The organism is Cupriavidus phytohabitans, assembly GCF_000426345.1.
GTDB lineage: Bacteria > Pseudomonadota > Gammaproteobacteria > Burkholderiales > Burkholderiaceae > Cupriavidus.
In genome coordinates, this window is record NZ_AUFE01000021.1 from 1 (window position 1) to 105,065 (window position 105,065).

Sequence of the window (105,065 nt, forward strand, 5' to 3'; positions counted from 1 at the left end):
CAGCATCGGCATGAAGCGCTGGTAGTGGTGCGCGGCCACCAGCACGGCCTTGTAGCCGGCGATGTTGGCCTGCGACGACAGCACGTCCATGCTCTGCGCGCGCGTGGTGCGCGGCGCGGCCTCGAGCGCGAACGCGGTCACGTTGGCTGCTGCCATGCGCGCGTTGTTCTCGGCATCGAAGGGATTGAGCATGCCCACCAGCACAGCCCCGGCCTTCATCTGGGCCAGTTCGGCCGGCTCGGGGGCGCGTACCTTGAGCACCAGTTGCGCCCCGAGCGCCTCGGCAGCGGTGCCGATGGTGGCGCCGACCGCCTCATAGGCGGCATCGGGCTGGCTGGCGCGAACGCCGGCGCCGGCCTGGACGACCACCTTGTGGCCCTGGGCCACGTACTTCTTTACGGTCTCCGGCGTCGCGGCAACACGCGCCTCCCCCGCCCGCGACTCCGTCGGGATCCCTATCAGCATCATCATTCTCCGGATCGGCCCCGTCCGGCGTCCGGACGGGCACCCTTGGTGCCGGGCGCCGCATGGCGGCGCCGGTTTGCGGCGCTGGTTTGTGGCGCTGGTTTGTGGCGCTGGTTTGTGGCGCTGGTTTGTGGCGCTGTGGCTCAGCGCGGCACTTCGCCTTCCAGCGTCACGCGGTTCAATACCCGCTCGGCATTGCCGTAGTCGTGCACGGCGTAGTGCATGGTGCAGCGGTTGTCCCACATCACCACATCGCCCTGCTGCCACATATGGCGGTAGACGTTGTCGGGCGAGACCGAATGCTCGTAGAGGAAGTCGAGCAGCGGCCGGCTCTCCGCGCCGGTCATGCCCTCGATGCACTGCGCGGTATCGGGGTGGCCCACGTACAGCGCCTTGCGGCCGGTTTCCGGGTGGGTGCGCACGATCGGATGCACGGCGGTGGGAACCTTGTCAGAGCCGGTCATCCTGGCCAGCCGCGCGCCTGAGAAGCGGCAGCGAAGGCCTTCGATCATGCGCTGCATCGCCGGCGACAGCCGCTCGTAGGACACGTACTGGTTGCACCACATGGTGTCGCCGCCCACCGGGATGGTGACCGCAGACAGGATCGAGATCTTGGGCGGCACCTCGGTGTAGATCGAGTCCGAATGCCAGGCCTCGGTCGATGCGGTCTCCTTGGGGATCTTGGTCACCTGCGCCAGCTCCGGGAACTCGGTCAGGCCCTTGAGCAGCGGGTTGCCCTGCACCGGCTTGCCCCAGCGCCGCGCGAAGGCGACCTGGGCGGCGGGCTGCAGGTGCTGGCCGCGGAATACCAGCACACCGTATTCCAGGAATGCACGGTGCAGGATGTCGAAGCTGGCGTCGTCGAGCGGCTGGTTCAGGTCGACGCCGGTCACGGCGGCACCAACGGAGCCGGTCAGTGCCTGGATCTGGATGGTCATCATGTCTCCTCGTCTTTTCTGTGGAATCAGTCTGCAAGCAGCACGATCTTGCCCACGTGCTGCTCTTGCTTCATGTATGCATGCGCGGCGGCGATATCGGTCATGGCAAAGGTGCGATCGACCGGCAGGCGCACGCGCCCGGCGCGCAGGAATGGCAGCATGTCACGCGCACACGCCTGGATGCACTCCAGCCGCTCCTGTTCGGTGCGCGTGCGGAAGGTCACGCCGATCAGCTGCAGGCGCTTGAGCCAGAGCTGCGTCAGGTCGATCTGCGCGGTCGCCGAGCCCAGCCGCGCGATGTTCACCAGCCGGCCCTTGACCGCCAGGCTTTGCATATTGGCTTCGAACACCGGGCCGCCGACCGTGTCGATGATGATGTCGACGCCCTTGTTGCCGGTTGCCTTCATGACCGCCTCGACCTGGTCGTCGCGCGACGCATCGATGCCCACGTCCACGCCGAACTGGCTGATCTTGTCGAGCTTGGCCGCCGAGCGCGACGACGCGATCACGGGGCGCGCGCCCATCAGCGAGGCGATCTGGATCGCCGCCAGCGCCACGCCACCCGAGGCGCCGTTGACCAGCACCGATTCGCCCGCCACCAGCCGGCCGTTGGTGACCAGGGCATCATGCGCGGTGATGAAGACATTGGGAAACGCCGCGGCATCGATCCACGACAGCCCATCCGGCACCGGCATCAGCGCCAGCGGGTCGGCCACGACGTACTCGGCCTGGCAGCCGCGGCCATGGCCCATCACGCGGTCGCCCTTGCGCCAGCCGCTGACGCCCGCGCCAACGTCGGCCACCTCGCCGGCAAACTCGACGCCGGCGGTGATGGTATTTCCCGAGCGCAATTCTTTCGCCTGGTTGATCTCGCCCCGGTTCAGGCCGGCGGCGCGCACCCTGACCAGCACCTGCCCCGCCGCCGCCACCGGCACCGGGATATCCTGCACTTCGACCATGCCGCCCTCCGGGCCCGGCACTACGCGGACTGCCTTCACTGTTGTCTCCTTTCCCGTCTCGCAATGTGTTGCATGCCTTTGATCCTGTGCTGCCCTATGTACTGCCCAATATGCTGCCCTAGGCGCTGCCCAGCGCCGTCGCCCGGATCAGCGACAGCAGTTCCAGTGCGCGCTCGGCGGCCGCTTCGCCGCCGGGGTGGTTGCCGCGCACGAACGGCACGCGGCTGTCTTCAATCGCGGCCAGCGCATGCAGCGGCCTTTCCGCCGCCACCGCCAGCCGGCGGAATTCATTGACGGTCAGCAGGTAGCTGTGAAACACGTCCGCCTGTGGCGGCGTGGTGCCGCGCTTGTGCAGCAGCGCGTTGAGCCAGTGCGTGCCGGCCAGCATCGCGCCCTCGATCAGCATCTCGTAGTCAGCGCTGGTGCACTTCTGCAGCGAGGCCTCGATACCGAGCGCCATCGCCATGTGGCGTTCAATGTCCATCCCTTGCTCCTTCCAGGCGCGCCGCCAGCAGTGCCAGGCAGCGGCGCAGCGCCGCATCGCAGACTCCGGCGATGGCCGGAGTGGGTTCAAGCCCTTCGCGCAGGCAGGGATCGCGGTAATGCTCGATCTCTTCCATCGCCGCCATCATTGCCGCGATGTCGGCTGGCACCGGTGCCTCGACTTTCGGCCGGCCGACATGGAGTACGTCACCCAGCGGACCGAACGCCGGCCTGAGGCTGCCGTCGGGCTGCGGCACCAGGTAGACGCCCGGCTGCGTGGGGAACCTGTCGTCGTCCAGGGTGACGCCTGCGTGGTGCAGTGCCGCGTTCACGGCATGGGTGCCTGCGGTCATGCCTGCCCAGAACCAGAGGCCGAAATCCTGCTGCGGATCGAGCCGCGCACGCAACGCCTGCAGCCTCCCGATCTTCTCCTGGTGTGACCGAACCTTCATGCCTGCCTTCTCCCGTGGGTTCGAGGTGTCGATAAGCCGGCGCGGACATCGCTGCCGTTGTCATGACGATAGACAGCGGCCGTGCTGGTGTCAACAAACTTCTATATAGGACTTGCATGGATGGAGTAGTGGTTTTCTCGTAGATCCCCCACTTCTTCTTGACCATACGCCGTCCGGTTCCCTACAGTTGGCCTCAACACCTATACAGGAGTTGATCAATGCCGCGAGCCATCGTACTGAACCCGGCCGACAATGTGGCCACCCTGCTGGACGCCGGCAACGCCGGCGAAGCCTGCCTGCTGGAAGGCGAGCGCGCCGGCAGGCTGGTGCTGCTGCAGGACGTGCCGTTCGGCCACAAGATCTGCATCGCCGACACGGCGGCGGGCGCCACCATCGTGAAATACGGCCAGGTCATCGGCCGCGCCAGCCGCGCGACGCGCGCCGGCGAACACATGCATGTCCACAACATCGAGTCGGCGCGTGCCCGCGGCGACCTGCACAAGGGGTAAAGCAGATGGCTACAAACTTCCTCGGATACCCGCGCGAGAACGGCGCGGTCGGCGTGCGCAACTGGGTCGCGGTGGTTTCCGTGATGGACAACTGCAACCCGGTGACGCGGACCATCGCCCGCACCGTGGGCGGCTGCATCCCGGTGACGACGCTGTTCGTGCGCGGGCAGTTCGGCGCCGACCTGGACTTCGCCTTCGAGTCGCTCGCCGGACTGGGCCGCAATCCCAATATCGCGGCGGTGCTGCTGGTCGGCCTGGAAGAGTCGTCGACCGAAGAAGTGGCGCGCCGCATCCGCGCCACCGGCAAGCCGGTTGAAAGCGTGCACCTGCAGCCCGATGGCACGGTCGCATGCATTGCCGACGGCACGCGCAAGGCTGCGCGGCTGTCGCTGGCGGCGTCGCGGGCGCGGCGCGTGCCGTGCCCGGTGTCGTCGCTGGTGATCGGCGTGGAGTGCGGCGGCTCGGACACCACCTCCGGGCTGAGCTGCAATCCCGTGATCGGCCGCATGGCGGACATGGTGGTGGCCGAGGGCGGCACCGTCATCATCTCCGAGACCTCCGAGTTCATCGGCGCCGAGCACCTGTTTGCCGAGCGCGCCGCCGATGGCCGCGTGCGCGAGGCCTTCGTCACCGCGGTGCGCAACATGGAGAACCTGGCGATCTCGCGCGGCGTGGACATGCGCGAGGACCAGCCCTCGCCCGACAACAAGCGCGGCGGCCTGACCACGGTCGAGGAAAAGGCGCTGGGCGCGATGGCCAAGGCCGGCACCAGCCCGCTGGTGGGCGTGCTGCGCTACGGCGAGGCGCCGCAGAAGAAGGGGTTGCATTTCATGGACGCACCGGCCGCGGCAGTGGAAAATCTCACTGCGCTGGCTGCCGGCGGATGCCAGCTGACCTTCTTCGGCACGGGGGTGGGCAATCCGATCGGCAGCATGGTGGCACCGACGGTCAAGGTGTGCGGCAACGTCAATACCCTGCACACCATGGCCGACAACATTGACTTCGACGTCAGCGGCGTCCTGCAGCACGGGGACAAGATCTCTGACCTCGGCGAGCAGCTGTATGGCTATGCGATCGATGTCGCATCCGGCACGCGGCTGACCAGCGAGGTGCTCGATATCCGGGAGACCGCGATCAGTCGATTCGCCCTGAGCCTGTAACAACCATGACCAAACTTAGCAGCGTCTCCGACGCCATCATCCGCTCCATCGAGTCCGGCGCCCTGCGCGAAGGCGACCGGCTGCCCTCCGAGGGCGAGCTGGCCACCTTCCACGGGGTCAGCGTGGGCACGGTGCAGAAGGCGCTGGCCCGGCTGACGCACTCGGGGCTGATCACGCGCGAGCAGGGCCGTGGCACCTTTGTCTCCGGCACCCGGGTCGCGCCGGCCGATGTGCGCTACCTGCGCTTTCGCGACGAGCAGGGCAACGAGCTGCCGTCCTATGTGCACGCCCGCTCGGTCAAGCGCATCAAGCGCCAGGGGCCGTGGTCGGAATTCCTCGGCGGCGATGGCTATGTGCGCATCGAGCGCGTCATCAGCGTGGGCGGGCGCCTGGACCTGTACAGCGAATTCTGGCTGCGCGAGGAAGACTTCGCCCAGCTCGGCGGCCTGGACCGCGAGGCGCTGGAGAAGAACCTGCGCGAGCTGATCGGCCAGCGCCTGTCGCTGCCGACGCTGCGCGTGGACCAGTGGATCCGCTTCGGGCCGGCCCCCGCCGCGGCGGCGCGCGAGATCGGGCTCGAAGCCGACGCGCCGGCCTTCATCATGGAACTGCGCGGCTACACGCTGCGCGACCAGCCGCTCTACTACCAGTCGGTCTATGCCGCCCCGTTCCCGGAGCGCCTGATGATTGTCAGGGAGAAGTCAACATGACGACCCGCCCCATCCGACGTACCGCAGACCAGCTCACGCACTGGACCGCGGCCGTTTTCGAAGCGTGCGGCGTGGCCTCCGGCCATGCGCACAAGGCTGCCGCGGCGCTGGTGCGCAGCGAACTGCGTGGCTACAAGACCCATGGCCTGACGCGGGTGCCGTCCTACGTCGACCGGCTGCGCGCGGGCGACTTCAACCCGCGTCCGCGGATGTCGCACCGCGCCTTCCCCGGCGGGATCGTGCTCGATGCCGATGGCGCCATGGGCCAAGTGGCGGCGCCGCACGCGGTGCAGCTCGGCCTGCAGGCGCTCGAGCACAGCGCCAGCGTGCTGGTCGCGGTGCAGTCGTGCGGCCACCTTGGCGCGCTCGGCCTGCCGGCGCTGCAGGCCGCCGAGGCCGGCGCCTTCTGCATGGTCGGGCAGCGCACCCCGCCGGTGCTGGGCATGGAAGGCTTTGCCCGCCCGGCGCTGGGCCACAACCCCATTGCTTTCGGCTGCCCGCTGCCGGGCGCGGCGCCGATCGTGTTCGACGTGGCCTGCAGCGTCGCCGCGCGCGGCCATATCCTGCTGGCCGCGCGCGAAGGCAAACCCATCCCGGAAGGCTGGGCCCTCGACGCCGACGGCCAGCCCACCACCGATGCGCCGAGCGCGCTGGAGGGGTCGCTGCTGCCCATGGGCGGGCACAAGGGCATCGGCATCGCCATGATGGTGGAGTGCCTGGCCGGCGCCATGGCCGCCACCGCGGACTCGCTGTCGCCGGACCGCAATACTGTCTCCGGTGCCGGCGCGGTCGGCCGCCAGGGCGGCTTCGTCTGGCTGGTCAAACCCGAGGCCTTCGCCGGCCAGCAGCTCTTTGCCGACTATATGGCGCAATGGACCGGCAACTACCTTGCCGCGGGCGGCGCCGACGCGCGCCTGCCCGGCCATCGCGGCGACTTGCTCGAGCGCGAAGGGCGCCAGCATGGCATCGCCTTGCCTGACGCCCTAGTGCGAGAGCTGGACACGCTAGGCCAGGCGCTGGGCATCCCCCTGCCCGGGTAGCCGGTTCCCTTCCCGTTTAGCCACAGATCCGGGTGCCACGCGCACACCGGCTGGCCCCGTTCAACCCTGCTAGCCTGAAAAACCGCCAATATGAATGCCCCCATGCCCCCCGATGCGGCCCGCCAGGCGCTGGCCGCTGTGTCGATCGATGACAAGTACGCGCTGGAGTCCGGCCGTGCCTATATGAGCGGCGTACAGGCCCTGGTGCGCCTGCCGCTGCTGCAGCGCCGGCGCGATGCCGCAGCCGGCCACAACACCGCCGGCTTCATCTCCGGCTATCGCGGCTCGCCGCTGGGCACCTATGACCAGGCGCTGTGGCAGGCGCGCGAGCACCTGGCCGCGAGCGACGTAGTGTTCAAGCCCGGCGTCAATGAAGAACTCGGCGTCACGGCGGTCTGGGGCTCGCAGCAACTGGAGTTCGATGCCGCCAGCAAGAAGTTCGATGGTGTATTCGGCATCTGGTACGGCAAGGGCCCCGGCGTGGACCGCAGCGGTGACGCGCTCAAGCACGCCAACCTGGCCGGCACCGCGCCGCTGGGCGGCGTGATCGCGCTGGCGGGCGACGACCACGTGTCCAAGAGCAGCACGCTGGCGCACCAGAGCGACCACACCTTCATGGCGTGCGGGCTGCCGGTATTCTTCCCGGCCAACGTGCAGGACATCCTTGACCTGGGCGTGCATGCCTTTGCCATGAGCCGCTTCAGCGGGCTGTGGTCGGGCATGAAGACGGTGCAGGAAGTGGTGGAATCGGGCGCCTCGGTGGTCACCGACGCCGACCGCGTGCGCATCGTGCTGCCGGAGGATTTCGCGCAACCCGGCGGCGGCCTGCATATCCGCTGGCCCGACGACCCGCTCGCCGCCGAGGCGCGCATGATGGAGTTCAAGTGGCCGGCGGCGCTGGCCTATGTGCGCGCCAACCGTCTCAACCGCAATGTGATCGAGGGGCCCGACGATCGCCTGGGCATCATCGCCAGCGGCAAGGCCTACAGCGACACGCGCCAGGCGCTGCTGGACCTGGGGCTGGACGATGCCACCTGCCGCGCCCTCGGCATCCGCCTGCACAAGGTCAGCGTGGTGTGGCCGCTGGAGCCGGACAGCGTGCGCGAATTCGCGCGCGGTCTGCGCGAGGTGCTGGTGGTCGAGGAAAAGCGGCCCGTGATCGAGCAGCAACTCAAGGACGAGCTCTATCACTACCCGCCCGCGGCGCGTCCCGCGGTGTTCGGCAAGTACCACCACGGTGACGGCAGCGTTGGCAATGGCGGCGAGTGGAGCCACCGCAAGCCCGCCGAAGACTGGCTGCTGCGCGCCAAGGCCGACCTGTCGCCGGCGCTGGTGGCCAAGGCCATCGCGCTGCGGCTGAAGGCACTGGGCGTGCCGGCCGACGTGGCCGCGCGCATGGACCGGCGCCTGCAGGAGATCGCCGCCGGCGAACAGGCCAGCGCGCAGGGCGACAGCCGCGCGACTGACCGCCTGCCCTGGTTCTGCCCCGGCTGCCCGCACAACACCAGCACGCGCGTGCCAGAGGGCTCCGTGGCGACCGCCGGCATCGGCTGCCACGGCATGGTGGTGTGGATGGACCGGTCCACCACCTCGTGGTCGCAGATGGGCGGCGAAGGCGTGCACTGGATGGGCCAGGCGCCGTTCAGCAAGCGCGCGCACATGTTCGCCAACCTGGGCGACGGCACCTACAACCACTCCGGGCTGCTGGCGGTGCGCCAGTCGATCCATGCCGGCGTGAACCTGACCTACAAGATCCTGTTCAACAGCGCCGTCGCCATGACCGGCGGCCAGCCGGTCGATGGCCAGCTCGACGTGCCGGCGATGACGCGCGAGCTGGCCGCCGAGGGTGCGCGCCAGATCGTGGTGGTGACGGATGAGCCGGGCAAGTACAAGGGCGTCGGCAACCTCGCGGCCGGCGTCACCGTGCGCCACCGCGACGAGCTGGACACCGTGCAGCGCGAACTGCGCGAGGTCGCCGGCGTGACCGTGATCATCTACGACCAGGCCTGCGCCACCAAGAAGCGCCGCGAGCGCAAGCGCGGCACCATGGCCGACCCGGCGCGGCGCGTGGTCATCAACGAGCTGGTGTGCGAGGGCTGCGGCGACTGCTCGGTGCAGAGCAATTGCCTGGCGGTGCAGCCGGTCGAGACCGATTTCGGGCGCAAGCGCAAGGTCAACCAGGACACCTGCAACAAGGACTTCTCCTGCACCAAGGGCTTTTGCCCGAGCTTTGTCACGGTCGAAGGCGGCCAGCTGAAGAAGCCCGCGAACCCGGCCGGCGGCAAGGCCACGCCGCCGGCGATCCCGATGCCCACGCTGCCGGACGCCGGCAAGCCGCAGCGCATCGTGGTGGCGGGTATTGGCGGCACCGGCATCGTCACCATCGGCGGCGTGCTCGGCATGGCCGCGCACCTGGAAGGCAAGGGCGTGATCACGCAGGACGCGACCGGCATGGCGCAGATGGGCGGCGCCACCTGGAGCCATATCCAGATCGCCGCCAGCCCCGATGCGCTGCACGCCAGCCGCGTCGACCTGGGCATGGCCGACCTGGTGATCGCCTGCGACACCGTGGTCGCGGCCAGCAAGGCAACGCTTGCCGCGATGTCGCCGGCACGGACCTATGTGGTGCTGAACAGCCACCTGACCCCGACCGCGGCCTTCGTGCGCAACCCCGACTGGGACCCGCAGGCCGGCGAGGCGGTGGCGCGCATCGCGCGCGCCGCAGGCGAAGGGCAACTGGCCAGCTTCGACGCCGAGCAGGTCGCCAGGCAGTTGCTGGGCCAGTCGATCTTCGCCAACCTGCTGCTGCTCGGCTATGCCTGGCAGCAAGGCAAGGTGCCGCTGTCGCACGCGGCGCTGATGCGCGCCATCGAGCTCAACGGCGTGCAGGTCGACAGCAACAAGGCGGCGTTCGAATGGGGGCGCCTGTGCGCGCACGATATGTCTCAACTGCAGTCGAGGCTGCCGTCGCAGCCGGCCGGCTCGCAGGTGATCCAGTTCGTGCGCAAGGTGCCGCTGGCGGAACTGGTGCGCAAGCACGCCGGGTTCCTGGCCGGCTACCAGAACCGGGCTTATGCGGCGCAATACGAGTCGTTCGTCAGCCGCGTCAGCGCAGCGGAATCGGTCGTCGGCGGCACCCGCCTCAGCGAAGCCGTGGCCCGCTCACTGTTCAAACTGATGGCCTATAAAGACGAATATGAGGTGGCGCGCCTGCACACCGGCGCCGCCTTCCGCGAGCAGATCGCGTCGATGTTCGAAGGCAAGGTCCGCCTGGTGCACCACCTCGCGCCGCCACTGCTGGCGCGCAGGAACAAGGACGGCGAACCGGTCAAGGGTGCTTACGGCCCATGGATGCGCAACGCCTTCGGCGTGCTGGCCCGCCTCAGGGGCCTGCGCGGCACGCCGTTCGATCCCTTCGGCTACACGCAGGAACGCAAGGAGGAACGCGCGCTGATCGGCGAGTACCGCCGCAGCATCGAAGCCTTGCTGCCGGCACTTTCCGCGCACAACCTCGAACTGGCACTGGAGATCGCGCGGCTGCCGCAGGAGATCCGCGGCTACGGCCACGTCAAGGCGCGCAACCTGGCCGCCACGCGCGCCCGCTGGGAGCGGTTGATGGCGCAGTGGCGCGCGGGCGGCACGCAGGCTCCGGCCCGCACCAGCGCGGCGGCATAGGCAAAAGTCAAACGGCATTCCCCCCACAGACTGAAGACAGCGAACGGGCCCCGGCCGCGCGGCCGGGGATCCCACCCAGAGAAACAGCGAGGAGACACGATGATGAAAACCGTACTGAACCGCTTTGGCCGTGCCCTGGGCGCGATCGCGCTTGCCACCTCACTTGCCGCCTGCGCCACCGGTGCGCTGGCACAAGGCGGATATCCCGACCGCCCGATCCGCATCATCGTGCCCTGGCCCGCGGGCGGCGGTGTCGACGCCGTCACGCGCACGGTGGCCGAGAAGATGAGCGCCAGCCTGGGCCAGCAGGTGATCGTCGACAACCGGCCCGGCGCCACCGGCAATATCGGCGCCGGCATGGGCGCGAAGGCGGCACCCGACGGCTACACGCTGCTGGTCGCCAGCGCGCCGATGGCGATCAATGCCAGCCTGCACAAGAACCTGCCGTTCGACCTGGGCAAGGACTTCGCGCCGCTGGGCCTGATGGCGAGCTCGCCCTACATGCTGGTGGTCAACCCCTCGGTGGCCGGGTCCGTCAAGGAACTGGTGGCGCGCGCCAGGGCGGAGCCTGGCAAGCTCAGCTATGCCTCGGTCGGCCCTGGCACGCAGCAGAACGTGGTCAGCGAGGTCTTCAAGGAAAGCGCCCATATCAACGTCGTGCACGCCCCCTACAAGGGTGGCCCGCAGGCGCTGACCGACATGGTGGGCGGACATATCCACATGATGTTCCACGGCGTGCCGGCGGTGATGCCGTTCGTCAAGGGCGGCCAGCTCAAGGCCATTGCCGTGGCGAGCAGGCAGCGCCTGCCGCTGTTCCCTGAGGTGCCGACCATGGCGGAGGCCGGCTTCCCCGGCATCGAGGCCAGCGAATGGTACGGCCTGGTGGCGCCGGCCGGCACGCCCAAAGACATCGTTGCGCTGCTCGGCAAGGAGATCGACAAGGCGCTGAACGCCCCCGGCGTGCGCCAGCAGCTGGCCAGCAAGGGCTACGACCCGGCCGCGCAAAGCTCGCCGGACCAGTTCGCCTCCTTCATGGCCGCCGAGCAGAAGAAGTGGGCGCTGGCGATCAAGGAAACCGGGTTCCGCCTGGAGTAAGCGGCCGCCATCCCCCCATCGATCTCCACGACCAGCCGCTGCGGCAAAGCAGCGCCGCGCGGCGACCGGACTTAGCGGGTCAGGCCGGTTGCCGCGCCGGCGCTGCCCCGCCATCATCCAGGCGGGCATCCACCGCTGCGCCGACATGCCACGACGGCGAGGCGCCGCTAGCTTCGCCCGCTCCCATTCCGCAATCATGCCTGCCCCTGCAACGGGGGCGACGCCTCCAAGGCCGTAACGATTAAGGGCTTTCCCGAGGGTTTCACCGTCGCTATTTCGCCGTGCGGAATACTCCGCTGGTTTCCTTGACGATGCCGCGAAGCCTATGCAAAAGTCGGTGAAAACGAACGACCGTGCGGGAATATTCCCGACACCTCGTCACCGGGCTTTTCGCTGCCGCCGACGGCACAGCGGCGCCCGGCAAGCCGGGCGGCCACGTTGCCGCATCGCACAGGAGACAGCCCATGCATTATCCGAACCGCGCGTCCGCGCATCCGCCCCGTAACCGCTACGGCGCGACCCCGACCACGCCGACCGGCCCACGCCAGCCAGGCGCTGGCGCCCGCCGTCCGGCGCGCACTCCGCGCGCCTGATCCATACGCCCCGAATTCTTGCGTGGCAGCGCGCGGCGCTGCCGCGAGAGATCACGCGCGGCGCCTTGCCGGCGCGTGCCTGGATTTCCGATTCGCGAACCGCATGAGGTAACCCCGTGGCATTGTTCCTTCAACAGATACTCAACGGCCTGACGCTGGGCGGCGTCTACAGCCTGGTGGCGCTTGGCCTGACCCTGGTCTACGGCATCCTGCACGTGCCCAATTTCGCGCACGGCGCGTTCTACATGGCCGGCGCCTATGTGTCGTACTACCTGATGACGACGCTGGGCGTGAACTACTGGCTGGCGATGGTGGGCGCCGCGCTGGTGGTGGCGGCCCTGTCGATGCTGGCCGACCGGCTGGTGTTCCATCCGCTGCGCAACTCGCCCGAACTGCACGACATGATCGCGGCCATCGGCATCCTGCTGTTCCTGGAAGCCGGCGCGCAGGCGCTGTGGGGCGCGGACTTCCATCGCATGCCGACACCGTATGGCCAGATCGTCGATATCTTCGGCCTGACCGCGCCGCTGCAGCGCCTGCTGATCATCGGCGCCGCGTTCGCGCTGATGGTGCTGCTGCACCTGTTCCTCACGCGCACCATGACCGGCGCCACCATCATGGCAATGGCGCAGAACCGCGACGGCGCCGCGCTGGTCGGCATCGATGCCACGCGCGTCACGCTGCTGGTCTTTGCCATCTCCGGCGCCCTGGCCGCGATCGCCGCCACGCTGTACGCGCCGATCAACCTGGTCTACCCGAGCATGGGCAACCTGGTGATCACCAAGGCCTTCGTCATCATCATCCTGGGCGGCATGGGCAGCATCCCCGGCGCCATCGTCGGCGGGCTGATCATCGGCATGGCCGAGAGCTTCGGCGGCTTCTACGTTTCCACCGACTACAAGGACATCATCGCCTTCGTGCTGCTGGTGGTGATCCTGTCGATCCGGCCGCAGGGCCTGTTTGCCGGCAAGGCAGCCTGAGGAGTACGACATGAAAGCACTGCAAGGAAAGACCGGCTGGATGCTGCTGCTGGCCCTGGCCATCGCGTTCCCGCTGGTCACGCCCAACAGCTACTACCTGACCGTGATGACGCTGGCCTTCATCTATGCCATCGCCACGCTCGGACTCAACCTGATCACCGGCTACACCGGCCAGCTCAACCTCGCGCACGGCGGCTTCATGGCGATCGGCGCCTACACGCTGGGCATCCTGACCGTGGACCACCAGGTGCCGTTCTGGCTCGCATTCGTGCTGGCCGGCGTGGTCTGCATGGTGCTGGGCTACGTGGTCGGCGTGGTGTCGCTGCGGCTGAAGGGCCATTACTTCTCGATCTTCACCATGTGCATCGGCTACATCATCTACCTGGTGATCGAGAAGTGGGAAAGCCTGACGCACGGCACCGTGGGACTGATCGGCATTCCGGTGCCGGCGGCGATCGGACCGCTCGCGTTCGACGGCGTGCAGGCGCAGTACTACCTGGTGCTGTGCTTCCTGGCCGTGGGCACGTTCCTGATGCACCGGATCGTCACCTCGCTGCTGGGCCGCAGCTTCATGGCCGTGCGCAACAGCGATGCGCTGGCCGAAGCGCTGGGCATCAACCTGATGCGCACCAAGGTGCTGTCGTTCGTGCTGTCGGTGGGTTACGCCGGTTTTGCCGGCGCACTGTACGCCGGCCAGGTGCGCTTCCTGGGACCGGACATCGCCCGCACCGACCTGACCTTCGACATGGTGATGTCGATGCTGGTGGGCGGCATCGGGACCATCTTCGGGCCGCTGCTGGGCGCGGTGCTGGTGCCGTGGATCACGCAGTCGCTGCAGTTCATGCAGGACTACCGCATGCTGGTGTTCGGCCCGGTTCTGATCCTGCTGATCATCTTCGTGCCGGACGGCATCGTGGGTTCTTTCCTGAAGAAGCAGGCGCGCAAGGCCGCCGCCGCACGCCGCGGCAAGCCCACGCAGCCCGTGCAGCCCGCCGCTGCCGGCAATAACGCTGTCCCGACCACCCGCGCCGGAGCCGACCATGCTTGAGATCCGCAACCTGACCAAGAAATTCGGCGGCCTGACCGCGGTGCACGATGTATCGGTGACCTTCGAGCAGGGGCACATCAACGCCATCATCGGCCCCAACGGCGCCGGCAAGACCACCTTTTTCAACCTGGTCGCGGGAACGCATGCCCCTTCCTCCGGGCAGATCCTGTTCAAGGGCCAGGACGTCGCCGGCCTGCGCGCGGACCAGATTGCGCGGCTGGGCGTCGCTCGCACCTTCCAGGCGACCGCGCTGTTCGACCGCGCCACGGTGCTCGACAACCTGATCGTGGGCCACCGGCTGCGCACGCGCTCCGGGCTGGGCGACGTACTGTTCAACACGCGCCGGCTGCGCGAGGAAGAGCGCCTGTGCCGCGACAAGGCCGAGGCCGCGCTCGACTTCGTCGGCCTGTCGCACCTGGCGCATGAAGTCGCCGCCGATATCACGCAGGAAGCGCGCAAGCGCGTGGCCTTCGCTCTGGCACTGGCGACGGACCCTGAGCTGCTGCTGCTCGATGAGCCGGCGGGTGGCGTCAATCCGGAAGAAACCGTCGGCCTCGCCGAGCTGATCCGCAAGATGGTGCGGCATGGCAAGACGGTCTGCCTGATCGAACACAAGATGGACATGATCATGCGGCTGGCCGACAAGATCATGGTGCTGAACTACGGCGAGAAGATCGCCGAAGGCACGCCCGCGCAGATCCAGCAGGATCCGCATGTCATCGAGGCCTACCTGGGAGCCGACCATGTTGCAGCTTGAACGCGTATCGCTGTCGTACGGCAGCTTCCGCGCCCTCGACAACATCACGCTGCACGCCGGCGCCGGCGAGCTGGTGGTGCTGCTGGGCGCCAACGGTGCCGGCAAGAGCTCGATCTTCCTGGCGATGAGCGCGATCCACCGCATCAGCGGCGGCAGCATGCGCTTCGAAGGGCGCGAGCTGTCGGGCATGAAGCCGTCGCAGATCGTGCAGGCGGGACTGGTGCATTGCCCTGAGGGGCGCAAGCTCTTTCCGGCGATGAGCGTGGAGAAGAACCTGGTGCTGGGTGCGTATGTGCATCGGCGCGACGGGGCGGGGATCCGCAAGACGCTGGAGGAAGTCTATGAACTCTTCCCGATCCTGAAGCAGAAGAAGGACGACCCCGCCGGCTCGCTGTCGGGCGGCCAGCAGCAGATGGTGGCACTGGGCCGCGCGCTGATGAGCCGGCCGCGCGCGCTGCTGCTGGACGAGCCGTCGCTGGGGCTGGCGCCGCTGGTGGTCAAGCAGATGTTCGAGATCATCCAGCGCATCAACCGCGCGGGGACCACGGTGTTGCTGGCGGAGCAGAACGCCTACGCGGCGCTGGGAATCGCCCATCGCGCGTATGTGATCGAGAGCGGGAAGATCGTGATGGAGGGGGACAGGGATACGTTGCTGAGGGATGAGGGGATTCGGAAGGCGTATATCGGCGGGTAGGTTTCACTCCCTCTCCCGCAAGCGGGAGAGGGGAGAAAACAGAGGGGTCATTGAAGACAACCGCAACTGACAAGCGCAGTACATCCAGGAGACATAGCAATGCAAAGCAACATCATGCGCCGTATCTTCCCGCTGGCCGCCACCGCCGTGGCCGCGATGCTGGCTTCGGGCGCCGCGCTGGCGCAGGAAGTCGTCAAGATCGGCTATACCGGCCCGCTGTCCGGCGGCGCCGCGCTGTATGGCAAGAACGTGCTGTCGGGCGTGCAGATGGCGGTGGATGAAATCAACGCCGCCGGGCTCGAAGTCAAGGGCAAGAAGGTCAAGCTGGAAGTGGTGGCGCTCGACGACAAGTACTCGCCCGCCGAGGCCGCCATCAACGGCCGCCGGCTGGTGCAGCAGCACAAGACCGCGGCGATCTTCGTGCCGCACTCGGGCGGCATCTTCGCGCTGCAGGCCTTCAACGAGCAGGAAAAATTCATGGTGATGGCCTATTCCAGCGTGCCGCGCATCACCGATGCGGGCAACAAGCTGACCATCCGCATCCCGCCGGCCTACACCGGCTATATCGAGCCGTTCATCAAGGCGCAGATGAAGCGCTATGGCAAGAACGTGGCGCTGACGCCGGCCGACCACGACTATGCCAAGGCCTGGGTGCAGGCCTTCGTGCCGGCCTGGGAATCCGCCGGCGGCAAGGTGGTGGCCAATAACCCGATGTCGTACACCAAGGCCACCGACTTCTACAGCGGCGTGTCGCGCGCCATCAGCGAGAAGCCGGACGTGATGTTCGTCGGCGGCCCGTCCGAGCCGACCGCGCTGGTGGTCAAGCAGGCGCGCGAACTGGGCTTCAAGGGCGGCTTTATCGTGATGGACCAGGCCAAGATGGACGAGATGGCCAGGGTCACCAACGGGCTGTCGATGCTGGAGGGCTCGATCGGCGTGCTGCCGCTGGTCAACGACAACCGCCCGGCGGCGCAGGCGTTCAATGCCAAGTACAAGAAGCTGCATGACGGCCGCGATGCGACCACCGAGATGTCGCTGAACTACACCATGGTCTATGCGCTGGCCGGCGCCATGAAGCTGGCGGGCTCCACCAGCGATGCCGCGGCGATCCGCGCAAAGATGCCCGACGCGGTGAAAGGGCTGGCCAAGGAGGTCAATCCCAATGAAGTCGATGGTATCGACGCCAAGGGTGGCTCGATGGCCGATACCGTGGTCGGCTGGGTGCAGAACGGCAAGATCTCGCAGGTGCGCCTGTCCGAGCTGGCCAAATAAGATGTCCAGACAGGCTGGCCCAAAAAAGCTCGCCTGAAATGCCCCGCAGGCCACGCGGCCTGCGGGGCTTTTTCTTTTGGCAGGCAGCCGATAGGATCCGGCTTACGCGTCTCAGTTGGAGGAAAGCCGATGGCCAGCCAGACACCAGGGAAGCCGGCGAAAATCGCACGCAAGGCCGCTGCCACGGACAGCGCCGGAAAGCCCCGCCTGCTCTCCGGCGGTAATCCCCAGATCGCCAAGGCGGACGGCGATGCCCCGGTGCAGGCCTACATCGCCGCCATGCCGGGCTGGCAAAGCGATGTCGGCCGCCGCCTCGACGCGCTGATCGTGCGCCATGTCCCCGAGGTGCGCAAGGCAGTGCGCTGGAACTCGCCGTTCTATGGCGTCGAGGGCCAGGGCTGGTTCCTCAGCTTCCATTGCTTCACGAAATACATCAAGGTGGCGTTTTTCCGCGGCGCGGCGCTGAGGCCCCTGCCGCCCGGCGAGTCCAAGGATCCGGACACCCGCTATCTCGATATTTACGAGCAGGACGACATCGACGAGGAACAGCTGGGGAGCTGGATCCGGCAGGCATCGGCAATGCCCGGCTGGAGCCCATGACGCCCTTCGGCGCGCGGCTACGAGCGAACGCCGAACAGGCCGTGCCAGAACGAATCGAAGGCGCCGGGATGGCGCCTGTGGCGCTCGGTGGTGTCGTGGCCTGACGCCGCTGCTGAACCCGCTGCTGCCGGTTGGGGCGCTTGCTCGGCAGCTGCGCTTGCCTGCCGCGATGCCTGCAAGGCCGAAACGCTGTCGGCAATGCGGGCCGCCAGCTCCGCCTCGCAATCCCGGCCGAGCAGCACGCCAAACAGGACATCGCGGTTGTGGCCGTCATCGGCGAAGCGCATGGCGATGGTGACCATCTTCTCGTACTGTTCCTGCGCCGCGCGCTGCGCCGCGCGCTGAGCCTCGCGCTGGGCGGCGCGCTCCTGCTCTTCCTGTGCCTCCTGCTCCGCTTGCCAGCGCTGCATCTCGCGCTCGAATACTTCGTCGTAGATCTGGCGCTGTTCAGCGTCGGACAGGATCGCGTAGGCGTCGCGGACTTCCTGGAAGGCCGCGTGCGCCTCGGCCTCGCGGCCGAGGTTACGGTCCGGGTGCCATTTCATTGCGGCGCGCCGGTATGCCCGCTTGATCTCGTCAAGGGTGGCGTCGGCTTGCACGCCTAAGGTCGCGTAGAGGGTAGTCATGGGGCGATGGGGGCGCTGCTGTGCTGGCGATCATGCTAGCACGGCGCGCCGACCCATCGGGAGCATCGCTGCTACTGGCGCCGGTCGCCGTCGCGGTTATGTGCCTCCATCTGCCCTCGGTCGTGCTGGGCGCGCTGCTGTTGCTGGCGCTGCTGCTCCTGCTGCTGGCGCTGGCGGTCCTGCATCTGCCGCTGCTGTTCCTGCTGGTGGCGCTGCTGCTCCTGCATTGCCCGCTGCTGCTCCTGCTGGTGGCGCTGCTGCTCCTGCATTGCCCGCTGCTGCGCCTGAGCCGCGCGTTGCTGCTGCTCTGCCTGTTGGCGCTGCATGGCCTGCTGGCGTTGCTGTTCCTGCATCTGGCGTTGTTGTTCCTGCACCTGCCGGTGCTGTTCCTGCATCTGGCGCTGCTGTTCCATCTGCTGGCGCTGGGCGGCCTGCGCCTGCCGCTGCTGGGCCTCCTGCGCCTGGCGCTGCTGGGCCTCCTGCATCTGGCGCTGCTGCTCGAAGCGCTGGCGCTGCATCTCCTGCCCCTGCCGCTGCTGCTCGGCCATCTGGCGCTGGCGCTCCACCTGCTGACGCTGCTGCTCGCCGGCCTGGCGCTGCTGGTCCATCTGCTGGCGCTGGGCGTCGTGCGCCTGACGCTGCTGCTCCATCTGCTGGCGCTGCGCGTCCTGAGCCTGGCGCTGCTGCTCCATCTGCTGGCGCTGGGCCTCGTGCGCCTGGCGCTGGCGGCCTTCCTGCATCTGGCGCTGCTGGGCGTCCTGGGCCTGGCGCTGTTGCGCCTCCTGCATCTGGCGTTGCTGCTCGAAGCGCTGGCGCTGCATGTCTTGCGACTGGCGCGCCGGATCGGGGCGATCCTGCCCGTCTGCCCACTGGCGTTGCTGCGCGCGCTGCTGTTCCTGCTGGCGACGTTCCATCGCTTCCTGCTGCTGGCGCTGCAGTTCGCGCGCCTGCTGCTGTTCGCGGCCCGGCTGGCCTTGCCATTGGCGCTGCTGTTCCTGCTGGCGGCGCTCCATCGCCTCCTGCTGCTGGCGCTGCTGCTCGCGCGCCTGCTGCTGTTCGCGCTGCATGGCCTGCGCCTGGCGTTGCGCATCGGGCTGGCCGGCAAAGCCGCGCCCGTCGTCGGGACGCGAGCCCTGCCCACGGCCATTGCCACGCCAGCCGTCCGGACCCTGAGCCGGGTCCGGGCGACCGCCGCGCGGCTGCTGCTCGCGCGCGGCCAGCGCTGCCTGGCTCATGCGCACGTCCGGCATGGGCTGCACCTCGCGCCCCGGGCGCCCGGGGCGTCCCGGCCGTGGCTCAGAGCTGCCGCGCCACACCGGACCCGCCCCCGGGACGACACCGCCCTCGCGGGCGAAGCGCCGGGCCAGGTCATCGGTGGCCGGCCGTCCCGGTGGATGCGCCGCAATCGCCTGGCGCTCGAAGCCCGGGCGCGCCTGCGGCGGCAGCTGCCGCACCGGCGCGGCGCCGACCAGGCTGTTCTTGACCGGCGCCACCGGCGGACCGCCGCGTGCCTCGCCGGCCGGCAGGTTGCGCCATTCGGCCCGGTGCATGCCGCGCACCGGGCGTCCCTCGACGAAATTGCGCGCCGGCATGCCGGTGATCGCGCCAGGCACGTTGCGGTTGGCATAAGGCGCGGGCCGCCCGCGGTCGCCCATCACGAAGTTGTTGACGGTGACGCGGTTGATGCGCGCGACATAGCTGGGACTGGCGCGGTACGCCGGCCGATAGGCGTCGCGCGGGCCCAGCGGGTACCACGCCACGCCGGGACCGCCGCCCACGCGCACGCTGCTCCAGCTTGGGCCGCCGCCACCGACAAAGGCGACCACCGCCGGCGCGTAGCACGGCCGCACGCGCGGGCCGGGCACCCAGCCCCAGCGCGTGCCCACATAGGCCCAGCGCCCGTAGTGCGAGGGGGCGAAGCCCCATGGGGCATCGTCGATCCAGGTCCAGCCCCACGGCGCGATCCACGCCCAGTGGCCGACGCTGTAGGGTGCCCAGCCCACGCTGACGACGCGCGGGAACCAGACCGCGCCATAGGCGGGTTCTTCCTGCCAGTCGCCGTAGTCGTCCAGCGCCGCGTAGCCAGGCATTTCGCGCGGCAGGTAGCGCGCCGACGGCGACGCGTCTTCGCGCGCGTCGCGTGCCGCGGTCCAGCGGTCGAAGCTGTCTTCGGCAACAGGGCCGCCGCCGGCGTCGGCCAGGTCGGTGCCGGCAAAGCGCATGCGGTCGCCGCGCTGCAGTTCGATCGAGCGGCTGTCGCCGTAGACCACGGCGCTGCCATGCCGCATCGTCACCGTGGTGGTGCTGCCGTCTGGCGCCACGTCGAGCCGGTAGTCGCCCGGCTCGCGCGGCACGAAGGCCAGGTTGGGGGTATCGATCTCGACGGTCTGGTCCTGCGGCAGCGCGCGCACGCGCACCTGCAGCGTGCCCTGCGTCAGCTTGACCTGCGTCGTGTCGTCGTCCAGGTTCAGGATGCTGGCCGCGGTGGCGCCGCCCATGCGCATGGCGACGGTACCGGCATGCAGCTCGGCGCGGCCGCCGGCGTCCATCCACAGCCGGTCGCCGGTAGTGACCGGGCGGTTCAGGCCAGTGGCGGCCCACTGGTCCGAGCCTGCCGGCGCGAAGCTCAGGTTGCCTTCGACCGCGGTCAGCGTGGCAATGCGGGCGGACGGGTCGGCCTGCGCGACCGGGGCGTCGGCCATGGGCGCGTCCAGGTAGGGCTGGCCGGGTGCCGGCACCTGGGCCAGTGCAGCAGCAGCCACGGCCAGGGCCGCCGCGGCGGCGAGCGCGGTCAGGGCAAGCCGGCGCGGGCCGGCGAGCGAACGGGTACCACCAGGTTGGACGGATTCGGACATGATTTCAGGTCGGGACAAGACACTCCGGATGCGGCGCGGGCCCACCGATCGGAGGGCGATCGGCGAAGCCAATGGCAATGCGCCATCCTATTGCCACCATACATTGCCGGGAAGCCGGGCAGCATGGCCCGCGCGGCGGACTTTGTAAGCGCGTATTTCGCCATGTGGCATGACAGCCCGCGCCGTTTCGGGGTGCGAGGCAGGCAGCGGGCGGGCCGGCGGGCAGCCGGCGATGCGCGGCCGCACGCCGGCCGTCAAAGGTGGAAACAACTATTGCCGAAGCGGCCCATGCCGGGTGGTTGGCGGCGGCATCAGCCGCCTTGCTGCTGGCGCAGCAGTTCGGTCAACTTGTCAGCCGGCATCGGCCGCCCGTACAGGTAGCCCTGGGCCTCGTAGCAGTCGTTGGCCAGCAGGAAGTCGCGCTGCTCGGTGGTCTCGACGCCCTCGGCGACCACGCCGATGTGCAGGCTTTTGCCCACGTTGATCACCGAGCGCACGATCGCGGCGTCGACCGGGTCCTGGGTGACATTGCGGATAAAGGACTGGTCGATCTTGAGCCGGTCCACCGGGAACGACTTGAGGAAGCTCAGCGACGCATAGCCGGTGCCGAAATCGTCGCAGGTCAGCGTCACCCCGTCGCGGCGCAGCGCCTGCAACTGGTCCGAGACCTCGTCGCCCTGTTGCAGCGCGATGGTCTCGGTAATCTCGATCTCCAGGCACTCCGGCGCCAGCTCCAGCGCGCGCAGCACGTGGCGCACCTCGGTCAGAAGGCGGCTTTCGGACAACTGCGCGGCAAACAGGTTGATGGCCACGCGCGGCGGCTGCGGAAACGCCAGCGACCACGAGCGCGCCTGCGCGCATGCGGTCTGCAGCAGCCACATGCCGACGTCGCTGGCGATGCTGCTGGCGGCCAATGCGTCGATGAACAGCCCCGGCACGATCAGGCCCCGGGTCGGATGGCGCCAGCGCATCAGCGCCTCTGCGCCACGGATGCGGCCGTCACGCAGGTCGACCTGCGGCTGGTACAGCAGCTCGAACTGGCGCTGCGCGTAGGCTTCGTGCAGGGCCTGGACCAGCGACAGGCGCGCGGTCACGTCCGAGCGCATCTGCGGCTTGAAGAAGCGGATGGTGCGGCCGCCGTCGTGCTTGGCACGTGCCAGCGCCAGGCTGGCGGCGGCGAGGACGTCAGAGCCCAGTTCGCCGGCGGCGGGGATCACGCAGGCGCCGATGCTGGCCAGCACATGGTGGCGGCGCCCGCCGTGCTCATGCGGGGAAGACAGCATTGACAGGATCGCCGCGCCGACATGCCGGACCAGCGTGGGATCGGAAATGGAAGGCAGCAGCACGCCGAACTCATCGCTGCCAACGCGGCCGATGACGGCATCGCGCGGCGATGCGTCGCGCAGGCGCCGGGCCACGCGCTGCAGGATGACGTCGCCCTCGGCATGCCCGTGCATATCGTTGAAGGCGCGGAAATCGTCGATGCCGATCAGCAGCAATGCGCAGCGGGGCACCGCCTCTGCCTGCAGGCGCGCCTCCAGCCGCTTCAGAAACCCCTGGCGATTGTCAACGCCGGTCAGCGGATCGAGATCCGAGCCTGGCGAGGCGCCAGCCGCCTTCGCCCCGGACTTGGCCACCATCCCTGCCCCATCTGTAATTGTCGACATTGTTACCCGCTAGCAATTTAGCAAGTGTGACGAAAACTTGGAAAAAATCAAGAAGTTCCCGCCGGCAGCCGTAAGCCCAATGCGGCGATGCAACGCTGGCGAGCCTGCGGTGCTGTTGCGCGTTGAATCGGCTTCCGGCTTACAGTACCCTACCGCGCACCAGGGCCGTGCCGGCCGCCACGCCGCCGGAGATCCGCCCTGGACGCGGCGATGCGAGCAGCGGCCGCCCCGGGCAGTCTTGCGCCCCATCGCCACTGCGCCTCCTGAACAAGAACATGACCGGGACCTTCACCGTGAACGCTTGGACCATCCGCACCCGCATCCTGGCCAGCTTTTCCATGATCCTGCTGGTCATGGCCCTGATGGGCGTGGTCGCCTATACGCGAATGAACGCGATCGAGCGCGAAACCGCGCTGATGCTGCATGACGCCCTGCCGGGGCTGAACTACAGCACCGGAATCCGCGGAGTCTGGGGCGAACGCTACGTGCTTGCCTGGCAGACCATCAATGCCTCGAACGACGCCGAGCGCCGCGGTTTCCAGGATCAGGGCAAGGACGCGGCGGCGCGCCTGGACAAGCTCGAGCAGCAGTACGAGTCCTCGATCACGCGCAGCGACGACCGCGTCGCGTTCCAGGCTTACCGCGACCTGCGCGCCCAGTATGAACAGGCCGCGCAGGTGCTGGCCCAGTCCGGCGACTGGAACGGCGCGGCCGCGGTCGCGGCGCTGCGCGGCACCGTGCACGATCGTTGGATCGCCGCGCGCAAGGCGGCCCAGCACCTGGTCGACGACAACAGCGCCGTCGGTTCACGCGCCGCGCGCGGCATCGACGACGCCGTCAACGCCGCCAAGACCGGCATCGAGGCCGCGCTGATCGCCGCGCTGGTGGTTGCCCTGGTGTGCGGCTACCTGTTGCTGCGCGCGATCACCGTGCCGATGCAGTCGATCGTCGGCCTGCTCGCCGGCATCCGCGGCGGCGACCTGCGCCTGCGCATGGCGCTGCGCCGCAAGGACGAGTTCCAGGAGGTCGAGGAAGGCTTTAACCAGATGACCGGCGAACTGACCTCGCTGGTGGGCCAGGCGCAGCGCACCGCGATCCAGGTCACCACCTCGGTCAACGAGATCGCCGCCACCGCGCGCCAGCAGCAGGCCACCGCCACCGAGACCGCCGCCACCACCACGCAGATCGGCGCCACCTCGCGCGAGATCTCGGCCACCGCGCGCGACCTGGTGCGCACCATCCATGAGGTATCCAGCGCTGCCGAGCAGGCCGCCGGGCTGGCCGGCACCGGACAGGTGGGCCTGTCGCGCATGGAAGGCACCATGCAGCAGGTGATGGACGCCGCCGGCTCGGTCAACGGCAAGCTCGCCACGCTGAACGAGAAGGCCGGCAATATCAACCAGGTGGTGACCACCATCGCCAAGGTGGCCGACCAGACCAACCTGCTGTCGCTCAATGCCGCGATCGAAGCCGAGAAGGCCGGCGAGTACGGCCGCGGCTTCTCGGTGGTGGCCACCGAGATCCGCCGCCTGGCCGACCAGACCGCGGTGGCCACCTATGACATCGAGCAGATGGTGCGCGAGATCCAGTCGGCCGTTGCCGCCGGCGTGATGGGCATGGACAAGTTCTCGGAGGAAGTGCGCCGCGGCATGTCGGAGGTGACGCAGGTGGGCGACCAGCTGTCGCAGATCATCGCGCAGGTGCAATCGCTGGCGCCGCGCGTGGTGATGGTCAGCGAAGGCATGCAGGCCCAGGCCGGCGGCGCCGAGCAGATCAACCAGGCGCTGATGCAGTTGTCGGAAGCCGCCCAGCAGACGGTCGAATCGCTGCGCCAGTCAGGCCAGGCCATCGACGAGCTGACGCTGGTCGCCAACGACCTGCGCAGCGGCGTCTCGCGCTTCAAGGTCTAGGCGGCAGCGTCGGACGGGCACGCCGCCTTTGCCATGCCGCCTTTGCCATGCTCCGCCCCGTGACCATGAAGCTCTTCCTGCTGTTCCGCCTTGGCGCTGACCACTACGCCCTGGATGCAGCCGAGGTCGCCGAGGTGCTGCCGCTGACGCGCCTGAAGCAGGTCCCCGGCGCGCCCGCGTGGGTGGCCGGCGTGATGGAGCGCCGCGGCCAGCCGGTGCCGGTGATAGACCTGCCCGCGCTGGCGACCGGCGTGCCGGCGGCGCTGCGCACCAGCACGCGCACGGTGCTGGTCCACTACCGCCATGGCGGCACCGCCGCGCCGCGGCTGCTCGGCCTGCGGCTTGAGTCGGCCACGCAGATGCTGCGCTGCCCGGCCGAATCCTTCGTCGATGGCGGCATCGCGGGCGCCAGCCCACGCTACCTGGGGCCGGTGCGCCATGACGCGCGCGGCCTGGTGCAGTGGGTGCGCATCGACGCCCTGCTGCCGGACGAAATCCATGCGATGCTGTTCGCCGATCCGTCGGGAGAGCTCGCATGAGCACTGCCACGCACATCGAAGCCCTGCTCAAGGCCCGCATCGGCCTGGACGCCAATGCCATCGGCAGCGGCGCGGTGGAGCGCGCAGTGCGCGAGCGCAGCCAGGCGGTGCACGCGGCGGACACGCAGGCGTACTGGAGCCTGCTGCACGGTACCGCGGGCGAGTTCCAGGCCCTGATCGAGGCAGTGGTGGTGCCCGAAACGTGGTTCTTCCGGCATCGCGAGGCGCTGCTGGCGCTGGGCTGCCTTGCTGCCGAGCGCGCCCTTGCCAGCGGCACGCGCACGCTGCGCGTGCTGAGCCTGCCCTGCTCCACCGGCGAAGAGCCCTATTCGATCGCCATGGCACTGCTCGATGCCGGCGTCCCGGCGGCGCGCTTCCGCATCGACGCCGTCGACATCAGCGCCCGCGCGCTGGCGCGCGCGCACCATGGCGAGTACGGCGCCAACGCCTTCCGCGGCGGCCCGCTGGATTTCCGCGACCGCTATTTCACGACCGGCCCCGCCGGCTACGCGCTGGACCCGCGTGTGCGTGCACAGGTGCGGCTGCTGCAGGGCAACCTGATCGACCCCGGCCTGCTCGCCGGCGAACCTCCCTATGACTTCGTGTTCTGCCGCAACCTGCTGATCTATTTCGATGCGTCCGACCAGCGGCGCGCCGTGCAGACGCTGGCGCGGCTGACAATGGCCGACGGCCTGCTTTTCGTCGGCCCGGCCGAGGCCAGCCTGCTGAGCACGCAGGGGCTGGTGCCGGTCGGCTTGCCGCTGACCTTTGCTTTCCGCAAACCCTCGCCGCGCGCCGCGCCGGCCGCCGTCGCGCATCCGCCGCAGCTGGCAAGGATGGCTGCGCCGCCGCGCCAGCCACGCTCGCCGGTGCCGCCCAGGCCGGTGCCCGCGCGGCCAGCCGCGGCGGCCGGCGCACCGGCCGCCTCGGTCATGACCGGCAATGCGCCTACCGCCGAACTGGCCCGTATCGCCGGCATGGCCGACCGCGGTGAACTGGAGGCCGCCGCCGCCTGCTGCCAGGCACTGCTCGACCGCATCGGCACCGATGCCGGCGCCGCCGGCGCCTGGTGCATGCTGGGGGTGCTGCACGATGCCGCCGGACGCACCGCGCAGGCGCACGCCGCCTACCGCAAGGCGCTGTACCTGGATCCGGCGCACCAGGAGACCCTCTACCACCTGGCCGCGCTGCTCGACACCGAAGGCGACCATGACGGCGCCATGCGCCTGCGCCAGCGCGCGCAACGCCACCCCCGCAAGCACCATGGCTGAACCGCAAGGCATCTACCGCAGAACCGCCGCGGCCACCATGGCAGTGGACGATTGCTGGCGCCGCATCGGCGTGCGCGGCGACGGCTCCTGCCCGGCACTGGTCCAGCATGCGCACTGCCGCAACTGTCCGACCTACGCGCAAGCCGCGGCCATGCTGCTGGATGCGCAGCAGCTGGACCAGCTTGACGATGCACTGCCCGACGCGGCAACCGTCGCCGTGGGAACAGACGATCCGTTGGCGGGACACGGCACGGCGCTGTCGTGCCTGGTCTTCCGCATCGGCGAAGAATGGCTGGCGCTGCCGACCGCGGCACTGGGCGAAGTCACCGCGCCGGGTCCGGTGCATTCGCTGCCGCACCGGCGCGATGCCGCCGTGCTGGGCCTGGCGGCCGTGCGCGGCAACCTGCTGGTGTGCCTGTCGCTGGCACGGCTGTTCGGCGCTGGCAGCGCCATGCCAGCCACCGGCAAGGCCGGCAAGGAGGACAGGGCCGCAGGCAGCCGCTTCCTGATCCTCGGGCAGGGCCGCGCCGCGCTCGCGCTGCCGGTGGACGAGGTTTCCGGCGTGGTGCGCGTACCCGGGTCCGCGCTGCAGCCGCTGCCGGCCACGCTGGGCCGCGCCTCGGCACGGTACACGCAGGCGCTGTTCCTGGACCAGGGCCGCAGCATCGGCCTGCTCGACGCGGCTCCGCTGCGCCAGGCACTGGCACGGAGCCTGGCATGAATCCCGAACAATTGCGCGACGCCTCGCTGCTCGAGTTGTTCGCGCTCGAGGCCGAATCGCAGGCCGAGATCCTCAACGCCGGGCTGCTGGCGCTCGAGCGCAACCCGGCCGCGGCCGAGCACCTGGAGGCGTGCATGCGCGCGGCGCATTCGCTCAAGGGCGCGGCACGCATCGTGGGACTCGATGCGGCCGTGCGCCTGGCGCACGCGATGGAAGACTGCCTGGTCGCCGCGCAAGGCGGCATGCCGCTCGCGGCCGCGCATATCGACGCGCTGCTGCAAGGCACCGACCTGCTGCTGCACATCGGCCATCCGCGCGGAGGCGACCCGGGCTGGGCCGACGGTGCTGGCCGCGCCGAGATCGACGCGATCGTGCAGCGGCTGGGCATGCTGGATGGCGGCCTGGCCTTGCCGCCCGTCGCGGCCGCGCCAGGCGCGCGCTCAAGGACAGGGCCGCCAGACGATGCGCCCGCTGTACCGCCAGCGCCAGCCGCACCCATCCCACAGCCCCAGGCGCCGGTGCCAGAGCCAGCCGTCCCCGGCGAGCCGCAGGAGCGCATGCTGCGCGTCAACGCCGATACCCTCGACCAATTGCTCGCCCTGTCCGGCGAGGCCATGGTCGAATCGCACTGGCTGCGGCCATTCGGCCAGGCGCTGCAGAAGGCCAGGCGCCAGCAGGCGCGCGCGCTGCGCGCCGCCGATGCGCTGCAGGATGCGCTGCGCGACGCACTCGGAGACAACGCCGGCGCACGCACGGCGCTGGCCGAGTTGCGCCAGATGCTCGACGACGGCCATGGCGAACTGTCGCGGCGGGCCGACGAATTCGACGAGTACGACCACCGCGCCACGCGCCTTGCGCGCCGGCTCTATGACAGCGCGCTGGGCTCCCGCATGCGCCCGCTCGCGGATGGCCTGACCGGCTACGCGCGCATGGTCCGCGACCTGGGGCGCACGCTCGGCAAGCCGGTGCATCTGGAGCTGGTCGGCGCCGGCACGCAGGTCGACCGCGACATCCTGGAAGCGCTCGACGCCCCGCTCGCTCACTTGCTGCGCAACGCGGTGGACCACGGCATCGAGCCGCCCGCGGTGCGCCAGGCTGCGGGCAAGCCCGCCGAAGGCCGGGTCACGCTGCAGGCCCGCCACAACGCCGGCAGGCTGGTGATCGAGATATCTGACGACGGCGGGGGCGTCGACGTGGACGCGCTGCGGCGCGCGATCGTGCGCCGCAACCTGGCTTCGGAAGAGACGGCGGCGCGGCTGTCGCAGGCGGAGTTGCTAGATTTCCTGCTCCTGCCCGGCTTCAGCATGCGCGACACAGTGTCGGAAGTGTCCGGCCGCGGCGTGGGCCTGGACGCGGTGCAGGAGATGGTGCGGCGCGTGCACGGCAGCCTGTGCCTGACGCAGCAGCCGGGCCAGGGTCTGCATTTCCAGCTCGAGCTGCCGCTGACGCTGTCGGTCGTGCGCACGCTGCTGGTTGAGGTCGCGGGCGAGGCCTATGCCTTTCCGCTCGGGCGCGTGCTGCGCGCTGCCGCGATCGGGCGCGCTCAGATCGAGCAGACCGAAGGCCATCAGCATTTCCGGCATGAAGGCCGTGCCATCGGCCTGGTCAGCGCGGCGCAAGTGATGCAGCGCGCGGAGACCATTGCGCATGAGCGCGATGACGTGCAGGTGATCATCATTGGCGAGGGCGAGCGTACCTACGGCATCGCGGTCGACCGCATGCTGGGCGAGCGGCTGCTGGTGGTACAGCCCCTGCCTGCCGCGCTGGGCAAGGTAAAGGACATCGCCGCCGGCAGCCTGACCGACGACGGCATGCCGGTACTGATCTTCGACGTGGAAGACCTGCTGCGCTCGGTCGAGAAGCTGGTCTCCGAAGGCCGCATTGAAGGCGTGCGCCACGCCGCCGAAGCCGGCCTGCAAGCGCGCGCGCGGCGCGTGCTGGTGATCGACGACTCGCTCACAGTGCGCGAACTGCAGCGCAAGCTGCTGGCCGGGCGCGGCTACGATGTCGCGGTGGCGGTCGACGGCATGGATGGCTGGAACGTGCTGCGTGCCGAGCCTTTCGACCTGGTCATCACCGATATCGACATGCCGCGCATGGACGGTATCGAACTGGTGCGCAGGATCCGCCATGACGCCGCGCTGCGCCAGCTACCGGTGATGGTGGTGTCGTACAAGGACCGCGAACAGGACCGCCAGCGCGGCCTGGAAGCAGGGGCGGACTATTATCTGGCGAAGGGCAGTTTCCACGATGCCGCGCTGCTCGACGCGGTACAGGACCTGATCGGCGAGGCACGCTCATGAAAATCGGCATCGTCAACGACTCTCCGCTCGCGGTCGCGGCGCTGCGCCGTGCCATCGCGCTGGATCCCGCCTTCGAGATCGCCTGGATCGCCGCCGATGGCCAACAGGCAGTGCAGATGGCCGCGGCCCGCACGCCGGACCTGATCCTGATGGACCTGCTGATGCCGGTAATGGACGGCGTCGAAGCCACGCGCCGGATCATGGCCGCCACGCCCTGCGCGATCGTGGTGGTCACCATGGATCTCGGCCGCAATGCCGCGGGGGTGTTCGACGCGATGGGTTACGGCGCCATCGACGCGGTCGATACGCCCACGCTGACGGAAGCCGATGCGCGGCTCGCCGCCGGCCCGCTGCTGCGCAAGATGCGCAATATCGGCCAGTTGCTGGCTGGCCGCGCGATCCCGCAGCATAAGCTGCAAGCCGCGCGGCGCGCCGTCGCCGCGCCGCGCCTGGTGGCGCTGGGCGCCTCCGCCGGCGGTCCGGCCGCGCTGGCGGCGCTGCTGGGCGCGCTCCCGGCCGACTTCGGCGCGGCGGTGGTGGCTGTACAGCACGTCGACGAGGCCTTCGCCGCCGGCATGGCCGACTGGCTCGACGGCCAGTGCGCGCTGCCGGTGCGCATCGCCCGCGCCGGCGACACGCCGCAGGCCGGCACGGTGTTGCTGGCCGGCACCAATGACCACCTGCGCCTGGCCGGCCCGACGCGCATGGTCTATACCGAACAGCCGACCGACTACTTGTACCGGCCCTCCATCGACGTTTTCTTTGAAAGCGTGGTCGAACACTGGCGCGGCGATGTGGTCGGCGTGCTGCTGACCGGCATGGGACGTGACGGCGCAGTCGGCCTGAAAGCGATGCGCGACCGCGGCTTCCTGACGATCGCACAGGACCGCGCCACCAGCGCCGTGTACGGCATGCCGAAGGCGGCGGCGGCGCTCGGCGCGGCGGCCGAGATCCTGCCGCTGGGCCGCATCGCGCCACGGCTGGTGCAGGCGTGCGGCCGCAGCGGCCCGGCCGCGCCGCTGCCATGAAACTGCCAGAACACTTCCCGGGCTCATCCCGGGCGAACAACATCCCAGGATGACAGCATGAACTCCCAACGACCTGCCCTCGCCGCCAATGCATCGGACTACCCGGTCATGGTGCTGCTTGTGGACGACCAGGCCATGGTCGGCGAAGCGGTACGCCGTGCGCTATCCACCGAGTCCGACATCGATTTCCACTATTGCTCGCAGCCCGACGAAGCCGTCGCCGTGGCGCAGCGCACCCGGCCCACAGTGATCCTGCAGGACCTGGTCATGCCGGGTCTCGACGGCCTGACACTGGTCCGCCAGTACCGCGATAACGCCGCCACGCGCGATATCCCGATCATCGTGCTGTCGACCAAGGAAGAGGCCTCGATGAAAAGCGCGGCCTTCGCCGCCGGCGCCAATGACTACCTGGTCAAGCTGCCCGACAGCATCGAGCTGATCGCGCGTGTCCGCTACCACTCGCGTTCGTACCTGAACCTGCTGCAGCGCGACGAAGCTTACCGCGCGCTGCGGCAAAGCCAGCAGCAGTTGCTCGAGACCAACCTGGAACTGCAGCGCCTGACCAACTCGGACGGCCTCACCGGGCTGTCCAACCGCCGCTACTTCGACGAATACCTCGGCGCGGAATGGCGCCGCGCGCAGCGCGAGCAGACGCAACTGGCGCTGGTGATGATCGATGTCGACGCCTTCAAGGCCTACAACGACACCTACGGCCACGTCGCCGGCGACGACGTGCTGCGCCGCGTGGCCGCCGTGCTCAGGGAAAACTGCACGCGAGCATCGGACCTGCCCGCGCGCTTCGGCGGCGAAGAGTTCGCGATGGTGCTCCCGGGAACCTCGCCCGGCGGCGTGCGTCTGCTGGCCGAGAAAGTGCGGCGCGCGGTGCAGGACCTTGCCATTGCGCACAGCGGCTCGCCCACCGGCGGTTGCGTGACCGTCAGCATCGGCGGCGCGCTGCTGGTGCCGCAGGCCGGCGAGCCGTCGAGCCGGCTGGTGGAAGTCGCCGATGCGGGGCTGTACCAGGCCAAGCGCAACGGGCGCAACCAGGTCATGATGTCGCTGCCTCAGGGATGAGCCCGATCGCGCCAAAACCTTTGCCATGACGGCGTCAATGGCGGCGACACGCCGGTTGCAACAACCGGTTACACAGTAATTGCCGCTGGCCCGCACAAGCCGGCGCGTCGGGCCGGCCGCCGCCAACCTATACCCGGTCACGCTTACGGTATTTCGGACGCATTGTGGACATTGTGTCTGTGGGATTCCTCCGACAGGGAATTCGGAGCCGCGCGCCTGTCTCCTGCCTGCCTTCATACCTATCGTTCCATCACGGCAGCTGCATCCATGGCACGCGCGCTCGCCGCGCCTGCACCATGCAGAACGCCAACTGGCCACGCTACCGGCAACCCCGTCGCACTGCATGGGCCAGCTCGTCTCTGATTCCAACGGTAAGAGGTGACCCATGTTCCGATCCAAGACCAGTCTTATCCTCGGCCTCGTGCTGGCCGCAACGGCAGTCCTGTCCGCCTGTGGCGGCGGCGATGACGGCATCGACGATCGCGTCGGCCTGAGCAAGCCGACCATCCGTGCGATCCATGCGATCACCGGCGGCCCCAACGTCGACATCCTGCAGAACGGCGCGCTGACCAGCTTCACCAACAAGGCGTACAAGTTTGTCTCAACTTACTTCAACGTTGAAACCGGCAACCAGCTGATCTCGTTCAACGTTGCCGGCACGCAGACCGAACTCGGCCGCGCGACCGTGGTGGCCGCCACCGGCCACAAGTACACCGTGGTCGCCCTGCCAGGCGCGACCGCTGCCGATGTGCTGCTGATCGACGATCCGTTCGAAAAGGGCCTGCTGTCGAACAAGGCGCGCGTGCGCACGCTGAACGCTTCATTCAATGCGCAGAACGTCGACATCTACCTGACCATGCCGGCGATCGATATCAATTCGGTCGGCCCGAACTTCAGCAACGTAGGATACAAGCAGGCATCGCCGGCTTCCGGGTCCGATTCGGTCGACATGGACGGCGGCACCTACCGCCTGCGTATTACCACGGCGGGCACCAAGACCGTGATCTTTGATTCGGGCGCGCTGACGCTGGACAACAACGCCGACTGGCTGATCACCACCATTCCGAGCGACGGCATCGGCGCGACCGTGCCGAACAAGATCAAGGTGCTGGTGGCACGCGGCAACGACGAATCGCAGGCCGGCCTTGAGCTGGTATCGCAATAAGCCGCAATAACGCGGCAAGCATGAGCCTGCCCGTGCCATGCGCACGGGTATGCGCCGCAGGCCGGTCCCTGGACGACCGGCCTGTTTTTCTTTCGGGCGACATTCAGCGGCCAAACCTGTACGCTGTCGGCGTGGGACGCGCGTGGCATGAATGTCCGTCGCGGCATTTGGACGCGCCGCTCCCCGCACACAGCTTTTGGGGGATTGCGACATGGCTATCCAGCTCAATCACACCATCGTGTTTTCCGTTGACAAGAAGGTCTCCGCCGACTTTCTCTGCGAGATCCTCGGGCGGCCAGCGGCAGTGCCGTTCGGGCCATTTCTCGGCGTCCGCCTCGACAACGGTGTCACGCTGGATTTCATGGACGCCGAAGGCGATGTTGCCCTGCAGCACTATGCCTTCCTGGTCAGCGACGCCGAGTTCGACCAGAGCTTTGCCCGCATCCGCGAGCGCAACCTGATGTACTGGGCCGACCCCTACCGCCGCCGGCCAGAACAAGTCAGCACTGACGATGGCGGCCGCCGGATCTATTTTGAAGATCCGAGCAAGCATTTCCTGGAAATCTTTACGAAGGAATGACGAGCAGAAGGGCTCGCCGGTCAGCCGGGCTCGCCCTCGTCCGGCGCCAGCTCCGCCTTCAGCACCGCAAGGTGCGAGATGTACTGCTCCAGTTCGGCACGCCCGCGCTCCGTGATGCAGTACACGCGGCCGCTGCCTTCGACCAGCTCGGCGGTAATGGCACGCGCCATCATCAGGCTGCGCAGCACCGGCCGCAGCGAGCGGATGTTCTTGTCGATGCCCCGTTCGCGCAGGCGTTCGACCAGGCTCAGCACCGTCGAAGGACTCGACTGTACGAGCTTGAGGACGTAGACACGTGAAAAAAAGCGGTCAAGGGTTGGCGGTTTCATGGGCGCTGTGGGCGCACCCGATGGTGCGGGAATCCTGATCATCATGCGCAGCCATGACTGCTGCCGCAGTCGGGCACTCTCTTGTCGTGATGGCGGGCAGTGCGGCCCGAGCCAAAGAAAACGGGGTGCGCAGAGGCACCCCGAAACGCTTGCGTTGTCATGCGCCGCCTGGGGTGGACCGTTCCGACGGCGCATTCCCGGGAACACGCGCGGCGCTATTCTTCCTGGAACGCCTCTTCGCGCTTGGCCTTGATCGACGGCAGGGCCACCACCGCCACCAGTGCGGCAGCCGCGATCAGCAGGCCGACCGACAGCGGGCGCGTCACGAACACGGTGAAGTCACCACGCGACAGCAGCAGCGAGCGCCGGAAGTTCTCTTCCATCATCGGCCCCAGCACGAAGCCCAGCAGCAGCGGCGCGGGCTCGCACTTGAGCTTCAGGAACAGGTAGCCGATGATGCCGAAGCCGGCAGCCATGAACACATCGAAGGTCTGGTTGTTGACCGAGTAGACGCCGATGCAGCAGAACGTCAGGATGGCCGGGTACAGGAAGCGATACGGCACGGTCAGCAGCTTGACCCAGATACCGATCATCGGCAGGTTCAGGATGATCAGCATCAGGTTGCCGATCCACATCGAGGCGATCAGGCCCCAGAACAGCGCCGGGTTGCTGGTCATCACCTGCGGGCCGGGCTGGATATTGTGGATCGTCATCGCGCCGACCATCAGCGCCATCACCGCGTTGGGTGGAATGCCCAGCGTCAGCAGCGGGATGAACGAGGTCTGCGCCGCGGCATTGTTGGCCGATTCCGGACCGGCCACGCCTTCGATCGCGCCCTTGCCGAACTCGTGCGCAAACTTGGAAGTCTTCTTCTCCAGCGAATAGGCCGCGAACGATGCCAGCGCCGCGCCGCCGCCGGGCAGGATGCCCAGCGCCGAACCCAGCGCCGTGCCGCGCAGCACCGCGGGAATCATGCGCTTGAAGTCGTCCTTGGTCGGGAACAGGTTGGTAACCCTGTTGGTGAAGGTCTCGCGCGCTTCCTTCTGCTCCAGGTTGGCGATGATTTCGGCAAAGCCGAACATGCCCATGGCCAGTGCGACGAAATCGATACCATCTGTCAACTCCGGAACGTCGAACGAGAAGCGTGCGGCGCCCGAATTCACGTCGGTACCGATCAGCCCCAGCAGCAGGCCCAGCACGATCATCGAGATCGCCTTTGGCAGCGAACCCGACGCCAGCACCACGGCACCGATCAGGCCCAGCACCATCAGCGAGAAGTATTCGGCGGGACCGAACTTGAACGCGATTTCCGACAGCGGCGTGGCAAACGCGGCCAGAATCAGCGTAGCCACGCAGCCGGCGAAGAACGAGCCCAGGCCCGCGGTGGCCAGCGCCACCCCGGCCCGCCCGCGCCGCGCCATCTGGTAGCCGTCGATGGTTGTCACCACCGAGGACGATTCACCCGGCAGGTTCACCAGGATGGCGGTCGTAGAACCGCCGTACTGCGCGCCGTAGTAGATGCCGGCCAGCATGATCAGCGCGGCCACCGGCGGCAGCGTATAGGTGATCGGCAGCAGCATGGCGATGGTGGCCAGCGGCCCCAGCCCCGGCAGCACGCCGATCAGCGTGCCCAGCACGCAGCCGAGGAAGGCATAGGCCAGGTTCTGCAGCGACAGGGCCGTGGAAAAGCCCAGTGCAAGATGGTCAAACAGTTCCATGGTGTGCGACTCCTTAGCTACCCAGGAAAGCCGGCCACACCGGCATCTGCAGGTTGATGCCGTAGACGAAGGCACCGAGGCTGATCAGCACCAGCACTACGCCGTTGAGCAACGCGCCCTTCCAGCTGAATTCATGGCTCGCCATCGACGACACCAGCACCAGCACGAACACCGACAGCACCATGCCGAGCGGCTTGAGCAGCAGGCCGAACAGCACTACCGAACCCAGGATCCACAGCAGGGTCTTCAGGTCCCAGCGGGCAAGGTGGTCCTCCTCGCCCTTGGACGAGAGCGAGCCCAGCAGCACTACCACGCCCAGCACGGCGAGCACCAGGCCCAGCAGGAAGGGGAAATATCCGGGTCCCATCTTCGCCGCCGTTCCCATGGAATAGCCGCGTGCGACCCAGGAAAAGCCCAGACCGACCAGGATAAACATCAGGCCGGAGGCAAAGTCCTTTTGGCTGCGTATGCGCAAAACGATTCTCCTCAAAGTTCATGAAATGCAAGGCCGGGGCGAGCGCTGGCTCTGGCGCAACGCGGCATGCCAATGGCATGGTTTCCGACGGTTGGATCGAACCTTAAAGAGGTGATCTTTCAGGGGGCTTTCATTTGTCCTGGCTTACGGGTATTTACCAACAGGCCTTGAAACAAGGGGTTTTTGATGGATGGTGCGCGAGTCAATACATCATGCAGTGATGTATTGACTCGCATTAATTCTGATGTGGGAATGGCTTGTGGGCGCAGGCGGATTGGGAGCTTTCAGCCTGGCGAATAAGACGGCGCGCGCTTGCATCAGGGCAAGACGCGGCCGTCAAGACGCGCCTGCGTGTGCCGGCGCGTGTGCTGGGAGGGAGTGCCAGCGATTGCAGGATGACAGGTTGATCTTTCGAATGGCTTTCAGCAAGCGTCAGCAGGTGGCGTGGTATGGCAAAGTCGCCGACGCAATCACGTTCCGCTCCAGCAATCAGCTTCCCGCCGAAGCCGGCAATCACGCCACTTCAAATATGCAACCTGCATAGCCCCTGCCGCCATCGCTTGCTTCAGGCTTCGTCTGGCAGGATGGTTTCGCCACAAGTGTCGACGGCAGCGCGGGCCCGAAACGGCCCCCGGGGCGCCGGTACGCCGGGAAGTAGCCGTCCAGTTCATCCAGCGTGGATTTGTCTCCGCCGGACAGTGCCACATAGCACTCAGGATCCACTACCACGCGCTGCGTCCTGTACACATGCGTGTCGGGCGAGAAACCTAGCTTGAATTCATGCAGAGAATCGTTCGCAGAACCCAGCCCGCCGCCCAGGTGCAGGCACTTCATGCGGTTAAGCTGGCCCCATTCGCGCGCAGCATGGATGACCGTCTTTGACGGCTGGCGATGACGGTATTCCCAGTCCCAGCCTGCGAGGTGGTATTGCATGATGCCCGACTCGCGCGACACGGTGAACAATGCCCCGCCGATGACGTCGCCGTCCTCTTCGGCCACGAACAGCAGCAGGTCGCTGCCGAGGGATCGCACCAGGGTCCCATAGTATTGCGCGTCGAAGAAGTAATACGCCGACGCATTTAACCGCGTCATGGTTTCGTTGTAGAGCCGGATAAACCGCGGCAGCATTGCGCAGTCAGTGTCTAGCCGTGCAGTGACGCCAGCGCGACGGGCGCGGTTAATGCCACGCTTGTGGCGCGCCTGGGTTTCCTGCCACAGCCGCTCCGGGCTCTTCGTGAGGTCGATCGAGACGGTGGACCCTTGCTCGACCACCACCCCGAAGCGGCTCTGCCAGTCCGCATTTAGCAATGGGTGCATGCGGATAAACCACGACACGCAGCCTTCACGGCGCAGCAGCGCCAGCGCGGCGCCAAGTGCCTCGTCGGCGAACCCGGCCGGTGCGCCGTGGCTCACTACCGGTCCTCCGTAACCGTAGGCCGAGGTGGCGTCCCAACTGTCATTGGCGAGCGGCCGGCGCACGATCGGAACCAGCAAGTCGCAGGATCCGTCGGTGACATGGACAGCAGCCGCGCTGCCACGCTCACTGCGCTCTGCTGCGACGTACCAGCCTGGCGTGTGATGGCAGTCGTGGTGACAGCGTGCCAGCGTTTCCCGCCACGCTGGCGTGTCTGGTTGAAGCAGGATCGATTGCATTGATGATTCCATATCAGACGTGCCAATGCGCTCAGCGCCGGGGCATTGGTCTCGCTAGCATCAGCCTGCGGACCGAGGCGCCGCGACGCGCTTTCGATAGGTGAATGACTGGAATGAGCGGAAAGTAGTGCCGTTCACGTGGACGAGGCCACCAACTCGGCGGCACCCACATCGAGGGCACCACTCACGCCGGCGCGAGAACTAGGCCACGATCATTCTTGCCAGGACGCAGAACGTGATCGCGCACACCGCTCACGGTGCGGATCAGCCGCGTGGAGGACGCGGCAGGCGTGGCAGGTCGGGGCCGGGCAGTGGCCCGCCGGCGTATTGCGGCCGGCTGGCACTACCTGCACAGGCCGCGAGAACTAGCGGGGAGGGCGATAACAGCTGCTCGACAGGATCGGAGCCGGTCTGCTCCGACGGCTCCGCGGCTTCGGAAGGTGGCATGGGATGGCCGGCGTCGTCGCGCTCTGCAAACTCGGCCTCGGCGGCCTTGGCCGTGGCATCCGCCGACACGGTGTGCGCGACCGCGTTCGCCCAGCCTTGGAGAGGCAGGAAGGCCAGCATCAGGATCAGCAGAAGAAGCCGGATGGTGCGCACGTAAAGACAGTTTGTCGATATGGGTCCGGGAAATTCTACAGCGCGCGGCACCGGGGGGTTCACGTCCATGTGGTCAACCGCACATGGACCAGCGATATCGCGATGACATGGCGTAGACGCCCCCTGAGGCGTGTGCGGACGACAACGGGCCGCAGCCCTGCATTTCTACCTGAATGAGTTATTCCGGTGCGACGGTCGCCGCAGCATAGTCGGCGCGGGCCGGCGCCTCCCGTAGGCGATGCGCCTTGCTGGCGCCTCACGGATCGGCCCCATAGAGGCTGCGTGCGCCGCCCGGCAGTTTTCTCTCCCGCAAGTCAGTCCGGCAGCAAACGCCGCGTACCGGCGTACGCGCGCGCTCTCAGTCGCGGGACCTTCGAGGGGTAGGGTCATGTTTGTCGGTTTCCAGCCCCCCACTGCATGATCGCCGCAGTCGCGGTAAGCTTGCGTTTTCGCCGACGGCCGCGGCCGCGGGATTTTCCGCATGTCCGCGGCTGCGGCCTTGCCCTTCACCCAACGAACGCCACCAAGGAGAACACGCATGTACCAGGATCTCGCCCTCTATATCGACGGTGAATTCATCAAGGGAGGCGACAGGCGCGAGCAGGACGTCATCAACCCGGCCACCGAGGAAGTGCTGGGCAAGCTGCCGCACGCGACGCGCGCCGACCTGGACCGCGCGCTCGCCGCCGCGCAGCGCGCGTTCGAAAGCTGGAAGAAGTCCTCGCCGCTGGAGCGTGGCAAGATCCTGCGCCGCGTAGGCGAGCTGGCCCGCGAGCGCGCCAAGGACATCGGCCGCAATATCACGCTGGATCAGGGCAAGCCGCTGGCCGAAGCCATCGGCGAAATCATGGTCTGCGCCGAGCATGCCGACTGGCACGCCGAGGAATGCCGCCGCATCTACGGCCGCGTGATCCCGCCGCGCCAGCCCAATGTGCGGCAGATCGTCGTGCGCGAGCCGATCGGGGTCTGCGCCGCGTTCACGCCGTGGAACTTCCCGTTCAACCAGGCGATCCGCAAGATCGTCGCCGCGGTGGGCGCGGGCTGCACGCTGATCCTGAAGGGTCCGGAGGACTCGCCCAGCGCGGTGGTGGCGCTGGCCCAGCTGTTCCATGATGCCGGCCTGCCGCCCGGGGTGCTGAACATCGTCTGGGGCGTCCCCGGCGAAGTCTCGACCTACCTGATCGAATCGCCGATCGTGCGCAAGATCTCCTTTACCGGCTCGGTGCCGGTGGGCAAGCAGCTGGCCGCGCTGGCCGGCGCGCACATGAAGCGCGTGACCATGGAGCTGGGCGGCCATTCGCCGGTGCTGGTGTTCGACGACGCCGACATCGAGCCCGCCGCCGAGATGCTGGCGCGCTTCAAGCTGCGCAATGCCGGCCAGGTGTGCGTGTCGCCGACGCGCTTCTACGTCCAGGAAAAGGCCTATGACAAGTTCCTGGCGCGCTTCACCGAGGTGATCGGCTCGATCAAGGTCGGCAACGGCCTGGACGACGGCACCCAGATGGGCCCGCTGGCGCATGAGCGCCGCGTGCTGTCGATGGAGCAGTTCCTGGACGATGCCAGCCAGCGCGGCGGCAAGGTGGTGGCCGGCGGCTCGCGCATCAGCGCCCTCGGCAACGACAAAGGCTATTTCTTCGCGCCGACCGTGGTGACCGACCTGCCCGACGATTCGCGCCTGATGACCGACGAGCCGTTCGGCCCGGTTGCGCCGGTCACGCGCTTCAAGGACACCGCCGAAGTGCTGCGCCGCGCCAACAGCCTGCCCTTCGGCCTGGCCTCGTATGTGTTCACCAACTCGCTCAAGACCGCGACGGAAGTTTCCAACGGGCTGGAAGCGGGCATGGTCAACATCAACCACTTCGGCATGGCGCTGGCCGAAACGCCATTCGGCGGCATCAAGGACTCGGGCATCGGCAGCGAGGGTGGCCTGGAGACGTTCGATGGCTACCTGGTGACCAAGTTCATCACCCAGGTCTGAAGCCGGTGGCCAGTGACTGAGGCGGCCTGCCGCCGGCCCCTCCCGGAGCCGGCGGCGCCCTCCCCGTCAGCGGAAGAAGATGCCGCGCGTCAGGAACGTATAGTTCGCTTCTTCCGCCATCAGCCAGACCAGTATCAGCAGGCACAGCGGCGGGACCAGGATGGCGCAGATCAGCGCCATGCGTTCCCATGCCATATGCATGAACACCGCCACGATCAGCCCCGCCTTCAGCGCCATGAACACCAGGATCAGCGTCCAGCGCAGGTATCCGGTGACATGGAAATAGTCGACCAGGTAGGACAGCGTCGACAGCACGAACAGCAACAGCCAGATCTTCAGGTACAGCCCGATGGGATGCTGCTGGCCGCTATGCGCGCCGGCATGCTCGGGCTCGTGCGCGGCCGGCGGCGTGGGCGTCGTTGGGGTTGCGGGGGATGCGGGAGTCGATGCCATGGCAGCCCTCACCAGAGATAGAACAACGCAAAGATAAACACCCAGACCAGGTCAACGAAGTGCCAGTACAACCCGGCGATCTCGACGATCTGGTAGTTGCCGGTGGCTTCGTAGCGCCCGCGCAGCACGCGCGTGGCGACCACCAGCAGGTAGATCACGCCGCACGACACGTGCAGCCCGTGGAAGCCGGTGATCATGAAGAAGGTCGAGCCGAACTGCGCCGCGCCCATCGGGTTGCTCCAGGGGCGCACGCCCTCGTCGACGATCAGCTTGGTCCATTCGAATGCCTGCATGCCGACGAAGAGCATGCCGAACAACGCCGTCACCAGCATCAGCAGCGCGCATTCCCGGCGCGCGCGCCGGTAGGCAAAGTTGACGGCCATCGCCATGGTGCCGCTGCTGGTGATCAGAACGAAGGTCATGATGGCGATCAGCAGCAGCGGGATATCGGCGCCGCCCACGTGCAGCGCGAATACCTCGCTGGGATTCGGCCACGGCACTGTGGTCGCCATGCGCACCGACATATAGCCGGTCAGGAAGCAGCTGAAGACAAAGGTGTCGGACAGCAGGAAGATCCACATCATGGTCTTGCCCCACGACACCTTGAAGGCCTGCTGGTCCGAGGACCAGTCCGCCAGCAGGCCGCGCAGCCCGCCCGACGGCGGCGGTGCCGCGGGCGGCGTGGCCGAGGGTGAAGACAGTTGCGTTGACATGCCGCTCTCCTCCTCTTCTGCGTGCGCGCCCTAGGCCGTGCCGCAGAGATAGCGCACCAGCTCGGGCGTGAGCCAGCCCAGCGCTGCCAGCAACACCGCCCACACGGCGAGCAGGAAATGCCAGTAGCGCGCGCACAGCCGCATGCGCAGCGCGACGCGGTCGCCGCTGCCGCGCGCTGCCACCGCGAAGCCCCATCCTGCCAGGCCACCCAGCACGTGCAGGCCATGCATGGCAGTCAGCAGGTAGAAGAAGCTGCCTGCCGGATTGCCGGCAGGCATGACCTGCATCGCGCCCAGCGCCTGCCAGGCCCACAGCTGCGAGACCACGAAGGCGGCAGCCCCCAGGCCGCCCAGCCGCAGCGCCAGCCGCGCCACTCCCATGCTGCCGCGGCGCGCCGCGCGCGACGCCGCCTCCATCGCCACGCTGCCCGCGGCCAGCAGCGCCGTCGACAGCCATACCTGCCACGGCAGCGCGATGCGGTGCCAGTCCGGGCTGTCCATGCGCAGCGCATAGGCGGTCAGGAACAGCGCGAACAGCGACGTGACCACGCCCATGAACACCCACAGGCCGATGCTTGCCGGCGACCGCCGCTGCGGGTGGCGGTGCGCGGCATTCTCGCCGGAGGGATTGCCGCCGAAGTCGTCGCGGCTGACCTTGTAGACGGCGTCGGCGTTCATGCTACGGCTCCGCGGCTGGCGTGGGGTTCAGGCTCCGATCCGCCTTCTTCGGGCGGCGCGTTCTGCGCGATGAAGTCCTCGCGCGCGCCCGGCACGCTGTAGGCGTAGGCCCAGCGGTACACCACCGGCAGGTGCGGGCCCCAGTTGCCGTGCACGGGCGGCGTCTGCGGCGTCTGCCATTCCAGCGAGGCCGCGCGCCACGGGTTGCCGTCGGCCTTCTGGCCACGGCGCAGGCTCCACACCAGGTTATAGACAAAGAGCAGCTGCGCCGTGGCGACCACGAACGCCGCCACCGAGATGTACATGTTCATCACATGCGCGGACTCGGGGATGAAGGCGTAGTTCTCCCACGCGTAGTAGCGCCGCGGCATGCCCAGCACCCCGAGATAGTGCATCGGGAAGAAGATGGCGTAGGTGCCGATGAAGGTGATCCAGAAATGCACGCGGCCCATGGTGTCGTCGAGCATGCGGCCCGTCACCTTGGGATACCAGTGGTAGATGCCGCCGAACACCACCAGGATCGGCGACACGCCCATCACCATGTGGAAGTGCGCCACCACGAAATACGTGTTCGACAGCGGGATATCCACGCTGACATTGCCCAGGAACAGTCCGGTCAGCCCGCCGATGACAAAGGTGCTGATAAACGCGATCGCGAACAGCATCGGCACCGAGAAATGGATGTCGCCGCGCCATAGCGTGATGACCCAGTTGTAGACCTTGATCGCCGTGGGCACGGCGATGATCAGCGTGGTGGTGGCAAAGAAGAAGCCGAAGTAGGGGTTCATGCCGCTGACGAACATATGGTGCGCCCACACCACCACCGACAGCACGCCGATCGCCAGGATCGCCCACACCATGGTGCGATAGCCGAAGATGCTCTTGCGCGCATGCACGCTGACCAGGTCGGAGACGATGCCGAAGGCCGGCAGCGCGACGATATACACCTCGGGGTGGCCGAAGAACCAGAACAGGTGCTGGAACAGCAGCGGGCTGCCGCCCTTGTAGGTGAGCTGCTGCCCCATCGACACCATCGCGGGCATGAAGAAGCTGGTGCCCAGGGTCTTGTCCAGCAGCATCATCACCGCCGATACGAACAGCGCGGGGAATGCCAGCAGCGCAAGGATGGTGGCCATGAAGATGCCCCACACCGACAGCGGCATCCGCAGCAGCGTCATGCCCTCGGTGCGCGCCTGCAGCACCGTGGTGACGTAGTTCAGGCCGCCCATCGTCGCCGCGACGATGAAGATCGCCAGCGACACCAGCATCAGGATGATGCCCCAGTCATGCCCCGGGGTGCCGGGCAGGATGGCCTGCGGCGGGTACAGTGTCCAGCCCGCACCGGTGGGCCCGCCCGGCACGAAGAAGCTGGCCAGCAGCACGATCACCGACAGCAGGTAGACCCAGAAGCTGAGCATGTTGAGGAAGGGGAACACCATGTCCCGCGCCCCCACCATCAGCGGGATCAGGTAGTTGCCGAAGCCGCCGAGGAACAGCGCCGTCAGCAGGTAGATCACCATGATCATGCCGTGCATGGTGACGAACTGGTAATAGCGGTTGACGTCGATAAACTCGAAGCGCCCCGGGAAACCCAGCTGCATCCGCATCAGGTTGGACAACGCCACGCCCACCAGCCCGACCACGATCGCCACGATGGTGTACTGCACGGCGATCACCTTGTGGTCCTGGCTCCAGACGTAGCGGGTCCAGAAGCTCTGCGGCGCGTGATGGGCGGCATCGTCGGCGTAAGCCATGCGGGTCTCCTCACTTGCGTGGCGGCGCGGGCGCCGCGCCGGGTGGCACGGCCACCGCGGTCGAGGTCGTATAGGTGCCCGAGGCAGCGCCAGGGGCTGGCGCGGGCGCGGCCGTGCCGGCTGTTGCGGTCGTGGCGGCGCTGGTGGCGGCAGCGGGCGCGCCTGGCGCCGCGGCCTCCGGTGCAGGCGCGCCGGTCCCTGCCGACTTGATATATGCGATCAGCGCAGCGGTCTCGTCCTCGCTCATCGGCAGCTTGGGCATCACCGGGCCGAAGCCCTTCACCAGGCGCGCGTGCGGGTCGTTGATCTCCTTGTGCAGGAAGGCATCGTCGACCGCCGCGCTGCTGCCGTCGGCAAAGGTTTCGGTCTTGCCGTACAGGCCCTTCCACGTCGGGCCCACGCTGGGATTGCCGTCGATGCTGTGGCACGCGGTGCAGCCCTTGCTTTGCGCCAGCGCGCGGCCCTTTTCCACCATGCCGGCGTCGCCGGCGGCGCCCGGCGCTGCAGCGGCCATGGCCGCCGGCGGGGCCGCCGCCTTCGCCAGGGCCATGGCAAAGGTCTGCTGCTTCGCCAGCCAGGCTTCGTACGCGGCGGGTTCATCCACCACCACGATGCCGCGCATGTTGTAGTGCCCCACGCCGCACAGCTGCGCGCACAGGATTTCAAAGCGTCCCGTTTGCGTCGGCGTGAACCAGAACGACGTCACCATGCCCGGCACCATGTTCATGCGCGCGCGGAACTGCGGCACGTAGAAGTCATGCAGCACGTCCTTGGAGCGCAGCAGCACTTTCACCGGCTTGTTCAGCGGCAGGTGTACCTCGGGCCCCACGATGACAATGTTGTCCTGTCCGCGCGGGTCGTCCGGGTCAAGGCCCAGCGGATTGGAACCGGTGATGAAGCGCGGGTCGGAGGCACCCAGCTCGCCGCTCTTGCCGGGAAAGCGAAACGCCCACGACCATTGCTGGCCAACCACCTCCAGCACCATCGCCTCGCGCGGCGGGCGCACATAGTCGGCGTAGACGAGCAGGCCCGGCGCCAGCAACGCCACCACGCCAAGGGTAGTGCCCCCGATCAGCCACCACTCGAGCTTGCGGTTTTCAGGCTCGTAGGCGGCGCGGTGGCCGGTGCCGCCATTGGGATGCGGCGCATTGTGCCGGTAGCGCCAGATGATGTAGCCGAGGAAGAGGTTGATGACGACGAAAAATATCCCGGTGATGACGAGGGTAATGGTCAGCGTGTCGTCCATCTGCTTCCAGTTGGACGCCAGCGGGGTCGCCCACCACGGGCTCAGGAAATGGAAGAGCACCGAAGCGACGACGATGACGACGAGTGCAATGGCCAACGCCATAACCACCCTCCTCCTCGCGCGCGGCGAGGGATGCGGAAGTCACGCAGGTTAGATAAGACTAGTGCATGCCGTCAGGTCACTGCAAGGCGACATGACGACCTGATGCGTGCGGCCATGCACAAGCGATCCGCCGAGAAAAAGCGGCGGCAGGAACCCTCGGGTCCATGCCGCCGCCGTGGTCGCGCGCAGACCCGTGTAGTGGCCAAAGCGCGCTGATAAACGAGCATGCGTCTTGCCGTGCCGTGCGGGCACGATCCCCGGGTTAAAAAAGTCCTGATTCGGCCGCTGAGCGCCGCGGCTAAGTGCATCAGCTCAGTGTGACACGTCCTTGCTTTCCAGCTTCCAGTAGCACGCCGCCGCAGTCAAGCCGAAGATCACGTGGCCGATGAACGTATGCCAGCCGCGCACCTCGACAAACCACGGGAACGCACGCGTCATCACATAGAAGTTGAAGAAGTAAACAACCAGCCCGAACACGGCGCCGGCCAGCATTGCCATGCCAAGGCTCGAGTCCAGCGTGAACGGCGCGATGATCGCCGCCAGGATCATGCCCAGCACCGCGCCCAGCACGAAGTGGATCACCAGTGCCGCCGCCACGGTGCCGACGCTGAACAGCGCCGTCTGCAACTCGTCCGGGCCCATCACGATCGCCGCGATCATGCGCGTGGCCACCCACGGATTGACCCCCGACACCATCGACGACCAGAACAGTTCCAGCACCAGCAGCAGCGCGCCCGCGGCCAGCCCCGACACCGCTGCCGCGGTCCAGTCTGGCTGGCGCCGCACGTAGTGGTGCGATCGCATGTGAAGTTCCATAGCCACCTCCGTCTCTCTCTCGAATCGGCGGGGCCTTCGACATGGATGGGATCGGGCCCCGCGTCTCTGATCAGCATAGGACACGCGCCTCCCATGAGACTGCTGGTACGGCAAAAAACACTTCCGCTGCGTGCGTGGCGCAACGCCCGCGGCGCGGAATGTGCCGGCGCCGGTACCCGCGGGGCGCGCCTGCTGTGCGCACTACGGGACAATCCCGATGCGCGCTGCCTTGCGCGCAGCACACACTGCCTATACTGGAATCACAAAAGAGAGACAGGAGACCGCCATGCACTTCACCGCGCATGATCTTGTATTCCTGATTCCGATGGCGCTGGTGGGCGTGATCGCCATGGGTTCGATCCCGGTGACCGCCAAGTACCTGCGTATCAGTTGCCGGACCATGGGGGCGCTGATCGGCGCGCTGGTTGCGGTGCTGGTGCTGGAAGCACTGCCGATGCTGATCTGAGCCCGGCCTGAGTCCGGCCATATGGGCCGGCCCGGCGTTTTGCTGCATCCGCGAGAAGGAGGGCCGCCATGTCGATCGGCCTGCTTGCCGCTATCATGGCGGCGCTGCTGTTCATTACCGTTCTGGCGGCGCTCTGGCGCTGCAGCCACTCATACCGGATGCGCTACCGGCGCTGCGCCGCGCAACGGCAGCGCGCCACGCTATGCAGGCCGCCATTGCGACGGCATGGCTAGTGCAGCACGTCGGCGCTGCCAAGCGCCGCTTGCGTTACAACCCGGGTTATAACTCGATCATCGCGAACTCGCCCTTGCCGACGTCGCATTCCGGGCAGCGCCAGTCGTCAGGGATGTCTTCCCAGCGCGTGCCGGGGGCGATGCCGTCTTCGGGCCAGCCTTGTTCCTCGTCGTACACCCAGCCACAGATCACGCACACCCAGGTCTTGTAGGCGACGGCGGCTTCAAGTTGATCCTGCTGCAAAACTCACTCCTGATTCGGTCGTAACGGATTGTCCGGGCCGAATCATACCGTCTTTTGCCGGCGTCACCGTGACGGGCGCCGCCGGCCACCGGGCTACTGGCGGATCGAGAAGTCCACCCGGTTAGGCGCCCCCTTGTCCTTGATGCCCTCGGCCGTGAGCTTGGGCGCGGTCAGGAACAGCCGGCTCTCCGGCACCTTGCCGTCGCGCTCCAGCGACTGCTTGACCACCAGCGCGCGCTGCTCGGCAAGACGCTTCAGGTCGGCTTCGGTGACCGTGGCGTTGGCCATCAACAGCTTCTCCATCTCCTCAGGCGGCAGAGACTTGGCAAAGCCGACAAAATTGCGCGGCTTCTTCATCGAGGTGCGCTTGTAGACCTCTTCCAGGTACTTCGGGTATTCCTGCTTCGACACCTTGATCTCGGCGCCCTGCTCGCCCGATTCGTCAGCGCCGGCCTCGGCGCCAGCCTGCGCGCTGTTGCGCAGGTCGCGCCGCTTCTGTTCGGCCACGCGCGCATCCAGCCACGCGCGGCGCGCACCGGCCTCGTCGGTCGCCGGGTCGATACGGCCGCTGATTTCCAGCCGCAGCGAAGGCCGGTCGTTCAGTGCCTGGCCGAGCTTTCCGATCTTGTCCTTCGCCGCCGGCGTCAGCGTCGACGTGCCGGGCGCGAATTCGACATAACCGAGTTCTTCGCCGCCACCTCCGCCGAAGGCCGAGGCGATCAGCGAGAATGGCGACGTGAGCGCCTTGGTCAGCAGGTTGACGATCACGCGCACGATCACGCCGCCGATGCTGAACTCCGGGTCCGACAGCGAGCCGGAGACGGGCAGGTTCACGTCGATCACGCCGTTGCGGTCCTTCAGCAGCGACACCGCCAGCAGCACCGGCAGCTTGGTCGCGTCCGGGCTGTCGACGCGCTCGCCGAAGGTGAGCTGGTCGAGGAACAGGTGATTGCGTGCATCCAGCTTGCCGTTCTCGATCTTGTACGCGACGTCGACGGTCAGCTTGCCCTTGGTGATCGGGTAGCCTGCGTACTTGGCCGCGTACGGCGTCAGCCGCGTCAGCTCGACCCCCGATGCCTTGGCGGCGATGTCCAGGAACAGCTGCTCGCCCAGCGGATTGATCTTGCCGCTGATGGTGACCGGCGCGTCGTCGTCGATACGGCCGTCGAGCACCAGGTCGGCAGGCGCGGGATCCGCCGACGAGACCTTGGACACCGAGCCTTTCATGCCGGTGAGGTTGGCGGTGTAGTTCGGCTTGACGAAGAAATCCGAGAAATTGACGTTGCCCTGGCTCACCGACACACCACCGATGCGGATCTGCGGCTTGGGCCCGCCCGGCTTCTGCTCGACCTGCGCGGTGCGGGTGTCGCCGGCCCGCACCGGGGGCGTTGCCGGCGCCGAGGCCGGATTGGCCTGCGTCAGGCTGGTGGACGGCGCAGCCTCGCCCTTGGCCGCGCCGCCGGCCATCACGTCCTGCAGGTTCAGGCGGCCGTTGGCGTTAAGGATCACGCGCGCGTAGAAATCGGACAGCGCGATATTGCCCAGGCTGACGCGCATCGGCCCCTTGCTCTCGTCCATCGCGAAGTCGATGCCCGACACCGCGAGCGAGCGCCAGCGCAGGAAATCGTCGCCGCTGACGCGGTCGACCGTGCGCACGTTGCCGGCCAGCACGTTGCCGGCAAAGTGCGCGGCGATCGGCTTGCCGGTGGGGGCATCGACATCGAGCTTGCCCTTGACGGTCAGCGTGCCTCTGCGCAGCGCCGCATTGAAGCGGTCGGCCAGGTACGGCTGCAGCGGCCCCACTTCCACCTGGCGCAGGTCCAGCTGCAGGCGGCTGGCCGGCATGGCGGGCAATATGGTGCCATCGATACCGATCACGCCGCGGCGGCCGGATTCGGCATGCAGCTTGACCGGCACCGCCGCCGGTGTCAGCGGCCACGCAATGGCGCCGGTGCTGAGCGCGATATTGCGGAACTGGTGGACCACCGGGCGGCCGCGGTTGGCCTCGGCCGGCTGGTAGTCGGCCACGCGCGCGCTGCCGCCGTCGATGGCGATCTTGCCGATCCTGGCTTGCCAGACACCTGCGGCGGCACTGCCGTTCTTGCCATTGGTCCTGTTCGCGGCGTTCGCGGCGTTCGGGGCATTCGCGGCATTCGCGGCGGCGGGTGCCTTGCGCGGCGTGGCGCGAGCCTGCTGGGCCGATTCGCTGGCCCACATCCGTGCCATTTCGAGCAGTTCCCCGCGGTGGTCGCGCGTGGCCGCAATCTGCGGCTGCGCCAGCGTCACCTGGCTGGTCGCGAACGTCTGCCGCGCGAGGTCGAGCTGGATATCGTCGAGCACCAGCTTCTCGGCGCGCAGCAGCGGCAGGTTGGCGCCCGCTCGGTCGGCCTCGGCGCGCTCGCGCGCACGGCGGCTGGCGCGCTGCGGAGCCTGTGTCGACGCGTCCTTCGCGGTGTCGGCGGCGGTGGCGGCGGGCGCGGCCGGCATCACCACCGGGTCGCGCGTGGCGACATAGAGCGGCGCCAGTTCCACCCGGGACTTTTCCAGTACGAACTGGAACTGCGGCGCCGCCCACGACATGCGGTAGTGCAGTTCGGCATTGACCGCGGTCTCGCCGAACTGGCTGCGCAGCTCGCGCGGCCACCACGCGGCGAAACCCTGCGGCCGCAGCCCCGTGGTCTCGAGCGTGCCGGCCAGCGTGCCGTCGCGCAGCAAAAGGTTACCGGTATGGCGCAGGGTCTGGCCGTCGGCCACGGTCAGGGTGGCATCGATATGCGCCGGCTTGTCGCCTTCGGTGCCGGCAAAGCCCTTTACCTCCGCGTCGAGCGGGCCGAGCGCCAGCATGCCCGGGCCCGACGGCGCCAGCGCATCCTCAAACCCGACGTTGGCCTGCTTCACCACGATGCGGTCGACCGCGTAGCGCCAGGGCTGATCCTTGGGCGCGGGGCCGGCCGCTGCGGCTTGCGCGGAAGAAGCGGAGGAAGGCGCGGCGGGCGCGGACGCCGCCGGGGCCGGAGCCGGCGCCACGCCGTCGGTCGACTTGCTTGCCACCTGCGGCAGGAACGCCGTCGCCAGGTTCAGCGTACCGTCGGTGCGCCGCACGGCCTGCACCCCCAGCCCTTCGATTTCCACGCTGCGCAACTGGACCCGACGCGCCAGCGGCTCGATCCGGGCGATGTCCAGCGCCAGCCGGCCGCTCTTCAGCAGCGGCTGGCCCGCGCGCGAGCGGATATCGGCATCGCGCAGCGCGGCGGTGCCCATCAGCAGCATTTCCTGCGTGTCCTTCTGCTGGCGGAACGCCACCGTCAGGCGCGTATCGAGCTTGCCGGACTTGACCTCGGCATCGCGCAGCGGCGGCGCGAAGGCCATGAAGCGCGTCACGTCGAGCCCGTCGAGGTTCACATTGAGCCGGGTCTGGCGCGAATCGGCGAAAGGCAGCACCTCGCCGTCGAGCGCCACCGGCGTGCCATTGACCAGGGCGCTCAGCGTCGGCCGCGTCACGATCTCGACGTCATGCGGCAGGTTGGACAGAAACGGCAGCGTCAGCGTCAGGTGGTCGACGCGCATGCTGGTGTCGAGCCGCTTGTCGTCATAGCTGAAGCTGCTGCCGGTCACGGCAATATTGTTGACCGAGAAGCGCGCCGGTTCGGCATCGGCCGGCTTGGGCGGCAGTGCCGCGAACTTTTCCTGGACATCGGCAAAGCTCATGCGGCCGTCGGCACCGCGCGTCACGCGCACGGCAAGGCGGTCGACATGCAGGTTGTCCACTACCGGGGCCAGGTGCCACAGCGATGCCAGCGAAGTATTGGCCTCGGCTTCGCCCAGCGTCAGCGCGGGCGTCTTGCCGTCGCGCTCGTAGATCGTCAGGTCAGACAGCGTGGCGGCCAGCTCGAACGGCCGCACGTGCGCCTTGCCCAGCGTGACCTTGCGCCCGAGCGCTTCGGTCGCGTTCTTTTCGATCAGGTATTTGAGCAGCGGCGGTCCGCCAAAATAGCCCGCCAGCCCAAACACCGCAAGCGCGGCAACCACGCCGCCGGCAATGCGGGCCACCAGCCGGCCGCGCGGCGTAGCGGCCACTGCCTGAATGGATTGCTTGAATTCCATGTCGTCCCAGAAGATCTGACCCCGCACTCCGGCGCTGCACGCTTGTTTGTGCCCCGGATTTCACTTTTTCGTCGACATTATGGCAACGGTTTCAGACAAAGCAAAGACATCGGAATTGCGCAGTCAACGCCAAAATTGCCGAGCTGTTATCTTTGCGGCCTTTGTGAAGCGTTCCGTCGCAAGGCTGCGGATTAATCCGCCGCACCGCGCCTGCCTCGCCCGCGTTGTGTCGTCTGGCCAAGTCCTCTGGAGCGCTCGCCCGATACGCAAAGGAAGGGAGGGCAGTTGCCCTCCCCTTATTTCATGCACGCGGCCACGGCTCAGCGCCGGTGCTGCCGCAGGAAATCCCACATCATCGCGCTGGCATCGGGACCGATGTCGCTGTGGAAGCCGTAACTGGCATCGCCGCCGCTCCAGGCGTGGTCCAGCCCTTCCACCTCAACCAGCGCGACCAGGTCGCGGCTCCAGCGGCCGAAGCGGTATTCGCGGCAGCGGCCCGGTTCTTCGGCAGGCGCCGGATCCGGCGTCGCGGCAAGCCGGTCCTCCAGGCCGTTGTAGGCGAGGAACTGGCGCGCCAGCAGCCTGCCATTGACCGGGTGCACCGCGTCGTCGGCGAGCCCGTGGATCACCAGCGCCGGCATCGCGGGGCCGCCTGGCGTGACACCGGCGGCGTCGAGCAGCCACGCCGGCTCGGCCGTGGCGCCGTGCCGCATGGCGTACAGGCCGGAGTGCGGCGTATTGGCAGCGCCAATCACGACACCCGAATGCATGGCCACCGCCGCCACCTTGCCAGGGTAGCGCAGCGCCACCACCGCGGCCATGGCCGCGCCGGCGGACATGCCGGCGATGTAGATCTCTCGCTCGCGCACGTCCTGGCGCGCGGCCAGCGCATCAAGCAGCGCCGACACGGCATGCGCCTCGCGCCCGCCTTCGGCGGCGCTCAGGTCGAACCACTGCCAGCAGCGCTGGACCTGTCGCCGCAGCGGCTGTTGCGGGTAAGCGACGATAAAGCCTTCCTGTTCGGCCAGCGCATTCATGCGCGTGCCGGCGCTGATGGCGTCGGGCGTCTGCCGACAACCATGTAGCAGCACCACCACCGGCAGGGGGCCGCGATGGCGCTTGGACGGGATATAGAGCTGATAGGACAGCTGCGGCACCAGCTCTCCGGGCAGCGCCGCCAGGCGCAGCCGGTGTGCCTGCCATGTGCCGGGCAGTTCGTCCGGCGTAATGGCCGCCCAGGCCGACCTGGCCGACCTGGCCGACCTGGGCGACCAGGGCGGCGTTGTGGGCGGCGTCGCGGGCACAACGGCCGGACGGGGCGGCCGGGACGGCACATCCTGCGGACGTGGCGGTGTCAGCGGATTCAGTGAGTCGAAGCGTTCCAGCCAGGACTTCACCCGCGTTTCAGTTCGGGCCTGCACCCGGCTCAGGCGCCGGAGTTGTGCGTGCCAGTCAGCGGCTAGGCTCTTGGTCATGAGGACTCCTGCTCATATGACGGAATCTCCCCCTTTGCCTTTGTTGTGCGTTGCAGCATATCACACCCGCCACTCGTCTTTTTGTGTCCGGTTTTGCGCTGGCATGGTGAAAATATTGAACACCAGATACGAAAGAATGCAGAACGCAGCAAGTTGGCCGGCGATAGCGGCGTCTTATACTGGCTCGTCCATTCCCTTCGCCTCGAACTGCCATGCCGGATCACGGCGCCCCCGCCTGTTCGCTTTGCCTGTTCCATGCCATCTGTGGCGTTGCCGAGACAGGTGGCACGCGCGCCGACGCTGTTTTTCGCTTGCATCCGGAGCGCCAGGCGGTGCGCGCCGGGGACTTTGTGTTCCACCAGGGGCGCCCGGCCCTCACGGTCTATCCGCTGCGCGCGGGCAGCGCCAAGCAGGTCTACGAATCGCCGCTAGGCTGGCGCCAGGTCACGGGCTTCTCCTTGCCCGGCGACGTGCTGGGTCTGGAACCGCATGAAGCGCCGCAGCATGGCACCGCCGCGGTCGCACTGCAGGACTCGGTGGTGTGCGTGGTTCCGGTCGAATCGCTGCGCGAGCTGATGGCGGTGCCGGCCTTCCGCGAAGCCGCCCTCGAAGTCATGCGCCGCAATGCGCAGCGCGAGCGTGTGCTGCTGGTTGCCATTGGCTCGATGAAGGCGCCGCAGCGGTTGGCCATGCTGCTGCTGGACCTGGCCGGCGAGCAGGCACGACGCCATGGCCGGCAGGACGGCACGCTGACGCTGGCGATGTCGCGCACCGATATCGCCAGCCTGCTTGGCCTGACGCTGGAAACGGTATCGCGGCTTCTGTCGCGCTTTGCGTCGGTCGGGCTGATCGCGGTACGCCAACGGCGGCTGCGCATCATCGACCCCGCAGGGCTTGCCTCGATCTATGCCGACCTTGAAACCTGTACGCACCGGCCCGCGCGCGCGGGCGATCCGGGCGCGGAATTCGCGCCCGGGATGACAATGTGCCAGGGATCGGCCTCTTAGGGCCGGCGACCCGCTACCAGCCGCGGGAGCGGTGGAAGGCATGCACCGCGGGCGCATGTAGCCGTATGCGGCCGCCCCGCGGCAAGTGCGTCGCTCAGCGGCTTTGCTGCGCGCACTCCTGCCGATACGCCTCTTCCAGGCGCTTGCGATCCGGCTGGCGCTCCAGTGTCGGATAGGTACGCCCGTCTGCTGTGGTAACCGACGACTTGCCTTCGGACCATTGGGGACCCTTCGGCAGTGCATTGATCTGACCCAGCAAAGCCTGGCAGTGCTGACGCTGCGATGCGGACAACGTGCCACCGGGGCCTTCGACCACGGCGGTGGCTTCATCCAGCATCCGCGGCGGCGGTGGCGCCACCATCGGCGTACCGCCGGCTGCGGCTGCGGCTGCGGCCTGGCTCGCTGCCCACGAGGTGGCGTGCGGGAACATTGCCACCATGGCGGCCGTCAGCAGGCCGCACTTGCAAACGAACTTCTTCAAAACCAGTACTCCAGGAGCCTGCGCGGCGCATGGCGGCAGCCATGGTGCGCGGCGTGCGTTGCGGAAACCGGCCGCGCCTTCAGCGATCCTTGCCGCTGCCCTGGCGGCGGCCGGTACGGTTGCGCAGCAGCTCGAGCTTGAGCAGTGCATCCGCAAGCATACTCTTGAGCCGCGCATTCTCCTCTTGCAGCTCGCGCAGCTTGCGCCCGTCGCGGGCGTCGTTCTGGCTCTGGTCTCCGTAGCGCGCGCGCCAGCCATAGAACGAAGCATCGCTGAAGCCATAGCGCGCGCACAGCTCGCGCACCGGCACGCCGCTGGCCGCCTCGGCCAGGTAGCTGCGGATCTGCTCTTCCGAATACCGTCTGTTCACGAATCTCTCCGCTCCACAACGGGGCCAGCGCTGGCGCAGGCAACGCCGGCCGCGCCGTCAACAACCGTGCCGACTCTGGGCGTACGTTAGCCCACGGCCGCGCCAAAAGGAATTCAGTGTCTTCGCAAGGCGAGTTAAGAAAATTATCTGGGTGGATGCGGCTTGCAGCGTCGCCGCGATGGCCAGCTCAAGCCACTGGACCACAGGCGCGCGGGAATTTCCGGCACCTCGTCTTCCAGCGGACCCGCGCCGTAACCGCACAGGCTGTCAGCCGTGCCGGCAAGGACGCTGTCACTGCCATATTTTGTTAGGCCAATTTGGAGTCCACTTTGTTTAGGCACTGTGACAATGGCATGGAAAGCCATGGCAGACCGCGCGCCGCCTTGCGCCGGCAGGCGCTTACTCCCATGTACAGCGCACCGATAAGAGCGATGACAGCAAAATTAGAAGTCTGTGATCAAATCAAGTTTCTAGGACTTTTGCAGACCATGTATTAAGATTCCTCGGCACAACTAAATTTCGCACGCTTTCGCAATGCGCCACGCGGCGCGAGCAGAAAGCGGCCCGGCAGCCCGCAGCCACCGTGAACAGAACCGGTGCGCGGCCCCCACGTTGCCGGTAATCATCAGGCCTGAAGGATCAAGGAGTCACCGCGCCGAGTGTGACAGGCGTCATTTTCCTAACTGGCTTTGCAGTATGGGGGGCGGATCGCCGCCCGGTCGGATAAGCACGTTTCATGCTTTTGCCGCGCGCGCCATGGCGCGGCGCTGTACGCATCGGACAAACAAAAAAGCAGAAAATGAATCGTGGATCGGGAGAGGCCAGAATGCGTCACGTCAGCACCAAGCTATTGCATGTCTTCATCCTGGTGATGGAGTATCGCGACCTCAACGCGGTCGCCGCCTGTACCCAGGGACGCGTTCCCACTGTTGCTTATAGCCTGACGCGCTTGCGCGAAATCACGGGCGATCCGTTGTTCGTCAAGCGCAATGGCATGCTCGAACCGACGCCCCACGCCTTGCGCCTGGAGCAGACCGCACGCCAGATCCTGGCCAAGTGGAACCAGCTGGTGCGCCCGGGCGAAGCGGGCGTGAGCCAGCGCCGCGCGGCGGGCAGGCGGATTTCCATCGGCTTCTCGTCGTCGATCGGCGATCCGGTCATCACGGAAATCCTGACCGCGCTGTGCGAGCAGTTCCCGCAAGACAGTTTCATCACGCGCCCCGTGATCGCGGATGCCACGCTTGCCCGCCATCTCGATAGCGGCGAACTGGATTGTGCGTTTGTCGTCGATGGCGGGCACGACCCCGAACGCGTGCAGCAGCAGAACATCATGGCGACGCCGCGCCGCCTTGTCAGCGCCGCCCGCGAAGGCAGCCACGACGAAGGCGAAACGGACTGGATCCTGCTGCAGGAAGATTGCGAAGCCGGCAGCCCGTTGCGCGCCTTTCTGAGCCGGCAGGCCGGCACGCCCGGGCACCGCGAGACCGTTGTGCCCTCCTGGCATACGCAGATCACGCTGCTGCATGCCGCCGGCGGCATCTGCCCGGTGCTGGACTTCAACGTGCCGCTGGTCACGCGCGAGCGCAAGACGCGGCTGCTGGCACCGCCGAGCAGTTTTCCCGAATGGGCCGCGCTGCATTTCTGGGGACCGGAGCGCAGCCACGACAAAGCGGTGCTGCGCGACATCATGGAAGTTGGCAGCGCGGTGCTGCGCGATCCGCTCAAGGCCATCGACGGCCGCCGCAGCGGGCGGCCGGCCGGCTTGGCGCAGGCGGCCGCGCTCGCGTGATGCGCACAAAGGCGTCCGCAGCCCAGTAGCCGATATTTATACGCACTCGATGCGCGACCAGGCGCTGGCCACCCGCAGGGGCCAGCGCCTTTTTCATGGGGTGTCACGGCCGGCTGCGCTTTGCGAATTCTCCTACTTTCGTGCCAGGGCACAGCAAGTATCCTGCGCATGCATCGCAGCGCGCCGGCCGTCTCCCGTTTGGCCCGTCCCGCGGCGATGCATGCAGCTGTCTGGCGTCAACTTGTCTGGCGTCGCCATTTCGCCGCACGTCGGCCGACGTGCGGCGTTTTCTTGAGCGAGGCGCGGCATGACGCACAGCACGAACCAGGACCGAGGAGACCCGATGGCATTGAGGATCCTGCTTGCGGACGACCATCCGGTGGTCAGCGCGGCCGTTGCCGACCGCCTGCACACCCAGACCGGATGGGAAATCTGCGGCACAGTGACCAACGCAACGGCACTGCTGAACAGCGTCGCGACCCTGCGGCCCGATGTCGTCGTCACCGACTACCACATGCCCTCGCAGCAGGAGGGCAGCGGCGACGGGCTGCGCATGCTGGCCGCCCTGCGCCGGCGCCATCCTTCGCTAGCCGTGACCGTGCTGACCATGATCACCAACCCGCTGGTGCTGCGCTCCATCCTGGACACGCAGGTGCATGGCCTGCTGCTGAAAGACGCCCCGCTATCGGAGCTGGTCACCATGATCAGCCGCATCCAGCGCGGCTTCCACTACATCGGCAAATCCGCCATGGAGATCCTGTCCCAGGCTGATCCCGGCAACCCCGCGGCAAGCCATGGCGGCGCCGAGCGGCTGTCGGCGCGTGAAATGGAAGTGCTGCGGATGTACCTGGCCGGGCGCTCCGTCAGCGAGATAGCGATCCTGCTGTGCCGCAGCGTCAAGACCATCAGCCGCCAGAAGAACTGCGCCATGCACAAGCTGGGCGTCACCAACGACCGCGAACTGTTCGAATTCGCGGCCCTCAACGGTATGCTGCTGTCCGGCTGCTGAATGGCCGTTGCCGGCACGGGCCGCACTCAGGCCACGGCGTCGGGCTGCTCCAGCCGCGCCAGCGCATGCGCGATGCCCGTCTCCAGCTGCGCCAGCCCGCGCGACAGGTCTTGCATGGTCGTGGCCGAGACCTCGGTCAGCACGTCCTGCAGGAAGGCAGAGCGCAGCGGCATCACGCGCGCCACCAACTGCTGCCCCGCCTGTGACAGCGTGACATGGGTCACGCGGTTGTCGCGCTCCGACGTGGTTCGCTCTACCCAGCCCAGTTCCTGCATGGCCTTGAGCTGGCGCGTCAGCGCACCCGGATCCATGCCGACGCGGTCGGCCAACGCCCGCTGCGCGATGGCATCCTCCTGCAGGTAAAGCACATGCAGGATCCGCCAGCGCGCCAGCGGCAGGCCGATGCACTGCTCGAATGCAGCCGCATACGCGCGGTAGGTGCGTCCGAACTGCTGCAGTACGGCCACGCTTTGTCGCTCCAGTTCCATCCGTTCTCCTCAGGGATACACAGGCGCCATCACAGGCGCAAGCGCCGCATCCGGCTGCGCTCACTCCACCGCCATCGCGGGCTCCGCGGTGCGCACCAGCCTGACCGGCGGCACCCGGTGCGCGCACCAGATGCCTACCGCAGCGGCGATCCCGGCGGCCAGCAGGCCCAAGTGGATCGCGCTGACCAGCGACATGCGCGCCTGCTCCAGCAGCAAGGCGCCATTGTGCCCGGCCTGGCCCAGTTCGCCGAGCAGTGCCAGTTGCGAGGCCTTGTCGATCAGCACCTGCGGATCGCCCATGCGCGCCGCCCATTGGCTGGCGCCGGCGGCAGCCATGGCGTGGTCGACGCCGCCGGTATAGCTGCGCGTGACCAGTGTGCCGACGATCGCCGTACCGACCATGCCGCCCACCATGCGCAACGATTGCAGCATCGCCGTGGCAATGCCAAGGTGCTGGCGCCCCGCGGTCTGCTGCGCAAACACCGTCAGGTTAGGCATGATGAATCCCAGCCCGAAGCCCCCCACCCGCATGATGGCGAGCAGCATCCCATGCGGCATGGCGCGCGTGGCCTGTGACAGGGCAAGCGTTGCCAGTGCCAGCATGCCAAAGCCGGCATACAGCATCGCGTTGGGCCGGCGAATGCGGGTGATGACGCGGCCGTTGACGATGCTGCCGACCGTGATGCAGACCACCAGCGGCGTGATCAGCAACCCCGCTTCCTTCGGCGACAGGCCAAAGCCGCCCTGGAACAGCAACGGCGCATACAGCAGCAGGGCGAACATCGTGACGCCGGCGAACACGGACAGCTGGAACAGTGGCGCCAGGCCCGGGTTGCGAAACATCTCCACCGGCAGGATCGGGTTGGCGCAGCGCTGCTCCCAGTGCCACAACGCCACCATCGCGAGGGCTGACAGCACCAGCAGGCCCGCGGTATAGGCATCGAAGCCGCGCCCGGGCAGCAATTCGACACTCATCTGCATGGCACCCAGCCCGACCGCGATCAGCAAGGCCCCGAGCCAGTCCACGCGCACCGGCCCGCTGTGCGCCTGCTGGCGCAGGTGCGGCAGGTAGCGCCAGGCAAACCACAAGCCCAGCACGCCGACCGGCAGATTGACATAGAAGACCGCGCGCCAGCCATACCACTCGGTCAGCACGCCCCCCAGCGAAGGTCCGATGGCATTGGCGATGCCGAATGCCGCGCTCAGCATCACCTGCCAGCGCAGCCGCACATGCGAATCGGGAAACAGGTCGGCAATGCAGGCGAAGGCCGTGCCCACCAGCATGCCGCCACCGATCCCCTGCAGTGCCCGCGCCAGCACCAGGAACGGCATGCTGGGCGCGAGCCCGCACAGCGTCGACGCGACGGTGAATACCACGATCGACGCCAGCACGAAAGGCTTGCGTCCGTAATAGTCGCCCAGCCGGCCGAAGATCGGCACGGTGATGACGGACGTCAGCAGGTACGCAGTGACCACCCAGGCGTAGTACTCGAAGCCTTGTAGTTCCGCCACGACGGTCGGCAACGCGGTACCGACCACGGTCTGGTCCAGCGCCACCAGCATCACCACGAAAGACACGCCCAGCATGGCCAGCAAGGATTTGCGGAACGGCAGGACCTGACCGGCGGGCTCACCGCTGTGTGGCTGGGACGTCATGTTATTGCTCGATCAATCGTTGTGGTATCAACGATTATAGGAACAGGCTTCGCAGGCCGCCAGCCTTTATTTCGCGCCGAAATACCAGTGGCGGAACATCTCGCGGGCCGGCGCCAGGTAGCTGCGGATGTCCTCCTGCCGGCCATTGGCATACCAGTGGCAATAGCAGCCATGGAATACCGCCAGCAGCGCACGCGCCGTTTCCGGCGGAAGCGGGCGCTCCGGCGTACCGAGTGCCTCCGCCAGCACGCGAACATGGCCGTTCCACCCCTCGCGGATATGCTCGCGCACGCTCTGCGGGGCATTGCCCGAAAACAGCAGCGCCAGCACGATCCCCTTGGTTTCCGGGTTGCGCGCGAAGTAGTCGGCCACGCGCTCGAACAGTTCATCCACCCGCTGCGACACGGTCAGGCCTTGCAGGTCGGCCGGGTCGAACTGCACCTCGATCTCCTGGAACAGGCTGATCGCGGCTTCCGCTAGCAGCATCTCCTTGCTGCCGAAATGCCACAACAGGCTGCTCTTGGCCACGCCAGCGTGCGCCGAGACCTGGTCCAGCGTGACTTCGCCATAGCCATGCTCGGCGATCAGGGCCTTGGTCAGGTCGATGACCCGCTGCCGAGTTTCGAGGCCGCGGCGGTATTTGGTCGACCCGGCCCCACGCGACGGTGGTGTTTTCGGTGTGGTGTCGTGCTGGCGTTCGGCGCCCAAGGCACCTTCCTCTGATGAATGCATAGCTACGTCGGCGCGGAGCCTGGGAGATGCTGAGCGTCGGCCATTTTCCTCTCGGTGTTTGCCCTAAAGGCGGCGTGCTGTCCTTGACAGCCTATCATCGCCCTACCCAAACTCTAAATTGTACCGACCGTTCAGCACAAATTTAAGGGAAATATCGTCGTGGCGAATACAGCACTACCCGATAGCCCGCTGGCCCTGTTCACAAGGCAGCGGACAGCCTTCATGGCGTCTCCCTTTCCGTCGCTGGCCCAGCGCCGAAGCGCATTGCAGCGGCTGCGCCTGGCGCTTCGGGGCCACGCCCAGCGCCTCGCAGCCGCCGCGGCCCGTGACTTCAGCGCGCGCGCCGATGCCGAGACCCTGATGGTCGACGTGCTGCCGTCGGTGCTTCATGTCAACCACCTGCTGCGGGGCCTGCGGCGCTGGATGAAGCCGTCGCGCCGGCACACCGAACTGCTGTTCCTCGGCAACGGCGCGCGGGTGATGTACCAGCCGAAGGGCGTGGTCGGCATCGTGGTGCCGTGGAATTTCCCGGTCTACCTCGCGCTCGGTCCGCTGGCGACGGCGCTGGCCGCCGGCAACCGCTGCATGGTGAAGACCTCCGAATACGCGCCGCATACCTCGGCCGCGCTGCGCGACCTGCTGGCCGAAGCCTTCGATGAAGACGAGGTGGCCGTGGTCGAGGGCGATGCCACGGTCGCCCGCGCCTTCACCGGCCTGCCGTTCGACCATATCGTCTTCACCGGTTCGCCGGAGGTGGGCCGCCACGTCATGCGAGCCGCCGCCGACAACCTGACACCCGTGACGCTGGAACTGGGCGGCAAGTCGCCGGCGATCGTGTCGCGCAGCGCGGCGCTGGAAACGGCGGCCACGCGCATCGCCCACGGCAAGACGCTGAACGGCGGCCAGATCTGCGTCGCGCCAGACTACGCGCTGGTGCCGCACGAACTGGCCGCGGATTTCGCCAACGCCGTGCTGGCCGCCGCCGCCCGCATGCATCCACCAGGCAGCAACGACTACACCGCGGTCATCCACGACGCCGCGCTGGCACGCCAGCGTGCGCTGCTCGACGATGCCCGTGCGCTGGGCGCGCGGGTCCTCGCGGCGGCGATGCCGGCGGACGGACGGCGCCTGCCCTTGCACGTCGTGCTCGGCGTCACGCCGCAGATGCGCCTGGCACGCGAGGAAATCTTCGGGCCGATCCTGCCGGTCGTGACCTACCGCACCTTCGATGAAGCCATCGCCTACGTGCAGCGGGGCACTCGGCCGCTGGCGCTCTACTATTTCGGCCATGACAAAGCCGAAACCAGCCCGCTGCTGGAACGCACCCACGCCGGCGGCGTCACGCTCAACGACTGGGGCTGGCATGTGGTCAACCACGACCTGCCCTTTGGCGGCACCGGCACCTCCGGCATCGGCAATTACCACGGCGCCGAGGGCTTTCGCGAGCTGTCGCACGCCAAGGCGGTGTTCACCGAGCGCCGCTGGTTCCCGATCGGGCTGTTCCATCCGCCTTACGGCGGCCTGATACAGCGGCTCGCGCTACGCCTGTTCCTGGGCACGCCGCATCCGACCGAGCCAGGCGCGCGCACCGCCGTCGGCACGCAGGCGGCATCGACCGCATCTGCCACATCCGCCAAATCCGCCAGCAGCGACTGATCCCTCTCTTTATCCCTGACTGCAATGGAATTCGACTATGTGGTCACAGGCGCCGGATCGGCTGGCTGCGTGCTGGCGAACCGCCTCAGCGCCGACCCCGCGGTGCGCGTCTGCCTGATCGAGGCCGGCCCCACCGACCGCTCCCCGCTGATCCACACGAGCGTCAGGCGTTCCGGCACGTCGCCGGCAAGTCCCCATAGAGCGCCATCAACGCACTGGCAACGCCGTTGGTCCACCCGAACCCGTCCTGCAGCGGATACTCGCCGCCTCCACCACCCCTGGCCCGTTCGCCGGTGGCCTCGATGTGATATTTCTCCACCAGCTTGCATTCTTTGCCATAGACGCCGGCGACCGTGGCAAGCCAGCGCTGCGCGATGTCGAGTGCCAGGCCGTCATGGCCATAGCGAGTCAGTCCGCGCACCGCGAGCCATTGCAGTGGCGCCCAGCCGTTGGGATGGTCCCACTGCTGGCCGGAGTTGAGTTCGGTGGTGGCCAGGCCTCCCGCGTCCATCAGGCGTGCGGCCACTGCGCCGGCAACGCCGCCGGCTTCCCCGGCCCGGGCAAGGCCGAGGTATAGCGGCATCATCGTCGCCGCTGTCAGGCACGGCCGCGGCGATCCGCGGCACCAGTCGTAGTCGACGAAGATGCCGGATGCGCCGTCCCACATGTAGTGCCGGATAGCGGCTTCGCGCCGGCGCGCGGCGGCAAGGAAGCGGTCGGCATCGGCATCGCCGGCCTCGTCGCACAAAGCGGCAAGGCGCATTTCGAGGTGCCACAACAAGGCGTTGAGGTCGACGGGCAGGACCGCGGTGGTGCGGATGGTGGCGAGATCGGCCGGTTGCCCCGCCAGCGGCAGGTCGAGCCAGCGGGAGCTGAAATCCCAGCCCGATTCGGCGGCAGCGCGCAGGTCGCGGAACACCAGGTGATGAGGCCGGCCGCTGCGCTCGGCAGTCTGGACGTCTTCCAGGAAGGCTTCCTCGCGCGGGCAAGGCCGGTCGTCCCAGTAGCGGTTGAGCACGGCGCCGTCGGGCAGGCAGAGGGCGCGCCGGTGCGCGCAGCCCGGACGCAGGGCCTGGGCGCCGTCCATCCAGAAGTCGTATTCGCGCCGAAGCTGCGGCAGGAAGTCGCGCGCTCTGGCGACCTGCTCGCGCTCGAGCAGGTCGACCATCAGTGCAAACACTGGCGGCTGCGAGCGGCTCAGGTAGTAGTTGCGCGTACCGTTGGGCACCAGCCCGTAGGTGTCGATCAGGTAGGCGAAATTGCCCGCCATTTCCAGCAGCAGGTCGCCGCGCCCGCTTGCGGCCAGCCCGACCATGGTGAAGTAGGAGTCCCAGTAGTACAGCTCGCCGAAGCGCCCGCCCGGCACCACATACCGATGCGGCAACGGCAGCAGCGACGACAGCGGCGGATGTGCGGCCGGCTCGCGCGTGAGCACCGGCCACAGGCCGTCGATGTGTTCGCGCAGCGTGTGGGCCGGGTCGGAGACATAGTGGCTGTCCGGCACCACCGCGCGCGTGAAATGCGCCTGCACGAAGTCGGCCAGGCAGAAGCCAGGCTCGACACGTGTTTCGCGATAGTGCGTGACGATGCATTCGGGGTCGCAGCCGGGAATGCAGTCCGGAAAGGTCTTGCTGTCCGCGAACAGGCCGCTGTGCTGGACATCGACGAACAGTTCGCCGTAGCGCACGGCCGGCGACAGCGTATCGGCCTGCGGACAGCTCGCCAATGCATGCGGCGGCGGGCACTCGCGATGCGCGACCAGCGGCGGATGGGCCACCGCGTGGACCTTGGCCGGCGCGGCAACTGCGCCGGCGACTGCGCCGGCACCATCGGGCGTGGCCGGATCCGTGCGCGGCACCGTGTAGGCACCGGCGCTCGCGGCGCGACGGTCGTCATTGTTTCCCATGATTCCGCGCCTGCCTCTGCGCGATCGCACGGCCGATGCCGCTTGCTGTGCCGGTGACGCACGTGGTCATGCCGGACATTTCCATGGCGCCTCCCTGCGTCGGTGCCGGCGATGGCACCTGCCGTGGGCGCCGCCGGCTCATGATGTTAGGAGCCGCCAGGCGCCGCGAAGTTCGCCCGCCGGCGCGGCGGCCTTCGGTGCAGTGCAGCGAGGCCCGCCGCCCCAGGGCCTTGCCTGCCATCGCGCGGCAGACAGATCCGCACCGCCAGGCGGTGCGGTGCGGTGCACGGCGACTGCGCCGCGATGCGTGACCGAAGGCCGCTAACCTGCAAAAAACCCCTTTGCGCGACCGGCCCACGGCGTCTGCCCTCTAGCTGCTGTCACACCTCCTTCTCCCCATGCCTGACCGGCAACGCCGGCGCCGCCTCTTGCCTCCCCAACTGCATGAAAATCCAAGCCGACGCACAAGTGATCAGCCCCATGCAGACAAAGGTGGCATGAAACGCCGGCAACACCGCCGCCGTGTCCCCGCCAAACCGATGCTGGAACGTGGCCAGCAGCGCCCCCGCCGACGCCACCGCCAGGCTCATCGACAGCATCTGCACCATCGACAGCATGCTGTTGCCGCTGCTGGCGCCCGCGCCGCTCAGGTCCTTGAGCGTCACGGTATTCATCGCCGTGAACTGGACCGAATTGACCATGCCGAACACGGCCAGCAACGGGACCAGCAGCCATAGCGGCAGTTGCGGCGTGATCAGCCCGAAGGCGGCCATCACCAGGCCGACCACGAAGGTGTTGGAGACCAGCACGCGGCGGTACCCGTGGCGCTGGATCAACCGCGTGGCGAGCCGCTTGGAGGCCATCCCGGCGGCGGTAACGGGCAGCATCATCAGGCCGGCGTCGAACGGTGAGTAACCCAGGCTGACCTGCAGCGTCAGCGGGATCAGGAACGGCATCGAGCCATTGCCGATGCGGGCGAACAGGTTGCCCAGCAGGCCGACGCTGAAGCTGTGGATGCGGAACAGTCGCAGCGGAAACAGCGGCTGCTTGCGGCGGTTGGCATGCAGGCCATAGGCGGTCAGCGCGGCCATGCTGGCGATCAGCAGCAACAGCACGGTGGCGTGCTCGAAGCCCAGGCCGGCCAGCCCGTCGAGCGAGAAGGACAGCGCCAGCATGGCGACGGCCAGCAGCAGGTAGCCAGCCATGTCGAAGCGGCCGATGCCGGACAGTTTTGCGTTCGGCATATAGCGGATCGTGGCAAGCGCGCCGAGCAGGCCGACGGGCACGTTGATCAGGAAGATCCAGTGCCACGAAAGCGCCTGCGTCAGCCAGCCGCCCAGCGTGGGGCCGATCAACGGGCCGATCATGCCCGGGATGGCGACGAAGCTTAGCGCCTGCAGGTACTGTTCGCGCGGAAAGGTGCGCAGCACCGAGAGCCGTCCGACCGGCAGCAGCATGGCGCCGCCCACGCCCTGCACCACGCGCGCGCCGACCAGGAAGTTGAGCGTCGGCGCATACGCGCACAGCAGCGAGCCGGCCACGAACAGGCCGATCGCGGTCTGGAAGATGGTGCGCGTGCCGAAGCGGTCGGCAAGCCAGCCCGAGGCCGGGATGATTACCGCCATGGTCAGCGAGTAGGCGATCACCACGGACTGCATCCGCAGCGGGCTCTCGCCCAGGCTGCGCGCCATCGACGGCAAGGCGGTGTTGACGATGGTCGAGTCCAGCGTCTGCATGAAGAAGCCGACCGCCACGACCCATAGCATGATGCGGCGGGTATGGTCGTCCGGCGGCGGCACGACGGGAACGTCTGGCAAGGGCGCGGTCATTACGCAAACTCCGGGCTGGCGCGCTGCCGGCCCGCAGGCGGACGCGGCCAAAGCCAACACCTTAAAGGGCAATGGCGCAACAGGCAATCAAACGAAATTGGGCGCAACCACCGCCGCGCGCCGAGCCTACAAGGCCGCGCGCAGCCCGATGAAGAAGCGCCGGCCCGGTGCCGGCTCGAAGTAACGCCCGTTGGCCTCGTTGACGATCACCGAGCCGATATAGCGCCGGTCGGTCACGTTGTCGATGCGGCCGAACAGGTAGACGCGGGTCGGGCCGAGGCGGAACTCGTAGCCGGCGCGCAGGTTGAAGACCGCGTAGCCGGGCGCGGCTTGCGTGTTGAGGTCATCGGCATAGACGCGGCTGTCGACGCGCATCTCGGCGCCGAGCGTGAGCGGCGCCAGCGGCCGCCAGGCCAGGTCGGCGCTGACGCTATGGCGCGCGGTGCCGGGCAGCCGGTTGCCCGCGGCCACGGTCTGGCCCTGCGCGTTGATGAAGGCATCGCCGAAATAGGCATCGAGCCAGGTATAGGCCAGCCCGGCCTCGATGCGGCTGCCGCCACCTTGCCCCGGCGTGCCGACCTGCCCCAGGAAGCCGCCGCGCCAGCCCAGCTCGAAGCCGCGCCGGCGCACGCCGTTGACGTTCTGGTAGACGGTGCGGCCCGCGTTGTTCGATTGCGGCACCACTTCGTCGTGGCTGTCGGCATCGAACAGCGCCGCTTCCAGGCGCTGCCCGTCGGCCTGCCACTTGATGCCGATCTCGCCCTGGCGGCTGGTCGAGGCGCGCAGGCCGAGGTTGCTGCCGACCCCGCCGGGGCCGTAGGCGACCTCGGTCAGCGTCGGCGTCTCGAAGCCGCGACCGAGGTTGGCATAGACGTTCAGGCTATCGAGCGCATGCCACACCAGCCCGAGCACCGGGCTGACGTTGCTGTAGGTGGCGGTGCCGCTGTCGTCGGGGCTGGCCGCGGTGATGAACTGGTCGTCGATGCCCAGCCGCACGCGGCTGGCGCGCACGCCGCCGACCACTTGCCAGTCGGGATGGAAGGTCCAGTCGGCCTGCGCGAAGGCGCCCAGGTCGGTCGCGGTATTGGTCTCGTCACGCCGCAGCGCGCCCTGGCTGCCGTCCTGGTTGACGTAGCCGTTGCGGCCGTCGCGCATGCCGTTGGCCTCCACCCCGGCCGTCCACAGCAGCGGCAGGCCGTTGGCGGTGGTGCGCCGGCTCCACGACAGCGCGCCGCCGCCATAGATGCGATCCAGGTCGACGATGCCGCCGGATGACGTCGGCGCGGCGCCGCTGAACCCGAGGCGCTGGTACAGGTTGCGGGTTCCCGCCGTAGAGACGTCCGGTGAGGCTGTCGATGTCGCTCAGCTGATGCTCCACCACCACGCCCGCCTGCGCCTGCTCGACGTTCTTGCCGGTGTCGAACTGGGTCGCAGCCGGCACCGCCTGGCGCGGGTTGGCATTGGCCTGCGCACGTGTCAGCCCAAGCGGATCCTGCGCCAGCGGCTGGTTGAAGTAGTTGAACTGGCCAATCACGCGCGTCAAACGGACCGCGCAGCACCTCGACACGGCCGGCATTGGCCAGGTCGGCGGTGGAGGCCTGGCCCTGGCCGTCGGGCATGGTCGCGGGGATGCCGTCGACATAGAGCCGCACGCCGCGCACGCCAAACGTGGAGCGCGTGCCGAAGCCGCGCACCGCCAGCTGCAGGTCCTGCGAATAGTTCTGCCGGTCCCGCACGGCCACGCCCGGCACACCCGCCAGCACCTCGGACAGGTTGACCAGCGGCGTGGCGCTGCGCAGCGGATCGACCGGCACGCTATCCACCGCGGCCGGCGCATCGAAGCGTCGCTGCTCGCTGCGGGTGGCGGTGACCACGATGTCGGGGAGGGTTTCGGCGGTGCCGGCGGCCACCGCGCTGTCGGGCGGATCAGCGGCACGCACGCCGCCGCATGTGAGTACCAGGGCGGCCAACGCCAGTGCCCTGGGCGCCGGCATGCGGAGGCAGGGGAGGCGCTGATGCGTGGCCGACAAAGGCTGCGTGCCGCCTGGTCTCATGGTTGTCGGGGCGCGGTGCACGGGTGGAGGTGTCGCAACTTTATCCTGTCCCGGGGCACATTTCCATGACGGCCGCCGCGGGAACACCGGCTACCGTGCGACAGGGCGCGAACGATTATTCAGAAAATTTCAACAACTTGTTTCACGAAGGACCCCGCGAGTACGCACCAGCCTGCCTAAACTCTCTTCACCGGTCGATGCAAAGTCAACGCACACAGCAGATCCGCTACAGCACAACCCAGCAAACGGTCATTCAGATTTTCAAAATCAAGGGACTAGACACCATGCATACCCAACCCACCCGCGTCGCCATCGTCTACCACAGCGGCTACGGCCACACCGCCAGGCAGGCCCAGGCCGTCGCTCGCGGCGCCGGCAGCGTGGCGGGCGCCGAAAGCCTGCTGATTCCGGTCGAGGACATCGACCAGCACTGGGACACGCTGGAGCAGGTCGACGCCATCATCTTCGGCGCACCGACCTACATGGGCAGCGCCTCGGCGCAGTTCAAGGGCTTCATGGACGCCACCTCGCGTAATGTCTTCGCCAAGGGCGGCAAGTGGGCCAACAAGGTCGCGGCCGGCTTCACCAACGCCGCTTCGCGTTCGGGCGACAAGCTGGCAACGCTGCAGCAGATGGCCATCTTCGCCGCGCAGCACGGCATGCACTGGGTCAACCTGGGCCTGCCTCCGGGTCACAACAACTCCAAGTCGACCGAAGACTCGCTGAACCGCCACGGCTTCTTCCTGGGCGCCGCCGCGCAGTCCGACGCCGATGTCAGCGCCGAGGTGGCGCCGCCGCCGGCCGACCTGCGCACCGCCGAGCACCTGGGGGCGCGCGTGGCCGAGGTGGCGCAGCAACTGGTGGCTGGCCAGCGCGCGCTGGCAGCACTGAAGCAAGCCGCCTGATCTTTCGCCACGCCTTACGCGTACCCTGCCCTGCCGGCCCTTCGGGGCCGGTTTGCGTTTTGGCGGACGTGCGTTGCGACGCAGCGGGAATGCCCCGCCCATCAATATGGCTTTGCGTCCGCGCAAACACAGCCCCCGCCGGCCAGGCGCCAGCCACGCCGGTTGACAGCCATCAACCCGGGTGCTGAACACCTGACTTCGGCAACGCACCACCACTATATGTAGTGCTAATCTGCGCAACATACACTACATAAAGGGGAAAGCATGCGCGACGCACAGCAAGCCGGCACGCCATCGCCGGCGCAGCACGGCGGCCAGGTCGACGTGGCCAGCGCCATGGAGGAATACCTGGCCCAGCGCGACTGGCGCGTGCGGGCCAACGCCAACCAGGGCTACAGCCTGGGCGGACTGATCCTCAACGTCGCCGGCAAGGTCACGGCCAACTACTGGCTGTCGCATATCTTCAGCCCGGAAGCTGGGCAGGCGCATCGCGACGGCGACCTGCATATCCATGACCTCGACATGCTGTCCGGCTACTGCGCCGGCTGGTCGCTGCGCCAGTTGCTGGCGGAAGGCTTCAACGGCGTGCCGGGCAAGGTCGAGGCCAACCCGCCCAGGCATATGTCGGCTGCCGTGGGCCAGATCGTCAACTTTCTCGGCACGCTGCAGAACGAGTGGGCCGGCGCGCAGGCATTTTCCAGTTTCGACACCTACATGGCGCCGTTCGTGCGGCACGACCGCATGGACTACCGCGCGGTGCGCCAGTCGATGCAGGAGCTGGTGTTCAACCTGAACGTGCCGAGCCGCTGGGGCACGCAGACGCCGTTCACCAACCTCACCTTCGACTGGACCTGCCCGCAAGACCTGGCCGGCCAGGTGCCGTATATCGCCGGCGAGGAAATGCCGTTCACCTACGGCGACCTCCAGCCGGAGATGGACATGATCAATCGCGCCTACATCGAGGTGATGACGCAGGGTGATGCGCGCGGGCGCGCCTTCACCTTCCCGATCCCTACCTACAACATCACGCCGGACTTCGACTGGGACCATGCCAACGCCGAGCCGCTGTTCGAGATGACGGCGCGCTACGGGCTGCCCTACTTCCAGAATTTCATCAATTCAGACCTGGAACCGCACATGGTCCGCTCCATGTGCTGCCGCCTGCAGCTGGACCTGCGCGAACTGCTCAAGCGCGGCAACGGCCTGTTCGGCTCGGCCGAGCAGACCGGCTCGGTCGGCGTGGTCACGGTCAACTGCGCGCGCCTGGGCTACCTGCACCGGGGCGACGAGGCGGGGCTGATGGCGGCACTGGACCGCCTGCTGGCGCTGGGCCGCGATGTGCTCGAAGACAAGCGCCGCGTGGTGCAGCACTACATGGACGCGGGGCTGTACCCCTATACGCGCCGCTACCTCGGCACGCTGCGCAACCACTTCAGCACGCTCGGCGTCAACGGCATCAACGAGATGATCCGGAATTTCTCCGGCGACGCCGACGACGTCACGACGCCTGGCGGGCATGCCATGGCATTGCGGCTGCTCGACCATGTGCGTGCGCGCATCGGCGAGTTCCAGGAAGCGACGGGCCACCTCTATAACCTGGAGGCAACGCCGGCCGAAGGCACTACCTACCGCTTCGCGCGCGAAGACCGCAAGCGCTGGCCCGACATCCTGCAGGCGGGCACGGCCGAGCAGCCCTACTACACCAACTCCAGCCAGCTCCCGGCCGGCTATACCGACGATCCGTTCACCGCGCTGTCGATGCAGGAAGCGCTGCAAGGCAAGTACACCGGCGGCACCGTGCTGCACCTGTACATGAACGAAGCCCTGTCCAGCGCACAAGCCTGCAAGGCGCTGGTCCGGCGCGCGCTGACGCGCTTCCGCGTGCCATATCTGACGATCACGCCCACCTTCTCGATCTGCCCGAAGCACGGCTACCTGAGCGGGCGCCACGAGTTCTGTCCCCGGTGCGATGCCGAGTTGCTGGCACGCACCCCAGCCGCGGCCAGCGCGCCGCAAACCCAACCTGAAGAGGAGCTCTCATGAATACCGAATCGCGCCAGCCAGCCACGCCGGCCCTCGATCCCACCCTGCGTACCCGCTGCGAGGTCTGGACCCGGGTGATGGGCTACCACCGGCCCGTGACGTCCTTCAACACCGGCAAGCAAGGGGAATTCAATGAGCGGCGTTTCTTTACTGAAAGCGCCTGTCGCTGACGGCCCCTGCCTCACGGCCATACCGGTGCCTGCGCCAGCGGCCGCCGCGTCATTGCAGGGCGGGCCGGCGCTCGCCGGCCTGGTGCCGTTCTCCAGCGTGGACTGGCCCGGACAGCTGGCGGCGGTGCTGTTTATTGCCGGCTGCCCGTGGCGCTGCGGCTATTGCCACAATGCCCACCTGCAGCGGCGCCATGCGGCCTACGCCTGGCCAGCGCTGCTGGACTGGCTGAAGACCCGCGCCGGGCTGCTCGACGGCGTGGTGTTTTCCGGGGGCGAGCCGCTCAGCGAAGCGCGCCTGCCGGGGCTGGCCGCGGCGGTGCGCGCGCTCGGTTTCAGGGTGGGCTTGCATACCGCCGGCATCTATCCGCAACGGCTCGCCGCGCTGTTGCCACAGCTGGACTGGGTCGGGCTGGATATCAAGGCGGACGCGGCCGGTCACGATGCGCTGGTCGGACGGCCCGGCGGCCTGGCGCGGGTGCAGGCCAGCCTGGCGCAACTGCTCGGCGCCGGCGTTCCGTTCGAATGCCGGACTACCTGGGATCCTTCCTGCCTCAGCGAGCCGCGCTTGCTGGCGCTGGCACGCTCGCTTGCCGAGCAAGGCGTGCGCCACTATGCCGTGCAGGCCTGCCGGACGGGAACCGCCGCAGTGCCTGGCGCATCGTTGAGTGGGCCGGCGCGCGAGGCGCTGGCGTCATGGTTCGAGACGTTCTGCTACCGCGAAGGCTGAGGCGCACCGCCCTGCGCGTAGTTGGCGTTCAGTCTGCAAATGATTCCGTGAAAATTTCCCTCAAGCCCCGCCTTCCCGCGTCGATAACAGTAGGTTGAGGCGTCAAGCGTGCGGGCCGGCAAGCCGGCACCGGCGAGGCGCCATAACAGCCGACTTGGAAAGCTGGGAAACGGAGGAGACATGCAGAACCTGGGGATACGGATAAGGCTTGGCGCGGCGTTTGGCGCCATGTGGGCACTGGCGGCGGTCGGCTTCGCAATCGCACTGCCGCGCATGCAGGGAGCCGGCGACGGCAACGCGCGCACCCTGCTGGTGGCGCTTGGCGTGGCTGGGTTGGTGGTGGCGGTGGCGGCCACCTGGGCGCTGGCGCGCGGCATCGAGGCGCCACTGGCCGAAGCGGTCTATATCGCCGAAACAGTGGCCGCCGGCGACCTGAGCCAGGACTTCGAGACCGAGCGCGGCGGCGAATTCGGCCGGCTGCTGGGCGGGCTGGGCGAAATGGAAGACATGCTCACCGACCTGGTGACGCGCATCAAGGCCGCCACCGATTCGATCGGCGCGGCCTCGCACCAGATCGCCGCCGGCAATACCGACCTGTCGCAGCGCACCGAGGAACAGGCCGCCTCGCTGCAGCAGACCGCTGCCAGCATGGGCGAACTGACCGCGATGGTGCGCCAGAACACCGAACGCGCGCGCGCGGCCAACGGCCTCGCGGAAGCCGCGTCCGGCATCGCGGAGCGCGGCGGCGAGGTGGTCGGCAACGTGGTCCAGACCATGTCGGCGATCAGCGCCAGCTCGCGCAAGGTCACCGACATCATCGAAGTGATCGAAGGCATTGCCTTCCAGACCAACATCCTCGCGCTGAACGCCGCGGTCGAAGCCGCGCGCGCCGGCGAGCAGGGCCGCGGCTTCGCCGTGGTCGCTGGCGAAGTGCGCACGCTGGCGCAACGCAGCGCCGCGGCGGCCAAGGAGATCAAGCAGCTGATCGATGCCTCGGTGCAACAGGTGGACAGCGGCTCGGCGCTGGTGGGCCAGGCCGGCGAGACCATGCATGAAATCGTGCAGTCGGTCGGCCGCGTGACGGCGCTGCTGGGCGAGATCACCGTGGCGTCGGAACAGCAGAGCGCGGGGATCGCGCAAGTGAATGAAGCGGTCGCGCAGATGGACAGCGTGACGCAGCAGAACGCCGCGCTGGTGGAGCAGGCTGCCAGTGCTTCGAGTGCGCTGGCGGGGCAGGCTACGGCGCTGCAGCAGGTGGTGGGGGAGTTCAAGCTGGAGGCTTGAGCGGGGATTGCGCCGAGTATTCCGGGCCGACAGCACTGCGAATGTGGTCTCCTCTCTCCCATTTATGGGAGAGGGGAGCAAGCCGACGGAATGGGATCCGTCCCCGGCTTTCCCAAGCGGCCTTCGCCGCGTTACTGCCTTACACCGCCGCAGCCACCCCAACCGGCAGCACCGCCTGCACAGCCTTGGCAAAGCGCTCCACGATATTGTCGATATCCCGTTCGGTGCAGATGAACGGCGGCGCAAACAACACATGGTCGCCGCGCACGCCGTCCACGGTGCCGCCCATCGGATAGACCAGCAACCCGTTCTGCATCGCCGCCGACTTCAGCCGCGCGTGCGTCTTCAGCGCGGGATCCAGCGTCGCCTTGCTGTCGCGGTCAGCGACAAACTCCACGCCGACGAACAACCCGCGCCCGCGCACGTCGCCCAGGTTGGGATGCCCGCCCAGCGCCTCGCGCAGCCGCGCGCGCAGTTGTGCGCCGCGGGCCAGCACATTGGCCAGCAGCCTGTCTTCGGCAATCGTGCGCTGCACCGCGAGCGCCGCCGCGCATGCGGTGGCATGGCCGATGTAGGTATGGCCGTGCTGGAAGAAGCCGCTGCCGCCGACGATGGCGTCATAGATGCGGCGCGTGGACAGCATCGCCCCGATGGGCTGGTAGCCGGCCCCGAGGCCCTTGGCAATGGTGACGATATCCGGCACCACGCCATCCTCTTCGCACGCGAACAGGTAGCCGGTGCGGCCCATGCCGGACATCACTTCGTCCAGGATCAGCAGCACGCCGTACTTGTCGCACACGGCGCGGATGCGCTTCAGGTAATCGCCCACGGGCGGCACTGCGCCGGCAGTGGCGCCGACCACCGTCTCGGCGACGAAAGCGGCGACGGTATCCGGTCCCAGTTCCAGAATCTTCGCTTCGAGTTCGTCGGCGAGGCGCTGTGCGTACTGCGCGTCGGTCTCGCCAGCCTGCTGGTCGCGATAGGCGTAGCACGGCGACACGTGGTGCGCCGGCACCAGCAGCGGCAGGAACGGTTCGCGCCGCCATGCATTGCCGCCGATCGCCAGCGCGCCAAGGGTGTTGCCGTGGTAGCTCTGGCGGCGCGCGATGAAATGGCGGCGGCTCGGCTGGCCCACTTCGACGAAATACTGGCGCGCGAGCTTCAGCGCCGATTCCACGGCCTCGGAGCCGCCCGAAACGAAATACACATGGTCGAGATCTCCGGGCGCGGCTTGCGCCAGCGTTTCGGCCAGCGTTTCCGACACCTCGGTGGTGAAGAACGAGGTATGCGCGTAGGCGATGGTGTCGAGCTGCGACTTGATCGCCTCGATTACGCGCGGGTGGGCGTGGCCCAGGCACGACACGGCAGCGCCGCCGGAAGCATCGAGGTAGCGCTTGCCCGCGCTGTCGATCAGTTCGATGCCCTGCCCGGCAACGGCGACGGGCAGTGTCTGGCGCGGATTGCGATGGAATACGTGGGTCATGGTGGTGTTGAGGTGGCGGTGCCTTGCCGCGCGTCAGTGGCGCGCAGAGGATGATGCTTGTGCGGGCCGGCGCTGCAGCACACGGCCGGTGAATGCGGGACGCGCGCGCCCGTTGCTGTCGGCTGGCGCGTCCTGCTCCCAGACCTGCGCGCCATTGACCCAGACGCCATGGATGCCGGTGCTGATCTGCAGCGGATCTTCGAAGGTGGCGCGGTCCCGCACGTGGTCGGCATCGAACAGGACCAGGTCAGCAAAGGCGCCCGGCACGATCTGGCCCCGATCCTGCAGGCCGTACTGCTGCGCGGCCAGCCCTGACATCTTGTGGATCGCGGTCTCCAGCGTCATCAGCTGGTCTTCGCGCACCATGCGCGCGAGGATGCGCGGGAACGTGCCCCACTGGCGCGGGTGCGGGCGCGGGTCGAAGGGCAGGCCGTCCGAGCCGAACACGGTCAGCGGAAACTGCGCGATCCGTTCCACGTCGCGCTCGTCCATGATGAAGTAGATCGCCGCGGCGGGACGCAGCCTTTCCAGCAGCGCCTCTTCGTCCAGGCCAAGCTCTTGCATCAGTTCGTGGAAGTCGCGCCCGCCCGCAGCCGGATAGCCGGTTGACCAGGTGATCATGGTGCGAGTGGACTGGCGCACGCGGTCCAGCCGCAGCATGGTCGAGGTGGCCGGATACGGATGGCAGTCCAGACACAGCGGCTGCAGCCGCGCGGCGTCGGCAAGCAGGCGCAGCGTTTCGAGCGAGCGCCCGTGGTTGCGCTTGCCAGCCACCTTGTGGTGCGAGAACACCACCGGGCAACCCAGCGCGCGGCCGATGCGCAGCGCCTCTTCGATCGACGGCACGATCTGGTCGGTTTCGTCGCGCAGATGCGTGGAATACAGGCCGCGATGCACGCGCACCGGCTCGCAGACGGCAATGATCTCGGCCTCGGTCGCTGCGGCCGCTGGCGGGTAGAAGGTGCCGGTCGACACGCCGAACGCACCTGCTGCCATCGCCAGCCCGACTTCGTCGCGCATGGCGGCGATCTCGGCCTCGGTGGCGGCGCGGTCCAGCTGCGACATGGCACGCACGCGCAGCGTGGAGTGGCCCAGCAACGGCACCACGTTGACGTTGGCCGGCGTGGCGCGCAAAGCCTCAAGCCACTGCGCGAAGGTATCGAAGCGGAACAGCCCGGCCGGGCCGAGCAGGTCCAGCGGCTGCGGCGGCGCACTGTTCACCAGGGGCGCCAGGCTGATACCGCAGTTTCCGGTGACCACCGTGGTGATGCCCTGCGAGACCTTGGGCGTCATGTCCCGATGCACCAGCAGGTAGCCGTCATCATGCGTGTGGGCATCGATAAAGCCCGGCGCCAGCACGCGGCCGGCGGCATCGACGCTGCGCGCGGCGCGCACCGCGCCGCAGTCGCCGATGGCCACGATGCGGTCACCCGTCACCGCGACATCGGCCACCCGCCGCGGCGCGCCGGTGCCGTCGACCACGGTGGCGTTGCGGAACACCAGGTCGGCGTGTCCGGGCGCAAATTGCGGCACTGCCATCGTCATTCCTTTGCTTATTGCGGCGTGATGCCGGCCTGGCGCACTACCGCGGCCCACTTGCCGGTCTCGAGCACGGCGTAGCCGGACAGTGCCTGCGGGGTGCCGCCGACGATTTCCGCGCCCATCGACGCGAATTTTTCCTTGATCGCGGGATTGGCCAGCGCGCGGTTGAAGGCGCCATTGAGCTTGCCCACCACCTCGGCCGGCGTGCCTTGCGGCGCCACCAGCCCGCCCCACGCCACGCCCTCGAAGCCGGGCACGCCCGACTCGGCGATGGTCGGCAGCGCCGGCAGCAGCGGCGAGCGCGCCAGGCTGGTCACGGCCAGCGGTTTGAGCTTGCCGGCCTGGATCAGCGGCAGGATGGTCGGCATGTTGTCGATCAGCACGTTGACTTGCCCCGCCATCACGTCGGTCGCGGCCTGCGGGCTGCCCTTGTAGCCCACGTGCATCCACGCCAGGCCGGCCTTGTCGGCCAGCAACTGGCCGGTCAGGTGGCCGGAAGTACCCTGCCCCGGCGAGGCATAGGTGACCTTGTCGGGATTGGCCTTGATGTAGGCCACCAGTTCGGCAAAGGTTTTGACCGGCATGTCACGATTGACGGCGATCACATTGGGCACCTTGAACAGCAGCACCACCGGCGCGAAGGCATCTGGCCGGTATGGCAGCTTGCGGAAGGTGCTCTTGTTGATCGACAGCGTGACGTTGTTGGCATAGCCCAGCGTATAGCCGTCGGGCGCGGCGCGCTCCAGTTCGGAGATGCCGATCACGCCGGAGGCCCCGGGCTTGTTGTCGATCACGAAGGACTGGCCGAAGGACCTGGTGACTTCGGCGCCCAGCGCGCGCAGCAGCACGTCGGGACTGCCGCCCGCGGCGGACGGAACCACCAGCCGGATCGGGCGCGAGGGGTAGTTGTCGGCGGCGATGGCGGTGCCGGACAGGCCCGCGCAGGCAAGCCCGAGCATGGCAGCGAGGAAATGGCGTCTTGGCTGGTGTTGCATAGGGGCCCCTGTTGAGAAGGAATGCCTTCGGCGGGCAGGCATCCGCAGTATAGGGTCAGCCCCACAACAAATGCAACATTTGCTTCTTATCTACATTGTTAGAAACATACGTTGTTTCACACCATTGCCCCCGCTGCCGGAAATATCGCTGGTGCGATGAAACAGTCGTTACAACGGGCGAGTGCGCCGACAAAGGCATCGGCTTTCCGGCAAATGCGCAGCAGCGTTTCAGGCCGGGCTGCGCGCCTTATCCCCCGCGCGCTTGCGCGGCGTGCGGACCGCCGCCGGTTTGCCGCCATCATCGCTCGCCCCAATCACCTCCTCGTCCAGCGCCTCGACGATCGCGATCAGATACGCCGGCCCGCCATCCCCCGGCCGCCGGCTGAGCGAGGTGGTGACCTTGGTCCACACCGTGCCGCCATCCGCGCGGATAAAGCGCTTCTTCAGCGTGTAGGTCTCGAGCTCGCCATCGAGCAGCCGCTGGTACAGCGCCAGGTTCTCCTCCAGGTCTTCCGGCACCGTCAGCTCCTGGAACGTCCGTTGCACCAGCGTGGCGTTGTCGTAGCCCAGGATCTCGCGCAGCTTGCGGTTGGCGCGCAACCAGTGCCCGTTCAGGTCCAGGTGGGCGATCCCCACCGCAGCCTGCTCGAAGGTGGCGCGGAAGCGTTCCTCGCTGTCGCGGTGTGCGGCCTCCACCCGCTTCTGTTCGGTCACGTCCTGCGACGCGCCCACCATGGTCAGCGCATTGCCATGCTCGTCCAGCGTGACCTCGCCTTCCTCGTGGATGTCCCGGTGGCTGCCGTCGGGCAGCGTGATGCGGTAGTCGACCCGGTACGGCGCCTTGTCGACGGTGGCCGCGCGGATGGCGGCCTGCACGCGCGGGCGGTCTTCCTCCACGATCGATGCAAGGTAGCGGTCCATGGTCACCTTGAACGCCTGCGGCGCCCAGCCGAAGATGCGGTAGGCCTCGTCGGTCCAGGCGCAGTCGTCGGTCTGGATGTTCCAGGTCCAGCCGCCGAGGTGCGCGATCTCCTGCGCCTTGGCCAGCAGTGCCTCGTTCTGGCGTAGCGCGGCTTCGGCGCGGCGGCGTTCGGTGATGTCCAGGCTCACGCCGATCATCTTCACAGGGCGCTGGTCGAAATCGCGCACCAGCGTGGCCCGTGACGAAATCCAGCGCGTGGTGTCCTCGTGCACCACGCGGAATTCCCACTCGTGCATTTCCTGCGCGCCCAGCGTGCGCGCCAGCACCTCTTTCAGGCGCGCCACGTCGGCCGGATGCACGCAGGCCCAGAAATCGTCCATGTTGCGGATATGACGGCCGAACAGCGTGACGTCGTTGGACGAATACGTCAGGCCATCGGTCAGCACGTTCCATTCCCAGGTGACGATACCCGAGACTTCCTGCGCGAATTTCATCCGTGCCTCGCTTTCCATGATCTCGGCAAGGTGCTTCTGGCGCAGTTCCTTGATGTGCGGATCGGAAGCGCTGCTCGCCTCCAGGTCGGCGATGGCCTGCTCGCCGTAGCGCAGCCACAGCCAGTTCACGCCCAGGAAACGCGCCAGCGCCAGCAAGCGCTCGTATTCGATCTCGCCGCCGCGAGTCCACTTGTGTACCGCCGATGGCGAGACCGACAGGGCCTCGGCCACTTGCTTGAGCATGATCCTTTTGCCCTCCAGCACGCCTTTCAGGCGGGTGGCAAAAGTGTCTTCGGTCATGGCATCCCCTCTACTTTTTTTCAACCGATGGTGAATTGAGTAACTCGAACCTTACACCATCGAGCCAAATCGCGCGAATCAATAGTCCAGATCAATTAAGAATGGAAATTCGATATGTTTTCCAGTATTGCAGCATCCCCGTCCTCGTCACTAGACTTCGCTTCACATCACTATTGGTAATTTAATTTACTGTTAGTGAATCGACAAGTCACCGCACAGACCGAGACAACCGAGGAGACACCCCCATGCAAGACACCACCGCCCCTGTCTGCAGCACTACGTCGCTGGCCTACACGCTGCCGGCCTACTACTACACCTCGCCGGAGATTTTCGAGCACGAGAAAAAGACGATCTTCGCCCGCAGCTGGGTATGCGTGATGCACAAGAGCCAGGTCGCCGAGAACAACCAGTACGCCACCGCCAAGGTGGCCGGCGAGAACGTGTTCGTGGTGCGCGGCCGCGACGGCGTGCTGCGCGCGTTCTACAACGTGTGCCCGCACCGCGCGCACGAGCTGTTTGCCGACGGCGCCGGCAAGGCGAAGAACGTGATCACCTGCCCCTACCACGCCTGGTCCTTTGGCCTGGACGGCAAGCTGATCCATGTGCGCAACGCCGAGAACGTGCCGGGCTTCTGCAAGGACAACGCCGGCCTGACACCGGTGCGCGTGGAAGAGTTCTGCGGCCTGGTTTTCGTCAACCTCGACATGGATGCGAAGCCGCTGGCCGAACTGGCCGCCGGCCTCAACGACGAGATCCGCGCGCGCTGCCCGGACGTCGACAAGCTGGTGCCGGCGTACAAGCTCACCTACGAGATGAAGGCCAACTGGAAGGTGGTGGTCGACAACTACCTGGAGTGCCTGCACTGCCAGACCGCGCACCCCGCGCTGGTCGAGTCGATCAGGATGGAGACCTACAAGCACGAAGTGCGCGGCCTCTACACCAGCCAGGTCGGCCAGACCCGCTCGGGCAGCGACGCCTTCACCTATGACAGCGACGCGCCCAACACCGACTTCGCCGCGTACTGGCTGTGGCCCAACGTCACGCTGAACGTGCTGCCGGGCGACGGCAACTATGGCGTGTTCTACATGTTCCCGGTGGATGCCGACACCACCATCCAGCACTTCGAGTTCTACTTCCGCGACAGCACGCCCACCGCCGAGCAGGAGCAACTGATCGACTACTACAAGAACGTGCTCAAGCCGGAAGACCTCAGCATCGTCGAATCGGTGCAGCGCGGCCTGAAGTCGCGCGGCTACCGCAACGGGCAGGGCCCGTTGCTGGTCACCGACGACAAGACCTCCGCCATCGGCGAGCACGGCGTGCAGCACTTCCAGCAGATGGTGCTCGACGCCCTGGCCGCCTGAACCCACAAGAACAACCGGAACCGCAGCAATGATCCAGACCCAGCTCTATATCGACGGCCAGTGGCAGTCGCCCATCGACCACGGCACGCGCGCCATCGTGAGCCCGGCCGACGAATCCGTGATCGCGCAGGCCGCAGAAGCCACCCGCGCCGACGCGCGCCTGGCCATCGCGGCCGCGCGCAAGGCCTTCGATGGCCCGTGGCGCCAGACGACGATCCGCGACCGCGCGAAACTGCTGAACAGGATCGCCGAACTGATTGACCGCGATGCCGGGAAGCTTGCCCACCTGGAGTCGCTCAACACCGGCAAGACGCTGACCGAGAGCCGCACCGACATGGGCGATATCGCCGCCACCTTCCGCTACTTTGCGGGACTGGTGGCGTCGGAATCGGGCGCCGTCAACGAAGCGCCGCACCACGTGATCAGCCGCACGCTGCGCGAGCCGGTGGGTGTGTGCGGCCTGATCACGCCGTGGAACTACCCGCTGCTGCAGGCCGCGTGGAAAATCGCGCCGGCGCTGGGCGCCGGCAACACGGTGGTGATCAAACCCAGCAACCTGACGCCGCTGACCACGCACCACTTCACGCAGCTGGTGGCCGAGCTGGACCTGCCGCCGGGCGTGTTCAACCTGGTGACCGGCGGCGCCGAAGTGGGCGCGGAACTGGCCGAAAGCCTTGACGTGGACCTGGTGTCCTTCACCGGCGGCGCCTACGCCGGCGAGAGCATCATGAAGGCGGCCACCGGCAACTTCAAGCGCATCGGCCTGGAGCTGGGCGGCAAGAACCCGAACATCGTCTTTGCCGATGCCGACCTGGATGCAGCGGTCGACTACGCGCTCAACGCCGCGTTCTTCCACGCCGGCCAGGTCTGCTCCGCAGGCTCGCGCCTGATGGTCGAAGACAGCATCTATGATGCATTCATCGGCCGGCTGGCCGAGCGCCTGCCACGCATCGTGATCGGCAACGGCTTCCATGGCGAAACGCAGATGGGCCCGGTGCAGTCGGCGCAACAGCACGAGAAGATCCTCGGCATGGTGCAGGCCGGCATCGCCGAAGGCGCGCGGCTGGTCCACGGCGGCAAGCGGCCGGCCGGCGACGTATACAAGAAGGGCTACTGGCTGGAACCGACGCTGCTTGCGGACGTGACGGCAGAGATGAAGATTGCGAAGGAGGAGATTTTCGGGCCGGTGATCACCGCCGAGCGCTTCCGCTCCGAGGAAGAAGCGCTGCGTGCCGCCAACGACACGCCGTACGGCCTGGCCGCCGCAGTCTGGACCCGCGACCTGGACAAGGCCAACCGCATGTCGCGCGCGCTGCGCTTCGGCACGGTGTGGGTCAACGACTACCACCCGTATTTCCCGGAAGCGCCGTGGGGCGGCTACAAGGCGAGCGGCATCGGCCGCGAGCTTGCCCGCATCGGCCTGGACGAGTACACCGAGCTCAAGCACAGCTATATCAACCTCGCCCCCAAGGCGATGGGCTGGTTCGGCGCCTGAGCGCAGCTGACTTCGCAATCGCGTGCGCGGCGGCACCGCCCCCGGGCCGCCACGCACGGCGTCACGCAAACGAGGAGATTGCACCATGCAGGCAATCCATGAGTACGACTACATCATCGTCGGCGCCGGCTCGGCCGGCTGCGTGCTGGCCGCGCGGCTGACCGAGGACGCCGGTGTCTCGGTACTGCTGCTGGAGGCAGGCGGTCCCGACTGGCGCCTGGACTGGCGCACGCAGATGCCGGCCGCGCTGGCCTATCCATTGCAGGGCACCACCTACAACTGGGCCTACGTCACCGAGCCCGAGCCGCACATGAACAACCGCCGCATGACGCAGGGCCGCGGCAAGGGGCTGGGCGGCTCGTCGCTGATCAACGGTATGGTCTACATCCGCGGCAACGCGATGGACTATGACGGCTGGGCAGAGAACCGGTCGCTGGAGAACTGGAGCTACGCCGACTGCCTGCCCTACTTCCGCAAGGCCGAGACCTACGACAAGGGCGCCAACGACTACCACGGCGGCAATGGCCCGCTGCATGTGACCACACCGAAGGCCGGTATCAGCCCGCTGTTCGATGCCTTTATCAAGGCCGGCGAGCAGGCCGGCTATGGCCGCACCGATGACCTGAACGGCTACAGGCAGGAAGGCTTCGGCCCGATGGACCGCACCACCACCGCGCGCGGGCGCCGCTGCAGCACTTCGCTGGCCTACCTCGACCAGGCGAAGGACCGGCCCAACCTGACCGTGCATACCCGTGCGCTGGCAGACCGCATCCTGTTCTCCGGGCAGCGCGCCATCGGCGTTTCCTACCTCCAGGGCGATCATGTGCGCGAGGCCCGCGCGCGCCGCGAAGTGATCGTCAGCAACGGCGCGGTGGCCTCGCCGCAACTGCTGCTGCGCTCCGGCGTGGGCAATGCGGATGAACTGCGCGCGTTCGGCATCGATGCCGTCGCGGACCTGAAGGGCGTCGGCGAGAACCTGCAGGACCATCTGGAGATGTACCTGCAGTACGAATGCACCAAGCCGGTCTCGCTGTACCCGGCACTGAAATGGTGGAACAAGCCGGCCATCGGCATCGAGTGGTACCTGCGCGGCACCGGCATCGCCGCATCCAATCACTTCGAGGCCGGCGGCTTCATCCGCAGCAGCGACGAGTTTGCCTGGCCCAACCTGCAGTACCACTTCATCCCGCTGGCGATGAACTACGACGGCAGCAATCCCGTCCAGTCGCACGGCTTCCAGTGCCATGTGGGCTCGATGCGCTCGCCCAGCACCGGCTTCGTCAAGCTGGCCAGCCGCGACCCGCGCGTGAAGCCGCGCCTGCTGTTCAACTACATGGCGCACGACGTCGACTGGCGCGAATTCCGCGCGGCGATTCGCCTGACTCGGGAGATCATCGGCCAGCAGGCAATGGACCAGTTCCGCGGCCGCGAGATCAAGCCGGGCATGATGATCCAGAGCGATGCCGAGATCGACGCCTTCGTGCGCGAGCATGCCGAGACCGCGCTGCACCCGTCCTGCACCTGCAAGATGGGCGACGCCTCCGACCCGATGGCGGTGGTCGACAACCAGGGCCGCGTGCATGGCCTGTCCGCCCTGCGCGTGGTCGATGCCTCGATCATGCCGAGGATCGTCACCGGCAACCTGAATGCGCCCACGATCATGATGGCCGAGAAGCTGGCCGACGTGATCCGCGGCCGCGCCCCGCTGCAGCGTTCGACGGCGCCTTACTACAAGGCGGCGCCTGCGCGCATGCAGGCGAGCGCGGAGCGAGCGCAGCCGCCCACCGCACGCATCCCCATGCCGATGCCTGCCTGACCCGAGCGGCGCGGCGCGCGGGCATCCCGCCCGAACCCTGACTGCGGCACATGCGCTGCCGGGACCGAAGTCCCGGCGGGCAGCGTGCGCCCTGTCGGAAGCATCGCCCCCCACCACCACCAAAGCCGGCGATCCATAAACAAACCCAGACCGGCTCCAAGGATGAGACACAACCATGCTGCGCAAATGCTTTGCTGCAAGAAGGGCCCCATACAGCGTCCTGTACAGCGCCCTGCCCCTGTTGCTGTGCCAGGCGCTGCCCGCGCTGGCGCAGGCCGGCAGCGACACCACGCTGGCAGTCGCGCCGGTGCCGCAGGTCACTGCCACCGTGCCACCGGCCGAAACCGCGCCAACGTCGCCGTGGAGCGCCAACATGACACTGACCTCGCAATACGTCTCGCGCGGCTTCCGCCAGACGTGGGGCAAGCCTGCTGTGCAGGGCGGCATCGACTACGCCCATCCGAGCGGCTTTTCCGCCGGTACCTGGATGTCCAGCATCAGCGACAAGTTCATCGAGGGCGGCACGGTCGAATGGGACCTGTATGCGGGCTATACCGGCACCATCGGCGACTTCGTCTACGCCGGACAGGTCTACTACTACCTCTACCCGGGCGCGAAGCTGCAGTACGCGCAGACCAGGTACAACTACGGCGAAGCCGTCGCGTCGCTGACGTGGAAGTGGTTCAACGTCAAGTACTGGCTGACCTATACGCCCGACTACTTCGGCTATAACAGCGCCTCGCTGATGACCGGCAACGACCTGCACAGCCGCGGCTCCGGCTACCTCGACGTGAATGGCACCTTCGACCTGGGCCACGGCGTCTCGCTGCTGCTGCACTACGGCCAGGAGCGCGTGCGCAACTTTGCCGCCTATAACTTCCGCGACGTGCGCGTGGCGCTGTCCAAGGCCTTTGAAGGCGGCTGGACGCTGACCGGCGCCTATACCCGCGGCTGGGGCCGCACCGACGTCTACGACAACTACACCACCGGCGCGCTGGATTCCTCCGGCAACCCGGCGGTGTCCAACCCGCTGAAAAGCACGTTCCTGGTCTCGCTGACCAAGACGTTCTGACGGCATTCATCAACCGCTGTACCACTGCCTTACGAAGCACACCACCATGGCCTCCCTGGGTCTTACCGACGTGACCGGACTTGTCGGCGTTGCCGCCTACGTCGCCGCGCACTTTGCCGTGCAGGTCCTGCACAAATCCCCGACCGGCCGGCTGGCCGTCGTCCTCAACGTGATCGGGCCGAGCTGCATCCTGGTCTCGCTGGCGGGCGCGTTCAACCTGGCCTCGTTCCTGACCCAGTGCTTCTGGCTGGGACTGACGCTGTTGGGATGGTGGCGCAACCGGCGCGCCGGGCGCGCGGTGGTGGGAACGCTGGGCGGCCCGCGTCCAGGGCAGCCCGTGCAGCAGTAGTCGAGGCACGGCCGGTGCCGATTGCAACGCGATTACAAATCTTCCGTTGCGTTGGCGCAGGGCCGTTCCTATACTCACCCGAAACACCGATAGTAATGTTTTTCACTATTAGTGAATCAAAAGGAAACCGGAAGCTGCAAGACCTGATTCAGGCCGCGCGGCAACCCCGGGATGACAACAGGAGACAAGGATGAGAAACGCCCCCAAAATTCCCGCCACAGATTCCCGACCGTCGTAACGACCGGCAGGCAGTACCCCAAGTACCTACCCACCGCAGACGGCAGACCGTGACGGAGTTCGCGCTCCAGACAAACGGCAACCGGGAAGCAAGGAGACATTTCGTGTATTCACAGAAAGACGTGCTGTCGATCGGCGCGCAGGCGCCGCTCGCCCCTGCGCAGCAACAGACCCAGCCAACCCAATCCCATGAACTGCAGCGCACCCTGACCTGGAAGGACGCCTTCTGGGTCACCAGCGGCGTGCCCGCCGGCGTGCTCTTCACCATCGGCGGCGTGTCCGCCACTATCGGCAACCCCGCGTGGGTGATCTGGATCCTGGCCATCCTGATCGGCTTTGTGCAGTGCTTCGTCTACGCCGAGATCTCGGGCCTGTATCCGCACAAGTCGGGTGGCGCCTCGGTTTATGGCGCGCTCGGCTGGGTGCGCTACAGCAAGTTCGTCGCGCCGGTCTCGGTGTGGTGCAACTGGGTGGCGTGGTCGCCGATGCTGGCGCTGGGCACCAGCCTGGCCGCCGGCTACATGCTGAGCGCGCTGTTCCCAGCCGATTCGGTCATCAACACCTGGCAGCTGACGCTGCTGGACCTGGGCTTCGTCAGCAAAGGCCTGACGCTGCGGGTGAACTCCACCTTCCTGCTGGCCACCGCGTTCCTACTGATCACCTTCAAGCTGCAGCACAGCGGCGCCTCGGCCGCGGCCACCACGCAGCGCATCCTGGGCATTGCCTCCCTGACGCCGCTGGTGGTGATCGCGCTGGTGCCGCTGTTCACGGGCGACATGCCTTCGACCAATTTCCTGCCACTGCTGCCGCTGACGCACGACGCCACCGGCGCCGCGGTGCTGGGCGGCTGGAACGCGGCTGGCATCAGCACGGCGATGGGCGCGATGTTCCTGGCCTGCTGGTCGACCTTCGGCTTCGAGACCGCGGTCTGCTACACCCGCGAGTTCAAGGACCCGCAGAAGGACACCTTCAAGGCGATCTTCTGGTCCGGCGTGCTGTGCCTGTTCATGTTTATCGCGGTGCCGATCGCCTTCCAGGGCTCGCTCGGCCTGCAAGGCATGCTGGCGCCGGACATCGTCGACGGTTCCGGCGTGGGCGCGGCAATGGCGAAGTTCGTCGGCGGCGGCGCAGTGGTGTTCAACGTGATCGTGGTGATGCTGGTGCTGGCGATCCTGCTGATCGTGATGACCTCGATGATGGGTTCGTCTCGCACGCTGTACCAGGCCTCGGTCGACGGCTGGCTGCCGCGCTACCTCTCGCACGTGAACGAGCACGGCTCCCCGACCCGCGCGATGTGGACGGACCTGCTGTTCAACCTGTTCCTGCTGCTGATGTCGAACTACATGGCGGTGCTGTCGATCAGCAACGTCTGCTACATGATCTTCGTGTTCCTGAACCTGCAGGCGGGCTGGATCCACCGCATGGACCGACCCGACTGGGCCCGCCCGTACAAGTGCAAGAACTGGCTGCTGGCACTGGGCGCGTTCTGCGGATTCTTCGACCTGGCCTTTGTCGGCGCCGGCGCCAACTTCCAGGGCGAGAACACGCTGCGCAATGGCCTGATCGCCGCGCTGCTGATCGTGCCGGTCTTCATCTATCGCCACTACGTCCAGGACAAGGGCCGCTTCCCCGAGTCGATGCGCCGCGACATGGAACTGCCGCATGCGCGTGCCGGCAAGCTGCCCTACGTGGCGCTGATCGTCGGCGCCCTGGTGGTGTGGATCGCGGCGCGGCTGACCGTGATCTCCTGATTTGCCGTGACGGGCCGGCGCCATGCCGGCCTGGCTTCCCCTCCCGATATTCCCTGTATTCCGAGGTATTGCCATGACTGACACGCTCCGCGTACGCGTCGGCCGCGTCGAGCCGCTGGCCGACGGCATCAAGCGCTTCACCCTGCAACCCTGCGACGGCGGCGCGCTGCCCGCGTTTTCCAGCGGCAGCCACGTCGTGGTGCATATGGACAGCGGCCGGCTGCGCAACGCCTACTCGCTGACCAGCGCGCTGGACAACCCTGCTCACTACCAGATCGCGGTACGGCTGGAAGAAGCCTCGCGCGGCGGCTCGCGCTACATGCATGAGCAGGTGCGCGAGGGCGACGAGCTGCATATCGGCGCGCCGGGCAACCTGTTCGGCCTGGACCGCGGCGCCGGCCGCCATCTGCTGATCGCCGGCGGCATCGGCATCACGCCGTTCATGACGCATATCCAGGCGCTTGCCGCGAGCAACGCACATTTCGAGCTGCACTACTGCTTCCGCAATGCGCAGTCCGCCGCGTTCCTCGACATGCTGCCGGCCACGCTGCAGCCGGAACAATTGCACCTGTACGAGAGCGATTCCGGCACGATGCTCGACATCGCCTCGCTGCTCGCCACGCAGCCGGCCGAAACCCACGTCTATGTGTGCGGCCCCGCCCCGCTGAACGACGCCGTGGTCAACGCCGCGCGCGCCGCCGGCTGGGACGCCAGCCGAATCCACTTCGAGCAGTTCCGCAACGAGGTGGATGCCACCGGCGGCGCCTTCGAGGCCGTGTTGCGAAAGAGCGGGCTGACGCTGCAGGTGGGCGCGGAGGAATCGCTGCTGCGCGCCATCGAAAAGGCCGGGATCCAGGTGGACTGCATGTGCCGCGAGGGCATCTGCGGCTCATGCGAAACCGCGATCCTGGAGGGGGAAGCGGACCACCGTGACCAGTACCTGTCCGATGCGGAGAAGACAGCGCAGAAGACGATGATGCTGTGCGTGTCGCGGTGCAAGGGGCAGCGGCTGGTGCTGGATCTCTGATCGCGTCATCAGCAACCGTTTGGTTGCGTTTCCGTCCCCGGTCTCCTAACATGCAACCATACCGTTGCACATCAACCCCGAACAGGAGACCGGACATGCCTTCCGACACCGACCGCATCGAACGCAGCATCCTGATAGAAGCCCCCGTGGCGCGCGTCTGGCACGCGCTGGCCGATGCCGATTCCTTCGGCAGCTGGTTCGGCGTCAAGTTCGATGGCGCCACCTTCACACCTGGCCGGCGCGCTGTCGGCAGCATCACCTACCCCGGCTACGAATACCTGAAGTTCGACGTGCAGGTGGAACGCGTGGAGCCGGAAAGGCTGCTGTCCTGGCGCTGGCACCCCGCGCCAATGGAACGGGGGCGTGACTATTCCGGCGAACCGAGCACGCTGGTGGAATTCACGCTGCGCGAAGTCGACGGCGGCACCATGCTGACCGTGGTCGAGTCAGGCTTCGACCAGATCCCGCCCGAGCGCCGCATGGAAGCGTTCCGCATGAACAGCGGCGGCTGGGATCAACAGGTGAAGAATGTCCACAAGCATGTCACCGGCGCCGCCTGAAGCGCTGGATCTGCAACAGTCCGCCGCGGTATTTGCCGCGCTGGGCGACGAAACCCGGCTGCGGCTGGTGGCGGCGCTGTGCGCGGGCGGCGCGATGTCGATCGCGCAGCTGACCGCCGGCAGCACCATGACACGGCAGGCGGTGACCAAGCACCTGCAGGTGCTGTCGCAGGCCGGGCTGGTGCGCGACAGCAAGGCCGGGCGCGAGCGGCTGTGGATGTTCGAGCCTGGGCAGGTCGAGGCGGCGCGGCGGTCGCTGGAGGCGATCGGGAGGCAGTGGGAGTTTGCGCTGGGCAAGCTGAAGCTTGCGGTGGAGACGAATCACTAGCTTGGGACGCACTGCGAGCCACTGGTTTGCTCCCCTCTCCCGCAAACGGGAGAGGGAGCAGCTGCCAGGCAGAGCGAAGCCGCAGCATGTAATCCCCCGCGCACCCCGCTATACTGGGAAGCCCCCCGCCCACCACCACGGCAACACGCAGGCCGCGATCGCGCCAGGCCTGCCGGAGGAAGCGCGCAATTGGCTGACCACGACCTGTCCAGGCTGAAAATCGACCGCAGCGCCACCGCCGCGCCCGGCGCGCGCCTCCGCCCCCGGCGCAGATGGCTGCGCTATGCGGTCATCGCGCTGGTCCTGCTGGCCGTGCTCGGCATCGCCGTCAGGCTCGCCGGCCCTCGGTCGGTGCAGACCACAACGGTTACCTCGGCCTATCCCACGCAGAATTTCACGCTGCTCAACGCCACTGGCTATGTCGTGCCGCAGCGCAAGGCGGCAGTCGCTTCCAAGGCGCAGGGCCGGCTCGAATGGCTGGGCGTGCTGGAAGGCTCGCGCGTAAAGAAGGACGAGGTCATCGCGCGGCTGGAAAGCAAGGACGTGTCCGCGACCTTCGCCCAGGCGCAGGCCCAGGTCAAGGTGGCGCAGGCCAACCTGGCCCTGCAGCAGGCGGAGCTGAAGGACGCGGAAGTCAACCTGCGCCGCTCGCAGATCCTGATCGTGCCGAACGCCATCTCGCGCAACCAGTATGACGCCGACGTCGCGCGCTACAACAAGGCCAGGGCATCGGTCAGCAGTTCGCAGGCGTCGATCGCGTCGGCGCAGGCCAATGCGCGCGCGGCCGAGGTGGCGGTGGAACAGACCGTGGTGCGCGCGCCGTTCGACGGCGTGGTGCTGGTCAAGCATGCCAACGTGGGCGACAACATCACGCCGTTCTCGGCCGCCGCCGACACCAAGGGCGCGATCGTGACCATTGCCGACATGGAGACGCTGGAAGTGGAGGCCGACGTCGCCGAATCCAATATCGCCAGGATCCGCGCCGGCCAGCCGTGTGAGCTGCTGCTCGACGCGTTGCCGGGCGTGCGCCTGGCCGGCCAGGTTTCGCGCATCGTGCCGACCGTGGACCGCTCCAAGGCCACGGTGCTGGTCAAGGTGCGCTTTGTCGACCGCGACGCGCGCGTGCTGCCGGACATGAGCGCCAAGATCGCCTTCCTGTCGCGCGCCGCCACGGCGCGGGACCGCCAACCGATGGTCGCGGTGCAGCCCGCCGCGGTGGTCACGCGCGATGGCCGGCAGGTGGTCTACGTGGTCCGGGACGGCAAGGCGCACGAGACCCAGGTCAAGACCGGCGACAAGCTCGGCGAGCTGGTCGCGGTGCAGGGCGTCAAGCCCGGTGACGTGCTGGTGCTGTCCCCCGGCGACAAGCTCGGCGACGGCGACCGCGTCACGCCGGCCAAGCCTTGAGTGTGACCACATGAGGGTGACCATATGAGGGTGAGCCCATGAGCGCCGCGCCGCTGGTCCGCATCAGCCACGTCGCCAAATCCTACCGGCGCGGCATGCAGACCGTGCCCGTGCTGACCGATATCTCGCTCGATATCGGCGAGGGCGAATTCGTCGCGCTGATGGGCCCGTCCGGCTCCGGCAAGAGCACGCTGCTGAACCTGATCGCCGGCATCGACCGGCCCGACAGCGGCACGCTGCAAGTGGCCGGGCTAGATATCACGCAGCTGCCCGAAGCCGCGCTGGCCGACTGGCGCGCGGCCAATGTCGGTTTCGTCTTCCAGTTCTACAACCTGATGCCGGTGCTGACCGCGTTCGAAAACGTGGAGCTGCCGCTGATGCTGACCAGCCTGCCGCGCGCGGAACGCCGCGCGCGCGTTGAGCTGGTGCTGGACATGGTCAACCTGGCCGACCGCATGAGCCACTACCCGTCCGAGCTGTCGGGCGGGCAGCAGCAGCGCGTGGCGATCGCGCGGGCGCTGATCACCGACCCGACGCTGATCGTCGCCGACGAGCCCACCGGCGACCTCGACCGCACCTCTGCCGCGGAAATCCTGGCGATGATGCAGCGCCTGAACGCGGAACTCGGCAAGACCATCATCATGGTCACGCACGATGCCCATGCCGCGGCCGCGGCGAGCTCGCTGGTGCACCTGGAGAAGGGCGAGCTGATCCGTGGCGAGGTCGCCTGACCTGTCATGTACGCGCTCAAGCTGATCACCCGCAACGCACTGCGGCACAAGCTGCGCACCGCGCTGACCGTGCTGGGGCTGGTGATCGCGGTGCTGGCGTTCGGGCTGCTGCAGACCGTGATCGACGCGTGGTACGCCGGCGCGTCGGCCGCGTCCAGCGCGCGGCTGGTGACGCGCAATGCGATCTCGCTGGTGTTCCCGCTGCCGCTCAGCTACGAGGGCCGCATCCGCGGCGTCGACGGCGTGACCTCGGTGGCGCGTTCGAACTGGTTCGGCGGCGTCTATCGCGATCCCAAGAATTTCTTTGCGCAGTTCGCGGTGTCGGACAACTACCTCGATCTTTATCCGGAATTCATCGTTCCCGAACAGCAGCGCGCCGACTACCAGCGCGACCGCAAGGGGGCGCTGGTGGGCCGCCAGCTGGCCGACCAGTTCGGCTTCAAGATCGGCGACGTGATCCCGATCAAGGGCACCATCTACCCCGGCACCTGGGAGTTCGTCGTGCGCGGCATCATGGACGGCCGCGACGAAAGCATCATCACGAAGCAGATGGTGTTCCACTGGGAATACCTGAACGAAACCATCCGCAAGAAGACGCCGCGGCAGGCCGACCAGGTCGGGGTCTTTGTGCTGGGCGTGGACAACCCCGACAACACCGCGGCGATCTCGCGCAATGTCGATGCCGTGTTCCGCAACTCGCTGGCGGAGACGCTGACCGAGACCGAGCAGGCGTTCCAGCTCGGCTTCGTCGCCATGTCGAACCAGATCATCGCGGCGATCCGCGTGGTCTCCTACGTGGTGATCGTGATCATCATGGCGGTGATGGCCAATGCGATGGCGATGAGCGCGCGCGAGCGCACCGTGGAATACGCCACGCTCAAGGCGCTGGGCTTCGGCCCGGGCTTCCTCGCGCTGCTGGTATTCGGCGAGTCGCTGGCGATCTGCGTGGCGGGCGGCGCGCTCGGCATGCTGGCCACGCCGCCGATGGCGGCGGCCTTCAAGCAGGCGGTAGGCGGCGTGTTCCCGGTGTTCACGGTATCGCCGGAGACGATGCGCGCGCAGGCCGCGTGCGCGCTCGCGGTAGGCATCGCCGCCGGCATCGTGCCCGCGGTGCAGGCCGCGCGCGTGCGCATCGTCGAAGGCCTGCGGGCGATCGGCTGACACAGCGGACAACCATGGCGATCCCGCTTACCTATATCGCGCGCAACCTGTGGGCCCGGCGGCTGACGACCGCGCTGACCGCGGGCGGGCTGGCGCTGGTGGTTTTTGTCTTCGCCACCATGCTGATGCTGGATGCCGGCCTGAAGAAGACGCTGGTCACCACCGGCGAGCGCGACAACGTGGTGGTGATCCGCAAGGGCGCCGAAACCGAGATCCAGAGCGCCGTCGAGCGCGGCCAGGCCAGTATCCTGGAAATGCACCCCGCGGTGGCCATGACCGGCACCGGCCAGCCGATGGCCTCGCGCGAGGCGGTCGTGCTGATCTCGCTGACCAAGTCCAGCACCGGGCAACCCTCCAACGTGGTGATCCGCGGCATTTCGCCGCTGGGCATGGACCTGCGTCCGCAGGTCAGGCTCGTGGCGGGGCGCATGTTCCGCCCGGGCTCGGCTGAAATCATCGTCGGCAGCAGCATTGCCGGCGGCTTTGCCGGCGTGCGGATCGGTGAACACCTGCGCTTCGCCCAGCGCGAGTGGACCGTGGTAGGCCACTTCGACGCCGGCGGCAGCGGCTTCGACTCGGAGATCTGGGGCGATGTCGACCAGCTGATGCAGTCGTTCCGGCGCAATGCGTATTCGTCGATGGTGGTGCGGCTGGCCAACCCCACGCTGTTCGAGCGCTTCCGCGCCGATATCGACGTCGACCCGCGCCTGGCCGACGAGGCCAAGCACGAGCAGGTCTTCTACAGCGATCAGTCCAAGGCGCTGTCGAGCTTTATCAATATCCTGGGCTTTACGCTGTCCACGATTTTTTCGGTTGCGGCAATGATCGGCGCCATGATCACCATGTACGCGTCGGTGGCCAACCGCGTGGCCGAGATCGGCACGCTGCGCGCGCTGGGATTCAAGCGTGCCAACGTGCTGGTGGCGTTCCTGATCGAGGCGGCATTGCTCGGACTGGTGGGTGGCGTGGCCGGGCTCGCGTTTGCGGCGCTGATGCAGTTCGCGTCGTTCTCGACGACCAATTTCCAGACGTTTGCCGATCTGTCGTTCCGCTTCATCCTGACGCCTGGCATCGCACTGCAGACGCTGGCGTTCGCGATGGCGATGGGGCTGGTGGGCGGCTTCCTGCCGGCGGTACGGGCGGCCAGGATGAGTATCGTGGATGCGCTGCGGGCGCGTTGAGTGGCCCACCTGCCCCTTGTTTTCTCCCTCTCCCGCGCGCGGGAGAGGGGCCGGCGGTGAGGGCATGCGCCTCCACGAAAGTTATGCTCATCAAAACCATAGGCTCGCTTGATGTGGTGCCTGGCTGAACCACCCCTCACCCCAACCCTCTCCCCATGTGGGGAGAGGGAGAACACATTGCTCAGGCCAGCCCGGACGGCTTGAGGTGCACTAAACACCGTTGGCTTCGCCACAGGTTTCCGATCGCCCCCGATCCTTTCCTTGCCTTCTCCCCACCGTCCGTCTACAACCCGTAGTGATGCATGCTACGCGCCACGCCTTTGCTGGCGGCCAGTGCGCACCGGCACGGCCAGCGGCGCCCCACCGCAGGACTTACCGCCAGGACGCCCCCGATGAATCTCGACCTGCTGGCTTCATTGCTGACCGCCGTGGTGGTGCTGCTGATCGGCACCCTGGTCAACCGCAGCGTCGGCATCCTGTCGCGCTACAACATCCCCGACCCCGTCACCGGCGGGCTGCTGTTCGCCATGGTCGCGTCAGTGGCCGCGGCGGCGGCAAATTTCCGCGTGGTCATCGATCCCGGCATGAAGCCGGTGCTGCTGCTGATGTTCTTCGGCGGCGTCGGCCTTGGCGCCGACCTGCGCATGCTCAAGCGCGGCGGCAAGGCGCTGGTGATCTTCCTGATCATCCTGCTGCCCTATATCGTGGTGCAGAACACCGTCGGCGTGGCCATGGCCAGGACGCTCGACCTGCACCCTATCTTCGGGCTGGTGAGCGGCTCCATCACGCTGGTGGGCGGCCACGGCACCGGGGCCGCGTATGCCGAGCGCTTCGCCGAGGTCAACAACCTGCAAGCGGTGATGGACCTGTCGATGACGGTGGCGACCATCGGCCTGGTCGTCGGCGGCATCATCGGGGGTCCCGTGGCGCAGTACCTGATCTCGCGCTACAAGCTGCGCTCGACCTCGCGCGAGGCCGGCGACACCGAGGAGGAAGCCGCCGCCGCTTCGCCGATCACCACGGTCGGCGCGCTTGCGGCGCTGGCCGGCATCCTGGCCGCGGTGATCGGCGGGCGCTGGATCGCGGCGCAGATGCCGTCGGGCCCGATCACCATCCCCGGCTTCCTGTGGTGCATGATGCTCGGCATCGCGATCCGCAACCTGCTGCCGTTCATCGGCATGCGCTTCGACGACCGCGCCACCGACCTGATCACCAACGTCTGCCTGTCGCTGTTCCTGGTCATGACCATGATGGCGCTGGACCTGGCCGAGGTGGCGCTGTCGGCCGGCCCGTTCCTGCTGATCATCGCGATGCAGGTCGTGTTCATCATCCTGTATGTGGTGCTCGTCTGCTTCCGCTTCATGGGCCGCGACTACGAGGCGGCGGTCACCTCGGCCGCGTTCATCGGCTTCAACATGGGTTCCACGGCGACCGCCATGGCCAATATGCGCGCGATCACCGCGCGCTACGGGCCGGCGCCCACCAGCTACCTGATCACGCCGCTGGCCGGCGCGTTCTTTGTCGACCTGATGAACGCGTTCGTGCTGACCGTGATGCTGGCCTTGCCGCTGATCGGAGGCTGACATGCGCCGTGCCTGCTTTGCCTTCCTCCTTGCGCTGCTGGCCAGCCTGTGCCTGGCCGGCTGCGGCGGAGGCCCGAACGCCGACGGCATCCGCGCCGACCTCAACGAGCGCCTGGCGCAGGCGCTCCCGCCAGGCACCGTGCAGCTGGTCGGCATCGACCGGCGCGGTTCGCAGTCCGATACCAAGGCGCCGGCCGGCGAGACCCGGCGCGTGGTGTATTTCGACACCGAACTGAAGCTGCTGCGCGACTACGACTTCGGCGCGTGGGATTCGCCCGGCGTGGCCGGGCTGATCTCGGCGCTGGGCGCGGGGCCGCGCGGCATTACCGGGATCACCAGCGGCGGCAACAAGGCGGGCGACGTCCTGCGCGCGCACGGCACCGCGCTGTACCGGCGCGACGGCGAGCGCTGGGTCAGCGTGCAGCCCGCCGGTTACCGCCCGGCCGAGGCGCCGGCCGTGGCCACCAACGCGCCCACCGGCCCGGCGGCAATCCTGGACGCGATGCGCAAGGTGGTCGAGGCGGTCCAGAAAGACGCCTCGCCGGCGCAGCGCGCGGTGATCGAACAGGAACTCACCACCGCGCACGCCAATATCCGCGCCCGGCTGGCCCGCGTCGACGAGGGCTACGCCATCGCTGCCGGCGCCGAGCATGGCCAGTACCTGCGCTTCGTGCGCGCACTGGTGGACGGCGCGCGCGTGCGCGCCATCGCGCTGGTCACTCGCGGCGGCGAAGAGAACCTGCACCTGCTGCGCAACGGCAAGGTCTCGGCGGCCATGGCGCAAGGCGACAGCGCGCTGGATGCCTACGAGGGCAAGGGCGCCTTTGCCGAGGACGGGCCGCACGCGTCGCTGCGCGCCATCGGCAGCCTGTACCCGGAACCAGTGCATGTGCTCGTGCGCGACGGCGATCCGGCGCGCTCGGTGTCCGACCTGCACGGCAAGCGCATCGCGGTAGGCGAACGCGGCGCGGCCTCGCGTGGCACGGTGCTGCGCGTGCTGGCCGCGCACGGGCTGACCGAGAAGGATTTCAAGGCCGAGGAAGTCGGCTTGGGCGCGGCGCTGGTGGCACTGCGCCAGAACCAGGTGGATGCGGTGATGCAGGTGATCGGCGTGCCATCCGACAGCATCCGCGATGCGGTGAGCGAACTGCCGTTGCGGCTGCTGCCGCTGGACGAGCGCGCGATCGCGGCGATGGTCGGGCAGAAGGCGGGGTACTTCCGCGCCAGCATCGCACCCGGCACCTATCCTGGCCTGCGCGAGCCGGTGCGCACCATCGCCACCGCGGCGATCCTGGTGACCGGGCCGGACCTGTCGGACACCGAGGTGGCCGACCTGACGCGGCTGGTGTACCGGCATGGCCGCGACTTCGTCGCGCGTGGCAGCGCGCAGGGTGGGCAGATCAACGTGGCGACCGCGCGCGAAGGGCTGGTGATTCCGCAGCACCTGGCGGCGGCCAAGGTGCTGGACGGCCTGGCGGCGGGCACGGCGGCCACGCCGGGGCAGCGGTCCGGAGGACCGGCTACGCGGGGTCCGGCGCCCGCGTCGCCATCGGCATCGGCACCGGCACCGGCACCGGCGCCCGCATCGGCACCGGCCGCCAGCGCATCCAGGCCGGGCGCCCGCTAGCCCCGAAATCGCCGCTCACGCAATCCTGCCGCCGGCAACTCCGCCGCCAGCCGGCAGCGCCGGTCCAGGAAGTCGCTCGCATGGCCATTGCTGCCGCCCGCCGCGTGGACCGGCTGGTCCACCAGGAAGAAGCCAGGGCGGCCCTGCCGGTCCTGGCCATAGGTGAGGAAGATGCCCCGGTCGGGCGGCGGCACCGCGATGGCGCTGGCGCCGGGGTCGTCAGCCCTGCCGCCGACCAGCGCGAACGGGTCGGCCGACAAGACCGGCGCGGCAGCCGGGATAAACCTGGCCCGCACCGGCTTGCCGTCGAACCGCAGCGAAGTCCACTCGGTGCCGATCGGCCCGCTCGCGCCATTGACGAAGGCGCGCGCCGCGGCACTGATGCAGTCCAGGTGGATATGAAGCTGGTCCTGGCTGCGCGAGGTGCGGGAATTGACCGCCAGCCCCAGCATGTCGTCCGGCACCGGCTTGCCCAGCGCCTGCCCGACGATGCCGCGCTCATCCCAGCCGAAGGCCCAGGCGTTGGCACCGGTGCCGTCCCACGCCCTGCGATCCTCCACGCCCGTCACCGGCCGCGCCGGGATCACCAGGTAGTGCGACAAGCCGATCGCATCCTTGTACAGCACCAGCCCGCGGGCGCGGTCGACGCTGGCGCAATCGGCATGCTGCGGCTGCGGCGGCGCCAGGCAGCGCTGCTGCACGTTGCGCCACAGGCCGTCGCGCCCGCCGGACAGGACGCCGACCACTTTCTCGGGGGTGCAGCCCGCCAGCATCCATGCCGCTGCCAGCGCCAGCGCACCGCGCCGGCGTGCCGGCATCAGCGCCGGCATGGAATGCCGTAGTACGTCCCCGCCCGCGGGTTGGACACGATATAGGCGTGGCGCTGGGCCCAGAACTGGGCGTCGCGAAAGGCCTCGGCCTCGCGTTCGCTCCAGGGTGTGGCCAGCAGGGGCAGGGCTTCGGCATCGGTGGTCGGGTAAACCTGGGCCTGGTAGCGGGCCGTTTGCAGCGCGCCCGTACGGATGGTACGGATCGTGACGTGGAGTGTCATAGGCAGCTTCTCGTCATGAGGACGACAAATCATAACCACATTCCTGTGTTGCTTTGATGACTGCCGTTGGAACTTGCTGTCAGGAAGCCGCACCGGCAACGACCAACCCCTGTCCCCTCGCCGGAAACTGGAGCCAGACATGACGTCAAAGTCTCCCCGCAAGATCGCGATCCTCGCGCTGACGCACCTCGCCATGCTGGCAACCGGCTTCGCGGCCGGAATCTATGTGCTGCCGATCCTGACCGAGCAGGCGGGGGCGAGTATCGGGCAGGTACAGGCGGTGTCGCGGCAGGCGGCCTATTCCGGCGACTTCCGCAAGGACCTGGCCGGCAGTGACGCCTTCCACTGGGCCAGCGGACGGCTGCATGTGTCGGCCCGTTCCATTGCCTTCGAAGGCAGCGTGGCGCCGGGGCCGGACTACCGGATCTACCTGGTGCCGGAATTCGTCGACACCGAGGCGGCTTTCCTTGCGATCAAGGACCGCGCGGTGCAGGTTGCACCGTTGAAAACATTCGGCAATTTCACCGTGGCGCTGCCGGATGGCGTCGACCCTGGCCAGCACCGTGCGGTGGTGATCTGGTGCGAGCGGTTCGGGCAGTTCATCAGTGCTGCGGCGTACCGCTAGGCCGTGCAAGACCGCGCAAGAAAAAAGGGCCGATCGAGGAACCGGCCCAACGAACCCCGCATAGGCAAGGTGTCGATATGAACATCATGCGCCCGCCCGTGGCGCGCCGTGGCGTGCCACGGGCGGGCAGGCCGGGATCAGAAGCGGTGACGCATGCCGATGGTGGCGCCGGTCTGGTTCTCGCCCGCGACCACGGTGCCCACGCCATTCAGGCCCAGGGCCGAGCCGTTCTTGTTCTTGGCGTAGCCCACGTTCAGGTACACGTCGGTGCGCTTGGACAGCGAATAGTCCGCCGACAGCACGAACATCCACGGATCGGCATCGCTGTTGCGGGTGTCGTTGTAGTAGGCGGCGCCGGTCACCAGGAAGGCAGGCGTGAAGCGGTACTGCGCGCCGGCCCAGTAGACGTTGCTGCGGGTCGCGGCGGCGGTGGCACTGGAGACGCCGTCGTCCTTCAGCCAGCGGTAGCCGGCGAACACCTTGGCGCCGCCGAAGGCGTAGGCGGTGCCCACCGCGGCGCGCTTGGCGCTGCGGTCCTGCAGTGCCACGGTGGCGCCCTGGTACTGGTCGTAGGCGGCACCCACCGAGAAGCCACCGACGCCGTACGACAGCCCGCCGCCGAAATTGCGCGCGACCTTGGGTTCGCCCGGCACTTCGCCGTTGTTGTCGCGGCCGAAGCTGTAGAAGCCGGTGGCGGTCAGGCCGCCGAACTTGCCGGTGTACTTGATGGCGTTGTCGGCGCGGCCGTTGAAGGCCGAGTCGACGCTGTTGAGCGAGTAGCGCGGGCCCACGCCCATCGGGTCGAAGGCGCCGAACAGGTCGTACAGCGCGTTCTGCTGGCGGCCCAGCGTGACGGCGCCGAAGCTGCCCTGCAGGCCCACGTAGGCCTGGCGGCCGAACAGGCGGTTGCCCTGGCCAGAGGTGCCGGTATCGATATCGAAACCGCTTTCCAGCACGAAGATACCCTTCAGGCCTTCGCCCAGGTCTTCGGTGCCGCGCAGGCCCCAGCGCGAGCCGGAGAGGTTGCCCGAGTTCAGGCGGGTGGTCGTGCCCTGGGCACCGTTGCTGCCGGGCACGTGGCTGATGACTTCGAGGCCGGCATCGGCAATGCCGTACAGCGTTACGTTCGATGCGGACTGGGCCGATGCCGCCCCGGATGCCGTCGTAGCGGCTACTGCTGCCGTCAATGCAAGGAGAGCTTTCTTCACTGTGATTTCTCTGTTTTATGGTGATTCCATGACACCGCGCCGGTCCGACCGGAACCGGGGGGCCATGCCGGCCTGAGCCGGCTGGCCGCGCCGGACCCTGCGGGCGGCGCACGTCCGCACATGTGCGGCCCGCGCATTCTGATGGCGCAATATGAAGGCCTTGTGACGAATAGTGCGCAGCACAATGTGCCGAATAGCACCCGCATGGGGGTTTTCCCTGTGAGCGACGGGATCGTTTTGGTAGGATGCAGGCTTTTCCGACGACGGTAATGCCAGTGCCCCGTGCCGCCATGTGCCTTTGCCTCGACAGCTTCGCGTCATGAAGCTGGCAGAGATCAAGACCCGGCTTGCCTCGCTGCAGGCTCCGCTCCCCGCCTCGATCCAGCAACGCCTGTCCGGCCTGTGCGCGCGCAGCGCGCGCCTGGGCCTGACCCGGCCCGGCTCGCTGCGCCCCACGCGCCGCGGCGTGCTGGTTGGCATGGCCGCCGTGCCGGCAGCCTTGCTGCTGTACGTGCTGGTGCTGGTGCCGTTCACGCCGGGCATCAGCGACATCCGCAAGGCCAAGTCCGAGCAGCCGGCGCAGGTGCTGTCGGCCGACGGCAGGGAGCTGGCGGTCTTCAAGTGGGCCAACCGCGACTGGGTGCCGCTGAAACAGATCTCGCCCAACGTGGTGGCGGCGCTGATCTCGACCGAAGACCACCGCTTCTATGAGCACCACGGGCTCGACTGGCGCCGCATCGCCTCGGCCGCGGTCCATACCTTCACGGGCGACCGCCAGGGCGGCTCGACCATTACCCAGCAGCTGGCGCGCAACCTCTATCCCGACGAGATCGGCCGGGCACCCACGCTGACGCGCAAGCTCAAGGAAGCGATCACCGCGTTCAAGATCGAGGCCCTGTACACCAAGGACGAGATCCTCGAGACCTACCTGAACACGGTGCCGTTCCTGTACAACGCATTCGGCATCGAGATGGCCGCGCGCACGTACTTCGACAAGCCGGCGCGCTCGCTCGACGTGCTGCAAAGCGCCACGCTGATCGGCATGCTCAAGGGCAACAGCTACTACAACCCGGTGCTGAACCCCGAGCGCGCGCTGGACCGGCGCAATATCGTGCTGGGACAGATGGTCAAGCGCGGCAAGCTCGACGCGGCCCGCTACGAGCAGCTCAAACGCCGTCCGCTGCGCATCGACTTCGAGCGCCAGACCGAGCCGCCCGGCCCCGCGCCGCACTTCGCCCAGCAGCTGCGCAAGTGGCTGATCGGCTGGGCCGACCAAAACGGCTACGACATCTACGCAGACGGCCTGGTGGTGCACACCACCATCGACGCGCGCCTGCAGGCCATGGCCACGCAGGCGGTGGCGCAGCAGGGCAACCGCCTGCAGGCGATCGCCAACGCGGCCTGGGCGCCGCGCGCAGGCTGGGCCGCGGACCGCGCGCTGGTGCAGGCCTTCGTGCGCGAGTCGCCGGAATACCGCGCCGCCACCGCCGCCGGCACGCCGCCTGAAGACGCGATGAAGCACCTGCTGGCCAATGGCACCTTCATGCGCGCGCTGCACCAGCAGAAGACGCGCATCCAGGCAGGCTTCCTTGCCATCGATCCGCGCAATGGCGAGATCCGCGCCTGGGTCGGCAGCCGCGACTACACGCAGGACGCGTTCGACCACGTGCAGCAGGCGCGCCGCCAGCCGGGCTCGACCTTCAAGCCCTTCGTCTACGGCGCCGCATTCGAGGAAGGCAAATCGCCCGACGACACGCTGATGGACCAGCCGGTCGAGATCGAACTGGCCGGCGGCGAGATCTGGCGCCCGTCGGACGAGGGCCGTCCCACCGGGCGCGCGATGAGCCTGCGCGACGGCCTGGTCTACTCGCGCAACACCATCACCGCGCAGCTGATGCAGCAGGTAGGTCCGGGGCGCGTGGCGCGGCTGGCGCGCGAGATGGGCGTGCGCGAAAGCCGGCTCGACGAGGTGCCGTCGCTGGCACTGGGCACCAGCCCGGTCACGCTCAAGGAAATGGTGGCCGCCTACGGCACCATCGCCAACGCCGGCAATTACATCGCGCCGACCATGGTCACTCGCATCGAGGACCGCAATGGCAATGTGCTGCAGGTATTCCGCCCGGCGCGCGCCGAGCACGCGCTGCCCCATGCCACCACGCAGATCCTGCTCGACGTGATGCGCGACGTGATCGACCGCGGCACCGGCGCCGGCATCCGCTCGCGCTTCGGCATCCGCGCCGACGTGGCCGGCAAGACCGGCACCACGCAGGACAACGCCGACGGCTGGTTCATCATGATGCACCCGGAGCTGGTCGCCGGCGCCTGGGTCGGCTTCAACGACAGCCGCGTCACGCTGCGCAGCGACTACTGGGGCCAGGGCGCGCACAGCGCGCTGCCGATGGTCGGCGACTTCTACCAGCGCGCGCTGCGCGGCCGCGTCATCGACGGCCGCGCGCGCTTTGCCGAGTACGAGGAAACCCATGTGTTCGCCTCGCTCGGCAACCAGATGCGCGGCTGGTGGACCCAGCTGTTCAGCCGTGACAAGGCCAACGACGCCACCGCGCCGCGCCCGGCGCCGCGCCGTCCGGCGCTGCCGGCGCCCGAGGCGGATGTGAAGCCGCCGGCCAGCACGCCGATGGCGTCGTCCTCCGCGCCGGTGACCGGCGCTGGCAGTGGCGACGAAGAGTCCAGCCTGGCGCTGGATCGCGGGGAGACGGTGATGGCGGTGCCGCCGCAGGACCCCGCGACGGCGAGCGCACCCACCGCGCCGACAGCGCCGACAGCGCCGCCTGGCCAACCGGCGCCCGCGGCGCCGGCCGGCGCCACCGCTCCTGGCTTCCCGCCACCGCCGCCCGCGACTGGCCCTGCAGCCCCGGCGGCACCAGCGCCCGCTGCGCCCATCTATCCGGTCGCGCCCACCGTGATCTCGCCCGCCAACGGCAGCAACTGAGCGTGGCGGCTGAGCGCTGCAACTGGCCGGTGGCGTCGGCTTGCTAGACCAGTCCCAGATCGCGCCCGGCCACGCCCGGAAACACCTGCCCCAGCCGCCCCGCATCCAGCCCATACAACCGCTGGAACAACCCGCCCAGCACCGCCCGATACTCATTGCGCACCGGCCAGTCCCGATCCTGGTTCAGCGCCGCCCGTTCCACCGCGACCTGCTCGCCCGCGATGCGGCCCCCGCGCACCGCGCCGCCGGCCACCCAGTAAACCGTGCCGTGGCCATGATCGGTGCCGCGGGTGCCGTTCTCGCGGAAGGTGCGGCCGAACTCCGACAGCACCACCACGGTGGTCCCGCGCCATGCGGGACCCATGCCGTCGGCGAAAGCCGACAGGCCGCGGCCGAGGTTGTCGAGCAGGCCGGCGAGCTGGCCCTGCGCCGCGCCCTGGTTGACGTGGGTATCCCAGCCGCCGACGTCGATAAAGCCAAGGTTGAAGCGCTCGCGCATCAGCCCCGCCATGCGCCGCGCCTCGAGCTCGAAGCCGCGCGCGCTGAGCGAGCGGCGGTTGGCGGCCTGCATCTCCTGCTGGCGCGCGGCCATGTTGCCGCCGCCCATGTCGCCTGCGCTGGCCTCGGCCTGGCGCGCCACCGCCTGGCGCAGCTCGAAGCCTTCGTCGATCAGTGACTCGAAGCGCGTGCCGCGGTACATCTGCGCCAGCAGCTGTTCCTGGCGCGCATCGAACGGGGTGCGGCCGCTGCCCTTGAGCGAGACGTTCGGCACGTCGCGCGGCCCCGCCAGCACCATCGGCAGGCCGTCGGTGAAGGCCACCGGCGCGGCCTGGCCGCCCATGGCCTGCGCCAGGCGATTGAGGAAACCGCTGCCGCGCAGCGCGGCGAGCTGGCCGCGGTTGTTATCGCGTGGATCATCGCCCGCGCCCGGCAGGCCGGCCTCGATGGCGTCCTGGGTCTCGAAATGGCTGCGCGTCAGGTCATGGGTGCCGGCAAACGGCACGAAGGCCAACTGCCCGCGCTGCCACAGTGGCAGCATGGTCTGCCCCAGTGCCGGGTGCAGCGCCCAGTCGCCGATGCCGCGCGCGGCGCTGTCGGCGGCAAAGGCCGGCGCCAGCGCGACCGCGGCTCCCGGGTCGGCATCCGCGCCGGCGGCGGGCGGCCGCGGGATCGCGATATTGGGGCGGGCCGCGTAGTAGAAGTCGCTGCCGGCCGGCACCAGCACGCTGGCGGCATCATAGCCGCCGCGCAGGAACACCAGCAGGAAGCGGGCGTCGGCCTGTGCCGGCAGCGCGTAGACGCGCGAAACCGTGGCGGGCAGCGCCCACGCCAGCGCGGCGCCGCCCATCGTCTTCAGCCATTGTCTGCGGTGCATGGTGAACTCCGTTGCAATGCGTGTCAGCGCTGCATCCATTCCGGCGAGCTGAGCAGCACGGTATTCCACTCGGCCTGCGAAGCCGCCTGCGCCAGCGCCGCGCGCGTGGCCGCGCCGAGCGTGGCTTCGATGCTGTCGTAGTAGAGCTTGTTGCCGATCACCGGGAAGCGCGCGCCGCGCGGCATGCCCGCATCGCCGGCGAACAGCCCGGCCGGCCCCGAACCGATCGCGCGCGCGATCTCGAAGCGCCGCACCATCTGCCCCGAACTGGCCCAGGCGCTTTCCGCCGCGGGATAGCCGTCGGGTGTCACGTGGCCGTACAGCGGCTCCCCGAGCTGGGTCAGCCAGTTCATCACCGGGCGCAGGTTGGCGACCGGCCGGCCCTCGTAAGCCAGCCGCAGCGACGACACCACGTAGACCATCGGATCCTTGAATTTGCGCGATGACGCCGGCAGCCGATCCAGCTCGGGCGCCAGCAACATGGTGCGCAGTACCGCGGCGATGTCTCCGTCGGTGCGCGTGAAGGTCCGGGCCATGCGCTCGACGAGGCCCGGCGGCGGATTGTCGGCGATGAAATAGGTAGCGAGCCTGGCACTGATGAAGCGCGCCGTGGCTGGCTCGCGCGCCAGGATCGTCACCGCGCGCTCGACTTCCGCAAACCCGGCCGGCTCGATGCGCTGGCCGAGCAGGGTCTTGGCGCCGAAGTCGTGCCGCGCCGGGTTGAACTCGAACGCGCCGTCGCTGCGGTACAGCGCCGCGCGCGCGGGCTGCAGCCGCGGTGGCGTGCCGCGCAGGTTGACGCCGACGCCGGTCAGCACGCGCGCCAGCTCCTGCACGTCCTGCTGGGTGTAGCGCGAGCCGCTGGAGCCGCCCGCCACGCCCAGCGTATGCAGCTCCATCAGCTCGCGCGCGTAGTTCTCGTTGATGCGGTTGGCGCTGCTCTGCGCGTTGTCCAGATAGAGCAGCATCGCCGGCGCGGTGACGGTGGCCATCAGCAGGTCGCGGAAGCTCCCCAGGGCATGGGGGCGGATCGTGCGTTCCTCATAGTCTGGCAGCAGCCAGCGCACCTGCCCCTTGCCCGAATAGACATTGAAGTGGTTCATCCAGAACCACGTCATCTGCTCGCGCAATTGCGCCGGCGAGTACAGCGCCCGCAGCAGGTGGCGCCGCGCGGTGTCGGCCACCAGCTCGCGGCCCTGCGCGTTCAGGGCCTGGCGGGCCTGCTGCTTGCTGTCTTCGTCGGGCAGCGCCTCGATGCGCTCGCGCGCCTGCCGTGCGGCCTGCAGCGGCGCGCCGGGGGCGCCCTGCAGCGCCGGCAGCGCGGCGATGGCGGCGGCCAGTTCCGGAGGATCGGCTGGCGGCATGGCCAGCTGGCGTTCCAGGTACGCGGCACGCCCCAGGCGCCGCAGCTCGGCCAGGCTGGCCTGGTCGGCGCCGAAGCTGACGGTATTGAGCCAGCGCAGGTCGGCCGCGCTGTCGCCGCCGGCGGCCGGTACCCGGGCACAGGCGCCAACGCAGGCGGCCAGCGCCAGCGCCGCGGCGGCGCGCCACGCCGCCAGCCGCGCCCGCCGCACCGTGCCATGTCCCGCCTGTTGCGCCGCCTCCATGCCCGCCTCCATGCCCGCCTCCTTGTCATGCGCACCCTGTCAATGTTACGTGGCAAGCGCGTTTTCGTTGACGTCACGGTGCCGAGGGACTGTTACCAATGCTTTCAGGCCCGGATCCCAGCGGGGTTGCCGGAATTGCCGGAATTGCCAAGACAGCCCCGGCGCGCCTGGCTAGATTCCTTGACTGAATTGATTGCGTAGTGATTGAGTCAAGTTTTTCTACGCGGCGATTTTGACCTGATCGCACCATGTGTTGACGGCCTGCTCGGCGGTGCGGAAGCTGCGCTGCAAGGATGCTGGCGAGGCCGCAGGCGCCTGAGGGCTGACCAATGCAAGGCCGGGCCGTAAGATGCGGGAATAGACGCGCGTGTAGAAGAGTGCCGTCTGCAGCCCCAGGTTGGTGAGCCGATAGCGGTGGGTCTTGGGCACGCGCTCGATGAGGCCATGCAGGCGCAGGCGTCGCAGCTCGTAGCTCATGCGCCCCGGGCCGATTTCGCCAGGACGCAGGCCCA

At 67.8% G+C, this 105,065-nt stretch carries 88 protein-coding genes and 4 pseudogenes; 52 read left to right on the forward strand and 40 right to left on the reverse strand.

Going from position 1 to position 105,065, the window contains the following annotated elements:
* The 5 genes from K309_RS0116650 to K309_RS0116670 all read right to left on the reverse strand — a co-directional run.
* Positions 1–465: hypothetical protein (locus K309_RS0116650; protein WP_029047498.1), on the reverse strand; the 465-nt coding region annotated here is incomplete at its 3' end.
* Positions 466–608: 143 nt separating this feature from the next.
* Entirely contained in the window at positions 609–1,403 is a 795-nt protein-coding gene (locus K309_RS0116655) for a TauD/TfdA dioxygenase family protein (protein ID WP_029047499.1), read from the reverse strand.
* 26 nt (positions 1,404–1,429) lie between these two features.
* Complete coding sequence (locus tag K309_RS0116660) at positions 1,430–2,401, reverse strand: zinc-binding dehydrogenase (protein WP_029047500.1); 972 nt, start codon at positions 2,399–2,401, stop codon at positions 1,430–1,432.
* A gap of 79 nt (positions 2,402–2,480) precedes the next feature.
* Positions 2,481–2,846 carry a hypothetical protein gene (locus K309_RS0116665; protein WP_029047501.1) on the reverse strand — a complete coding sequence of 122 codons (366 nt, stop codon included), beginning with the start codon at positions 2,844–2,846 and terminating at the stop codon, positions 2,481–2,483.
* Positions 2,836–3,297: a hypothetical protein gene (locus K309_RS0116670; protein WP_029047502.1), complete on the reverse strand. Its 462-nt coding sequence runs from the start codon at positions 3,295–3,297 to the stop codon at positions 2,836–2,838. Before K309_RS0116670 ends, K309_RS0116665 begins: the two co-directional genes overlap by 11 nt.
* 218 nt (positions 3,298–3,515) lie before the next feature.
* Between K309_RS0116670 and K309_RS0116675 the strand changes: the two genes are divergently transcribed.
* The 13 genes from K309_RS0116675 (at position 3,516) to K309_RS0116730 (ending at position 17,430) form a co-directional block, all read left to right on the forward strand.
* Complete coding sequence (locus tag K309_RS0116675; protein ID WP_029047503.1) at positions 3,516–3,806, forward strand: UxaA family hydrolase; 291 nt, start codon at positions 3,516–3,518, stop codon at positions 3,804–3,806.
* A 5-nt stretch (positions 3,807–3,811) separates the two neighbouring features.
* Positions 3,812–4,966 carry a UxaA family hydrolase gene (locus K309_RS0116680; RefSeq protein ID WP_029047504.1) on the forward strand — a complete coding sequence of 385 codons (1,155 nt, stop codon included), beginning with the start codon at positions 3,812–3,814 and terminating at the stop codon, positions 4,964–4,966.
* A gap of 5 nt (positions 4,967–4,971) precedes the next feature.
* Complete coding sequence (locus tag K309_RS0116685) at positions 4,972–5,676, forward strand: GntR family transcriptional regulator (protein WP_029047505.1); 705 nt, start codon at positions 4,972–4,974, stop codon at positions 5,674–5,676.
* A complete protein-coding gene (locus K309_RS0116690) occupies positions 5,673–6,716 on the forward strand; it encodes an Ldh family oxidoreductase (protein WP_029047506.1) in 1,044 nt (347 codons plus the stop codon). Before K309_RS0116685 ends, K309_RS0116690 begins: the two co-directional genes overlap by 4 nt.
* A 90-nt stretch (positions 6,717–6,806) precedes the next feature.
* Positions 6,807–10,391, forward strand: a complete 3,585-nt coding sequence (locus tag K309_RS0116695; RefSeq protein WP_029047507.1) for an indolepyruvate ferredoxin oxidoreductase family protein — start codon at positions 6,807–6,809, stop codon at positions 10,389–10,391.
* A 102-nt stretch (positions 10,392–10,493) separates the two neighbouring features.
* Complete coding sequence (locus K309_RS0116700) at positions 10,494–11,486, forward strand: tripartite tricarboxylate transporter substrate binding protein (RefSeq protein WP_029047508.1); 993 nt, start codon at positions 10,494–10,496, stop codon at positions 11,484–11,486.
* A 464-nt stretch (positions 11,487–11,950) separates the two neighbouring features.
* Positions 11,951–12,079: a hypothetical protein gene (locus K309_RS43790; protein ID WP_255360115.1), complete on the forward strand. Its 129-nt coding sequence runs from the start codon at positions 11,951–11,953 to the stop codon at positions 12,077–12,079.
* 116 nt (positions 12,080–12,195) lie between these two features.
* On the forward strand, positions 12,196–13,059 hold the full coding sequence (locus K309_RS0116705; RefSeq protein WP_029047509.1) for a branched-chain amino acid ABC transporter permease: 864 nt from the start codon (positions 12,196–12,198) through the stop codon (positions 13,057–13,059).
* A gap of 10 nt (positions 13,060–13,069) precedes the next feature.
* A complete protein-coding gene (locus K309_RS0116710; RefSeq protein ID WP_029047510.1) occupies positions 13,070–14,107 on the forward strand; it encodes a branched-chain amino acid ABC transporter permease in 1,038 nt (345 codons plus the stop codon).
* Positions 14,100–14,864, forward strand: a complete 765-nt coding sequence (locus tag K309_RS0116715) for an ABC transporter ATP-binding protein (RefSeq protein ID WP_012356559.1) — start codon at positions 14,100–14,102, stop codon at positions 14,862–14,864. The genes K309_RS0116710 and K309_RS0116715 overlap by 8 nt, the downstream gene beginning before the upstream one ends.
* The gene (locus tag K309_RS0116720) at positions 14,851–15,558 is read left to right on the forward strand and encodes an ABC transporter ATP-binding protein (RefSeq protein ID WP_029047511.1); all 708 of its coding nucleotides are present in this window, start codon (positions 14,851–14,853) and stop codon (positions 15,556–15,558) included. The genes K309_RS0116715 and K309_RS0116720 overlap by 14 nt, the downstream gene beginning before the upstream one ends.
* Positions 15,559–15,657: 99 nt before the next feature.
* Positions 15,658–16,830, forward strand: coding sequence for an ABC transporter substrate-binding protein (locus K309_RS0116725; RefSeq protein ID WP_029047512.1), 1,173 nt, complete (start codon positions 15,658–15,660; stop codon positions 16,828–16,830).
* 129 nt (positions 16,831–16,959) lie between these two features.
* Positions 16,960–17,430 (forward strand): DUF1801 domain-containing protein, encoded by a 471-nt coding sequence (locus K309_RS0116730; RefSeq protein WP_029047513.1) that lies wholly within the window; start codon positions 16,960–16,962, stop codon positions 17,428–17,430.
* Between the two features lie 17 nt (positions 17,431–17,447).
* On the opposite strand, the gene K309_RS0116735 is transcribed toward K309_RS0116730, so the two are convergent.
* From K309_RS0116735 to K309_RS0116745, 3 genes are all read right to left on the reverse strand, one after another.
* Positions 17,448–18,056, reverse strand: a complete 609-nt coding sequence (locus K309_RS0116735; protein WP_029047514.1) for a J domain-containing protein — start codon at positions 18,054–18,056, stop codon at positions 17,448–17,450.
* 71 nt (positions 18,057–18,127) lie between these two features.
* Positions 18,128–20,911, reverse strand: coding sequence for a DUF6600 domain-containing protein (locus K309_RS0116740; protein WP_029047515.1), 2,784 nt, complete (start codon positions 20,909–20,911; stop codon positions 18,128–18,130).
* 311 nt (positions 20,912–21,222) lie between these two features.
* Positions 21,223–22,551 (reverse strand): putative bifunctional diguanylate cyclase/phosphodiesterase, encoded by a 1,329-nt coding sequence (locus tag K309_RS0116745; RefSeq protein ID WP_029047516.1) that lies wholly within the window; start codon positions 22,549–22,551, stop codon positions 21,223–21,225.
* 302 nt (positions 22,552–22,853) lie between these two features.
* Here K309_RS0116745 and K309_RS0116750 point away from each other — a divergent pair, with 302 nt between their 5' ends.
* From K309_RS0116750 to K309_RS0116790, 9 genes are all read left to right on the forward strand, one after another.
* Positions 22,854–24,488, forward strand: coding sequence for a methyl-accepting chemotaxis protein (locus tag K309_RS0116750; protein WP_304413085.1), 1,635 nt, complete (start codon positions 22,854–22,856; stop codon positions 24,486–24,488).
* 65 nt (positions 24,489–24,553) lie between these two features.
* Positions 24,554–25,027 carry a chemotaxis protein CheW gene (locus tag K309_RS0116755; RefSeq protein WP_029047518.1) on the forward strand — a complete coding sequence of 158 codons (474 nt, stop codon included), beginning with the start codon at positions 24,554–24,556 and terminating at the stop codon, positions 25,025–25,027.
* Positions 25,024–26,298: a CheR family methyltransferase gene (locus K309_RS0116760; protein ID WP_029047519.1), complete on the forward strand. Its 1,275-nt coding sequence runs from the start codon at positions 25,024–25,026 to the stop codon at positions 26,296–26,298. The genes K309_RS0116755 and K309_RS0116760 overlap by 4 nt, the downstream gene beginning before the upstream one ends.
* Positions 26,291–27,019: a chemotaxis protein CheW gene (locus K309_RS0116765; protein WP_029047520.1), complete on the forward strand. Its 729-nt coding sequence runs from the start codon at positions 26,291–26,293 to the stop codon at positions 27,017–27,019. Before K309_RS0116760 ends, K309_RS0116765 begins: the two co-directional genes overlap by 8 nt.
* Positions 27,016–29,322 carry a hybrid sensor histidine kinase/response regulator gene (locus K309_RS0116770; RefSeq protein WP_029047521.1) on the forward strand — a complete coding sequence of 769 codons (2,307 nt, stop codon included), beginning with the start codon at positions 27,016–27,018 and terminating at the stop codon, positions 29,320–29,322. The genes K309_RS0116765 and K309_RS0116770 overlap by 4 nt, the downstream gene beginning before the upstream one ends.
* Positions 29,319–30,350 (forward strand): chemotaxis response regulator protein-glutamate methylesterase, encoded by a 1,032-nt coding sequence (locus K309_RS0116775; protein WP_029047522.1) that lies wholly within the window; start codon positions 29,319–29,321, stop codon positions 30,348–30,350. The genes K309_RS0116770 and K309_RS0116775 overlap by 4 nt, the downstream gene beginning before the upstream one ends.
* A 57-nt stretch (positions 30,351–30,407) precedes the next feature.
* Complete coding sequence (locus tag K309_RS0116780; protein ID WP_029047523.1) at positions 30,408–31,424, forward strand: response regulator; 1,017 nt, start codon at positions 30,408–30,410, stop codon at positions 31,422–31,424.
* 385 nt (positions 31,425–31,809) lie between these two features.
* A complete protein-coding gene (locus tag K309_RS0116785) occupies positions 31,810–32,589 on the forward strand; it encodes a DUF4397 domain-containing protein (RefSeq protein WP_029047524.1) in 780 nt (259 codons plus the stop codon).
* A gap of 211 nt (positions 32,590–32,800) precedes the next feature.
* Positions 32,801–33,169, forward strand: coding sequence for a VOC family protein (locus tag K309_RS0116790; RefSeq protein WP_029047525.1), 369 nt, complete (start codon positions 32,801–32,803; stop codon positions 33,167–33,169).
* Between the two features lie 20 nt (positions 33,170–33,189).
* Here the strand turns inward: K309_RS0116790 and K309_RS0116795 are convergent, their stop codons facing one another.
* From K309_RS0116795 to K309_RS0116815, 5 genes are all read right to left on the reverse strand, one after another.
* Positions 33,190–33,498, reverse strand: coding sequence for a helix-turn-helix transcriptional regulator (locus K309_RS0116795; protein ID WP_029047526.1), 309 nt, complete (start codon positions 33,496–33,498; stop codon positions 33,190–33,192).
* Between the two features lie 215 nt (positions 33,499–33,713).
* Positions 33,714–35,216, reverse strand: coding sequence for a tripartite tricarboxylate transporter permease (locus K309_RS0116800; RefSeq protein WP_029047527.1), 1,503 nt, complete (start codon positions 35,214–35,216; stop codon positions 33,714–33,716).
* A gap of 13 nt (positions 35,217–35,229) precedes the next feature.
* The gene (locus tag K309_RS0116805; RefSeq protein ID WP_029047528.1) at positions 35,230–35,691 is read right to left on the reverse strand and encodes a tripartite tricarboxylate transporter TctB family protein; all 462 of its coding nucleotides are present in this window, start codon (positions 35,689–35,691) and stop codon (positions 35,230–35,232) included.
* A 513-nt stretch (positions 35,692–36,204) separates the two neighbouring features.
* Positions 36,205–37,344: a GNAT family N-acetyltransferase gene (locus K309_RS36695; protein ID WP_084402456.1), complete on the reverse strand. Its 1,140-nt coding sequence runs from the start codon at positions 37,342–37,344 to the stop codon at positions 36,205–36,207.
* Between the two features lie 264 nt (positions 37,345–37,608).
* Complete coding sequence (locus K309_RS0116815; protein ID WP_232232408.1) at positions 37,609–38,013, reverse strand: hypothetical protein; 405 nt, start codon at positions 38,011–38,013, stop codon at positions 37,609–37,611.
* A gap of 469 nt (positions 38,014–38,482) precedes the next feature.
* Between K309_RS0116815 and K309_RS0116820 the strand changes: the two genes are divergently transcribed.
* Positions 38,483–39,922 (forward strand): NAD-dependent succinate-semialdehyde dehydrogenase, encoded by a 1,440-nt coding sequence (locus K309_RS0116820; RefSeq protein ID WP_029047530.1) that lies wholly within the window; start codon positions 38,483–38,485, stop codon positions 39,920–39,922.
* A gap of 66 nt (positions 39,923–39,988) precedes the next feature.
* On the opposite strand, the gene K309_RS0116825 is transcribed toward K309_RS0116820, so the two are convergent.
* From K309_RS0116825 to K309_RS0116850, 6 genes are all read right to left on the reverse strand, one after another.
* On the reverse strand, positions 39,989–40,375 hold the full coding sequence (locus K309_RS0116825) for a cytochrome C oxidase subunit IV family protein (RefSeq protein WP_029047531.1): 387 nt from the start codon (positions 40,373–40,375) through the stop codon (positions 39,989–39,991).
* An 8-nt stretch (positions 40,376–40,383) separates the two neighbouring features.
* On the reverse strand, positions 40,384–41,088 hold the full coding sequence (locus tag K309_RS0116830; RefSeq protein WP_029047532.1) for a heme-copper oxidase subunit III family protein: 705 nt from the start codon (positions 41,086–41,088) through the stop codon (positions 40,384–40,386).
* A 30-nt stretch (positions 41,089–41,118) separates the two neighbouring features.
* Positions 41,119–41,766, reverse strand: a complete 648-nt coding sequence (locus K309_RS0116835; RefSeq protein ID WP_029047533.1) for a cytochrome c oxidase subunit 3 family protein — start codon at positions 41,764–41,766, stop codon at positions 41,119–41,121.
* Positions 41,763–43,520 carry a cytochrome c oxidase subunit I gene (gene ctaD / locus K309_RS0116840; RefSeq protein ID WP_029047534.1) on the reverse strand — a complete coding sequence of 586 codons (1,758 nt, stop codon included), beginning with the start codon at positions 43,518–43,520 and terminating at the stop codon, positions 41,763–41,765. Before ctaD ends, K309_RS0116835 begins: the two co-directional genes overlap by 4 nt.
* Before the next feature lie 10 nt (positions 43,521–43,530).
* Positions 43,531–44,868: a cytochrome c oxidase subunit II gene (locus tag K309_RS0116845; RefSeq protein WP_029047535.1), complete on the reverse strand. Its 1,338-nt coding sequence runs from the start codon at positions 44,866–44,868 to the stop codon at positions 43,531–43,533.
* 312 nt (positions 44,869–45,180) lie between these two features.
* The gene (locus K309_RS0116850) at positions 45,181–45,684 is read right to left on the reverse strand and encodes a membrane protein (RefSeq protein WP_029047536.1); all 504 of its coding nucleotides are present in this window, start codon (positions 45,682–45,684) and stop codon (positions 45,181–45,183) included.
* Positions 45,685–45,970: 286 nt separating this feature from the next.
* Here K309_RS0116850 and K309_RS0116855 point away from each other — a divergent pair, with 286 nt between their 5' ends.
* Positions 45,971–46,150: a hypothetical protein gene (locus K309_RS0116855; RefSeq protein ID WP_029047537.1), complete on the forward strand. Its 180-nt coding sequence runs from the start codon at positions 45,971–45,973 to the stop codon at positions 46,148–46,150.
* 68 nt (positions 46,151–46,218) lie between these two features.
* Complete coding sequence (locus tag K309_RS42455; RefSeq protein ID WP_198030825.1) at positions 46,219–46,383, forward strand: hypothetical protein; 165 nt, start codon at positions 46,219–46,221, stop codon at positions 46,381–46,383.
* A gap of 46 nt (positions 46,384–46,429) precedes the next feature.
* Here the strand turns inward: K309_RS42455 and K309_RS0116865 are convergent, their stop codons facing one another.
* From K309_RS0116865 to K309_RS0116875, 3 genes are all read right to left on the reverse strand, one after another.
* The gene (locus K309_RS0116865) at positions 46,430–46,627 is read right to left on the reverse strand and encodes a rubredoxin (RefSeq protein WP_029047538.1); all 198 of its coding nucleotides are present in this window, start codon (positions 46,625–46,627) and stop codon (positions 46,430–46,432) included.
* Positions 46,628–46,720: 93 nt separating this feature from the next.
* Positions 46,721–50,731 (reverse strand): DUF748 domain-containing protein, encoded by a 4,011-nt coding sequence (locus K309_RS0116870; RefSeq protein WP_035877724.1) that lies wholly within the window; start codon positions 50,729–50,731, stop codon positions 46,721–46,723.
* A 320-nt stretch (positions 50,732–51,051) separates the two neighbouring features.
* Positions 51,052–52,206: an extracellular catalytic domain type 1 short-chain-length polyhydroxyalkanoate depolymerase gene (locus tag K309_RS0116875; protein ID WP_029047540.1), complete on the reverse strand. Its 1,155-nt coding sequence runs from the start codon at positions 52,204–52,206 to the stop codon at positions 51,052–51,054.
* A gap of 212 nt (positions 52,207–52,418) precedes the next feature.
* On the opposite strand from K309_RS0116875, the gene K309_RS0116880 reads away from it, so the two are divergent.
* Positions 52,419–53,213, forward strand: a complete 795-nt coding sequence (locus K309_RS0116880) for a Crp/Fnr family transcriptional regulator (protein WP_029047541.1) — start codon at positions 52,419–52,421, stop codon at positions 53,211–53,213.
* Positions 53,214–53,307: 94 nt separating this feature from the next.
* Here K309_RS0116880 and K309_RS0116885 read toward each other — a convergent pair whose 3' ends face one another.
* Together K309_RS0116885 and K309_RS0116890 are read right to left on the reverse strand one after the other, a co-directional pair.
* A complete protein-coding gene (locus K309_RS0116885; protein ID WP_051320498.1) occupies positions 53,308–53,643 on the reverse strand; it encodes a hypothetical protein in 336 nt (111 codons plus the stop codon).
* Between the two features lie 130 nt (positions 53,644–53,773).
* Complete coding sequence (locus tag K309_RS0116890; protein WP_029047543.1) at positions 53,774–54,064, reverse strand: transposase; 291 nt, start codon at positions 54,062–54,064, stop codon at positions 53,774–53,776.
* An 826-nt stretch (positions 54,065–54,890) separates the two neighbouring features.
* Between K309_RS0116890 and K309_RS0116895 the strand changes: the two genes are divergently transcribed.
* Together K309_RS0116895 and K309_RS0116900 are read left to right on the forward strand one after the other, a co-directional pair.
* On the forward strand, positions 54,891–55,853 hold the full coding sequence (locus K309_RS0116895) for a LysR substrate-binding domain-containing protein (RefSeq protein ID WP_029047544.1): 963 nt from the start codon (positions 54,891–54,893) through the stop codon (positions 55,851–55,853).
* Between the two features lie 343 nt (positions 55,854–56,196).
* On the forward strand, positions 56,197–56,862 hold the full coding sequence (locus K309_RS0116900; RefSeq protein WP_029047545.1) for a response regulator: 666 nt from the start codon (positions 56,197–56,199) through the stop codon (positions 56,860–56,862).
* A 26-nt stretch (positions 56,863–56,888) separates the two neighbouring features.
* Here the strand turns inward: K309_RS0116900 and K309_RS0116905 are convergent, their stop codons facing one another.
* From K309_RS0116905 to K309_RS0116915, 3 genes are all read right to left on the reverse strand, one after another.
* Positions 56,889–57,350, reverse strand: a complete 462-nt coding sequence (locus tag K309_RS0116905; RefSeq protein WP_029047546.1) for a MarR family winged helix-turn-helix transcriptional regulator — start codon at positions 57,348–57,350, stop codon at positions 56,889–56,891.
* Positions 57,351–57,410: 60 nt separating this feature from the next.
* Positions 57,411–59,006, reverse strand: coding sequence for an MFS transporter (locus tag K309_RS0116910; protein WP_029047547.1), 1,596 nt, complete (start codon positions 59,004–59,006; stop codon positions 57,411–57,413).
* 66 nt (positions 59,007–59,072) lie between these two features.
* Positions 59,073–59,714, reverse strand: a complete 642-nt coding sequence (locus K309_RS0116915) for a TetR/AcrR family transcriptional regulator (RefSeq protein WP_232232409.1) — start codon at positions 59,712–59,714, stop codon at positions 59,073–59,075.
* Between the two features lie 246 nt (positions 59,715–59,960).
* On the opposite strand from K309_RS0116915, the gene K309_RS36700 reads away from it, so the two are divergent.
* Together K309_RS36700 and K309_RS40005 are read left to right on the forward strand one after the other, a co-directional pair.
* A complete protein-coding gene (locus K309_RS36700) occupies positions 59,961–61,394 on the forward strand; it encodes a coniferyl aldehyde dehydrogenase (protein ID WP_084402457.1) in 1,434 nt (477 codons plus the stop codon).
* Positions 61,395–61,418: 24 nt separating this feature from the next.
* Positions 61,419–61,551 (forward strand): annotated as a pseudogene (locus tag K309_RS40005) (lycopene cyclase family protein); the annotation flags it as partial.
* Positions 61,552–61,557: 6 nt separating this feature from the next.
* On the opposite strand, the gene treF reads toward K309_RS40005, so the two are convergent.
* The 3 genes and pseudogenes from treF to K309_RS36710 all read right to left on the reverse strand — a co-directional run bounded on the left by treF (position 61,558) and on the right by K309_RS36710 (position 67,183).
* Positions 61,558–63,300 carry an alpha,alpha-trehalase TreF gene (treF, locus tag K309_RS36705; RefSeq protein ID WP_035877726.1) on the reverse strand — a complete coding sequence of 581 codons (1,743 nt, stop codon included), beginning with the start codon at positions 63,298–63,300 and terminating at the stop codon, positions 61,558–61,560.
* Between the two features lie 380 nt (positions 63,301–63,680).
* Positions 63,681–65,129, reverse strand: coding sequence for a multidrug transporter subunit MdtD (mdtD, locus tag K309_RS0116930; protein ID WP_035877729.1), 1,449 nt, complete (start codon positions 65,127–65,129; stop codon positions 63,681–63,683).
* Between the two features lie 126 nt (positions 65,130–65,255).
* Positions 65,256–67,183: pseudogene (locus K309_RS36710) on the reverse strand (TonB-dependent receptor family protein).
* Between the two features lie 284 nt (positions 67,184–67,467).
* On the opposite strand from K309_RS36710, the gene K309_RS0116940 reads away from it, so the two are divergent.
* From K309_RS0116940 to K309_RS0116960, 5 genes and pseudogenes are all read left to right on the forward strand, one after another.
* Entirely contained in the window at positions 67,468–68,088 is a 621-nt protein-coding gene (locus K309_RS0116940; protein ID WP_029047550.1) for a flavodoxin family protein, read from the forward strand.
* 318 nt (positions 68,089–68,406) lie between these two features.
* Positions 68,407–70,131, forward strand: a pseudogene (locus tag K309_RS36715) (ribonucleoside triphosphate reductase); the annotation flags it as partial.
* A complete protein-coding gene (gene nrdD / locus K309_RS43795; RefSeq protein WP_029047551.1) occupies positions 70,128–70,301 on the forward strand; it encodes an anaerobic ribonucleoside-triphosphate reductase in 174 nt (57 codons plus the stop codon). The pseudogene K309_RS36715 and the gene nrdD, both read left to right, overlap by 4 nt.
* Positions 70,264–71,028, forward strand: coding sequence for an anaerobic ribonucleoside-triphosphate reductase activating protein (locus K309_RS0116955; protein WP_084402458.1), 765 nt, complete (start codon positions 70,264–70,266; stop codon positions 71,026–71,028). The genes nrdD and K309_RS0116955 overlap by 38 nt, the downstream gene beginning before the upstream one ends.
* 180 nt (positions 71,029–71,208) lie before the next feature.
* A complete protein-coding gene (locus K309_RS0116960; RefSeq protein WP_029047553.1) occupies positions 71,209–72,312 on the forward strand; it encodes a methyl-accepting chemotaxis protein in 1,104 nt (367 codons plus the stop codon).
* 139 nt (positions 72,313–72,451) lie between these two features.
* On the opposite strand, the gene K309_RS0116965 is transcribed toward K309_RS0116960, so the two are convergent.
* From K309_RS0116965 to K309_RS36720, 4 genes are all read right to left on the reverse strand, one after another.
* Complete coding sequence (locus K309_RS0116965) at positions 72,452–73,795, reverse strand: aspartate aminotransferase family protein (protein WP_029047554.1); 1,344 nt, start codon at positions 73,793–73,795, stop codon at positions 72,452–72,454.
* 33 nt (positions 73,796–73,828) lie between these two features.
* On the reverse strand, positions 73,829–75,334 hold the full coding sequence (locus K309_RS0116970) for an N-acyl-D-amino-acid deacylase family protein (RefSeq protein ID WP_029047555.1): 1,506 nt from the start codon (positions 75,332–75,334) through the stop codon (positions 73,829–73,831).
* Positions 75,335–75,348: 14 nt separating this feature from the next.
* Positions 75,349–76,332, reverse strand: coding sequence for a Bug family tripartite tricarboxylate transporter substrate binding protein (locus tag K309_RS0116975; RefSeq protein ID WP_029047556.1), 984 nt, complete (start codon positions 76,330–76,332; stop codon positions 75,349–75,351).
* Positions 76,333–76,560: 228 nt separating this feature from the next.
* A complete protein-coding gene (locus K309_RS36720; RefSeq protein WP_084402459.1) occupies positions 76,561–78,048 on the reverse strand; it encodes a helix-turn-helix domain-containing protein in 1,488 nt (495 codons plus the stop codon).
* A gap of 245 nt (positions 78,049–78,293) precedes the next feature.
* Between K309_RS36720 and K309_RS0116985 the strand changes: the two genes are divergently transcribed.
* The 15 genes from K309_RS0116985 to K309_RS36725 all read left to right on the forward strand — a co-directional run bounded on the left by K309_RS0116985 (position 78,294) and on the right by K309_RS36725 (position 95,737).
* On the forward strand, positions 78,294–79,412 hold the full coding sequence (locus K309_RS0116985; RefSeq protein ID WP_029047557.1) for an aromatic ring-hydroxylating oxygenase subunit alpha: 1,119 nt from the start codon (positions 78,294–78,296) through the stop codon (positions 79,410–79,412).
* Positions 79,413–79,440: 28 nt separating this feature from the next.
* On the forward strand, positions 79,441–80,907 hold the full coding sequence (locus tag K309_RS0116990) for an aldehyde dehydrogenase family protein (protein ID WP_029047558.1): 1,467 nt from the start codon (positions 79,441–79,443) through the stop codon (positions 80,905–80,907).
* 85 nt (positions 80,908–80,992) lie between these two features.
* Positions 80,993–82,723 (forward strand): choline dehydrogenase, encoded by a 1,731-nt coding sequence (betA, locus tag K309_RS0116995; RefSeq protein ID WP_029047559.1) that lies wholly within the window; start codon positions 80,993–80,995, stop codon positions 82,721–82,723.
* A gap of 175 nt (positions 82,724–82,898) precedes the next feature.
* Positions 82,899–83,795, forward strand: coding sequence for a TorF family putative porin (locus tag K309_RS0117000; protein ID WP_029047560.1), 897 nt, complete (start codon positions 82,899–82,901; stop codon positions 83,793–83,795).
* Positions 83,796–83,841: 46 nt separating this feature from the next.
* Positions 83,842–84,144: a CBU_0592 family membrane protein gene (locus K309_RS0117005; RefSeq protein WP_029047561.1), complete on the forward strand. Its 303-nt coding sequence runs from the start codon at positions 83,842–83,844 to the stop codon at positions 84,142–84,144.
* A 368-nt stretch (positions 84,145–84,512) separates the two neighbouring features.
* Positions 84,513–86,132 (forward strand): trimethylamine N-oxide permease, encoded by a 1,620-nt coding sequence (locus K309_RS0117010; RefSeq protein ID WP_369796440.1) that lies wholly within the window; start codon positions 84,513–84,515, stop codon positions 86,130–86,132.
* A 73-nt stretch (positions 86,133–86,205) separates the two neighbouring features.
* Positions 86,206–87,159 (forward strand): PDR/VanB family oxidoreductase, encoded by a 954-nt coding sequence (locus K309_RS0117015; RefSeq protein WP_029047563.1) that lies wholly within the window; start codon positions 86,206–86,208, stop codon positions 87,157–87,159.
* 95 nt (positions 87,160–87,254) lie between these two features.
* Complete coding sequence (locus K309_RS0117020) at positions 87,255–87,719, forward strand: SRPBCC family protein (protein ID WP_029047564.1); 465 nt, start codon at positions 87,255–87,257, stop codon at positions 87,717–87,719.
* Positions 87,700–88,047 (forward strand): ArsR/SmtB family transcription factor, encoded by a 348-nt coding sequence (locus tag K309_RS0117025; protein ID WP_084402460.1) that lies wholly within the window; start codon positions 87,700–87,702, stop codon positions 88,045–88,047. The genes K309_RS0117020 and K309_RS0117025 overlap by 20 nt, the downstream gene beginning before the upstream one ends.
* A gap of 189 nt (positions 88,048–88,236) precedes the next feature.
* Positions 88,237–89,454: an efflux RND transporter periplasmic adaptor subunit gene (locus K309_RS0117030; protein ID WP_029047566.1), complete on the forward strand. Its 1,218-nt coding sequence runs from the start codon at positions 88,237–88,239 to the stop codon at positions 89,452–89,454.
* Positions 89,455–89,492: 38 nt separating this feature from the next.
* Positions 89,493–90,185 carry an ABC transporter ATP-binding protein gene (locus tag K309_RS0117035; RefSeq protein WP_029047567.1) on the forward strand — a complete coding sequence of 231 codons (693 nt, stop codon included), beginning with the start codon at positions 89,493–89,495 and terminating at the stop codon, positions 90,183–90,185.
* Positions 90,186–90,191: 6 nt separating this feature from the next.
* The gene (locus K309_RS0117040; RefSeq protein WP_029047568.1) at positions 90,192–91,346 is read left to right on the forward strand and encodes an ABC transporter permease; all 1,155 of its coding nucleotides are present in this window, start codon (positions 90,192–90,194) and stop codon (positions 91,344–91,346) included.
* 14 nt (positions 91,347–91,360) lie between these two features.
* Positions 91,361–92,527, forward strand: a complete 1,167-nt coding sequence (locus K309_RS0117045; RefSeq protein WP_029047569.1) for an ABC transporter permease — start codon at positions 91,361–91,363, stop codon at positions 92,525–92,527.
* Between the two features lie 392 nt (positions 92,528–92,919).
* Complete coding sequence (gltS, locus tag K309_RS0117050; protein WP_029047570.1) at positions 92,920–94,110, forward strand: sodium/glutamate symporter; 1,191 nt, start codon at positions 92,920–92,922, stop codon at positions 94,108–94,110.
* Between the two features lies 1 nt (position 94,111).
* Positions 94,112–95,737: a TAXI family TRAP transporter solute-binding subunit gene (locus K309_RS36725; RefSeq protein WP_051320497.1), complete on the forward strand. Its 1,626-nt coding sequence runs from the start codon at positions 94,112–94,114 to the stop codon at positions 95,735–95,737.
* Here K309_RS36725 and K309_RS0117060 read toward each other — a convergent pair.
* Positions 95,734–96,567, reverse strand: coding sequence for a CDP-diacylglycerol diphosphatase (locus K309_RS0117060; protein WP_029047571.1), 834 nt, complete (start codon positions 96,565–96,567; stop codon positions 95,734–95,736). The genes K309_RS36725 and K309_RS0117060 overlap by 4 nt on opposite strands.
* Entirely contained in the window at positions 96,555–96,788 is a 234-nt protein-coding gene (locus K309_RS0117065) for a hypothetical protein (protein ID WP_029047572.1), read from the reverse strand. The genes K309_RS0117060 and K309_RS0117065 overlap by 13 nt, the downstream gene beginning before the upstream one ends.
* A 139-nt stretch (positions 96,789–96,927) precedes the next feature.
* Here K309_RS0117065 and K309_RS0117070 point away from each other — a divergent pair, with 139 nt between their 5' ends.
* Positions 96,928–97,413 (forward strand): DM13 domain-containing protein, encoded by a 486-nt coding sequence (locus K309_RS0117070; protein WP_029047573.1) that lies wholly within the window; start codon positions 96,928–96,930, stop codon positions 97,411–97,413.
* 137 nt (positions 97,414–97,550) lie between these two features.
* Here K309_RS0117070 and K309_RS0117075 read toward each other — a convergent pair whose 3' ends face one another.
* A complete protein-coding gene (locus K309_RS0117075) occupies positions 97,551–98,621 on the reverse strand; it encodes a porin (RefSeq protein WP_029047574.1) in 1,071 nt (356 codons plus the stop codon).
* A 319-nt stretch (positions 98,622–98,940) separates the two neighbouring features.
* Here K309_RS0117075 and K309_RS0117080 point away from each other — a divergent pair, with 319 nt between their 5' ends.
* Positions 98,941–101,571: a penicillin-binding protein 1A gene (locus K309_RS0117080; RefSeq protein ID WP_029047575.1), complete on the forward strand. Its 2,631-nt coding sequence runs from the start codon at positions 98,941–98,943 to the stop codon at positions 101,569–101,571.
* A gap of 43 nt (positions 101,572–101,614) precedes the next feature.
* Here the strand turns inward: K309_RS0117080 and K309_RS0117085 are convergent, their stop codons facing one another.
* The 3 genes and pseudogenes from K309_RS0117085 to K309_RS0117095 all read right to left on the reverse strand — a co-directional run.
* On the reverse strand, positions 101,615–102,946 hold the full coding sequence (locus K309_RS0117085) for a DUF1501 domain-containing protein (RefSeq protein ID WP_029047576.1): 1,332 nt from the start codon (positions 102,944–102,946) through the stop codon (positions 101,615–101,617).
* Positions 102,947–102,969: 23 nt separating this feature from the next.
* Positions 102,970–104,565 (reverse strand): DUF1800 domain-containing protein, encoded by a 1,596-nt coding sequence (locus K309_RS0117090; protein WP_232232411.1) that lies wholly within the window; start codon positions 104,563–104,565, stop codon positions 102,970–102,972.
* A gap of 207 nt (positions 104,566–104,772) precedes the next feature.
* Positions 104,773–105,065 (reverse strand): annotated as a pseudogene (locus K309_RS0117095) (hypothetical protein); the annotation flags it as partial.

Bases quoted from the DNA above. Each gene is read 5' to 3' on its own strand.
- K309_RS0116820 (WP_029047530.1), top strand. From the start codon at position 38,483: ATGTACCAGGATCTCGCCCTCTATATCGACGGTGAATTCATCAAGGGA.
- gltS (WP_029047570.1), top strand. From the start codon at position 92,920: ATGAATCTCGACCTGCTGGCTTCATTGCTGACCGCCGTGGTGGTGCTG.
- K309_RS0116655 (WP_029047499.1), bottom strand. From the start codon at position 1,403: ATGACCATCCAGATCCAGGCACTGACCGGCTCCGTTGGTGCCGCCGTG.
- K309_RS0116790 (WP_029047525.1), top strand. From the start codon at position 32,801: ATGGCTATCCAGCTCAATCACACCATCGTGTTTTCCGTTGACAAGAAG.
- K309_RS0116745 (WP_029047516.1), bottom strand. From the start codon at position 22,551: ATGGTGGCCAAGTCCGGGGCGAAGGCGGCTGGCGCCTCGCCAGGCTCG.
- K309_RS36720 (WP_084402459.1), bottom strand. From the start codon at position 78,048: ATGACCGAAGACACTTTTGCCACCCGCCTGAAAGGCGTGCTGGAGGGC.
- K309_RS0117015 (WP_029047563.1), top strand. From the start codon at position 86,206: ATGACTGACACGCTCCGCGTACGCGTCGGCCGCGTCGAGCCGCTGGCC.
- betA (WP_029047559.1), top strand. From the start codon at position 80,993: ATGCAGGCAATCCATGAGTACGACTACATCATCGTCGGCGCCGGCTCG.
- K309_RS0116730 (WP_029047513.1), top strand. From the start codon at position 16,960: ATGGCCAGCCAGACACCAGGGAAGCCGGCGAAAATCGCACGCAAGGCC.
- K309_RS0117005 (WP_029047561.1), top strand. From the start codon at position 83,842: ATGGCCTCCCTGGGTCTTACCGACGTGACCGGACTTGTCGGCGTTGCC.
- K309_RS0116875 (WP_029047540.1), bottom strand. From the start codon at position 52,206: ATGACCAAGAGCCTAGCCGCTGACTGGCACGCACAACTCCGGCGCCTG.
- K309_RS0116680 (WP_029047504.1), top strand. From the start codon at position 3,812: ATGGCTACAAACTTCCTCGGATACCCGCGCGAGAACGGCGCGGTCGGC.
- K309_RS0116765 (WP_029047520.1), top strand. From the start codon at position 26,291: ATGGCTGAACCGCAAGGCATCTACCGCAGAACCGCCGCGGCCACCATG.
- K309_RS0116785 (WP_029047524.1), top strand. From the start codon at position 31,810: ATGTTCCGATCCAAGACCAGTCTTATCCTCGGCCTCGTGCTGGCCGCA.
- mdtD (WP_035877729.1), bottom strand. From the start codon at position 65,129: ATGACCGCGCCCTTGCCAGACGTTCCCGTCGTGCCGCCGCCGGACGAC.
- K309_RS0116740 (WP_029047515.1), bottom strand. From the start codon at position 20,911: ATGTCCGAATCCGTCCAACCTGGTGGTACCCGTTCGCTCGCCGGCCCG.
- K309_RS0116905 (WP_029047546.1), bottom strand. From the start codon at position 57,350: ATGGAACTGGAGCGACAAAGCGTGGCCGTACTGCAGCAGTTCGGACGC.
- K309_RS0116695 (WP_029047507.1), top strand. From the start codon at position 6,807: ATGAATGCCCCCATGCCCCCCGATGCGGCCCGCCAGGCGCTGGCCGCT.
- K309_RS0117000 (WP_029047560.1), top strand. From the start codon at position 82,899: ATGCTGCGCAAATGCTTTGCTGCAAGAAGGGCCCCATACAGCGTCCTG.
- K309_RS0116665 (WP_029047501.1), bottom strand. From the start codon at position 2,846: ATGGACATTGAACGCCACATGGCGATGGCGCTCGGTATCGAGGCCTCG.
- K309_RS0117090 (WP_232232411.1), bottom strand. From the start codon at position 104,565: ATGGAGGCGGGCATGGAGGCGGCGCAACAGGCGGGACATGGCACGGTG.
- K309_RS0117040 (WP_029047568.1), top strand. From the start codon at position 90,192: ATGTACGCGCTCAAGCTGATCACCCGCAACGCACTGCGGCACAAGCTG.
- K309_RS0116690 (WP_029047506.1), top strand. From the start codon at position 5,673: ATGACGACCCGCCCCATCCGACGTACCGCAGACCAGCTCACGCACTGG.
- K309_RS36700 (WP_084402457.1), top strand. From the start codon at position 59,961: ATGGCGTCTCCCTTTCCGTCGCTGGCCCAGCGCCGAAGCGCATTGCAG.
- K309_RS0116835 (WP_029047533.1), bottom strand. From the start codon at position 41,766: ATGAACGCCGACGCCGTCTACAAGGTCAGCCGCGACGACTTCGGCGGC.
- K309_RS0116700 (WP_029047508.1), top strand. From the start codon at position 10,494: ATGAAAACCGTACTGAACCGCTTTGGCCGTGCCCTGGGCGCGATCGCG.
- K309_RS0116940 (WP_029047550.1), top strand. From the start codon at position 67,468: ATGCATACCCAACCCACCCGCGTCGCCATCGTCTACCACAGCGGCTAC.
- K309_RS0116895 (WP_029047544.1), top strand. From the start codon at position 54,891: ATGCGTCACGTCAGCACCAAGCTATTGCATGTCTTCATCCTGGTGATG.
- K309_RS0117080 (WP_029047575.1), top strand. From the start codon at position 98,941: ATGAAGCTGGCAGAGATCAAGACCCGGCTTGCCTCGCTGCAGGCTCCG.
- K309_RS0116775 (WP_029047522.1), top strand. From the start codon at position 29,319: ATGAAAATCGGCATCGTCAACGACTCTCCGCTCGCGGTCGCGGCGCTG.
- K309_RS43790 (WP_255360115.1), top strand. From the start codon at position 11,951: ATGCATTATCCGAACCGCGCGTCCGCGCATCCGCCCCGTAACCGCTAC.
- K309_RS0116780 (WP_029047523.1), top strand. From the start codon at position 30,408: ATGAACTCCCAACGACCTGCCCTCGCCGCCAATGCATCGGACTACCCG.
- K309_RS0116755 (WP_029047518.1), top strand. From the start codon at position 24,554: ATGAAGCTCTTCCTGCTGTTCCGCCTTGGCGCTGACCACTACGCCCTG.
- K309_RS0116965 (WP_029047554.1), bottom strand. From the start codon at position 73,795: ATGACCCACGTATTCCATCGCAATCCGCGCCAGACACTGCCCGTCGCC.
- K309_RS0116795 (WP_029047526.1), bottom strand. From the start codon at position 33,498: ATGAAACCGCCAACCCTTGACCGCTTTTTTTCACGTGTCTACGTCCTC.
- K309_RS0116750 (WP_304413085.1), top strand. From the start codon at position 22,854: ATGACCGGGACCTTCACCGTGAACGCTTGGACCATCCGCACCCGCATC.
- K309_RS0116870 (WP_035877724.1), bottom strand. From the start codon at position 50,731: ATGGAATTCAAGCAATCCATTCAGGCAGTGGCCGCTACGCCGCGCGGC.
- K309_RS0116855 (WP_029047537.1), top strand. From the start codon at position 45,971: ATGCACTTCACCGCGCATGATCTTGTATTCCTGATTCCGATGGCGCTG.
- K309_RS0117065 (WP_029047572.1), bottom strand. From the start codon at position 96,788: ATGACACTCCACGTCACGATCCGTACCATCCGTACGGGCGCGCTGCAA.
- K309_RS0116720 (WP_029047511.1), top strand. From the start codon at position 14,851: ATGTTGCAGCTTGAACGCGTATCGCTGTCGTACGGCAGCTTCCGCGCC.
- K309_RS0116760 (WP_029047519.1), top strand. From the start codon at position 25,024: ATGAGCACTGCCACGCACATCGAAGCCCTGCTCAAGGCCCGCATCGGC.
- K309_RS0116675 (WP_029047503.1), top strand. From the start codon at position 3,516: ATGCCGCGAGCCATCGTACTGAACCCGGCCGACAATGTGGCCACCCTG.
- K309_RS0116685 (WP_029047505.1), top strand. From the start codon at position 4,972: ATGACCAAACTTAGCAGCGTCTCCGACGCCATCATCCGCTCCATCGAG.
- K309_RS0116985 (WP_029047557.1), top strand. From the start codon at position 78,294: ATGCAAGACACCACCGCCCCTGTCTGCAGCACTACGTCGCTGGCCTAC.
- K309_RS0116715 (WP_012356559.1), top strand. From the start codon at position 14,100: ATGCTTGAGATCCGCAACCTGACCAAGAAATTCGGCGGCCTGACCGCG.
- K309_RS0117045 (WP_029047569.1), top strand. From the start codon at position 91,361: ATGGCGATCCCGCTTACCTATATCGCGCGCAACCTGTGGGCCCGGCGG.
- K309_RS0116670 (WP_029047502.1), bottom strand. From the start codon at position 3,297: ATGAAGGTTCGGTCACACCAGGAGAAGATCGGGAGGCTGCAGGCGTTG.
- K309_RS36725 (WP_051320497.1), top strand. From the start codon at position 94,112: ATGCGCCGTGCCTGCTTTGCCTTCCTCCTTGCGCTGCTGGCCAGCCTG.
- K309_RS0116880 (WP_029047541.1), top strand. From the start codon at position 52,419: ATGCCGGATCACGGCGCCCCCGCCTGTTCGCTTTGCCTGTTCCATGCC.
- K309_RS0116990 (WP_029047558.1), top strand. From the start codon at position 79,441: ATGATCCAGACCCAGCTCTATATCGACGGCCAGTGGCAGTCGCCCATC.
- K309_RS42455 (WP_198030825.1), top strand. From the start codon at position 46,219: ATGTCGATCGGCCTGCTTGCCGCTATCATGGCGGCGCTGCTGTTCATT.
- K309_RS0117060 (WP_029047571.1), bottom strand. From the start codon at position 96,567: ATGCCGGCGCTGATGCCGGCACGCCGGCGCGGTGCGCTGGCGCTGGCA.
- K309_RS0116970 (WP_029047555.1), bottom strand. From the start codon at position 75,334: ATGGCAGTGCCGCAATTTGCGCCCGGACACGCCGACCTGGTGTTCCGC.
- K309_RS0117070 (WP_029047573.1), top strand. From the start codon at position 96,928: ATGACGTCAAAGTCTCCCCGCAAGATCGCGATCCTCGCGCTGACGCAC.
- K309_RS0116960 (WP_029047553.1), top strand. From the start codon at position 71,209: ATGCAGAACCTGGGGATACGGATAAGGCTTGGCGCGGCGTTTGGCGCC.
- K309_RS0116975 (WP_029047556.1), bottom strand. From the start codon at position 76,332: ATGCAACACCAGCCAAGACGCCATTTCCTCGCTGCCATGCTCGGGCTT.
- K309_RS0116825 (WP_029047531.1), bottom strand. From the start codon at position 40,375: ATGGCATCGACTCCCGCATCCCCCGCAACCCCAACGACGCCCACGCCG.
- K309_RS0116955 (WP_084402458.1), top strand. From the start codon at position 70,264: ATGAGCGGCGTTTCTTTACTGAAAGCGCCTGTCGCTGACGGCCCCTGC.
- K309_RS0116800 (WP_029047527.1), bottom strand. From the start codon at position 35,216: ATGGAACTGTTTGACCATCTTGCACTGGGCTTTTCCACGGCCCTGTCG.
- K309_RS0116830 (WP_029047532.1), bottom strand. From the start codon at position 41,088: ATGTCAACGCAACTGTCTTCACCCTCGGCCACGCCGCCCGCGGCACCG.
- K309_RS0116885 (WP_051320498.1), bottom strand. From the start codon at position 53,643: ATGTTCCCGCACGCCACCTCGTGGGCAGCGAGCCAGGCCGCAGCCGCA.
- treF (WP_035877726.1), bottom strand. From the start codon at position 63,300: ATGGGAAACAATGACGACCGTCGCGCCGCGAGCGCCGGTGCCTACACG.
- K309_RS0116710 (WP_029047510.1), top strand. From the start codon at position 13,070: ATGAAAGCACTGCAAGGAAAGACCGGCTGGATGCTGCTGCTGGCCCTG.
- K309_RS0117020 (WP_029047564.1), top strand. From the start codon at position 87,255: ATGCCTTCCGACACCGACCGCATCGAACGCAGCATCCTGATAGAAGCC.
- K309_RS0116845 (WP_029047535.1), bottom strand. From the start codon at position 44,868: ATGGCGTTGGCCATTGCACTCGTCGTCATCGTCGTCGCTTCGGTGCTC.
- K309_RS0116735 (WP_029047514.1), bottom strand. From the start codon at position 18,056: ATGACTACCCTCTACGCGACCTTAGGCGTGCAAGCCGACGCCACCCTT.
- nrdD (WP_029047551.1), top strand. From the start codon at position 70,128: ATGAATACCGAATCGCGCCAGCCAGCCACGCCGGCCCTCGATCCCACC.
- ctaD (WP_029047534.1), bottom strand. From the start codon at position 43,520: ATGGCTTACGCCGACGATGCCGCCCATCACGCGCCGCAGAGCTTCTGG.
- K309_RS0116725 (WP_029047512.1), top strand. From the start codon at position 15,658: ATGCAAAGCAACATCATGCGCCGTATCTTCCCGCTGGCCGCCACCGCC.
- K309_RS0117035 (WP_029047567.1), top strand. From the start codon at position 89,493: ATGAGCGCCGCGCCGCTGGTCCGCATCAGCCACGTCGCCAAATCCTAC.
- K309_RS0116815 (WP_232232408.1), bottom strand. From the start codon at position 38,013: ATGGACGTGAACCCCCCGGTGCCGCGCGCTGTAGAATTTCCCGGACCC.
- K309_RS36695 (WP_084402456.1), bottom strand. From the start codon at position 37,344: ATGCAATCGATCCTGCTTCAACCAGACACGCCAGCGTGGCGGGAAACG.
- K309_RS0117085 (WP_029047576.1), bottom strand. From the start codon at position 102,946: ATGCACCGCAGACAATGGCTGAAGACGATGGGCGGCGCCGCGCTGGCG.
- K309_RS0116900 (WP_029047545.1), top strand. From the start codon at position 56,197: ATGGCATTGAGGATCCTGCTTGCGGACGACCATCCGGTGGTCAGCGCG.
- K309_RS0116770 (WP_029047521.1), top strand. From the start codon at position 27,016: ATGAATCCCGAACAATTGCGCGACGCCTCGCTGCTCGAGTTGTTCGCG.
- K309_RS0116910 (WP_029047547.1), bottom strand. From the start codon at position 59,006: ATGACGTCCCAGCCACACAGCGGTGAGCCCGCCGGTCAGGTCCTGCCG.
- K309_RS0117025 (WP_084402460.1), top strand. From the start codon at position 87,700: ATGTCACCGGCGCCGCCTGAAGCGCTGGATCTGCAACAGTCCGCCGCG.
- K309_RS0116850 (WP_029047536.1), bottom strand. From the start codon at position 45,684: ATGGAACTTCACATGCGATCGCACCACTACGTGCGGCGCCAGCCAGAC.